Source organism: Aquimarina callyspongiae, assembly GCF_034322225.1.
Taxonomy (GTDB): Bacteria; Bacteroidota; Bacteroidia; order Flavobacteriales; family Flavobacteriaceae; genus Aquimarina.
Genome location: NZ_JAXLPA010000002.1, coordinates 173,015 through 288,357, shown reverse-complemented (window position 1 = coordinate 288,357; position 115,343 = coordinate 173,015). Strand labels below are relative to the sequence as shown.

Annotated in this window: 110 protein-coding genes (1 of these 110 cut by a window edge); 60 read left to right on the top strand and 50 right to left on the bottom strand. The window is 31.8% G+C overall.

All coding sequences use genetic code 11. From position 1 onward, the window contains the following. From U0D62_RS08380 to U0D62_RS08370, 3 genes are all read right to left on the bottom strand, one after another. Window positions 1-210, bottom strand: the start of a protein-coding gene (locus U0D62_RS08380; protein ID WP_322286816.1) for an alpha/beta hydrolase. It extends 666 nt beyond the left edge of the window; only the first 210 of its 876 coding nucleotides appear in the window; its start codon is at window positions 208-210; its stop codon lies beyond the left edge, outside the window. Window positions 211-359: 149 nt separating this feature from the next. Beyond that, complete coding sequence (locus tag U0D62_RS08375) at window positions 360-962, bottom strand: outer membrane beta-barrel protein (RefSeq protein WP_322286815.1); 603 nt, start codon at window positions 960-962, stop codon at window positions 360-362. A 122-nt stretch (window positions 963-1,084) separates the two neighbouring features. Beyond that, entirely contained in the window at window positions 1,085-1,435 is a 351-nt protein-coding gene (locus U0D62_RS08370; RefSeq protein WP_322286814.1) for a 4Fe-4S dicluster domain-containing protein, read from the bottom strand. 66 nt (window positions 1,436-1,501) lie between these two features. Here U0D62_RS08370 and U0D62_RS08365 point away from each other — a divergent pair, with 66 nt between their 5' ends. From U0D62_RS08365 to U0D62_RS08330, 8 genes are all read left to right on the top strand, one after another. Then, on the top strand, window positions 1,502-2,566 hold the full coding sequence (locus U0D62_RS08365) for an acyl-CoA reductase (RefSeq protein WP_322286813.1): 1,065 nt from the start codon (window positions 1,502-1,504) through the stop codon (window positions 2,564-2,566). Between the two features lie 127 nt (window positions 2,567-2,693). Beyond that, the gene (serC, locus tag U0D62_RS08360) at window positions 2,694-3,758 is read left to right on the top strand and encodes a 3-phosphoserine/phosphohydroxythreonine transaminase (RefSeq protein WP_322286812.1); all 1,065 of its coding nucleotides are present in this window, start codon (window positions 2,694-2,696) and stop codon (window positions 3,756-3,758) included. Window positions 3,759-3,836: 78 nt separating this feature from the next. Continuing rightward, window positions 3,837-4,787: a D-2-hydroxyacid dehydrogenase gene (locus tag U0D62_RS08355; protein WP_322286811.1), complete on the top strand. Its 951-nt coding sequence runs from the start codon at window positions 3,837-3,839 to the stop codon at window positions 4,785-4,787. A gap of 196 nt (window positions 4,788-4,983) precedes the next feature. Then, on the top strand, window positions 4,984-5,622 hold the full coding sequence (locus U0D62_RS08350; protein ID WP_322286810.1) for a DUF937 domain-containing protein: 639 nt from the start codon (window positions 4,984-4,986) through the stop codon (window positions 5,620-5,622). A 175-nt stretch (window positions 5,623-5,797) separates the two neighbouring features. Next, on the top strand, window positions 5,798-6,310 hold the full coding sequence (locus U0D62_RS08345) for a hypothetical protein (RefSeq protein WP_322286809.1): 513 nt from the start codon (window positions 5,798-5,800) through the stop codon (window positions 6,308-6,310). A gap of 4 nt (window positions 6,311-6,314) precedes the next feature. Then, window positions 6,315-7,208: an arabinofuranosidase catalytic domain-containing protein gene (locus tag U0D62_RS08340; RefSeq protein WP_322286808.1), complete on the top strand. Its 894-nt coding sequence runs from the start codon at window positions 6,315-6,317 to the stop codon at window positions 7,206-7,208. Window positions 7,209-7,315: 107 nt separating this feature from the next. Further along, a complete protein-coding gene (locus U0D62_RS08335; RefSeq protein WP_322286807.1) occupies window positions 7,316-7,729 on the top strand; it encodes a DUF6146 family protein in 414 nt (137 codons plus the stop codon). Between the two features lie 26 nt (window positions 7,730-7,755). Then, complete coding sequence (locus U0D62_RS08330; protein ID WP_322286806.1) at window positions 7,756-8,277, top strand: DUF6787 family protein; 522 nt, start codon at window positions 7,756-7,758, stop codon at window positions 8,275-8,277. 62 nt (window positions 8,278-8,339) lie between these two features. On the opposite strand, the gene U0D62_RS08325 is transcribed toward U0D62_RS08330, so the two are convergent. The 3 genes from U0D62_RS08325 to msrA form a co-directional block, all read right to left on the bottom strand. Next, window positions 8,340-8,639 (bottom strand): hypothetical protein, encoded by a 300-nt coding sequence (locus U0D62_RS08325; protein ID WP_322286805.1) that lies wholly within the window; start codon window positions 8,637-8,639, stop codon window positions 8,340-8,342. Window positions 8,640-8,700: 61 nt separating this feature from the next. After that, on the bottom strand, window positions 8,701-9,297 hold the full coding sequence (gene folE, locus U0D62_RS08320) for a GTP cyclohydrolase I FolE (RefSeq protein ID WP_322286804.1): 597 nt from the start codon (window positions 9,295-9,297) through the stop codon (window positions 8,701-8,703). Between the two features lie 10 nt (window positions 9,298-9,307). Beyond that, complete coding sequence (gene msrA, locus U0D62_RS08315; RefSeq protein ID WP_322286803.1) at window positions 9,308-9,865, bottom strand: peptide-methionine (S)-S-oxide reductase MsrA; 558 nt, start codon at window positions 9,863-9,865, stop codon at window positions 9,308-9,310. A 147-nt stretch (window positions 9,866-10,012) separates the two neighbouring features. Between msrA and U0D62_RS08310 the strand changes: the two genes are divergently transcribed. Next, a complete protein-coding gene (locus U0D62_RS08310) occupies window positions 10,013-12,445 on the top strand; it encodes a DUF5916 domain-containing protein (RefSeq protein ID WP_322286802.1) in 2,433 nt (810 codons plus the stop codon). 52 nt (window positions 12,446-12,497) lie between these two features. Then, window positions 12,498-13,160, top strand: coding sequence for an ABC transporter ATP-binding protein (locus tag U0D62_RS08305; protein WP_322286801.1), 663 nt, complete (start codon window positions 12,498-12,500; stop codon window positions 13,158-13,160). 75 nt (window positions 13,161-13,235) lie between these two features. Here the strand turns inward: U0D62_RS08305 and U0D62_RS08300 are convergent, their stop codons facing one another. Further along, window positions 13,236-14,090: a M57 family metalloprotease gene (locus U0D62_RS08300; RefSeq protein ID WP_322286800.1), complete on the bottom strand. Its 855-nt coding sequence runs from the start codon at window positions 14,088-14,090 to the stop codon at window positions 13,236-13,238. 407 nt (window positions 14,091-14,497) lie between these two features. Then, a complete protein-coding gene (locus U0D62_RS08295; protein WP_322286799.1) occupies window positions 14,498-15,556 on the bottom strand; it encodes a helix-turn-helix domain-containing protein in 1,059 nt (352 codons plus the stop codon). A 260-nt stretch (window positions 15,557-15,816) separates the two neighbouring features. Between U0D62_RS08295 and U0D62_RS08290 the strand changes: the two genes are divergently transcribed. The 3 genes from U0D62_RS08290 to U0D62_RS08280 all read left to right on the top strand — a co-directional run bounded on the left by U0D62_RS08290 (window position 15,817) and on the right by U0D62_RS08280 (window position 20,023). Beyond that, complete coding sequence (locus U0D62_RS08290; RefSeq protein WP_322286798.1) at window positions 15,817-16,590, top strand: TIGR02757 family protein; 774 nt, start codon at window positions 15,817-15,819, stop codon at window positions 16,588-16,590. A gap of 142 nt (window positions 16,591-16,732) precedes the next feature. After that, complete coding sequence (locus tag U0D62_RS08285) at window positions 16,733-18,196, top strand: alkaline phosphatase PhoX (protein WP_322286797.1); 1,464 nt, start codon at window positions 16,733-16,735, stop codon at window positions 18,194-18,196. A 9-nt stretch (window positions 18,197-18,205) separates the two neighbouring features. Next, window positions 18,206-20,023, top strand: coding sequence for a cytochrome-c peroxidase (locus U0D62_RS08280; protein ID WP_322286796.1), 1,818 nt, complete (start codon window positions 18,206-18,208; stop codon window positions 20,021-20,023). Window positions 20,024-20,602: 579 nt separating this feature from the next. Here the strand turns inward: U0D62_RS08280 and U0D62_RS08275 are convergent. The 3 genes from U0D62_RS08275 to U0D62_RS08265 all read right to left on the bottom strand — a co-directional run bounded on the left by U0D62_RS08275 (window position 20,603) and on the right by U0D62_RS08265 (window position 23,146). Next, the gene (locus tag U0D62_RS08275) at window positions 20,603-21,739 is read right to left on the bottom strand and encodes an energy transducer TonB (protein ID WP_322286795.1); all 1,137 of its coding nucleotides are present in this window, start codon (window positions 21,737-21,739) and stop codon (window positions 20,603-20,605) included. Window positions 21,740-21,741: 2 nt separating this feature from the next. Then, window positions 21,742-22,449, bottom strand: coding sequence for a toxin-antitoxin system YwqK family antitoxin (locus U0D62_RS08270; RefSeq protein WP_322286794.1), 708 nt, complete (start codon window positions 22,447-22,449; stop codon window positions 21,742-21,744). Window positions 22,450-22,570: 121 nt separating this feature from the next. Further along, complete coding sequence (locus tag U0D62_RS08265) at window positions 22,571-23,146, bottom strand: hypothetical protein (protein ID WP_322286793.1); 576 nt, start codon at window positions 23,144-23,146, stop codon at window positions 22,571-22,573. Between the two features lie 608 nt (window positions 23,147-23,754). On the opposite strand from U0D62_RS08265, the gene U0D62_RS08260 reads away from it, so the two are divergent. Further along, window positions 23,755-24,957: a sensor histidine kinase gene (locus tag U0D62_RS08260; protein WP_322286792.1), complete on the top strand. Its 1,203-nt coding sequence runs from the start codon at window positions 23,755-23,757 to the stop codon at window positions 24,955-24,957. 12 nt (window positions 24,958-24,969) lie between these two features. Here the strand turns inward: U0D62_RS08260 and U0D62_RS08255 are convergent, their stop codons facing one another. Together U0D62_RS08255 and U0D62_RS08250 are read right to left on the bottom strand one after the other, a co-directional pair. Next, window positions 24,970-26,526: an NAD(P)/FAD-dependent oxidoreductase gene (locus U0D62_RS08255; RefSeq protein ID WP_322286791.1), complete on the bottom strand. Its 1,557-nt coding sequence runs from the start codon at window positions 26,524-26,526 to the stop codon at window positions 24,970-24,972. A gap of 51 nt (window positions 26,527-26,577) precedes the next feature. Then, window positions 26,578-27,306: an NYN domain-containing protein gene (locus U0D62_RS08250; protein ID WP_322286790.1), complete on the bottom strand. Its 729-nt coding sequence runs from the start codon at window positions 27,304-27,306 to the stop codon at window positions 26,578-26,580. A gap of 30 nt (window positions 27,307-27,336) precedes the next feature. Between U0D62_RS08250 and U0D62_RS08245 the strand changes: the two genes are divergently transcribed. The 3 genes from U0D62_RS08245 to U0D62_RS08235 all read left to right on the top strand — a co-directional run bounded on the left by U0D62_RS08245 (window position 27,337) and on the right by U0D62_RS08235 (window position 29,157). Continuing rightward, the gene (locus U0D62_RS08245; protein ID WP_322286789.1) at window positions 27,337-28,002 is read left to right on the top strand and encodes a VOC family protein; all 666 of its coding nucleotides are present in this window, start codon (window positions 27,337-27,339) and stop codon (window positions 28,000-28,002) included. Between the two features lie 80 nt (window positions 28,003-28,082). Beyond that, entirely contained in the window at window positions 28,083-28,613 is a 531-nt protein-coding gene (locus tag U0D62_RS08240; RefSeq protein WP_322286788.1) for a porin family protein, read from the top strand. Between the two features lie 103 nt (window positions 28,614-28,716). Further along, window positions 28,717-29,157 (top strand): RDD family protein, encoded by a 441-nt coding sequence (locus U0D62_RS08235; protein WP_322286787.1) that lies wholly within the window; start codon window positions 28,717-28,719, stop codon window positions 29,155-29,157. 91 nt (window positions 29,158-29,248) lie between these two features. Here U0D62_RS08235 and U0D62_RS08230 read toward each other — a convergent pair whose 3' ends face one another. The 4 genes from U0D62_RS08230 to U0D62_RS08215 all read right to left on the bottom strand — a co-directional run bounded on the left by U0D62_RS08230 (window position 29,249) and on the right by U0D62_RS08215 (window position 32,423). Next, window positions 29,249-29,806 carry a hypothetical protein gene (locus U0D62_RS08230; protein WP_322286786.1) on the bottom strand — a complete coding sequence of 186 codons (558 nt, stop codon included), beginning with the start codon at window positions 29,804-29,806 and terminating at the stop codon, window positions 29,249-29,251. Window positions 29,807-29,856: 50 nt separating this feature from the next. Continuing rightward, window positions 29,857-30,255: a hypothetical protein gene (locus U0D62_RS08225; protein ID WP_322286785.1), complete on the bottom strand. Its 399-nt coding sequence runs from the start codon at window positions 30,253-30,255 to the stop codon at window positions 29,857-29,859. 422 nt (window positions 30,256-30,677) lie between these two features. After that, entirely contained in the window at window positions 30,678-31,499 is an 822-nt protein-coding gene (locus U0D62_RS08220; protein ID WP_322286784.1) for an ATP-binding protein, read from the bottom strand. A gap of 210 nt (window positions 31,500-31,709) precedes the next feature. After that, complete coding sequence (locus tag U0D62_RS08215) at window positions 31,710-32,423, bottom strand: hypothetical protein (protein ID WP_322286783.1); 714 nt, start codon at window positions 32,421-32,423, stop codon at window positions 31,710-31,712. Between the two features lie 699 nt (window positions 32,424-33,122). On the opposite strand from U0D62_RS08215, the gene U0D62_RS08210 reads away from it, so the two are divergent. The 7 genes from U0D62_RS08210 to U0D62_RS08180 all read left to right on the top strand — a co-directional run bounded on the left by U0D62_RS08210 (window position 33,123) and on the right by U0D62_RS08180 (window position 40,446). Then, window positions 33,123-35,048, top strand: a complete 1,926-nt coding sequence (locus U0D62_RS08210) for a vWA domain-containing protein (protein WP_322286782.1) — start codon at window positions 33,123-33,125, stop codon at window positions 35,046-35,048. Then, a complete protein-coding gene (locus U0D62_RS08205) occupies window positions 35,045-36,298 on the top strand; it encodes a dihydroorotase (protein ID WP_322286781.1) in 1,254 nt (417 codons plus the stop codon). Before U0D62_RS08210 ends, U0D62_RS08205 begins: the two co-directional genes overlap by 4 nt. A 73-nt stretch (window positions 36,299-36,371) precedes the next feature. Continuing rightward, window positions 36,372-36,701, top strand: a complete 330-nt coding sequence (locus U0D62_RS08200) for a hypothetical protein (protein WP_322286780.1) — start codon at window positions 36,372-36,374, stop codon at window positions 36,699-36,701. 75 nt (window positions 36,702-36,776) lie between these two features. Further along, window positions 36,777-37,586 (top strand): hypothetical protein, encoded by an 810-nt coding sequence (locus U0D62_RS08195; RefSeq protein ID WP_322286779.1) that lies wholly within the window; start codon window positions 36,777-36,779, stop codon window positions 37,584-37,586. A gap of 5 nt (window positions 37,587-37,591) precedes the next feature. After that, complete coding sequence (locus tag U0D62_RS08190; RefSeq protein WP_322286778.1) at window positions 37,592-38,251, top strand: alpha/beta hydrolase; 660 nt, start codon at window positions 37,592-37,594, stop codon at window positions 38,249-38,251. A 220-nt stretch (window positions 38,252-38,471) separates the two neighbouring features. Next, entirely contained in the window at window positions 38,472-40,157 is a 1,686-nt protein-coding gene (locus U0D62_RS08185) for a helix-turn-helix domain-containing protein (RefSeq protein ID WP_322286777.1), read from the top strand. Window positions 40,158-40,260: 103 nt separating this feature from the next. Next, window positions 40,261-40,446, top strand: coding sequence for a hypothetical protein (locus U0D62_RS08180; RefSeq protein ID WP_322286776.1), 186 nt, complete (start codon window positions 40,261-40,263; stop codon window positions 40,444-40,446). Between the two features lie 129 nt (window positions 40,447-40,575). Here U0D62_RS08180 and U0D62_RS08175 read toward each other — a convergent pair whose 3' ends face one another. The 11 genes from U0D62_RS08175 to U0D62_RS08125 all read right to left on the bottom strand — a co-directional run bounded on the left by U0D62_RS08175 (window position 40,576) and on the right by U0D62_RS08125 (window position 50,626). Next, a complete protein-coding gene (locus U0D62_RS08175) occupies window positions 40,576-40,794 on the bottom strand; it encodes a hypothetical protein (protein ID WP_322286775.1) in 219 nt (72 codons plus the stop codon). A gap of 19 nt (window positions 40,795-40,813) precedes the next feature. Beyond that, window positions 40,814-41,026, bottom strand: a complete 213-nt coding sequence (locus tag U0D62_RS08170; protein WP_322286774.1) for a hypothetical protein — start codon at window positions 41,024-41,026, stop codon at window positions 40,814-40,816. 464 nt (window positions 41,027-41,490) lie between these two features. Further along, window positions 41,491-42,081: a YdeI/OmpD-associated family protein gene (locus U0D62_RS08165; protein ID WP_322286773.1), complete on the bottom strand. Its 591-nt coding sequence runs from the start codon at window positions 42,079-42,081 to the stop codon at window positions 41,491-41,493. A 61-nt stretch (window positions 42,082-42,142) separates the two neighbouring features. Further along, complete coding sequence (locus U0D62_RS08160) at window positions 42,143-42,433, bottom strand: hypothetical protein (RefSeq protein ID WP_322286772.1); 291 nt, start codon at window positions 42,431-42,433, stop codon at window positions 42,143-42,145. 3 nt (window positions 42,434-42,436) lie between these two features. Further along, window positions 42,437-42,604, bottom strand: coding sequence for a hypothetical protein (locus tag U0D62_RS08155; RefSeq protein ID WP_322286771.1), 168 nt, complete (start codon window positions 42,602-42,604; stop codon window positions 42,437-42,439). 149 nt (window positions 42,605-42,753) lie between these two features. Continuing rightward, window positions 42,754-43,377, bottom strand: a complete 624-nt coding sequence (locus U0D62_RS08150; protein WP_322286770.1) for a tetratricopeptide repeat protein — start codon at window positions 43,375-43,377, stop codon at window positions 42,754-42,756. Between the two features lie 92 nt (window positions 43,378-43,469). After that, window positions 43,470-45,560: a DUF2306 domain-containing protein gene (locus U0D62_RS08145; protein ID WP_322286769.1), complete on the bottom strand. Its 2,091-nt coding sequence runs from the start codon at window positions 45,558-45,560 to the stop codon at window positions 43,470-43,472. Between the two features lie 146 nt (window positions 45,561-45,706). Continuing rightward, on the bottom strand, window positions 45,707-46,447 hold the full coding sequence (locus tag U0D62_RS08140) for a LytTR family DNA-binding domain-containing protein (RefSeq protein ID WP_322286768.1): 741 nt from the start codon (window positions 46,445-46,447) through the stop codon (window positions 45,707-45,709). Between the two features lie 97 nt (window positions 46,448-46,544). Continuing rightward, the gene (locus tag U0D62_RS08135; RefSeq protein ID WP_322286767.1) at window positions 46,545-47,003 is read right to left on the bottom strand and encodes a nuclear transport factor 2 family protein; all 459 of its coding nucleotides are present in this window, start codon (window positions 47,001-47,003) and stop codon (window positions 46,545-46,547) included. Window positions 47,004-47,307: 304 nt separating this feature from the next. Beyond that, window positions 47,308-47,928 carry a hypothetical protein gene (locus U0D62_RS08130; protein WP_322286766.1) on the bottom strand — a complete coding sequence of 207 codons (621 nt, stop codon included), beginning with the start codon at window positions 47,926-47,928 and terminating at the stop codon, window positions 47,308-47,310. Window positions 47,929-48,232: 304 nt separating this feature from the next. Then, entirely contained in the window at window positions 48,233-50,626 is a 2,394-nt protein-coding gene (locus U0D62_RS08125; protein ID WP_322286765.1) for a glycoside hydrolase family 31 protein, read from the bottom strand. A gap of 275 nt (window positions 50,627-50,901) precedes the next feature. Here U0D62_RS08125 and U0D62_RS08120 point away from each other — a divergent pair, with 275 nt between their 5' ends. Together U0D62_RS08120 and U0D62_RS08115 are read left to right on the top strand one after the other, a co-directional pair. After that, the gene (locus U0D62_RS08120) at window positions 50,902-51,489 is read left to right on the top strand and encodes a hypothetical protein (protein ID WP_322286764.1); all 588 of its coding nucleotides are present in this window, start codon (window positions 50,902-50,904) and stop codon (window positions 51,487-51,489) included. Between the two features lie 313 nt (window positions 51,490-51,802). Beyond that, a complete protein-coding gene (locus tag U0D62_RS08115; protein ID WP_322286763.1) occupies window positions 51,803-54,580 on the top strand; it encodes an esterase-like activity of phytase family protein in 2,778 nt (925 codons plus the stop codon). A 91-nt stretch (window positions 54,581-54,671) separates the two neighbouring features. Here U0D62_RS08115 and U0D62_RS08110 read toward each other — a convergent pair whose 3' ends face one another. Further along, on the bottom strand, window positions 54,672-55,181 hold the full coding sequence (locus U0D62_RS08110) for a hypothetical protein (RefSeq protein WP_322286762.1): 510 nt from the start codon (window positions 55,179-55,181) through the stop codon (window positions 54,672-54,674). Between the two features lie 2 nt (window positions 55,182-55,183). Further along, window positions 55,184-55,945: an MBL fold metallo-hydrolase gene (locus U0D62_RS08105; protein ID WP_322195315.1), complete on the bottom strand. Its 762-nt coding sequence runs from the start codon at window positions 55,943-55,945 to the stop codon at window positions 55,184-55,186. Between the two features lie 171 nt (window positions 55,946-56,116). Between U0D62_RS08105 and U0D62_RS08100 the strand changes: the two genes are divergently transcribed. Beyond that, window positions 56,117-57,565 (top strand): TonB-dependent receptor, encoded by a 1,449-nt coding sequence (locus U0D62_RS08100; protein WP_322195313.1) that lies wholly within the window; start codon window positions 56,117-56,119, stop codon window positions 57,563-57,565. Between the two features lie 303 nt (window positions 57,566-57,868). Next, window positions 57,869-58,465, top strand: coding sequence for a hypothetical protein (locus U0D62_RS08095; protein WP_322195310.1), 597 nt, complete (start codon window positions 57,869-57,871; stop codon window positions 58,463-58,465). A gap of 32 nt (window positions 58,466-58,497) precedes the next feature. Here the strand turns inward: U0D62_RS08095 and bcp are convergent, their stop codons facing one another. Then, window positions 58,498-58,947, bottom strand: a complete 450-nt coding sequence (bcp, locus tag U0D62_RS08090; protein WP_322195308.1) for a thioredoxin-dependent thiol peroxidase — start codon at window positions 58,945-58,947, stop codon at window positions 58,498-58,500. Window positions 58,948-59,104: 157 nt separating this feature from the next. Here bcp and U0D62_RS08085 point away from each other — a divergent pair, with 157 nt between their 5' ends. After that, the gene (locus tag U0D62_RS08085; RefSeq protein ID WP_322195307.1) at window positions 59,105-59,770 is read left to right on the top strand and encodes an endonuclease III domain-containing protein; all 666 of its coding nucleotides are present in this window, start codon (window positions 59,105-59,107) and stop codon (window positions 59,768-59,770) included. A 22-nt stretch (window positions 59,771-59,792) separates the two neighbouring features. Here the strand turns inward: U0D62_RS08085 and U0D62_RS08080 are convergent, their stop codons facing one another. Together U0D62_RS08080 and U0D62_RS08075 are read right to left on the bottom strand one after the other, a co-directional pair. Continuing rightward, entirely contained in the window at window positions 59,793-59,939 is a 147-nt protein-coding gene (locus U0D62_RS08080; protein ID WP_322195305.1) for a hypothetical protein, read from the bottom strand. A gap of 73 nt (window positions 59,940-60,012) precedes the next feature. Beyond that, on the bottom strand, window positions 60,013-60,597 hold the full coding sequence (locus tag U0D62_RS08075) for an RNA polymerase sigma factor (protein ID WP_322195302.1): 585 nt from the start codon (window positions 60,595-60,597) through the stop codon (window positions 60,013-60,015). Between the two features lie 239 nt (window positions 60,598-60,836). Here U0D62_RS08075 and uvrA point away from each other — a divergent pair, with 239 nt between their 5' ends. From uvrA to U0D62_RS08030, 9 genes are all read left to right on the top strand, one after another. After that, complete coding sequence (uvrA, locus tag U0D62_RS08070) at window positions 60,837-63,617, top strand: excinuclease ABC subunit UvrA (protein WP_322195300.1); 2,781 nt, start codon at window positions 60,837-60,839, stop codon at window positions 63,615-63,617. Between the two features lie 7 nt (window positions 63,618-63,624). After that, window positions 63,625-64,059 (top strand): GNAT family N-acetyltransferase, encoded by a 435-nt coding sequence (locus tag U0D62_RS08065; protein ID WP_322195298.1) that lies wholly within the window; start codon window positions 63,625-63,627, stop codon window positions 64,057-64,059. 84 nt (window positions 64,060-64,143) lie between these two features. Then, window positions 64,144-64,788, top strand: a complete 645-nt coding sequence (locus U0D62_RS08060) for a peroxiredoxin-like family protein (RefSeq protein ID WP_322195296.1) — start codon at window positions 64,144-64,146, stop codon at window positions 64,786-64,788. Window positions 64,789-64,903: 115 nt separating this feature from the next. Next, the gene (locus U0D62_RS08055; protein WP_322195294.1) at window positions 64,904-65,605 is read left to right on the top strand and encodes a hypothetical protein; all 702 of its coding nucleotides are present in this window, start codon (window positions 64,904-64,906) and stop codon (window positions 65,603-65,605) included. A gap of 186 nt (window positions 65,606-65,791) precedes the next feature. Continuing rightward, the gene (locus U0D62_RS08050; RefSeq protein ID WP_322195293.1) at window positions 65,792-66,886 is read left to right on the top strand and encodes an amidohydrolase family protein; all 1,095 of its coding nucleotides are present in this window, start codon (window positions 65,792-65,794) and stop codon (window positions 66,884-66,886) included. Window positions 66,887-66,930: 44 nt separating this feature from the next. Continuing rightward, entirely contained in the window at window positions 66,931-68,034 is a 1,104-nt protein-coding gene (locus U0D62_RS08045; RefSeq protein ID WP_322195291.1) for a helix-turn-helix domain-containing protein, read from the top strand. Between the two features lie 168 nt (window positions 68,035-68,202). Then, window positions 68,203-68,406, top strand: coding sequence for a hypothetical protein (locus tag U0D62_RS08040; protein WP_322195289.1), 204 nt, complete (start codon window positions 68,203-68,205; stop codon window positions 68,404-68,406). Further along, entirely contained in the window at window positions 68,403-70,295 is a 1,893-nt protein-coding gene (locus U0D62_RS08035) for a S41 family peptidase (protein ID WP_322195287.1), read from the top strand. Before U0D62_RS08040 ends, U0D62_RS08035 begins: the two co-directional genes overlap by 4 nt. A 97-nt stretch (window positions 70,296-70,392) precedes the next feature. Continuing rightward, complete coding sequence (locus tag U0D62_RS08030) at window positions 70,393-70,857, top strand: hypothetical protein (protein WP_322195285.1); 465 nt, start codon at window positions 70,393-70,395, stop codon at window positions 70,855-70,857. A 106-nt stretch (window positions 70,858-70,963) separates the two neighbouring features. Here the strand turns inward: U0D62_RS08030 and U0D62_RS08025 are convergent, their stop codons facing one another. Further along, window positions 70,964-71,161 carry a hypothetical protein gene (locus tag U0D62_RS08025; protein WP_322195283.1) on the bottom strand — a complete coding sequence of 66 codons (198 nt, stop codon included), beginning with the start codon at window positions 71,159-71,161 and terminating at the stop codon, window positions 70,964-70,966. Window positions 71,162-71,415: 254 nt separating this feature from the next. Then, complete coding sequence (locus U0D62_RS08020; RefSeq protein WP_322195280.1) at window positions 71,416-71,979, bottom strand: Crp/Fnr family transcriptional regulator; 564 nt, start codon at window positions 71,977-71,979, stop codon at window positions 71,416-71,418. A gap of 194 nt (window positions 71,980-72,173) precedes the next feature. Between U0D62_RS08020 and U0D62_RS08015 the strand changes: the two genes are divergently transcribed. Further along, window positions 72,174-73,478 carry a hypothetical protein gene (locus U0D62_RS08015; RefSeq protein WP_322195278.1) on the top strand — a complete coding sequence of 435 codons (1,305 nt, stop codon included), beginning with the start codon at window positions 72,174-72,176 and terminating at the stop codon, window positions 73,476-73,478. Between the two features lie 145 nt (window positions 73,479-73,623). Here the strand turns inward: U0D62_RS08015 and U0D62_RS08010 are convergent, their stop codons facing one another. Genes U0D62_RS08010 through U0D62_RS07995 form a run of 4 tightly spaced genes read right to left on the bottom strand, consistent with a single transcriptional unit; the run spans window position 73,624 to window position 79,180 of the window. After that, window positions 73,624-75,084, bottom strand: a complete 1,461-nt coding sequence (locus tag U0D62_RS08010; protein ID WP_322195276.1) for an oligosaccharide flippase family protein — start codon at window positions 75,082-75,084, stop codon at window positions 73,624-73,626. Window positions 75,085-75,135: 51 nt separating this feature from the next. Beyond that, window positions 75,136-76,428, bottom strand: a complete 1,293-nt coding sequence (locus U0D62_RS08005; protein ID WP_322287602.1) for a glycosyltransferase family 4 protein — start codon at window positions 76,426-76,428, stop codon at window positions 75,136-75,138. 5 nt (window positions 76,429-76,433) lie between these two features. Next, on the bottom strand, window positions 76,434-78,878 hold the full coding sequence (locus U0D62_RS08000) for a YfhO family protein (RefSeq protein WP_322195274.1): 2,445 nt from the start codon (window positions 78,876-78,878) through the stop codon (window positions 76,434-76,436). 32 nt (window positions 78,879-78,910) lie between these two features. After that, complete coding sequence (locus U0D62_RS07995; RefSeq protein ID WP_322287601.1) at window positions 78,911-79,180, bottom strand: DUF4834 family protein; 270 nt, start codon at window positions 79,178-79,180, stop codon at window positions 78,911-78,913. A 100-nt stretch (window positions 79,181-79,280) separates the two neighbouring features. Between U0D62_RS07995 and U0D62_RS07990 the strand changes: the two genes are divergently transcribed. Then, window positions 79,281-80,936 carry a transporter gene (locus U0D62_RS07990; RefSeq protein ID WP_322195272.1) on the top strand — a complete coding sequence of 552 codons (1,656 nt, stop codon included), beginning with the start codon at window positions 79,281-79,283 and terminating at the stop codon, window positions 80,934-80,936. Window positions 80,937-81,065: 129 nt separating this feature from the next. Continuing rightward, a complete protein-coding gene (locus tag U0D62_RS07985) occupies window positions 81,066-82,184 on the top strand; it encodes a GNAT family N-acetyltransferase (protein WP_322195270.1) in 1,119 nt (372 codons plus the stop codon). An 88-nt stretch (window positions 82,185-82,272) separates the two neighbouring features. Here the strand turns inward: U0D62_RS07985 and U0D62_RS07980 are convergent, their stop codons facing one another. The 3 genes from U0D62_RS07980 to U0D62_RS07970 all read right to left on the bottom strand — a co-directional run bounded on the left by U0D62_RS07980 (window position 82,273) and on the right by U0D62_RS07970 (window position 86,882). Then, entirely contained in the window at window positions 82,273-83,532 is a 1,260-nt protein-coding gene (locus tag U0D62_RS07980; protein WP_322195268.1) for an aminotransferase class I/II-fold pyridoxal phosphate-dependent enzyme, read from the bottom strand. Window positions 83,533-83,681: 149 nt separating this feature from the next. After that, window positions 83,682-84,722, bottom strand: a complete 1,041-nt coding sequence (locus U0D62_RS07975) for a PLP-dependent cysteine synthase family protein (RefSeq protein WP_322195266.1) — start codon at window positions 84,720-84,722, stop codon at window positions 83,682-83,684. A 90-nt stretch (window positions 84,723-84,812) separates the two neighbouring features. Continuing rightward, window positions 84,813-86,882 (bottom strand): S9 family peptidase, encoded by a 2,070-nt coding sequence (locus tag U0D62_RS07970; protein ID WP_322195265.1) that lies wholly within the window; start codon window positions 86,880-86,882, stop codon window positions 84,813-84,815. A 132-nt stretch (window positions 86,883-87,014) separates the two neighbouring features. Here U0D62_RS07970 and U0D62_RS07965 point away from each other — a divergent pair, with 132 nt between their 5' ends. Continuing rightward, window positions 87,015-87,332, top strand: a complete 318-nt coding sequence (locus U0D62_RS07965; RefSeq protein WP_322195263.1) for a YbaB/EbfC family nucleoid-associated protein — start codon at window positions 87,015-87,017, stop codon at window positions 87,330-87,332. Between the two features lie 186 nt (window positions 87,333-87,518). After that, a complete protein-coding gene (locus tag U0D62_RS07960; protein ID WP_322195261.1) occupies window positions 87,519-87,839 on the top strand; it encodes a YegP family protein in 321 nt (106 codons plus the stop codon). Between the two features lie 79 nt (window positions 87,840-87,918). On the opposite strand, the gene U0D62_RS07955 is transcribed toward U0D62_RS07960, so the two are convergent. Together U0D62_RS07955 and U0D62_RS07950 are read right to left on the bottom strand one after the other, a co-directional pair. Continuing rightward, window positions 87,919-88,953 (bottom strand): threonine aldolase family protein, encoded by a 1,035-nt coding sequence (locus U0D62_RS07955; RefSeq protein WP_322195260.1) that lies wholly within the window; start codon window positions 88,951-88,953, stop codon window positions 87,919-87,921. Between the two features lie 32 nt (window positions 88,954-88,985). Beyond that, complete coding sequence (locus tag U0D62_RS07950) at window positions 88,986-91,397, bottom strand: zinc-dependent metalloprotease (protein ID WP_322195258.1); 2,412 nt, start codon at window positions 91,395-91,397, stop codon at window positions 88,986-88,988. Between the two features lie 112 nt (window positions 91,398-91,509). On the opposite strand from U0D62_RS07950, the gene prfB reads away from it, so the two are divergent. After that, window positions 91,510-92,608, top strand: a protein-coding gene (prfB, locus tag U0D62_RS07945; protein WP_322195256.1) for a peptide chain release factor 2 whose coding sequence is annotated in 2 segments (ribosomal slippage) — window positions 91,510-91,572 and window positions 91,574-92,608 — 1,098 coding nt in all. Because the reading frame shifts where the segments join, the coding sequence is not laid out codon by codon here. Window positions 92,609-92,625: 17 nt separating this feature from the next. Then, window positions 92,626-92,967 (top strand): arsenate reductase (glutaredoxin), encoded by a 342-nt coding sequence (gene arsC, locus U0D62_RS07940; RefSeq protein ID WP_322195254.1) that lies wholly within the window; start codon window positions 92,626-92,628, stop codon window positions 92,965-92,967. Between the two features lie 85 nt (window positions 92,968-93,052). Here arsC and U0D62_RS07935 read toward each other — a convergent pair whose 3' ends face one another. Next, window positions 93,053-95,701, bottom strand: a complete 2,649-nt coding sequence (locus U0D62_RS07935; protein ID WP_322195252.1) for an immunoglobulin-like domain-containing protein — start codon at window positions 95,699-95,701, stop codon at window positions 93,053-93,055. A gap of 13 nt (window positions 95,702-95,714) precedes the next feature. Continuing rightward, window positions 95,715-96,269: a conjugal transfer protein TraO gene (locus U0D62_RS07930; protein WP_322195250.1), complete on the bottom strand. Its 555-nt coding sequence runs from the start codon at window positions 96,267-96,269 to the stop codon at window positions 95,715-95,717. A gap of 282 nt (window positions 96,270-96,551) precedes the next feature. Here U0D62_RS07930 and U0D62_RS07925 point away from each other — a divergent pair, with 282 nt between their 5' ends. Beyond that, a complete protein-coding gene (locus U0D62_RS07925; protein WP_322195248.1) occupies window positions 96,552-99,005 on the top strand; it encodes a TonB-dependent receptor in 2,454 nt (817 codons plus the stop codon). Window positions 99,006-99,251: 246 nt separating this feature from the next. Next, window positions 99,252-100,475, top strand: a complete 1,224-nt coding sequence (locus U0D62_RS07920; RefSeq protein ID WP_322195245.1) for a hypothetical protein — start codon at window positions 99,252-99,254, stop codon at window positions 100,473-100,475. A 263-nt stretch (window positions 100,476-100,738) separates the two neighbouring features. Here U0D62_RS07920 and U0D62_RS07915 read toward each other — a convergent pair whose 3' ends face one another. Next, the gene (locus U0D62_RS07915; RefSeq protein ID WP_322287612.1) at window positions 100,739-100,942 is read right to left on the bottom strand and encodes a hypothetical protein; all 204 of its coding nucleotides are present in this window, start codon (window positions 100,940-100,942) and stop codon (window positions 100,739-100,741) included. 157 nt (window positions 100,943-101,099) lie between these two features. Here U0D62_RS07915 and fumC point away from each other — a divergent pair, with 157 nt between their 5' ends. Then, window positions 101,100-102,497: a class II fumarate hydratase gene (gene fumC / locus U0D62_RS07910; RefSeq protein ID WP_322195243.1), complete on the top strand. Its 1,398-nt coding sequence runs from the start codon at window positions 101,100-101,102 to the stop codon at window positions 102,495-102,497. Between the two features lie 430 nt (window positions 102,498-102,927). Here fumC and U0D62_RS07905 read toward each other — a convergent pair whose 3' ends face one another. Together U0D62_RS07905 and U0D62_RS07900 are read right to left on the bottom strand one after the other, a co-directional pair. Further along, the gene (locus U0D62_RS07905; RefSeq protein ID WP_322195241.1) at window positions 102,928-103,320 is read right to left on the bottom strand and encodes a YfiM family lipoprotein; all 393 of its coding nucleotides are present in this window, start codon (window positions 103,318-103,320) and stop codon (window positions 102,928-102,930) included. A 602-nt stretch (window positions 103,321-103,922) separates the two neighbouring features. Then, window positions 103,923-104,480, bottom strand: coding sequence for a TetR/AcrR family transcriptional regulator (locus tag U0D62_RS07900; protein ID WP_322195239.1), 558 nt, complete (start codon window positions 104,478-104,480; stop codon window positions 103,923-103,925). Window positions 104,481-104,752: 272 nt separating this feature from the next. Here U0D62_RS07900 and U0D62_RS07895 point away from each other — a divergent pair, with 272 nt between their 5' ends. From U0D62_RS07895 to U0D62_RS07855, 9 genes are all read left to right on the top strand, one after another. Further along, window positions 104,753-105,226, top strand: a complete 474-nt coding sequence (locus tag U0D62_RS07895) for a hypothetical protein (RefSeq protein WP_322195238.1) — start codon at window positions 104,753-104,755, stop codon at window positions 105,224-105,226. 157 nt (window positions 105,227-105,383) lie between these two features. Further along, window positions 105,384-106,208: a LytR/AlgR family response regulator transcription factor gene (locus U0D62_RS07890; RefSeq protein ID WP_322195236.1), complete on the top strand. Its 825-nt coding sequence runs from the start codon at window positions 105,384-105,386 to the stop codon at window positions 106,206-106,208. A 116-nt stretch (window positions 106,209-106,324) separates the two neighbouring features. Further along, entirely contained in the window at window positions 106,325-106,987 is a 663-nt protein-coding gene (locus U0D62_RS07885; protein ID WP_322195234.1) for a CPBP family intramembrane glutamic endopeptidase, read from the top strand. A gap of 185 nt (window positions 106,988-107,172) precedes the next feature. After that, entirely contained in the window at window positions 107,173-107,550 is a 378-nt protein-coding gene (locus tag U0D62_RS07880; RefSeq protein ID WP_322195232.1) for a nuclear transport factor 2 family protein, read from the top strand. Between the two features lie 188 nt (window positions 107,551-107,738). Beyond that, window positions 107,739-108,173, top strand: coding sequence for a nuclear transport factor 2 family protein (locus U0D62_RS07875; protein ID WP_322195230.1), 435 nt, complete (start codon window positions 107,739-107,741; stop codon window positions 108,171-108,173). Then, entirely contained in the window at window positions 108,166-108,885 is a 720-nt protein-coding gene (locus U0D62_RS07870) for a metallophosphoesterase family protein (protein ID WP_322195228.1), read from the top strand. Before U0D62_RS07875 ends, U0D62_RS07870 begins: the two co-directional genes overlap by 8 nt. 54 nt (window positions 108,886-108,939) lie before the next feature. Further along, complete coding sequence (locus tag U0D62_RS07865) at window positions 108,940-109,389, top strand: nuclear transport factor 2 family protein (RefSeq protein WP_322195226.1); 450 nt, start codon at window positions 108,940-108,942, stop codon at window positions 109,387-109,389. Window positions 109,390-109,520: 131 nt separating this feature from the next. After that, window positions 109,521-110,150 carry a GyrI-like domain-containing protein gene (locus U0D62_RS07860; RefSeq protein ID WP_322195224.1) on the top strand — a complete coding sequence of 210 codons (630 nt, stop codon included), beginning with the start codon at window positions 109,521-109,523 and terminating at the stop codon, window positions 110,148-110,150. Window positions 110,151-110,557: 407 nt separating this feature from the next. Further along, window positions 110,558-111,094 carry an SRPBCC family protein gene (locus U0D62_RS07855; protein ID WP_322195222.1) on the top strand — a complete coding sequence of 179 codons (537 nt, stop codon included), beginning with the start codon at window positions 110,558-110,560 and terminating at the stop codon, window positions 111,092-111,094. A 195-nt stretch (window positions 111,095-111,289) separates the two neighbouring features. Here the strand turns inward: U0D62_RS07855 and U0D62_RS07850 are convergent, their stop codons facing one another. Then, on the bottom strand, window positions 111,290-112,579 hold the full coding sequence (locus U0D62_RS07850) for a cystathionine gamma-synthase family protein (RefSeq protein WP_322287600.1): 1,290 nt from the start codon (window positions 112,577-112,579) through the stop codon (window positions 111,290-111,292). 212 nt (window positions 112,580-112,791) lie between these two features. On the opposite strand from U0D62_RS07850, the gene U0D62_RS07845 reads away from it, so the two are divergent. From U0D62_RS07845 to U0D62_RS07835, 3 genes are all read left to right on the top strand, one after another. Then, window positions 112,792-113,247 (top strand): Lrp/AsnC family transcriptional regulator, encoded by a 456-nt coding sequence (locus U0D62_RS07845; protein ID WP_322195220.1) that lies wholly within the window; start codon window positions 112,792-112,794, stop codon window positions 113,245-113,247. Window positions 113,248-113,323: 76 nt separating this feature from the next. Then, window positions 113,324-114,052, top strand: coding sequence for an SDR family oxidoreductase (locus tag U0D62_RS07840; RefSeq protein WP_322195218.1), 729 nt, complete (start codon window positions 113,324-113,326; stop codon window positions 114,050-114,052). Between the two features lie 32 nt (window positions 114,053-114,084). After that, the gene (locus tag U0D62_RS07835) at window positions 114,085-115,176 is read left to right on the top strand and encodes an alkaline phosphatase (protein WP_322195216.1); all 1,092 of its coding nucleotides are present in this window, start codon (window positions 114,085-114,087) and stop codon (window positions 115,174-115,176) included. Window positions 115,177-115,343: the final 167 nt, after the last annotated feature.

The window sequence follows — 115,343 nt, the reverse complement described above, 5'->3', positions numbered from 1 at the left end:
TTCAACCTTAAAATGAAGTCCGTTAATAATTGCTCCATCTCTAGTTTCAAGATTATATTCCTCTACAATCTGATTATTATAATGAAACTGAAAGTCTTTATCTAATTTTTCAGGTTTAAAAATGAAGTACTCCTGCAGATAATACAAAGCCACACTTACAGCAATATACACTGTAAGAACAATAATTGCTATATATCCCCAATTTGGCATGTTATTATCCTCTTTTGTAGATAACTAATTTACAAAAAATTAAATTGAACTTATGATTTGTTAAACTTTTAACTTAGAATTTCTAGTTTTATTTCATAAAAAAATCCTGCGAAAGCAGGATTATAAATCTTTAGATATAACTAATTATATTAACGCCTTGCGTCATATATTCTAAATCGAACTCCAACACGAGCGTACACATCAAAGAACTTACTACTTCCTGTGGTAACGCTGTCATCAAGATTATCAATAAAATCATTCATTGCACCTGCTTCAACAAAAATATCAAACATCTCTCCTACCATTTGTGAGAATCCAACACCATACACTCCACCTATAACAATTTGTTCATAAGCATCCGTTTCTAATTCTGTCGAGCCTATCTCAAAATTTGTATTTACTCTAAAAGAGGGACCAACATTTATAAAAGGTCTAAAACGATCTTTTCCACGATTAAATAAATATCTAAATTTTGGTGTAAAACCAACCTGAAGTGCCTTAGCGTCTCCTACTCCTTCTATTTCGCTATTTCTTTGTAATACATCTAACGAAAAAACAATACTGGTTTTAGCACGTACTCCCATTACATAACCGTATCCTGCATTAAAAAAGAAACCAGTTCCACTACTTGTTTCTGTGTTATCCAGATTTAATTTAGAAAAAGTAGCTCCTCCGGAAATTTCCCAACGATATTGTCCATAAGAAGAAAATGAAAGAGCCATCAATATTGCAAAAAATACTATTTTTTTCATGATTTCATGTTTTGATTTGAGGTTGTAAAAAGACGAAAATACTAAAATTAAAAAAATGACTATAAAAAAACCTGTCAAAAGAGACAGGCTTTTTAGATTTTTACATAAAGTACCTTAATCTACTACTTATGCATAAAGGCTTGTTTCTGTAATAAGAAATCTTCTGTTTCAACAACATCTTCATCAGGAACACAACAATCCACTGGGCAAACTGCCGCACATTGTGGTTCTTCATGAAACCCTTTACATTCTGTACACTTATCCGGTACTATATAATATACTTCATCACTAATTGGCTCTTGAGCCTCTTCTGAATTTACTTCTTTACCACTACCTGGTAGAACAATATCTCCTTCCAGATCTGTACCATCTGCATATCTCCAATCATCCGCTCCTTCATAAATTGCAGTATTCGGGCATTCTGGCTCACAAGCACCACAGTTTATACATTCATCTGTTATTATAATTGCCATAGCTCTTTTTTATTCTAAATTTGCAAGACAAAAATAACTCGTAAACTAGTGATAAACAAATCAGAAATGGTATTAACTGATCGAATTCTTGCTTTCACCGAATTAGGAAAGTTTTTAAATCAATTCAAAACTACTGGTTTTGAGATAGTTAACACCATAAAATACACAGATGATTTTTTTGATGGAATGGTCAATAAGATCCAAACTGCAAAACATCATAACGGTTGGTTCACTCAAGAAAATGTTATCTTTTCCTTAACGCAATGGGGTAATATTCTATCTAAAGAAAATCTTGAAAAATGGGTATCTCCATACAACCTGAAGGATCCGAAGCAACCTAAAACTATAGGAATAGTTATGGCTGGCAATATTCCTTTAGTAGGATTTCATGATTTTTTGAGTGTCTTGATTTCAGGTCATAAAGTAATGATTAAGCAGTCATCTAGTGATAATATACTATTACCATACCTGGCAGAATATCTAACAGCGGTAGAACCCAGATTAAAAGACCACATTACATTTACTACAGAGAAATTTTCAGATTTTGACGCAGTTATTGCTACAGGAAGTGATAATACGGCAAGGTATTTTGAGCATTATTTTGGTAATAAACCTAATATTATACGTAAAAACAGGAACTCTGTCGCAATACTTACAGGTAATGAAAGTACAGATCAGCTTCAAGCTCTTGGAGAAGATATTTTTAGGTATTATGGATTAGGGTGTAGAAATGTATCAAAAATAATGATTCCAGAAGGGTATGATTTTGATCCTTTCTTCAAAGCTATGTACAAGTATAATCATATAATAGAAGGAGCTAAATATGCCAATAACTATGATTATAATAAAGCGGTATATCTTATGAGTAATTTCAAATTGTTTGAAAATGGTTTTCTTATACTTAAAGAAGATCAGAGTTACTCCTCTCCTATCGCTTCATTGTTCTATGAAACTTATACCTCAAAAGAAGCTTTACAGCAAAAGCTGAAAGAGGATCACGAAAAAATACAATGTATTGTAAGTGATAATTTTACAGAAAATAGCATTGATTTTGGACAGACACAATGTCCTAATCTTTCTGATTATGCAGATGGTGTTGATATTATTGAGTTTTTAACAAAAATTAGTTGAATAATTTATCAATTTGACAGTGGTTTTTTTTTAGATTATTAGCACCTTTGTGGTGTTTTTTCCAAGCTTTTTAAAGGAGAGGAAAAGATGATAAAATTGCAATAATTAACAACAATAAAAACTACTGATGAAGAAGCACAATTTTAGCGCTGGCCCCTGTATTCTACCACAAGAAGTATTCAAAGAAGCATCACAAGCTGTATTAGATTTTAACAACTCTGGTCTTTCTATTCTCGAGATATCTCATCGAAGTAAAGATTTTGTTGACGTTATGGAAGAAGCACGTATGCTTGCCTTAGAATTATTAGGACTTGAAGGAAAAGGTTATAAAGTCCTTTTTCTACAAGGAGGAGCAAGTACACAATTTTTAATGACTGCGTATAATTTATTAGAAACCAAAGCCGGATATATCAATACCGGAACCTGGAGTAGTAAAGCTATCAAAGAAGCTCAGTTTTTAGGCGAAGTTGTAGAAGTTGCTTCTTCAAAGGATACTAATTATAATTATATCCCTAAAGGTTATACAATTCCTGAAGGACTTGATTATTTACATTGCACAAGTAACAACACAATTTTTGGAACTCAGATCAAGGACTTTCCTAAAACCAATGTTCCTCTTATTTGTGATATGAGTAGTGATATTTTCTCTAGAGAATTAGATTTTTCTAAATTCAGTTTAATCTATGCTGGTGCACAAAAAAATATGGGCCCCGCTGGTACTACTCTAGTGATTGTTAAAGAGGAAATTCTTGGTAAAATTAATAGGCAGATTCCTTCAATGTTAGATTATCAGGTACATATCAGTAAAAGTAGTATGTTCAATACTCCTCCTGTTTTTCCTGTATATACCTCTATGTTAACCTTACGATGGTTAAAAAAACTAGGAGGCTTAGAAGCTATGGAAGAATTAAACGAAAAGAAAGCCAAGCTTATTTATTCTGAAATCGATCTAAACCCTCTATTTAAAGGATTTGCGGCAAAAGAAGATCGTTCTTATATGAATGCTACATTTTCATTAGTAGACGAGGATTTAAAAGAAACTTTTGATGCTATGTGGAAAGAAGCTGGAATTAATGGTTTGAATGGTCATAGAAGTGTTGGAGGCTATAGAGCAAGTATATATAATGCTATGAGTATGGAAAGTGTAGCTGCTCTAGTAGATGTAATGGGAGATTTAGAAAGAAAAGCATAAAACTTAATTCTAAGAATTCAAAATAAACAAAATAAACAATTCTCGGTCTATACCGAAAATGATATAAAAAATAATAAAATGAAAGTATTAGCAAACGACGGAGTTTCTCAAAGTGGTATTGATGCTTTAGAAAAACAAGGTTTTGAGGTTTTAACAACCACAGTTGCTCAAGATCAGTTAGTAAACTATATTAACGAAAAAGAAGTTTCGGTATTATTAGTTCGTAGTGCCACAAAAGTAAGAACAGATATTATTGACAACTGCCCTTCTCTAAAAATTATAGGTCGTGGTGGTGTAGGAATGGATAATATCGATGTTGCATATGCTCGTGAAAAAGGACTTCACGTAATCAATACGCCTGCAGCATCTTCTGGATCTGTTGCAGAGTTAGTTTTTGCACATTTGTATGGAAGTGTAAGGTTTTTGCACGACTCAAACAGAAACATGCCTTTAGAAGGTGACAGTAAATTCAAAAACCTAAAAAAAGCATATGCTGGCGGTATTGAACTAAGAGGAAAAACATTAGGAGTTATTGGTATTGGTAGAATCGGACAAGCTACTGCAAAAATAGCCATTGGTGTTGGTATGAATGTAATTGCCTATGATCCTTTTATTGAAGAAGTTGATATTCCATTAGACTTTTTTGATGGACAATCTTTAAACTTTAAAATTAAAACTGTTTCTAAAGAAGAAGTATTAAAAAATGCAGACTTCTTCACATTACATGTTCCTGCACAAAAAGAATATGTAATTGGTAAATCTGAAATCGAGCAGATGAAAGATGGGGCTGGAATAGTAAATGCTGCAAGAGGTGGTGTAGTTGATGAAGTAGCCCTAATTGATGCTCTTGAGAAAGGAAAATTAGGTTTTGCAGGATTAGATGTATTTGAAAACGAACCAAGCCCAGCTATAAAAGTATTAATGAATACAAAAGTATCATTAACACCACATATTGGCGCTGCTACCGGAGAGGCACAAGATCGAATTGGTCAGGAATTAGCTGATCAGATAATTGATATATTAAAGTAGAAAATATACCTTCTTAAAAAGCATCGTTTTTTTACATAGAAACGATGCTTTTTTTTGCAAAAAAATGCAAGATCAATGTATTTCATCGCACAAAATTACTTTTCATCCGTTTTATCCTAAAATAAAACAATATTCTTTTCTAAATCTTAAGAATAAAAGATGTAAATTTAGATTCATAAAATAAAAAATCACTAACATGTCTGGAATTTTAGATCTTTTAAATAGCCCAACGGGCAAACAAATTATTAATGGTGTAAGTGCTCAAACTGGGCAATCTTCTGATAAAACAGGAGATTTATTAAGCATGGCTATGCCGGTATTGATGGGCGCTATGCAACGAAATGCATCTACTCCTGATGGAGCATCTGGATTGCTAGGAGCGATAACCGGAAAACACTCTGGTGGAAATATTCTTGATAACCTAGGTGGATTATTTGATGGAGGTGTTGATGATAGTGTTACTAATGATGGAGCAGGTATTCTAGGACATATTTTAGGTAATAAACAACCCGCCGTTGAGAATGCATTAAGTCAAAAATCAGGAATTGATGCTGGATCTGTTGCTCAAATACTTAAAGTAGCAGCACCTATATTGATGGGAGTACTAGGAAAACAAGCTTCACAGAAAAATGTAAGTGATACTAATGGATTAACTGATATGCTAGGAAGTCTTGCCGGAGGAGGTAGAGGTTCTAAACAACAATCCTTGATTGAATCTTTTCTCGATGCTGATGGTGATGGAAGTATTATTGATGATGTTGCCGGAATGCTATTAAGTAGCGGTGGTAAAAAAGGTGGTCTTGGCGGTTTGCTAGGAGGTCTTTTCGGAAAATAATCCTACAAATATTGTATATAAAAATACATTTATTATCAATTTTTATTGCATAAAATCTGACCTGTTGGGATTATATATTTCCAACAGGTTTTTTGTCAAGTTTATATGAGTCTGACATAATATATAAACCTATCAAAAAAACAATATCACTCTTTAAAACCTACCTCCCCAAATAATGAGAAAAACCATATCCCTGTTATTATTTTTACTATCAATTAAAGGTATGACCCAAATTGACGCTAATTCGCTGTTGGGACTTCCTGTTGCCACTACTACAGACATTAACGCTATTAGTACAGCTACTATACAAGAAGGAGCATTAGTTTTTGACACTAACAGAAAAAAGGTATACGCATTTAATGGTACAGAATGGAAAGAATTATTAACATCACCATCTGTAGATCTCAAAACAACTAACTATACACTTGTAGAAGCCGACAATGGAAACATATTAACTTTTAACAGTGCTACAGACGTTACTCTTACTGTCCCGACTGGGCTACCTATAGGTTTCAACATCAGTATTTACCAAATAGGAAACGGAAAAGTAACAATATCTGGTGCAGCTGGAGTTACTATTAAGAATAGACTCTCACGTTTTAGAACTGCAGGATTAGATGCCGGAGCAGGAATTGTTTGTACTGCAACCAATATTTTTCATGTTACTGGTGATTTAAAAACTAATTAAAGTAATGAAAAAACAATTACTCTGTATATTCCTGTTTTTTGTTACCCTGGGTTTTGGACAAATCACACAGTACAATCATTTTCCAACGATGAGACCTTCGCATATTCTTGATGAAAAACTCAACTCTATAAGTTTTGCACTTTCTTTACGTGTTCTTGAATCAGATTATAATGGCCCTATCATACGCTTAAGAAGAAGTAGCGATAATGCAGAACAAGATTTTGGTTGGGGTGATAATGATATTGTGGATGTTGCTGCGATTGATGCTTGGAGAGGTGCTGCCAACGTATTTGTAGTCACCTGGTACGATCAAAGCGGTTTGGGGCGAAATGCAGTGCAAAATACTGCCGCCTTTCAACCTAGATTTATTACAGATCCTACAAGGCCTTACTTTTTTGGAGATGGTACTAATGATCGGTTAGATATCAACACCAGTATACAAATCTTAACTAATGCTGGAATAAATGGTTCTGTGTTAACCGTATTATTTACTACATCTAATAACCAATTTACTTTTGGAACACGACAACCTGGTGTAAATGCCAATCGGTGGTCTACGCACGCCAACTGGAACAATAATCTCATATATTTTGATTCAGGGATTTGTTGTGACGGGGTTCGTAGTGCTGGTAATGCTAATAATCAATGGCAACAACTTTCATTTATCAGGGCTAATGTTGTTCAAACTATTCGTCGTGATGGTACCGTTATAAGAACAGGAAACTACACAAACGGACGCTGTACAGCTACTAATGGTTTTGGGATTTTATACTCCAATGGAAATAATTCTCAATTTGCCACCAATCGTTTTACAGAATTGATAATGTACAGCACAGATATCAGCTCTACAGATATTCAAGAAATAGAAGAAGATCAAATAAACTTCTGGAATTTATAACTGTCTGAAAAAATTGAAGTATTATTCTTTGAGTATTGATATACTAAAAATTGTTAAAGCTCAAGTGTTATCTTGACTTTTTTTGTATTTTACTATTTATTTACGTTATGAAAAAGATTTTATATATAGTAGCTTTAGGTGCATTGATTTATAGTTGTGCCACTACTCAGGATAAAAAGTTAGCTTCTACAGATAATGCCTCAGATACTTTAAGGATTGCTAATGATAGCTTAGAATACGAAATCATCATCATTGAACCTGGATTCAATGCATGGTTAGTTACTCAACCTCCTAGAGGCTTCTATTCAGAACAGTTTTTAGAGATTCGTAATCAGATATATGTAACAGAATATAACCAACGAGTACTTCAGCCACAGCGATATAATCCAAACCTATATCTCCAGCAAATCAATTATGAGCGCGGTACACATTATGGATATGAAGTAAATTATCTTTTATATAATTATTTCTTGTTTTTTGAAAGAGAGTACAAGCAAAAGTTTCCTGTGACTCGCGGATAGTATTTTTTAAATTGTATTTTTGCGCTATGCAAAAATTTAAAGATCGTTGGGAAATAAATGCAGATTGGCAATTGATTTTTCCTCTACTTGGACTCGTAAGTTTACTTTTTTCTGGATATCTAATAGGTAAATATATTCTTAAAAAAACTGGTATCGCCGAAACAGATACATTTTATATAGGTCTAGTATCCGCTCTGACCATTTTACTATCTACTTTTCTTCTTTTTATTACACTTAAGCTTTTTAGTAAACTCGAAACAAAATGGAAAGTAAACTACCGCTGGGAGCTGATTGCAATATTTATAGCTTTTGCAGTTACGGGATCAACCGCAGCTAGGATTTCTGACCCTATTATTTCATTTCTGGGTTTTACACGAGAGACTACTAATGGATGGATTTATTGGCCTATCAGAATTTTATTAATATTTCCTGTATACCAGGTACTACTTCTTATTGTAGGTTGGATTTTTGGACAATTCAAATTTTTCTGGAATTTTGAAAAGAAAATGCTAAGTAGGATGGGATTTGCTCGTTTCTTTAAAGATTAATAAATAATTATTAATCAACCAGATTAATGATAATTGTATTCTAAGAATAATATTGATAATCATTAAGAAGGATCTACATCAATAATGTTTTTTGTTTTTTCATTTTTAAAAACATAGGTATACAACCACATTATTGTAAATGTAGGTACTATATCTGTTCCTGGAAATGCTTCTTCAATAAAAGTAAATGCTCCTGCTGCTTTACCAGCATTACCTTTATACATTTTGGTCATAAGCCACCCTGCTATAGGAGCCCAGATTATATCTCCAAATTCTCCAATACCAGGGATAACATAGGTAACCATACCAAGGCCATCAAAAAGTAAACTAAGCCCTAGTTTTTTATATTTATCTTTTGCCATATAAGTTGTTAAGATTACAATTAATATACAAAAAATAAAGCAAAGAGTATTCCAAAAAAAATTATGTCAGGTCAGAGGTGATTAATCTCAAGAACTCTGTTCTGGTTTCCATTTTTTCAAACTGTCCTCTAAAACCAGAAGTGGTAGTTACAGAGTTTTGTTTTTGCACTCCTCGCATCATCATGCACATATGAGAAGCTTCAATTACTACTGCAACACCTTGTGGCTTTAACGTATTATTTATACATTCTAAAATATCATGAGTAAGACGTTCCTGAACTTGTAATCTACGAGCAAATACATCTACTACTCTTGGTAATTTGCTTAATCCTACAATGTGACCATTAGGAATATATGCAATATGAGCTTTTCCAAAAAATGGTAACATATGATGCTCACACAATGAGTATAATTCGATATCCTTTACGATTACCATATCATCATAATCTTCTGCAAACATGGCTCCCTTAAGAATTTCTGCAGGATCCTGATTATATCCTTGCGTAAGAAACTGCATAGCTTTTGCCGCACGTTCTGGTGTTTTTAGGATTCCTTCTCTAGTAACGTCTTCTCCCAAGCCATCTATAATAGCTTCAAAATTACTTTTTACTTCTTCTGTTACTTTTATATTATACTCTTCAAATTTTTTATAAGGCATTCTATTTATTTTATTTTTCTAATTCTTTTTTTAATTTATGGCTAAAGGTACTACGTAATTTATTAAGTTTTGGATTAATTACGAATTGACAATATCCTTGGGTGCTATTTTGATTATAATAGTTTTGATGATAATCTTCGGCATCATAAAAAGATACAAGAGGACTAATTACGGTAACAATTGGGTCTTCAAAAACTTCTTTTTCTTCAAACTCTGCCACAACCTGGTCAGCGACCTCTTTTTGTTCATCATTAACATAAAAAATAGCACTCCTATATTGCGTTCCTCTATCAGCACCCTGACGATTTAATGTTGTAGGGTCATGAGTTGTTAGAAATATCTCTAATAACTCTTTATATGAAATTACAGAAGGATCATATTCAATTTTTATAGCTTCAGCATGTCCTGTTCTACCAGTAGTAATTTCTCGATACGCAGGGTTTTTAATTGTCCCTCCAGTATATCCCGATATCACTTTTTCAACTCCTTCAACACGTTGAAAAACCGCTTCAGTACACCAAAAGCAACCACCTGCTAAAACCGCTATTTCCAGACTATTTTTTCCCATAATAATGTTAAAAAAAAATTCTTTTTGACGAAAATACACATATACTTATCTGTATTCGATCTTTTTAACTTTTCATTAGTACCGCAATTCTTGATAAAACATAGTTTTGCAAATAACGAAAAAAAGTAAGTATTTTTTTACATTTCCATGAATTTAGATTTACGCTCCAAGTTTAGTGTACTTTTCTTTTTGGTATTTCTTATCGTTACTGGTCAGGAACAAAAAGAAATAATCGCTGAAAGAATAAATACTCCACCAAAAATAGATGGTATCTTAGACGATGATGTATGGAAAAAATTACCGGCTAATGGTAATTTTAAAATGTGGGAACCAGGTAATGAAGGTGTCATTCCAGAAAGTCTTCAATCAGAGGTAAAAATGGCTTATGACGACAAAGCTGTGTATTTTGCTGCCTATTTATATGATGATGAGCCTGATAACATTTTACGCCAGTTTAGTCAGAGAGATAATGTTTTTGTACAAGCAGATGTTTTTTACATAGCGCTAAACACATATAATGATGGCGTTAATGAGACTCGTTTTTTTGTTACAAGTGCAGGAGCGATAGGTGATGCTCGTGCAGACCAGTTCAATCAGGATTTTAGCTATAATGTAGTTTTTGAAGCTAAGGTATCTTTTGATGAAAAAGGATGGTATGCAGAATTTAAAATACCATATAACGCCCTTCGTTTTCCAGAAACAGATGTACAAAATTGGAGTGTTAACTTTTATAGAAGACTACAGAGTAGAAATCAAAGTCATACCTGGAATTTTATTGACAGAGAAGTAGGTCAACAAACACAATATAATGGATTGGTCAAAGGTGTCGAAAATATAGATCCTCCGGTAAGATTAACTTTTTTTCCTTTTGTACAGGGATTAGTATCCAGTTTTGATGGAGAGACTGAAACTGATTTTAGTGCTGGATTAGATGTAAAGTACGGGTTAAGCGATAGTTTTACATTAGACGCAACTTTAATCCCAGATTTTGGACAAGCCGCTTTTGATGAGGTTCGCCTTAATCTTGGTCCATTTGAACAAACTTTTGGTGAAAACAGGCAGTTTTTTACAGAAGGAACAGAATTATTTAACAAAGGAGATATATTCTTTTCAAGAAGAGTTGGAAATGGTCCAACCGGATTTGTTTCTGATGATGATCTTAATGAAAATGAAGTTGCAGGAGATTCTCCTTCTAAAGTAAATTTATTGAATGCCTTAAAAATATCAGGAAGAACCAGTGGAAATCTGGGAATTGGTTTTTTTAATGCGATTACAGAAAAAACTGAAGTAACCATTACGGATACTATCACAGGTTTACAACGTAAAAAAGTAGTAGAGCCTTTGGCAAACTACAACATTTTTGTTTTAGATCAACAGTTTAATAAAAACTCTTCTTTATCATTAATCAATACTAACGTAACTCGTAACGGTAGTGATTTTAGAGATTCTAACGTAACAGGTTTAGTTTGGAACCTTGCTAATAAAGCCAATTCTTATAGGTTTACAGGACGTACTATTGTAAGTCAGGTAAATTTACCCGGTGATAATATAGGTGGTTTTGCATCAGAAATAGATTTTGATAGAATCAAAGGAAAAATACGATATGGTTTTGGTCATGATTTGGCTAATACGACATATGATATCAATGATTTAGGAGTTAATTTTAGGAATAATTTTAATAATTTCAGGGTTAACGTTTCTTACCAGATTTTTGAACCTACCAAAGTTTTTAATAACTACAGAATTAATGTTTTTGCCAGACATCGTCGTCTGTATGATCCTAGTGTAAAAACTCAAAATACCATTGGAGCAGATTGGTTTTTTGTGACTAAAGAGCGATTTGCGTTTGGAGGTTTTTCTAATTATAACTCTGATACTGATAATTATTTTGAACCTAGAGTGCCAGGAAGATTTGTAACCTTTAGCGAAAATGTAGGAGGTAATGCCTGGGTATCTTCAGATTATAGAAAAAAGTTTGCTTACGACATCAGGGCAGGTTATCGACATTGGTTTGCAGATCCTCAAGAAAATTTTAGTATTAATGTTTCTCCCAGGTATAGGTTCTCTGATAAATTTTTAATGATTTGGGCAACAGATTATTCTGTTAGAAAAAATGCTTTTGGTTATATTGATAATGATGATACTGATGTATTTTTAGGTCAAAGAAATATTACTACGATCGAGAATTCTTTAAGTGCCAGTTATAATTTTGATCCATATAAAGCAATAAATTTACGTTTTAGAAATTTTTGGAGTACTGCAGATTATTCTGATAACATCTTCTTTGTTTTAAATGACGATGGTTCCCGTACGCAAACAAATTATGATACTTCAGAAAACGATCCTAATGCTAACTTTAATATTTGGAATTTAGATTTAAGCTTTAATTGGCGATTTGCTCCTGGTAGTGAAGCTACATTATTATATCGTAACCAGATTTTTAACTTAGATGAGTTTTCAACTATCAATTATACAGAGAGTTTAGACAACCTTTTTAATCAGCCTATACAGCATAATATTTCTTTAAGAATCGTATATTTTCTGGATGTAAATAACTTAAGACGTTCTTCTAAAGGATAATCTTGGGGATTCTGGAGATATTGACTATTTTCACTGCTTCAATCTAACATAGATGATCAAAGCAAAGAATATTCATAAATATTATGGAGATTTACACGTTCTTAAAGGAGTGGATCTTCACATAAAAAAGAGTGAAATTGTATCAATTGTAGGGGCTTCTGGAGCTGGAAAAACCACTTTATTACAAATACTGGGTACATTGGATCACGCGCACTCTGATAATAGTAGTAATTTATCCATTAATGAAACAAATATCCAAAGCCTTTCTCAAAGACAACTAGCAAAGTTCAGAAATGAACAGTTGGGGTTTATTTTTCAGTTTCACCAATTATTACCAGAATTTACTGCTCTAGAAAATGTTTGTATTCCTGCTTTTATAAAAAAGACATCAAAGCCAGAAGCCGAAAAAAGAGCTAAAGAACTTTTAGATTTTCTGGGGTTGTCTCATAGATATGATCATAAACCCAATGAGTTATCTGGAGGAGAACAACAACGTGTAGCTGTAGCCAGATCTTTGATTAATAACCCTAAAATCATTTTTGCTGATGAGCCTTCTGGAAATCTTGATAGTGAAGCAGCAGAAAACTTGCATCAGTTATTTTTTAAACTTAGAGATCAGTTTGGTCAAACCTTTGTTATTGTTACTCATAATACAGAATTAGCTAATATGGCTGATAGAAAACTAACGATGGTAGACGGTAAAATTCTTGATTAAATAGAAAAAGACTACCCATAACAAGAAGTAGCCTTTTTACTAAAACGAAATCAATGTTCTTAACTTAAGCTAAGATTAATATAAATACTCTATGGCAGTTCTGTCGTTTCCAACCAATCTACCGGTATAATTTCTTGGATTTGTACCAGGTACCGGACAAGAAATCATAATCGATGAGTAGTCGATTCCGGTAGGAGTTCCAGGGATATGAATAGCACCTTCAGAGCTTTGCCCTTCGTTAGCACCATTATCACATACTCTGGCAAACCAGTCTGTATGACGTAATCCTATACAATGTCCCATTTCATGTGCTATAACGTGAGTGCTATAACCAACTCCCAGATCATCTACTCTAGGGCCGATTCTTACCCACTTATATGGCCTTCCACCTGAAGGAAATCCAGCCAATCCCCCACTTCCTAGATCACTTCTTACGTACACAACCATATCAGCTGCCTGATAATTAGTACCAAAAGATAATCTAAGGTTAAGAGAACTATTTAAACGATTATAGTTATTTACGGCTCTTTGTAAGGCTTGTCTATTTGTGTTTGACAATCCAAAACCTCCACCACCTGTATATCCCAAGATATCGATAGTACGATTGCGAGAAGAAATAAGATTTCTAGTTCTATAATGTTTTGTTCCATCAGTCAAAGTTTCTAAGCTTTCCATATCAGAAAGTTCAGAAACAGGTATTGATAAATCAGTATCATTTAAAAAATAATCTTCTTTAGTATCATCAAGATTTGTGATGGTTTTGATAATTACATTATCTGTATTTACTCCTAAACTGGCCAATTTAGTTAATTGATCTTTGGTTGGAGTTTTTTCTAAGTTTGCAGTTTCTTCGTTTAACCCTTCGTTCTGACAAGACGAAAATAGTGCCGCTATCAAAACACTAAGTGTTAATAATTTGATTGTTTTCATGAGTTAAAGTCTTTGTTTTTTAGTTAAAAATTAAGTTTAAGTTGAGTTTTAAGGTAAGAACAATGAATTCATAATAATGATGCTATAGTTCTACACTCATTTAGACAAATTGTAAAGAATAGATTAAAATGTTACGGATGATAAGTAAGATATACTATATGATAGATCCTTTTCATTAGACCCAAAATGTAAATGTATAAGTAGATATCTTGATTATTTATCCTATTAGATCTATAGGAAGATTGTCGTTAATGTGTGAGGTTTCTATAGCATCCATAGTATTAATTGAGTTTGTGTTAGTTGATGCTAATTTCAACAATAAAGAGTCTCAAATCAATAAATCAATGTCTCAAAACACATATTAAGACGTCTTACAACAAACACTAGACACCTCAAACAATTGACTATTAGGTATTTAAACTTTTTACGTAATCCGAAGGAGAAACGCCTACAATATCCTTAAAGTTTTTATAAAACGAAGCTCTGGAATTAAATCCAACTTCATCAGCAATGGCAGAAATACTATATTTTTTATATTCTTTATCAGTTAATAAGTGTTTAAACTCTTCTATCCTGTATGTATTAATATAGTTTGTAAAGTTCTTCTTTTTAATTCTGTTTATAGCTCTTGATATTGTTCTTTCCGGAAGATTAATTTTCTTTGAAAACGTCTTTAAATTCATCTCTGGATTAAGGTATAATTTGTTTTCTACCAAATAGGTTTCAATATTTTTCAGAATTTCTTCTAATTCTTCTTTACTTTTATTGTTTTCAAACCTTGCAGAGATCACATTATTAATATTAATCTGGATCAAACTACCAATTGTAATATAATACAATGAGAATAGTGCTGTGGCACAAAAAATAACAGGTAGATATGTAGTATCTGGATAAACAGATATTAAATTTCTTACCACATTAAGAAAAATACATATAAAACAAAATATAGCCAGCCATTTTAATGATTTGTAGCGTGTATCTGGAAAATGAATAGAAAGTAATTTCTGATGCCTCATAATGATTGATATGATAAGTATGCATACAGAAACTATATATATAGAAGAAACCAGTCTAAAAAATGATAAAAACGAATAATCCTTTAGAACTTCATGAAATCCTTTATTTGCCAAAACCAAAATAAAAATAACAGAAAAGACCAGAAATTCAATACCTGCAGGGATGTAATATTTTAGCTTGGCTTTTGTCGAAACCCCAGTAGTCTCCAGTGCATAAAAAAGTAAAAAAATAACACTTAAAAAATCAAATCGTACAGGTGCATAATAGATAGCTGGATGATCTATTACCTTAAATAAAAAGTACATAGCAACTTCAACAAATAAAGTTGCAAAAAATAATCCTAGATATCGGTTTACGTGTATTTTCTTTGAACGATACCAAAGAAGTACTATCGAAATAATTAACGTTTGTAAACCACTTATCAAAAACAAAGCATCCTTTACACTCATTACAAAATTATTTATTAATACTTAACACTAAGCCCCTCTACTATATTACCTATTATATATATAAAATTATCCATTCCATCTAAACTAACAAAAATTAGTTTAATACATAACAAGAATATCAAAATTGTTAAATATTATATTGATTATTTCAATGTTTTAGAAAATAAAAATTAGATGTGTTTTATTATAGTTTACTACAAATAATCCATAATATTGATACTTATTATAACACCTTGTTTTATTTAATAGTTCTTAGTAATTTGAAAAAACTAGCCAAAACTGAATTAAAGGGTTTTCTGGATGAGAAAGCAGCATTGTATGAACAACCTAAATTTATAGAAACAGATCCCGTACAAATTCCTCATTTATTTTCGCAAAAAGAGGATATCGAAATTTCCGGTTTTCTAACCGCAACTATTTCCTGGGGGAATCGTAAAAGCATTCTCACTAATGCGCATAAGCTTATGAATCTATTGGGCAATGCTCCTTTTGATTTTGTTATGGAGCATACTGAAACCGATTTAGAAAAATTAAATGGTTTTGTTCATAGAACATTTAACAGCATAGACCTCTCCTATTTTATTACAGCTTTGAAAGAAATTTATACAAAACATGGATCACTAGAAGCTTTTTTTGCACAATTTAATAAAGAAGAAAACCTGCAGAACGCGATTCATCACTTCAAAAAAGAGTTTTTCAGTTTACCACATCCTATCAGAACCGAAAAACATATTAGTGATCCACATAAAAACTCTGCCGCCAAAAGAATCAATATGTATTTAAGGTGGATGGTTAGAGATGCAAAAGCAGGTGTAGATCTCGGTATCTGGAAAACATTATCTCCTGCACAACTATCCTGCCCACTAGATGTACATTCAGGAAATATAGCACGCAAATTAGGAATATTGAACCGTAAACAAAATGATGGCAAAGCACTGCTTGAATTAGATAATAAATTAAGAGTCTTAGACTCTCAAGATCCTGTAAAATATGACTATGCATTATTTGGATTGGGTGTTTTTGAGAAATTCTAAATTAGATTGATTCTAAAGAGTAATAATTCCTTTACATTCTAAACATTGCGATGATATTTCTTTAATAAACATAAAACATTTGCATAAAGAGGTTCTCTGTAGTGCTAGAGTATTTTTGTGAAAACAAAAAATAAGCACAATCATGAAAAATTATTTAAGCTTACTATTAGCTTCAATTACCCTACTTTTTGCATCTTGTAATGATGATGATGACAACACTACTACACCACCAAATGGTGAGTTAATCCAATTAGAAAACCGTTCTGACTCTCCTATACTTTTAAAGAAAATGTCAGGGTTTGAAGGAGTTGAAATTTACAACTTACTATCTTCAGAAGACACATATATTCCTAACTTCACTTACGGTTCTATGGCTGATGGAGCAGGATTATTAAGAAATGATGATGGTACCTATACATTAATTAATAACATAGAGGCCGATTATGCTATCGCTAGAATTACTTTAGACGAAACATTTAAGCCTATTAAAGGAGAACATATTCTTAATGCCACTGCAACGGCACAGACAGCTCAGTGTTCAGGGTCTTTAATTACTCCAGAAGAACACGGTTTTGGACCACTTTACCTTTCTGGTGGAGAGTGGGGAGGAAACTCTAAAGGAGTTTTTGCAACAGATCCATTTCGTAATGTTTCTATAGCTGGTACCCCAAGAATGTTGACTGCAATGGGACAATGGTCTACAGAAAATGCTGTAGCAATTGGTAAGGATGCTTATCCTGGAAAAACTGTTGTATTTATTGGTGATGATGACAGTGATAACGAAACACCTTCTGGACAATTAGGAATGTATGTAGGAAACACCGGAGATGTAGATGGCGGAAAATTATATGGTCTTAAAGTAACTTCTCCAGGAGTAACTTATGAAATGGATATGGAAGAAGGAGTAGCATATGATATGGAGTTTGTAGAGCTTACAGAAAAAGATATCGATTTATTAGATGCAGAAGCTAAAACAAAAGGTGTTTTAGGATTCTCAAGACTTGAAGATATCGACTGGAGAAGAGGTTCTGCTTCTAATAACAGAGAAGTATATCTTGCTGTTACAGGAAGAGATAAACCTGGGTTAATAGGTAAAGGAACCCGTTCTGGAAGAGTGTACAAAGTAGTACTAAACGAAAACGATCCTACAGGGGCTGGAAAAATCACTTGTGTATTAGACGGTGATAAAGTTGGGGGAAAGGCAGAAGCTTTCCACAGCCCTGATAATATATTAGTTACTCAAAACTATGCATACATCCAGGAAGATCCTAATGGGATCGAAGGTTTCAAACCTGCTGCAGATCACTATGCTAGATTATATCAGTATGACCTTAATTCTGGAGTATTAAAAGCTGTTTTAGAATGTGATCAGGTAAAAGCCGCTGCAGAAGGATATGGTAACACAGATAAAAAATGGGAAATCACCGGAATGATCGATATTTCTGATATCATTGGTGTAAACGAAACGTTTCTTATGGTTACTCAAAACCACGGGTGGGAAAAAGCAGACGGAACTCCGTTTACAGATCCTAAGGCCAATGCTGATCTTGCCAATAGCAGAAAAGAAGGAAGTATGCTATATGTAATCAAAGGTTTAGCAAGATAATATTCAAGAATGCCAATACTATTTATGTTGAAATATATAGTTAACAAAGGGGCTTATGTAATCATAAGCCTCTTTATCATATCCATGATATCGTGTTCTGAACCTTCAAAAGAAACTCAGAACATTTCTTTTTCGCATCAAGTCAAAGAATTGTTTATACAAGATATAACACAAGCCATTACTCATCTGGACAGTCTAGCCAGTGATATTTCTAGCGCCGAAAAACATTTTTTAGCTTCTAGAAAATACTTCAAAAAAATAGAACCTATACTATCAGAACTTGATAAAGAAAATTATGGTTTTTTAAACCAACCTAATATCCTTAAAATTGAAGAAGAAGATTTTACAGATATCAAAATTAAAAAACCTGGTGGATATCAAGTATTAGAAGAAGAGATCTTTACCGATCATCCGGATACTACAGCGATTACAAGGCAAGCTAACCTTGCTATGCATCGTCTTAAACTGATTAAAGAAAATACACATTTTGATCATTTAAAAACGTATCATTTTCTTTGGATGTTCAGAAAAGCAATTATACGCACTGCAGTTACAGGAATTACGGGATTTGATTCTCCGGTTTTGGAAAATTCTTTAAAAGAGTCTATCACTGTTTACCGTAGTCTAAAAAAGTATCTATCTATATTTAAAACCGAATTTAAAGATCCTGTTTTATTCGAAAAATGGAATCAGGAGATAGCCGCTACTATTGAAAAGCTTGAAAACGGAGAGTTTAGTACCTTTGATCGCTATAGTTTTACAAAGAACCATACGCACCCTCAATTAGAGCTATGGAATCAGACAGTTAGTGATTGGGAAGCACAGTTTCCGTTTGAATTAGCAATTAAAAATGATGCTACTTCACTTTTTTCTTCCAATACTTTTAATATTGATTACTTTTCAGATCCTGGATTAGGAGAAACAAATGAAGAAAAAATTGCTTTAGGAAAACAACTTTTTCATGATACGCGATTATCTGCAGATCAAACCATAAGTTGTGGTACATGTCACCTTCCTGAAAAAGCATTTACTGATGGTAAAAAGATTGGTGCTAATGTTACTCGCAATACTCCTACCATGCTATATGTTGCTTTACAAAAAGCTTTTTTTTATGATAAGAGAGCTGGTAGTCTTGAAGGGCAGATTATTGCCGTAGTAGAAAATGACAAAGAGTTTCACAATGATCTGGAAACTCTGGAGAAAGCTGTACAACTAGATAGTATATATACTACACGTTTTTCTAAGCTTTATCCAAATAAGGGTATTAGTAACATTATTATTCGTAATGCAATCGCAAGTTATATACGTAGTCTGACACCTTTTAACTCCAAGTTTGATCGCAATATCAATAACCTGGAAAATACATTATCTCAAAACGAGATTAATGGGTATAACCTCTTTAATGGTAAAGCTAAATGTGCTACCTGTCATTTTGCTCCGGTATTTAATGGTACCGTACCTCCTGATTATAAAGAATCAGAAATCGAACTATTAGGTGTACCTCAACAAAACGATACTATTAATGCTATTATCAGTAAAGATTTAGGTAGATATAACGTTTATAAAACTGCAGAGCGTAAACATTTTTTTAAAACCTCAACCGTACGTAATGTGGGTAATACAGGGCCTTATATGCATAACGGAGTATACAATACACTAGAAGAAGTTTTAGATTTTTATAATCGTGGTGGCGGTGCAGGAATAGGTATTGAGCAACCTTTACAAACACTACCTCCAGATCCTTTGAATCTTACAGAACAAGAAATCAATGATATTATAGCATTTATGGAGAGCCTTAGTGATAATTTAAACGATTATCAACAGTAATCAAATATCCTGAGATGGGTGAGGTTGCCTAAAAAGTACTAAAAATTAGGTTTTGTCAGTCAGAGCCTGTCGAAGACAAATTAAAAATCAAAATATTAAAAACTTCGACAAGCTCAGTTTGACAAATGTAACTGACTTTTTAGACAGCCTCATCTTTTGTTTCTATAATATGAATTCGCTGTAAGAAAATTTACGTCAGTCAGAGTGATTTTCGATAGAAAATTGTATCGAAGACAAGGAAATTTTCTTACAAAACTATATATACTACAGACTTATTTAAACTTTTTGGTAGAAATTACAATCCCATTGGTGTCAAAATACTCTCAGGTCAATTTTCTTACAGTACACTAGGAAATAATACTATCATCATTCATAATTTTTCAAATTATATTTTTTATAAAAAAACAGCCACAAACAACGTCTGTAGCTATTTTACTATTCATTATGTTTACTCACCCAGTTTTAACATTCCGAGAAATATTCCAGCATTAGCCCGAGGTATTTTCTCTTAATACAATTATCTTGAGAAGGAGCTGATATAAAAAATTGATCTTGAAAAGTACCGGTTTAACGCATTATCTAATTACCAGTATTTACAACTTTAAAAGTAATAGGTAAAGAATATAATACTTCTACTGGTTCACCATCTTGAGTGCCTGGCTTCATAGGAGGTACAGAACTAACAATTCTAGTTATTTCATTGGCGAGATATGGATCAACTCCTCTAATTTTAATATTTGTAATAAAACCTTCATTCGAAACCTTAAATAAAACAAATATTCTTTGTACTCCCGGCTTAATGTTATCATAAAATTCGATAATAGGTTGAAGTTTATAATTTATTAACTGCTTCATATAGCTAGAAAAACAATTTTTTATTTTTTTTATATCCTTCAATCCATTACAAACTCTAGGAACTGGAGGAATCTCTAATCTATCTATTGATTTAATTGAAGAATTCTGAGGTTGATTTTTCTCATCTTTTAAATCCTGTGGTAAACTACTTTCATACTTTTCGTTAATTTTTCTATTCACACATTCTAACCCCAAAATTGCATCAAAACTGTTATTCTTTTTTATGAGTTGTATATAAAGGTTTTTAGCAACTATGTAAGTATGCTTTAATTCATATGTCCAAGCCAAATGAAAAAAAGCTTCTTCATGGCTTGAATTTTCATTAAGAATTAGTTTAAGATCGCTTTGAGCTTTATCATATAATCCAGTAGACATATATATTTTAGCTCTTTCCAGCAGATATTGTTGAAAATTCTCTTTCTTTTTTCGCTTTACTTTTTTAGTAAGATTCTTAAGGGTCTTCTCAATAGCTATAGGTCGATAACTTGAAAGAAGATTTTCTCTTAATCTAGATGCATACCAATAATAGGATTCACAATGATTAATAAAATATTTTTGATGCCCAGCGATAAACGCATTTAATCTATCTAAGTTGATAGAATAATTTTTATCCGATTTATTTTGATTAATAAATTTTTCATTGTCTAAAGTAATTTTAAACATCTCAGGATAAGAATCTATTTTGGAATGAAGACAATTCTCCAAAATAGACTTACTTACGGCATTTCGATTTTTAACTTGTTGTAATGTACACTCACAAACATCTTCCTTAAGAATTTGTATAATATCTATATTTTGGGAATATACATTTGAAGATATCATTAATAAACACAACAATAATAAAGTTATAAGTTTATTCATTATTATCTATATTTCTTTGTAGAAATTACAATCCCATTGGTATCAAAATACTCCCAGGTGCCTTTTTTATTATCAAGCTCATATCTGCCTTTTTCTGCAATATTGCCATTAGGATAGTATTTTTCATAAGTGCCATGCCATAACCCTGCTTGGTAATTGTATATTTCTTTGATTAATCCATCTTCATAATATTCTTTCCAAGTTGCATCCTCTACTCCATTGTGGTAATATCCGGTAATCGATATTTGACCACCAGGGTAATACTCTTTATGTTCTCCGTGAAATTTATCATTTTGTATTGCAGTAATTATTTTAGGAGTTCCATCTGCAAAAAAATAAGCCATCTCCCCTATCCGTTTACCTTTATTAAACTCTTCTTTAGTATGTACTGCACCACCATCGTGATAGGACTCCCATATCCCTTGTTTTTTTCCCTGTTTATAGACTCCTTTGGCGATCATTTCTCCAGTCATAAGATTATACGTTCTGGAAACTCCTTCTTTAAATCCTTGCACATAAGCCACAGAATCTACTGCGAATCCTTGTTCATCATATAATGCCCAAATACCAATTTTTTCAGATCCTTTGGTCATACCAATACCCTTTACGTTACCATTTTTGTAACGTTCTATATGCTTTATTTCTAAGTCACTACAACTGATACAAACTAGCATTGTAGATAGCAATAAGAGCACTGTATTATTTTTCATCTGTTTATATTAAATTTCTACTATTAAGTGTCTTAAGATGAGAATTTGTTACCACAAAAACAGTCAATCCGACATAATTTTCTTTAAATGACTGCTTTGATACTAGTAATCATCTAAAAGATTACCTAGAAAACTCCTGAAGTTCTTCTAGCTCTTTATAGATTTTATCACTCCATTGCTGTACTGCTTCTTTAATTCGACCGTTTTGAGTTTCTTCATTAAGTTGTCGTTGATACGACTTACAATATCTCCAGAAATCAGTATATACAGTTTGATACTTACTAAATTTGCTTATCTTTTTTCTTTTAAGCTCTGCAAATCCTCTTCTCATCATACGAGCAAATAACTCTGCAATATCAAAATGGAGTTGTTCATAGATTAATAAATTTACATCACGCTTCACCATCCAGGACTGTTTTTTGTAAAAATAAGTGGCAATATCCATTTTTTCATATCCGTGGATATTATCTTCTTCATCAACAGCAACCACCTCTGGTAGGATTTCTAGTTTATAGGTGGTCATCGAATCATGCAACCCATGTTCATCAGGATGTTTTACAGCTTTAAAATCATCCCAGGTTAATTTTCTAACCGTATCCCAAGAAATAATACTATCATTATCGATAATCGTATGTTCTTGCGAAAACATAGTACTACTGTACAGCAGTACTATCAACAAAATACTTGCTTTCTTCATATCTAATTCAATTAATCCCTAACTTTTTGTATTCCTATTTTGGTTGATAAGTACACTTATCATAAAGTTTCATCTTCAAAAGATTACTTCTGTTATATTAAGTTTATACTCTTAAGTGTCTTGAGATGAGAATTTGTTACTACCAAAAATTTACTTTTTTGTGTTTCTTGAGGAAAATAGGGAAGAAAACAGCTTAAAAAATTCTTAAAACATTTAGAAAATCTTTAAACCACCCAGGAAAAATATAAACATCAATTAATAACCGTTTTAAGAACGAAAGACTTCTTTGCAAGAATTAAAGGGGAACTTGTTATGATTGATAATGCTCTATTACTAAAAGAAAACTCTTTAATATTTTATAATCTAAATCATACAAGTACTTTTTTTCAAATAAAATAGAAAAGTTTCCGTTTGTGTTTTTAAAGGGAAATTATTTGGTATTTAACATTTTTTTTTGTTAATTTTATTAAGATTTGTATGATTTGAGATTAGACTTCGTTTTTTAACCGAAATGTATTCACAAAACAGTACTATCATACCGTAAGTTTTTCTTTTATAAGATATTATATCACAAAACTTACTTTACACATGAGTCTTAATAATGCAGTATGATTGAACCGGCCATTCCTATAAATGAAGAATTCAGATTAGAAGCTCTAAAATCGTTAGATATTTTAGACACTTCTTCAGAAAAGGAATTTGATGAAATCACAGCACTGGCTGCACATCTATGTAATACAGAAGTTGCTTTAATTTCATTAGTAGATAGTAACCGCCAATGGTTCAAATCTAAATATGGAATGGTAACTGACGAGACTCCTAAAGCTTATTCCTTTTGTGCACACGCCATTCTTGAACCAGAAAATCCTTTGATTATTCCTGATGCCAGAAAGGATAAACGTTTTTACAAAAACCCTCTTACCGAAAGTGATCAGCCTGTAATTTTTTATACTGGTATTCCTTTAGTAGACAAAGATGGTTTTGCTTTAGGCACTTTATGTGTTATAGATAGTAAGCCCAAAGAGTTATCAGAAAAACAATTAGATTCTTTAAAAGCCTTAGCAAGTCAGGTAATTATTCTTTTTGAACTCAATAAGAAAAATAAAGATCTTGAAAAAATGCAAGGTAAGCTCAAAAAACGTAACCAGGCGCTGAGAGAGTTTGCCAGAGTAATTTCTCATGATCTTAAAATGCCTTTGGCTAATATTGTTACCACATCAGATTTATTACAATTAAAGCTCCGTGAGGTTCTTGACAAAGAGAGTAAAGAGTATTTTGGGTATATTAAAGAATCTTCTTTTACTATGAGTAATTACATCAGTGATGTATTAGATCATTATGAAAGTGAGAGTCTTGTAAAAAACAAACCTGAAGAGTTTCGGATAAATGATTTATTAAAAGAAATCACTGGACTGTTAAGTATAGAGTCTGATTGTACGATTAACTTTCCAAAAGGAAATCCAAAGCTGAATTGCAATAAAATGGCTTTAAAGCAAATATTCTTTAACCTAATCGGAAATAGCATCAAATACAATGATAAGGAGCAAACGATCATTGCAATTGAAACCCATAAAGATAAATTGTTCTATTATTTTAGAATAAAAGATAACGGAATGGGAATTCCTAAAGATAAGCAGGCTACTATTTTTAATCTTTTCACCACCGCTAATACTACTGATAAAAATGGTAATAAAGGAAACGGTATTGGATTGACCACTGTAAAAAAAATGGTAGAAAATCTAGGTGGGAATATCAAAGTATCTTCTACAGAAGGAGAACAGACCACCTTTGATTTTATGCTAAAAAGGTAATCTAACTCTTGTTTATTGCATAGATTTAATACAAGCTTCCGCACATTTTTCACCGTCAATAGCTGCAGAAATAATACCGCCTGCATACCCAGCTCCTTCTCCACAAGGATACAACCCTTTGATTTGAATATGCTCTAATGTCTGTCTGTCTCTTGATATACGAACAGGTGAAGAAGTACGTGACTCCGGCGCGTGAACCACAGCTTCATTAGTTAAATAACCTCGCATGCTTCGGCCAAAAGCTTTAAACCCTTCTTGTAATGTATTATGAATAAACTCAGGAAACACAGTTCCCATATCTGAAGCTGTTAATCCTGGCTTATAAGAAGTTTCTGGTAAATTAGTCGATACTTTACCTTCTACCATATCAATTAATCGCTGTGCCGGAACTCTTTGTGTTTCTCCTGCCACTTGCCACGCTCTTTGTTCTATACTTTTCTGAAAGTACATACCAGCAAGAGGACCATATTGAGTAAAAGGTTTAAAATCTTCTAATCTTAACTCTACTACAATACCACTATTAGAGGTAGGCTGATCTCTTTTTGAAGGTGACCATCCATTTGTTACTACTTCTCCGGGACTGGTGGCACAAGGAGCAATAACTCCTCCCGGACACATACAAAACGAATACATACCTCTACCCTCAACTTGCTTAACAACGCTATAAGGTGAAGGAGGCAAATAAGGCCCGCGTACCTCACATTTGTACTGGATCTGATCAATCAGTTCTTGTGAATGTTCTACTCGTACTCCCAGCGCAAAAGGTTTTGCTTCAATGGCTATTTTTTTATGATATAATAACTCAAAAATATCTCTTGCAGAATGTCCAGTTGCCAGAATTACTTTTTGAGCTAATATTGTACTACCATTTTGCAAGGTAACCCCTTTAAATTCTGAATTCTTAATTTCAAAATCGATAACTCGTGTTTCAAAAAGTACCTCACCTCCATGTTCTATAATCTTTTCTCGTATAGCCGCTATAATTCCAGGAAGTTTGTTGGTTCCAATATGAGGATGCGCCTCTACCAAAATCTGATCGGTTGCACCAAAACCAACTAAAAGCTCCAGAATACGATTAACATCTCCCCGCTTTTTTGAGCGTGTATATAATTTACCGTCACTATATGTACCTGCTCCTCCTTCTCCAAAACAATAATTAGAATCTTCGTCTACTACATGATCCCTGCTAATAGCTTTTAGATCCCTACGACGTGATCTTACATCTTTCCCTCGTTCTAAAACAATAGGTTTACATCCTAATTCTATACATCGTAACGCTGCAAATAAACCTGCCGGACCTGCTCCCACAATTATAACTTCTGGTGCATTTGAAACATTAGGATAGTCTGGTAATTGAATAGGAGAATCTACATAATCTTCTTGTACATATACTTTAATTTTTAAATTGATCTTAATCGCTTTTTGGCGCGCATCAATTGACCTTTTTAAGATCTGTATATTTCTAATTTGTTGTAAAGGGATATTATTTTTTCTGGCAACCTGACGTTTTAACTGATCAGGTTTTGCTGCCACTTCTGGTGTAACTTGTATGGTGAATTCGTACTGCAATCTTCAGGTATTCATATTTGCGACGAAGATACAATATTCTATATTGTAAGATTATTTATTGCGTACGTATATCAACTTAAATTTTCTGTTGCCTTTATCCCTTTGTTCTATTTCAAATTTATCTATTGACTTAAACAAAGGAGTAAGTTTATCAAAACCAAAGTTTCTGGAATCGAAATTTGGTTGTTTTTTAAGAATAAGGGAGCCTACATCTCCCAGAAATGCCCAACCATCTTCGTCTGCAGCATCAGATACAGAGTTTTTCAATAATCGAATGACTTTTGGTGTTATCTTATCCAGATTAGGTTTATCACCATTGTCTTTATCCCCTTGTTTCTCTGTATCTTTTTTCAAAATCTCGAGATAAATAAATTTATCACAAGCTACAATAAACGGATCTGGTGTTTTCTTCTCTCCGATCCCATATACCACTGTACCTGCTTCTCTAAGCCTGGTAGCTAACTTTGTAAAATCACTATCTGAGGAAACCAGGCAGAACCCATGGACTTTATCAGAATAGAGAATATCCATAGCATCAATAATCATTGCAGAATCTGTAGCATTTTTGCCTGTGGTATAACTATACTGCTGAATAGGATTTATCGCGTGTTCCAATAGAACCTTTTTCCATTTTGATAGATCTGGTCGAGTCCAATCCCCGTAGATTCTTTTTATCGTGGGTGTCCCATATTTAGTAATTTCTTCCATCATCTCTTTGATATATCGTGATGGTATATTGTCGCCATCTATTAACACGGCTAATTTTGTATCTTTAATCATATTCTTTAAAGGTACGGAAACACTCTAAATATGGAGATTAAATCACTTACATTATTTTCAAAACAACCCAAAAAATTAAAAGCTTTCTATAAAGAAATTATAGGTTTTAAGTGTCAAGATATTACCAATGGTTTTGAAATCATCACTCTGGAAAACAGATTACAATTTGAAAAATCAGATCAAGAATTCTATTATCATTTTGCCTTCTTAATCCCTACTGGTTCAATTGAAGATGCAATACGATATCTGGAAACCAGGTCTATTGAGCTTTTACCTTATAAAGAGAAAAAAATCATTGAGTTTGATACAGGTAGATCTATTTACTTTTATGATCCTGATGGCAATATTGGGGAGTTTATAGAAAGGCCATTGCTAGAATACCCACAAAGTTCTACTTTCTCTATTGATAAAGTGATAAAATTAAATGAAATTGGTTTGCCACATCACGACCCAATAAAGGTAAGTAATGATCTAATGAACACATATAATATTGCGCCTATTAATGCGTCTAATTTTGGAGAAAACTTTTGTTGGGTAGGCGACCACAATGGTGTCATTATTGTCACAAAAGAAGGCAGAAATTGGTTACCAACCAATAAACCTGGTATCGTAAATGATTTTATAATTGAATATTCAGATTCTGGTAAGAATCATAAATTATCATTTGAAAATAATAGTATTTACAAGTACTTCTAAATCAGAGGCTATTTAAAGTTTAACCTTTTATTAAAATATAACTTCCTATATTTGATTTAAACAAACCTAAATTTTGAATTATGAAAAAATTAATTTTTCTAGCTACTATGCTAATCGGTTTCACGATGACTACCCAAGCCCAAGACATTAAATTTGGGGTAAAAGGTGGGGTTAACTTTGCCAGTTTAAATGGTGATGATGTTGCCGATAACATTGATGGAAGAACTGGATTCCACCTTGGAGCAGTACTTCAGTTAAGTCTTTTGGACACTTTTGCTGTTCAGCCTGAGGTAATATATTCTTCTCAGGGAGCTGATTTTGGTGACCTAGATTTGAATGTGGACTATCTTAATGTGCCTATTTTAGCAAAGCTTAAATTCGCCAAATTCTTCAGTGTTGAAGCAGGACCACAATTTGGTTTTGTTGTAACAGAAGGTGATGATATTGGTGATGTAGAAAGTTTTGACTTCAGTGCAGCTGTAGGTGCTGGTGTTGAATTAGGAAAATTCTTTGGCCAGTTAAGATATAACTATGGTATTACAGATGTTACTTCTAATGGAGATGTAAAAAACTCTGCGTTCCAGGTATCTGTAGGATACTACATCTTTTAATTAAGAATATAATAGTATTTAAAAGCGGGAGCATAACTCCCGCTTTTTTTATTGCAAAAAAAGAATTGTAGATTAGAACTTAAAATCTCAACTATCTATATCTATGGAAGCCATTTCAGAAAAAATATACCCTGGAGTTTTTGATCGTGTTAAAGCTGTATTTGTAGACTCTGTCGTTATTATCATTTTTATGGTAATTATTACTGATATATTTTCTTCTTTTGAAAACGTTCCTGGTAACGCAAGGATTATAGCTTTTATATTTATATTTTGTCTATATGATCCTTTGTGCACCAGTATTTTTGGAGGTACTCTTGGACATATTTTGATAGGTTTAAGAGTTCGAAGAGAAAAGCATCCAGAAAAAAATATTAGTTTTCCTATGGCTTTTATACGTTATATTACAAAGGCTGCTTTAGGTTGGATTTCTTTATTTACGGTATTGAGTAATGAAAAAAGACAAGCTATCCACGATTATATCGCTAGCTCTATTATCATCTACGATCAGTATAAAAACACTAACGATAAAAATTCGTTAACCTAAAATTAAAAATTCTTCTTTATTCTAAATAACAACTTGTTATACAACTAAATATTAAATACACAACATTATTTTTATTTAGTCTTAATAAGTATTAATGATTAGAATCATTGATAAACATTTCGTAGTCAAGTCTTTTTTTCAAGTATTCAGTTTGTTCAGTAAATGGTGATAAATAAGTAATTTCCAGTGTGAGCGTGTCTTGGCAATTACAATTTATGAAATATACCTCTTCCTTAATTAATACTTGATAATCTTTATCTCTACGTTTAAATAAATAAAGCATAGTTTTTAAATCATCTTCATTTTTTGCAGATGCTAAACGTTTTTGAATCATCGAATCCTTTGCTTTTTTAAAATTTTGTAATTCCCGTAATTTACTGATTGAAGAACCAAATAAGTAGCTTTCATTTTTTATTTTAACGTAAAATGATATATTATCTAAAGGCTTTACCTTTAATACTTGTTTATTATCCAATAATGCAGTAGTCTTTTTCCCTTCTTCATCAACAATAATGACATCAGGTAATCTGAATCTTCCCGCAGAAGAATCAAAATTAGGACAAGAATTATTGCAATAACTAGGAAGTGGTTTGTGTTGTTCTTGAATAAAGTTTATCTCTGTAATAGTTAGGTTGAAATTATATTTCAAGGAGTTTTGTACACTAAAATATAAGGTACTATCTTTATACTTTTCAATAATTAGCGTTGGCTCTTTTTTTTTACTTCGTCATCATATGCGCTAATCGCACTATTAATTAAATCGGTAGTTTCTTTTTGTGATAAACCTCGATTATTGGCTATTTCACATATTCTAAAAAACATTAAATCTCTGTCTAAACCTTGAGAAGTATATTGGGTTAATTTAACAACAGATTTTTTTAATTCAACGGAAACATCAGAATTAGGTACATTTTTAAGAGATTCCAGTTCACTATTGATCCTTAAATCTAAATCTTTAGTGTAAGTCTTAGGTGGTTTAGTGCATTTAACAATTATTTTCCCATCAATAATTTTTCCTTCTTCACCCACGTTCACAGTCCCCTGAGTATTCTTACATGAAACTATTAATACACCTAAAATTAGTAATATTTTCTTCATAATAATCAGATTTAATTGATTTCAATTAGGTTTTAAATTAAAGAACCCCATTTCTAGTATAAAACTAAAATGGGGTTAACTATTTTATTAACAGCAATTTACAAAATATTTTTATAACTTTTATAAATATATTTTATGTTAATAGCCCAACAAATGGAATATTTCCAAATGAATACTGTAACTATACATAAATCTGAGCGGCCAATAAAGTAGATTATGATTCTATAGATAATAGATTAAGGGAGTCAGTATAGTTTTATAAATTGATTAATATAGATTCATTACAGAAGCTTATATATTATATTTTGCTTTTAATTATCCATCTTAAAAGTCAAATCAACTATTGAGTGATCTTAATAAATAGCTCCGAATTTTCGTAAACTACCGCCCACCCTATTTTCTGTATACAGTGTTAGTAAAAACTATTTTTCAATATTATTTTTATATTCTAAAATGTAATTTTTGAGATTAATACTTGTTAGCACATTTTCTCTATGTCCATCAAAAAACGATTCAACGAAATATTTATTTTTTACCAATTTGTTAAATGATCTAATTCTTTCAGGAAGAAGTGGCATTTTATCTATCATTTCAGCATGAACTTGAATTGTTGAGTGTTTTGAAATTGGCAAAGAGTAATCAAAATTAAACTGCGCTTGAACTAAAGTGTCAAAAACAGTATTGATATAATCCTTTTGTATGTCAACAACTATGACTAGGCTATCAAAAATATTTAATTTTGAAGCCGCATTTTCACCAATAGAAAATTTATAATGTACAATTTCTCTTAGTTTTTTGAGCCTGCTGTCAGTTGATATTGATTTTATTTCAATTATTTTCTTAAGTATTTCCCCTTTGGCTAAAATTACTTCGTGATTTTGTCTAATAAAACAATCTCCTTTATTTAAATCTGTATAGTCAATATTTGCAGAAATAACATCCTCAGATTCTGGTATTTCAATAGTAATCAATCCATTATTTTCAATACATTTGAAATTCACTAAATTATCTGAAATTCTATTTATTTCGGAAGTTAATAAGTCATTATCTAACCATTGAATAATTTGTTGCGGTTGAGGATTTTCTCGGCCTGTTTTATCTTCTATTCCTACAATGATTTTCCCTCCTTTTGAATTTGAAAAGGCCGTTATTTCTTTGAATAATTTAGATATTATCTTCTTTTTATTCGGAGATCTTATTTTAGAAAAATCTTTATATTCTATTTTTTGAGATTCGATGGTCATTTTATTTTTGCTTACGTTTAATATATGGCAAGTAGGGCAAAAACAAGCTATTACTTTCGTTTTAGCTACAAGCCAAATCTTTTGTGTTTTGTTTTAATCTTTCTCTTTTAATACCAAATCAAAAGATTTAGCGATTTTACAAATAGACAACTACCTTTTGATTAAGCACTAATCGTCCTATTTGCTATATATTAATGTTAACGGTTGTTGTTATTTCTCGTATTGATTCGGTTCATCTAGGTTTAATTCTAATTTTATATCGCAATGTTTACTCAACCAATTTTCAATAGATTTGGTGAGTTCATTTTTAGCTATCATAAATTCATCAACAGTTAATTCAGGAAATGGCAAATCCCAAGTTTTTTTGTTTTTTTCCTCACCAAAGTACATTCGTGTATACTGTTCATAAGATGGGTTTTTAATGCTTTTTTGTATCATTGGGATTTTTAAAAACATCAACTTTTCTTTTATCTCCGTTGGTAACCAATAACTATTACTTAGATTAATTATTTCACGTGTTGCTTTATCGTAATTATTATAGCGAATCAATATTTTTTTTGACTTCATTGATCCATAAGGTTTTTCTTTACGAAGCTTAGTTAAATCATCAACTTCAAATCTCATAAAATATACAAACCCGTCCGTTTTAATATAGTATACCTCTCCTTTAAGTAAATCAACAAGTTCTAAGATTTTATCAGCTTGCCTTTCTACAAACCTAGATTCCAAACCAAATTTTTGATATAAAATTATTGCTATATAGAGAGCTATTAAAGCAAATACAGCCCCCAAAGCAGTTAAAGATGAACCCATTATCGAATTAAAAGTTTCATCCTCCGATCGAGTGAAAATTGGTAATAAAATAGCTAAGACAGATAATATAATTGTCAATGAAATTAGTAGCCTTTTTGATAGTTTATTCATTTATGTGTAATTACCGCTAACGTAGGGATATATGTACCATTACATATATCTAATATTTAATTCACACACTTAAATCAGTATAAACAGATCACAATCAATACAAAAACTCCTAAAAAGAAGCCTATATATCACAATATTTTTATGTCTTTCAAGTAGTATAATTTAAGTCGTATCAGCAAATTAATAAAACTTATTTGATTATCGTTTCTTTCATAAAATTTTAACTATTTTAGTTGAATATTCCCCAAATCACTATCGCCGACGCAAAACGAGGTATAATCTATTTTCAATAAAAACTATTTTTTAAGTCTTGTTTCTAACCTATTGATTTACAACTCTTATGTTTCATCTTTTCCATCCCAAGTATTGCAGTCAACAGTATCAAAAGCGTTATTCTCAATATTGCATTTATGAGGCTTAAGTTCATCAAATTGAAGCTTTCCGAAGTGTTTGTTTTCAGGATTTTCGACTTGTACATTATTAAACCTCCTTAAAACATTACGTAGATCAGATCGTTTGTGTATAATTTATATTGAAGATTTATATTAGATATACATCACCAATATTATTAAGAGTAATTTCAAATAATTATAATGATGTAACTGTAATTACCTCTACTTTACACTAACGATAAAAATTCGTTAACCTAAAACCATCAATACCAAATCTTATAGTATATTTGACAAACTCTAATCAGGAATGCAATTCAAACACCCAGAATTTCTTTATGCTCTTTTTGCGCTTATCATTCCTATTTTAGTTCATTTATTTCAGTTACGTCGTTTTCAAAAGATTCCTTTTACCAATGTGCAGTTCCTGAAAGCTGTAACTATTCAAACAAGAAAAAGCTCTCAGTTAAAGAAATGGCTCACCCTACTCACTCGTTTATTAGCATTAGCAGCTATCATTTTTGCCTTTGCACAACCTTTTCTTGCTTCTGATAACATCGTTGGAAAAAGTAGTGAAACTGCTATATATCTTGATAATTCTTTTAGTATGCAAGCCAAAGGATCTAAAGGTCCTTTACTCAAACGCGCCATACAAGAAATATTAAGTGATTTACCAGAAGATGAAATCATATCTCTTTTTACCAATACAGAAACTTTTCTGGATGTGTCTAAAAAAGATATCCAGAATGATCTGTTACAATTAGAATATAGCTCTAATCAACTAGATTATAATGCAGCCTATTTAAAGGCTAAACAATTACTCAGTTCTTCTCCTGAAACATTAAAACGAGTGATTCTTGTTTCTGATTTTCAGCAAAAAGAAGGCTCGTTTGATCTACCAACAGATGCGACCACCAAAACACATTTGGTACATTTGCAACCTGTAACTCGGCAAAATATTGCAGTAGATAGTTTATATCTACAACGCAATGTGAACAATGAACTTATGCTTCAGGTATTGTTAAGCAATACAGAATCAAATGCAGAAAACACATCTATTGCTTTATATAATAAAGAAAGGCTAATCGCCAAAACTTCTGTCTCTATTCCTAAAAACGGTAAAGCCAGCACAGAATTCAGATTAGAAGAAAATACAAAAATCAACGGTCGGATAACTATTGAAGATCCGGCGATTACTTTTGACAATTCAAGGTATTTTACAATCAATACTCCAGAAAAAATTAAAGTAGTAGCAATTAATGAGGCCGACGATAGTTTTATTAAAAACATTTATACAAAGGAAGATTTTGAACTTATCAGCAATTCTTTTGAAAATCTAAATTATAACGAGCTTAGTAATGCAAATTTGGTAATACTTAATGAGGTTAAACAAATACCTGTTTCATTAGTCAATGCTATAAAATCATTTATGGATCAAGGCGGAGTTCTCTGCTTTATACCTGCATCAGACGGCAATCCTACATCTTATCAGCAATTTATCTCCAGTTTTTCTTCTCAAGGATTATCATCATTACAAAATCGAGAAAAGAAGATTACTACCATCAATTTTTCACATCCTTTGTATCAAGGAGTTTTTGACAAAAGAGTTACTAATTTTCAATATCCAAAAGTTAATAGCTATTATACCGCTAATGCTACTAATACGGTACTATCATTTGAAGACAATAGTCCTTTTTTATATAAAACAAATACTGCTTATATTTTTACAGCAGCAATCAATCAGGAGAACTCTAATTTTCAAAACTCTCCTCTAATTGTACCTACACTTTATAATATCGGAAAACAAAGCTTACAGCTTTCGGATATATCATATACAATCGGACAATCCAATATCTATGATGTTTCTATCTCATTAGGGCAAGATGGAATTTTATCATTAGTATCTGATCAGGAAAGTATTATTCCTCTGCAACAAAGTTTTTCTACCAAGGTTAAAATTACTACCAGTGAAGTGCCTACAAAGGCTGGTATTTATGCGTTGCAAAATAAAGATCAAGTTATACAGCACGTAAGTTACAATTATCACAGTTCAGAAAGTGACTTACAATATTATAACCTCAATACAACCGAAAACTATGAAGTAAGTGAATCGGTAACTGAGTTATTAGATCAAATAAAAGAAGAGACCAGTATCAACGAACTTTGGAAATGGTTTGTTATTTTTGCCCTGGTTTTCCTCTTAATCGAAATACTATTATTAAAATATCTGAAATGAATTTCTTACTAAAGGCTGCTACTGTAATTGATCCTGAATCTAATTTTCATTATCAAACGGTTGATATTTTGATTGAAAATGGAGTCATTACCGAAATAAGCTCTTTAATTAAAAACAATAATGATATCGAAGAAATCTCGTTTGAGAATCTTCATGTCTCTCAAGGGTGGTTTGATAGCAGTGTAAGTTTTGGAGAACCTGGATACGAAGAACGAGAAACCATTGCTCACGGATTAGAAGTAGCTGCAAAAAGTGGGTTTACTGCTGTAGCATTAAATCCTGCCACGTCACCAATTATAGATACTAGTGCTTCAGTAGGGTTTCTAACCAGTAAAGCTCAAAATCATGCAGTTTCTTTATATCCAGTTGGATCACTTACTGTAGGATCAAAAGGTATTGACCTGGCAGAACTGTATGATATGAGACAAGCAGGAGCGATTGCCTTTGGAGATTATAAAAAAGCAATACAAAATCCAAACCTATTGAAAATTGCATTGCAATATGCTCAGAATTTTGACGGACTTGTATTTTCATTTCCACAAGAGAATGATATCGCCGGTAAAGGAATGGTAAATGAAGAAGAACAAAGTACGATACTAGGTTTAAAAGGAATTCCTGCTCTAGCAGAAGAATTACAAGTTGCTCGTGATCTTTTCTTGCTTGAATATACAGGTGGTAAACTACATATCCCTACAATATCCACAGCAAAATCTGTGACTTTAGTTAAAGAAGCAAAAGAAAAAGGATTGCAAGTAAGCTGTAGTGTTAGTATTCATCATCTTACCCTTACTGATATCGAGTTAAAAGAATTTAATACTAATTTTAAGGTATTACCTCCGTTAAGGACACAAAAGGATTTAGACGCTCTTTTAGAAGGAGTTAAAGATGGAACTATTGATATGGTGACTAGTGATCACCAACCAATGGATGTAGAACACAAAAAAGTAGAGTTTGATAATGCCAAATATGGAACTATTGGATTAGACAGTGCTTTTGGGATTCTTAATTATAAAATAGGAACTAAAAAAACTATTGAAATGTTTACCAAAGGAAAATCAACTTTTGGTATTCAAAGCAATAGTATCAATATAGGAAACCAAGCAGATCTATCATTGTTTAGCCCTGAAGAAAATGCTACTTTTACTGAAGAAGATATTCTGTCAACTTCTAAAAACAGTGCTTTTATAGGTCAACCAATACTAGGTACTCCATATGGCGTTATTTCTAACAAAAAAATAGTTTTAAAATAAACACATATCACACATCACCTGTTTAATTTATTATACAAACAGGAGTCATAATATTAAATTAATTACATTAATCATGCAATCAGATTACGCAAAACAAGGGAAAACAGCAGCCGTAGTGGCATATATAACCATTATAGGAACCATTATTGCCTATTTTATGAATCAAGAAAGTAAAAATCAATTTGCAAGTTTTCATATTCGTCAGGCTTTAGGGTTATGGATAACTTTTTATGTATTGATTGCCATTGCTAATATTTTTGATTCTATAATGATTCATTTTGCGTTTTATATATTTTCGATTGTTTTGATCATTTTCGGATTAATACTTGCAGTCAGAGAAGAGCAAAAAACGGTACCTATTCTTGGTCCCTATTTCCAACAATGGTTTGGAGGAGTTAAATAATCAAACTAATAAATTTGTTTTAGAATTTATTAATAGATATACTAGTTATTTATTTATCATGAAGTAGTTTTATTTATGCTAAAAAAACTTCTAAAGCTTTTTCTTAAATTTCTTCTTTTCTGTTTCCTAACTGCAATTACCCAAGTTGGAGGATTTCTCTATCTTATTGTAGAGTTAATGATTAAGAGATCTTCAAAAAAGTATCGATTAAAAAAAATCGGGATTTTTATTGTTGCATACGTATTTATAACATTTTTAGTGATTCCATTTGTTGCACCTCTTTTTGGAAGAGAAAAAATAAGAGATACTTCCCGATTAGGAGCTCATACTTTTATGACAAAACTCCTGAACAGAAACTATGTAACTCCCAAATTACAAGTAGCTTTGTCTGAAATATCAACTAGCCTTCAAAAACAACATCCTAACATTAAACTAATATATTTGGATGCCAATTTCCCATTTATTAATGGGTTTCCTTTAGCTCCTCACTTAAGTCATAATGATGGCAAAAAGATAGATATTGCCTTTATTTATAAAGATCAAAATGGGCATCTTACTAATAAAAAACCTTCAATTAGTGGATATGGGATTTATGAAAAACCCAAAAAAGGAGTATATGATCAAACCAAAGCTTGTAAATCAAAAGGATATTGGCAATACGACATCCCAAAATATTTGACATTTGGTACAACTAATAAAAGTCTTAAGTTTTCAAAAAACGCCACAAAAGATTTACTTTTGGCAATTGTACATCAAAAACGGGTTGGCAAGGTCTTTATAGAGCCTCATCTTAAAAATCAAATGAAGGTGCAACATCATAAAATACGATTTCACGGATGCCAAGCCGTACGACACGATGATCATATTCATTTACAGCTTAATTAAAAACTATGGAAACTAAGACATTATCACTACATCATATCATCAAAGAACCTACTATTAAAAAAGATAAAACTCCTGTTTTATTCATGTTTCACGGATATGGTAGTGATGAAAATGATCTGTTTTCTTTTTCATCAGAGCTACAAGATGAACTCTGTATCATCTCGGTAAGAGCTCCATATCCTATGCAACCCTATGGAAATGCCTGGTATGCTATCTATTTTGATGCTGCACAAGGAAAGTTTAGCGATGATGAGCAAGCAATAGAATCAAGAGATAAAATTGCAGTTTTTATTGATGAAGCCGTTAAGGCCTATAACCTTGATGCTTCTAATGTAACCTTACTCGGTTTTAGTCAAGGTACGATCTTAAGCTATTCTGTAGCACTCTCCTATCCCGAAAAAGTAAAAAATGTAGTAGCATTAAGCGGATACCTTAACGAGGATATTCTATCCGAAGGTTATCAAAATAATGATTTTTCACATATTAATTTATACTGTTCTCACGGGAATGTTGATCAAGTAATCCCTGTAGATTGGGCGCGTAAAGCTCCTGTAAAGCTTGCAGAGTTAGGAATCGAAACCACTTTAAACGAATTTCCTGTAGGTCATGGCGTGGCTCCACAAAACTTTTATCAGTTCAAGGAATGGTTACAAACTAATATTTAAAAGAAATTGATTTTTATTTAGGGGAATTTATATCAGTTTATATTTTGTAATTCAAATACAAAATAGATTCTTTCTTTTTGAATATGATCAGATCATATTTTATATTTTTACTTTATTTTAACATTATTAAGATTCTGAGTACAATATTTTCAAGAAAATAATGATGTATTAAAGTAGTTACCGTTTTTATGTATCGAAAACAAATTCAAATTTACTGAGTATGAGGTTATGTAATAAATATCCTCTAAAGGCTTTAGTACCTATTTATCTCTTATTACAATCCTTAACTGTTTATGGACAAAGCTCTGTAGATGTTTTACAAAACAAATCCTCAAAAGAGTTATTTGATCTATATGTAAAAAGTACTGATAAAGAAGATAAAATAAAATACATCAATTCTTTTATATCACTTGCCAAAAGAGATAAAATTGAGCAGAAAATAATTTCAGGGTATTATATTCTTTCGGGGCTATACGACGATACCACATCACTGAAATATAGTGATAGTATTATCAATCTAACTTCAAAAAATAGCACAAAATATCATCCAGGCTTAGCCTATTTCGCAAAAGCCAGTTTTCATCACAATAAAGGAGATTTTAAAAATGCATTAGATAATTACTTACTGGCTAATCAATTTGCAAAAAAACATGAATATTCTGATTTAATCATGTTATCTACCTATAGTATTGGTACAATTAAAAGAAAAATTGGTGAATATGAAGAAGCATTAGACTTATATAAAGAAAGTATTAAATACTCAAAAAAAGTTCTGTTAGAAAAGAAAAAAAGTAGTTATTACTTAAACACCTTAGCTGCTATTTCGAATGTTTTTTGTGAACTAAAAGCTATTGATTCTTCTACTTACTATAATGAATTAGGAGTTAAAGAATCTTTTAAATACAATGAGATAGAAAAGCATCACCATTTCGCTATAAATCAAGGGATTATTAATTTCATACAGGGAGAATATGATGTTGCACTTGATAGTATAAGTAAACACGTAACTTACTTTGAAAACATAGGAGACAAAAAAAATATATCATCTGCATATTATTATTTAGGAAAATCTTTTCTACAAAAAAATAACACTTCAGAAGCTATTAGGCATTTTAAAAAAGTAGATTCTGTTTTTCAAATAGAAAAAGATGTTTCTCCGACTATAAGAGAGTCTTATGAGCATTTAATAGAACATTACAAACGCAAAGACAATATTAAAAAACAGCTTTTTTATATTAATAGGTTGATGAAATTTGATAGTGTTATTTATAATAATCAATCATACTTAAGTAAAAAAATTTTTAAGGAATATGATATCCCAAAATTAAATTCTGAAAAAGAACTGATTTTGGATAAAATGAAAGCCAACGAGGCGACATCCAAAAAGGTTATTTTCTTTATTTTATTAGTTTTAAGTGTCGCAATTATCTTTTTGATATATCAGTATAATAGAAGAAAGCAGTATAAAAAAAGAGTTGATGAAATACTTTCTGCTTCTCCTCAGAACATCAAAAATACGGATACCAAAAAACAGATAAACATTCCTGAAGAAATAATATTAACTACTTTAAAAGGGTTAGAAGCATTTGAAAAAAACCAAGAATTTATATCTAAAGAGATTACATTAAGCTCATTAGCCAAGCAATTAGGAACTAATGCTAATTATTTTTCGAAAATTATAAATCATTATAAAGATTCTTCTTTTTCTAATTATTTAAACAACTTGAGAATTGAATACATTGTAACAGAATTGAAAACAAATGAAAGACTTAGAAAATATACAATTAAAGCAATCTCAAATGAAGCTGGATTTAATAATGCTGAATCTTTTTCAAAGGCTTTTTATAAACTCAAAGGTGTAAAACCTTCCTACTTTTTAAGAGAATTAAATAAAACCAATCTTTAAAATTAATCGATATTCATAAATATCGACAAATCTGAGCTCTATTCTCCTATTGTGAAAGTCATTTCTTTGTTACTTGCTTTAATAACCAATATTATTCTAAATCATGAAAAACAAAAAAAAGCTAACCTTAAAGAAGTTAAAAATTGCTCGATTAAAATCTCCTACTTTGATTATTGGAGGAGCCGATGGACAAGGACCTACAACTGACCCTTTAAATCCTGCTCTTGTTTGTATTAATGAATCCAAAGAGTATGTGTATCCAGTTCATTCACAGGATACTAATTGCTAGTCTATTTTTAGAAAGATATTCTACTTTGAAGTTATAGTTGCATATTTCTTAAAAGAAAAAGAGTTTACTATATGTAAAAAAGCACTTTTGCTCAGGCAAAAGTGCTTTTTGACTTAACATTACAATAATTTAAACTCCATTAGGACAAGAGTTAAAATATGTTTTGCTATTAAATGATCCAAAACAGCCTACATAATCAGTCGCTGAACAACTGGTTCCAAAACAAAAAACTGGTGGTCCATCGTTACACTCGGCCATGCAATCAGCGGCTGCAATAGCACCTCCATAAATTAATCGCTGTTCTGCTTTACCTAATGCTCTTCCTATTTTTAAAATTCGTTTTTTCATACTGCATTTTTCTTTAATGTTATTGAGGACATGATTCCATAACTTCTATTCCATTAAGTTTTGCATAACAACCTTCTCCATAAACAGCTCGGCACTCTGTTCCATCACAATACACATATCCTCCTCCTCTACATCCTGCTACGCATCCCCAAGGAGCTATTGCTCCTCCATTAATTGATTGTTGTTCGGTTTTATTTAATATTCTTCCTATTTCTAAAATTCGTTTTTTCATTATAAAAGATGTTTGGTAAATAACTTTCTGTGAACATATAAAGGCACTCACAGTATGTGCCTGCTTTTCTCGAGAAATATACTCGTAAATATGAGCTATGCTTATAGAATCATAAATCCATATATAGGAATTCACTATTAATCATCAGATTAATACTATTCTTTACATAAAACTCTTTGAGATATTTAATAATTCTAAAAAAGAATGCGCGCAGTTTTAAAACATTCTTTTCTAATTTATTTGCTATAGCATTCTAAAAAAACTAGCTATCCTTTTTTAGAACAATGCTAACCTAGGAAAAAATGTAAAAGACACCTAGCCTTTTTTTTATAAGTAGTCTATATTTATGAATATCGTGTCTATAGTTATACAATCTTTATTTCCATAAATCCCTAATCCTTTATTAAAATCAAACAGAAAAGGGTGTATGAAAACTTTCTGGAAAATTCAATTATGTAAAGATTCTAACGATACTTATCATTTAACCCTATTCCTTCAAAAATCATCGGCGTAATTTTTTCTAACCTCGATACTCGGGTAGCTTCTCTTTTGGCAGTAGTAATATATTCTGCATATTCTTTTTGCTTAAACGGAGTGAGTTTTTCAAAAGACGCTTTTAGATCAGTATTGGTATTTAAAGCCGTTTGTAGTTCTGTTGGAATATCAAACCCTTTAGACTTTTCTATTTTTATTTCTTTTCCTTCTTTCTGGTTCTGTATTGCTTCATTAACATATTGCAATATCAAATCCTTATCTATCTCATCAATCGAAGTAAATCGCCATTGTCTAAGACCTTTTGTTTTTCCTTCTTGAGCGTTGATTAATTTCTTTGAAGAATCCTTTAAAAAAACACCTTGATAAAACCAGATTCCTAAATACGATTTAAAAGCTCCTATTCCTATTACATTTTTACCATTGACAGTGTATACAGGCACACCCCATTTAACGGTTTCCTTCATTTCTGTAGACCGCATAATTGATCGTAATATTTCTAAAGCAGGTATCCACTCTCCTCTTTTAGATATATATTCTTCTACAGATTTATTCTTTTCCATAACGTATGCGTTTTATATGATTTGCCCTTAATCACTAATGTATAAAAAACTTCCTGAAATCCTACTTATTTGTTCTTTTAAGGCTATAATATAACTTACCTGTCAAATAAATTACCAAATGAACTAACAAAAATATCCACCCATAAAACAGAACAACCAAAGAGCCTCCTCCTTTAAAATTCTCTATATCAAAAAACGCATATATCATAATCCCTAAATAGAAAGAATAAAAAAATAAATTTATAACATAAAACCTCTTCGTCTTAGAAAAAGCAGCTCCTCTTACTAAGAAAATTAAGTATCCAATATAAAATATATACATCATTAAAAACTCACCATCAATTGGGATCATGCATCATATTTTAGTTATGTAATAATAATCGTGATCATAAAACTTAGCCCCTCCTAGGAATTTTTCCTGAGCCTCTACAGATATCACATCTATCTTTTTCACCACGCATGGCAATCCAATATCCTTTACCTTCACATTTTTGGCAATTTTTATACTCAGAAAAGAATGCATTTTTTAAAAGGTAATATACCCCTCCAATAATGGCTAGAACGATTAAAATTCTAAAGATCATATTTTAAATTATTATAAATTTTGCGAAGTAAGATTTTACTATAATTACAACAAATAGATTAATGAAAGTACATTTTGCCACAGAACTCTTAATCAAAAACAGTTAGTTCTCCATCAAAAATTTGTTTCAGAGCTTCGATATTTTTATATCCATTCTGCTCTGCTATTTTATAATATTCATCTCTTTTTTGAATGTCTCCAAAATAATGATATGCTACAGAAAGATTAGAAGCAATTGTAGGATCAGATTTATCCAGCCTATAACCTTTAACGCCTACTTCTACCGCTTTTTCAAAGTTCTTTTGCTTTAGATAAATCGTTACCAAACTCGAGTATGCCTGGGCATACTTAGGATTTATTTCTATCGCTTTTTCATAATACTCTGTGGCTTTCAAGTAATCTCCTTCTTTTCTTGCCAGTATCCCTAAACCCGTCAAAGCTTCTTCTGTTGTTTGATTTATTTTTAGAGCTTTTTCATATGCAACAATTGCTAAAGAATCTTTATCCATTTCAGAATTAATATGCCCTAATAACGTCCAGGCATACTCATTATCTTTTGTTTTCTTTAAATACTCCTTAATATCAATTCTTGCTTCTTCTAAATCACCTGCTCTAAATGTTTCATCTATTTCAATGAGGTCCATTTTTTTATTCAAATCACCGCAGCTAACAACTACTAGTACCAGGAAGATCCAGCAATACTTTATTCTCATAGTTTGTTTATTTAATCATTGTATAAGATATATGTATATGTTGTAACCTGCCAAATTGTTACCGAATCATCCCAATATTTTGTAATTATTCTTTAAACATTAGTCTTAAGCTTAGAAAGTTTTTCTTTTGTTTCAAAATTTTCGGGATTAAACTCTAATGAGTTTTCAAAAGATCTTATTGCTTCTTCTTTTCTACCTAGTTTCAATAAACAATCTCCATAATAATCAAACGTGCGGTGTGTATAATATCCTTTAGGGTACAACTCCAGATTTAATTCAAAAAACTTTATAGCATCCTCACAATTATTATTTTCTGTAAGCTCTAATCCGTATTCATTAATTAAACGTTCTGATATTGCATATTCTGAATCTTTCTGGTATTCTGTTCTTATAAACTTGATTATTTCGTCTGTTGATTTTTGAGTAGACAATTGAGAAATACTTTTCCCGTTAAGCATCAAATTTCTTAATAGCCACCAATATTTCCATGAAGGTGTTTTACTTCGTTCTGACAAACCTGCATAAGTAAGTATATCCATTGTGGTTTTATGTGCAATAACTACATTTCTTTTGGGGATTACAGTAATAAATTGTCCTCCATAACCACTTGCAGTATATCCTCCTTCAAAATCGGGATTATCATAGAATCGCTCGTAAAGCCACCACATATATCCATATGATTCTTGAAGAGGGCTTGATTTATCTCGTCTGTATCTTGCAGAAACAGTATCTGTATGCGTTACTCTAGTTGTTATTTTATTAATCCAATCAGCAGAAACTATTTGTTTGTCATTCCATTTTCCTTTTTGAAGCATTAGTTGTCCTATTTTGGCCATATCTCTGGTAGAAAGATGCATATGGTAGGCCGAGTATCGAGATTTATCTTTATTAACCGTTCTTTTTTGATTCTTGATATTCCAATCTTGAAATCCTAGAGGAATGGCTAATTGCTGTTCCAGTTCTTCATAAACCGTATTACCAGACTTCTTTTCAAGAATGTATCCTGCTACATTAAAATCCCAATTATTATAAACAAAGTATTCACCTGGTTTAACACTGCCTCTCTCTTTTATATTTTCTTTATCATATCCGCCGTTAGCTGGTAAATGAAATACGCCAGATCTAGATGTAATAATATGATCTACCGTTGCTTCTTTTTCTATAGGTAATAGTGTATCATCTTCATCAATTCCCATTGCACCTATAGTCTGATTAAGGTCGATAGTACCATTAGTAACATATTTACCATATAATATGGCTAATACACTTTTTCTACAGGATGCGATATAACTGATTTCTGACACATCACCATATTCATACACGATTTTACCATTTTCAAGAATCAACATACTGGTGGTTTCAGATTCTTCTTTAAGGTACGTATCTATTTCATTCAATTTTTCTGGAGTAAAACTTGAATAATCGGATGATTTTATTTTTTCAAAAACTACACCTTCTATAGATGGTTTTTTATAAAACCAGGTCTGTAGGCTTAAACAAGAAACGGGAAACATTAAAGCAACTAGAATAACTGATGTGATTACGATTTTTTTGATTCTGTATTTTTTATAAATCGAAATAAGGATTGGTTTTTTATGTATAACTAAATATACAACCATCATATTAGGAATCCAACTTAACCAGGCTACAATACCATATGCTGTTACAAAACTATCTGTTACAACTATAAGAAGAGGTAACCAAAGTCGTAAGGTTACAGCTCCAAAAGTACCTGCATAGCTATACATCATAAATTTTCTATGTGCTTCAATTCTTCCTTTTCTAATAGTAGAATACCCCAAAAAGGTAAGTATTGTCCAAAGTAAGGCTCCTATCGAAAAACCAAGTTTTGGAGAAAGTCCTCCTGAAGCAAAAAGCGCAATGTAAAACCCAAAAGGTCCACTGATTAAAACTGAAGTGACATATATTTTACCAATAGTTCTATGTAGGTTTATATATTTTGCTCTTAACTTTTTACTAAACTGTAACCAGCCAACTAAAAGTGCAATACCTCCAAAAATGATATGAGCATAAAAAGAGATGTTATATACATTACTATTTAAAAGTTCTACTGATTTTGATAATTGTAATGCAACTGGGGTATCTGCTAAAAGATACTTCATTGGATAAAAGCTAAAAATAATACATAAGCTACCAAAAATGATCCAAGCACTTTTTTTCATTTGATTTGTTTTTTAGATTGACACAACCAAAATAGAATGAAAAATCACTGCTTTAGATATGATAAAAGCTATAAGGTATAAAAGAAGTATTTTAAGGTAGAATTAGTATGGTTTGGTATAAAATAGACCGTTTTAGGTATAAAAAATCATAGGTCTATTACACGATTTTTATAATTTTTAGAAACTGGAAGCTCTATTTGAGTTAAAGCAATTGTACTTGAATCTTTCCAGAATTTAAAATGAGAAGGATTGATTAAATGAGATCTGTGTACCTGAATTAAGAAGTCAAAATCATATTGAATTTTTTTTAACGAACTACGAATCAATTTTGTTTTGAGTTGATCTTTTTCAAGAAAGAAAACCTCAACATAATTCTGCGAATTAGAGATACAAATAAGATCTGATTTTTTGATTTTTAAAATATCCAACTTATTCTCTCCCTTAATAATAATATCATCTTCTTTTATTGGTATCAATTTAATTGTATATCGTCTGGCCAAAAAAAGTAATGGAGTTAAGATCAAAAATATATTGACAATGATCTTAATTAAAAACTCAGAAAAATCGTAGATCCCTTTAACCAAAGGGGTTTTATAATATAAGTAGGTGGCTACAGTATATAGTAAGTAAAACAAAAAGTATGTACTTATTTCAAAAACTGTATTCCATCTTAATAATTTTTGATAAATAGTATTTTGAAACCAGCTTACTACTCCATAGGATAAAAATATAATCAAGCTAAACCCTACACTAACATTTATCCATATTTGCAAATCCATATTACCATGCTCAAATGGTCTTGCAAAAAAAGCAAACAAAAAACCCCAAACACTTAGAAATGCTCCTACAACCAGATGGTGTTTGATAGATGGGTTTAAAGTATTCATTTAATAGATGATAACCTTTTCTCTTCTTAAATATTAAAAAGTAATTGATAAAATTAGTATTTAAATACATATTTCCAATTACTGGTTCTCAAATTAATTAATCATCATCTATTACAACATAAATTTTATTTGTGATTTTCCAGATTTGATTTATTTTTTGCAAAGAAAGAATATCGATATACGTAGTTTCGCCAACCTTCATACTGATTTTAGCAATTCCCATTTTTTCATCTACTACATCCAAATTTAAAATTTTAAGCACACATTTTTTTAATGCTTCTGGTGGTAGTTTTTCTCTTGACGCCCATTTCGGAATAAGATCCCTGAAATATGAGTTTTCTATATTTTCAATTCCTTTTTGATTTACAGAAGGTACTTTCATTGTACCATTTTGAATATCAAAAGCTTTATTTAATTTAGAAACATCTCTATTTATATAACCCTCAAAATAATTCTCAATAGTTACGGTAATCAATTCTATATCATCATTTTTTTCCTGTGCTACTAAAGAAAAAGACATAATAACAAACAGAATCATCAAGTGTTTTACATTCATAACTTTATTCTTTTGGTTTGACTATTCTAATCTATAAGTCAGTGTATTTCCTTTTGGCAGATAACTTAACTCCAACTCCTTATCGATGTATTTAAGAATTGAATATTTTAATTCACCCGATATATCATTGGTTAGCATAAGATATTCTACATCCTCTTCTTTTCTAACTTTAAAATCATAGATGTTTCCAGATTTTATTTCATTGTCTTTATAAAAATGAATCCATTTTCCATCTTTAATTTCGATTCCTGAATTAGAATCGTCTTTACTAATTCAACACCCATTTTTAAATTGAGTAGCACTATTAATTAATTAATTGATTAATTCTTTTTGAGTACCCTTTATTATATAGCTTTATTAATCCTTTTGATTTTACTACTTCTTCGGTAATATCAATATTAGGAACATTTGCTATGTTAATATCTTCATCTTTTTCAAAGGTCTTTTCCTTTTTTAAGGCTTTTAATAATTGTCCCTTATGTATATAGGTTCTTAATTCTCTGATAGTAAAAGGCCCATTTACTGAAGCTTCATCAGAACGTGTTTCATAAACAAAAAATAATTTATCATCTTTTAAATAATAAGAAATCTTCACAACGCTATGACCCAATACTTCTGTATTTACAACTTTAACGATTTTATTAGCATCATAAAAACCTTCTATTTCTACTGAGAGTCTATTTTCTTGTAAAGTCGTGCTTTTCTTTTTTAATGTGGCAAGTTTACTGTCAATATCATTAAAATCATTTCTTATAATTTCAATTTGTTTTTCAACATCAATTTTGTTAGAGATTATTTCTTTTTCAGAAACTTTTTCAGTTGGTTGTTCAGTAATCTCATTTGATGAGGACGATTTCTTTTTATCTGATGTACAAGCATAAAAACAAATAAGAGTTAAAAGAAACAGTAGATTTTTAGTATTCATATTCAATGGTTAGTTTGTTTTCTTGAGTACAAAAATCGATTCTATTATTATAATTTCAAAATTCTAATAGTTTAAATGATTCAATCTATCAAATTTACACTCAGTTTTATCATTGCTTTATCACAACGAAAAGTACTACTATCTAACAAAACGTGTACTTGTTATTAGTCCATTTTTTACTTCGTAAATAGAAACGTATTCTTGAAAAAAAATGCTAGATATTTTTCTTTTTTCTATAAACTGAAAGAGTCAATTCAATAATCGCAACGTTAATTTTGCCAACTAAACTATTAATTATTCTACTCTAAAGTAATTGTAAATTAACGATTTTACTCATCTTAGTATCCCAGTCTAAAGAAATAGATACTGTTTTATCTTCTGGATTCCATTTATATGAAGGTGTAATTTCATCTAAAACAATAGATTGTGGAGCTTTCTCAATATTATGTATTATCAAAATCATTTTGCGTGATTGAAATGAATAATCACTTCCTTTTTCAACATCTAAATGTATCGATAATTTATTCTTAGAATAAACACTACCAAATTTTAATATTTCATATTGTTCCTTTTCATATGCTGCAAGTGTTTTACCATCGTCATTATACATTTTACCTGAGCTGTTTTTTACGCTGGTATCGTGATAATAATGTAATATGATTTCTTTTGTTGAATATAAATCAGTTGTCTGAACAGGTTTAACCATAGGTATAAAAGCTCCCGCTTTCACAAAAACAGGGATATGTTCTTCTACTACCTGGACTTGTCTATAAGCTCCTCCTTCATATTTTTGACCTGTAAAGAAATCATACCATATATTTCCTTTTGGAAAAAGTACATCCATTGAAGCTACATCAGGTTTTACTACGGGAGATACTAGAAAATTATCTCCCCATAAATAAGTAAAACTCACATCTTGAAGTTCCTCTTCTTCTGAGTTTCCAAAGAAAAGTGGTCGCATTAAAGGAATTCCTGTTTGATAATTATCAAAAGCCAAAGTATAGTTATACGGAATCAAACTATATCTAAGTTCTATACTTTTTTTGGCTAGTGCTTTTGTCTTTTTATCATGAAAAACTGGTTCTGGTGCAATATGTTCTTGTGCATGAGGTCTGAAAATTGGTTGAAAAACTCCATACTGTAACCATCGGGTATACAATTCAGGGTTAAACACTTCACCACCTGCAAAACCTCCCAGATCAGAATGCATATATCCTAATCCTTGCATTCCCATAGACAATGCAATTTCAGCTTGTGATTGTAGCCCTTCCCAACTTCGACTTACATCTCCACTCCAAGGAATCATACCAAAACGTTGAGAACCTGAGTATCCTGCTCTCATCAAAATAAAAGGCCTTTGATTAGGAAAATCTTTTTGAAATCCTTCTTGAACCAATCTTGCCCAGTCATGACCGTAAATGTTATGAACCTGATCTGCGCTCCCAGCCGCATGCTGTAGATCAGAAGGATGTACTTCTGGCTCTCCAAGATCTCCCCACCAACCAGCTACTCCATATTCTTGAGTATATTGTTTATAAATATTCCAGAACCAATCTTTTCCTTTAGGATCATAAATATCTACAATACCGGTATTTCCAAAATAAAAATCAAACTTATATGGGTTTCCTAGAGAATCCTTACCAAGGATTTTTTTCTCTACCGCCTCATCCCATTTCTTTGAAGTACTTAAAATAAAAGGTTCTGTAATTAAAATAGTTTTAATTCCTTGATTTTTAAGATCATTAATCATTTGTTTAGGCTCTGGAAAAGAATCTTTTAAAAATTCCAGATTACCCATGTGACCTTTAATATCTTTTCCAAACCAATATATATCCAGAATAACCGCATCCAACGGAATACTGTCTTTTTTAAATTTTGCAATGGTTTCTTCGACCTCCTTCTGAGAGTGATACCCAAAACGACTGGCAAAATTACCAAATACCCAACGTGGTGGTATTGGTTGTTTACCAGTAAGATCTGTATATTGATCAATCAAATCTTTCCAATCATCACCCGCTACTACTTGATATGTTTTTCTACCTCCAATAGTTTCAAAACTCAGTGTATTATCTTTTTTACTGTCGATATCCAAAAACCCTATAGATGGATTATCAAAATGAACCGCATATATTTTTGAAGACAATACCAGCGGCATTGTATAATTCATCAATTCTGAATGATTTCCATAGCCATAATGTGCTTTATTATATAACTCAAGTCTTTTTCCTCTTCTATTCATACCAACTACCCTTGCTCCTGCTCCATAAATCACTTCTTTAGTATCCAGGTTAAAGTTTAATATCTCTGTAGAATCTGTTTTTACATATCCTTTCTGTTCTGAAATAAGTTCTTTTCCTTTATAAGAGTATGAAATAGCAAAAGGTTTCTTAGTTATATGAACTGCAATACCAGAAGTTGTATAAATAAGAGTTTCTTTATCCTCTTTAATACTTGCTTTTACATTGGGAGTCAATACAACGGCATGAGATTCTGATTTTAAAACTTCCCCTTCTGGGATAAAAGAAGTTTCTATGATCTTATCAGAAAAAGGAGTTATTATATATTTTCCATTATCCTTATATACTTCGATATGGGTTCCTTTATCCTTAAACCCTTGATAAGGGCCCTCATATTTTTTTTTACACGAAATATTTACTACTAATAATGATGCAAATAGTAAAACTGATAACAATCTCATATTTATTTTTAATGTTCGTTCTTAAATAGCATTAAAATCAAATATAAGAGAATCCCTACATAATTTTAGTATAACAAAGCTCCTGCATACATAATTATGAAATCTTCAGGAAAACCCTTTGTATACAGGAAAAATCACAAAATATCACTACAACGTTTGCGTAAGAAGTTCTACTAAATTTTTAAGTATGGGTAATGAATTTAAGATATCTACTCTTATAAGTATAAACATAAATCAAAACCCCTTAAAACAGGGCTAATCAAACATTTAATATTATGAAAAAAGTAAACTCAAAAATCACTCTGTTAATTTTCATTTTAATAGGAATGATAATTTTTTCTTCTTGTGAAAAAGATGACCTAATTATTAATGAGAAAAATCAGGAATTAAAAGAAAATTCAACTAACAAAAGTTCTGAATCGACTAGTGAAAGTGCCAACTACTGTAGTATAAATGGCAGATCGTCCTGCGATGATAATCTAACCAATGATGGTTGTAATTTTACATCTGGTGAAGGTAGAGATATGCCTAATCAATTTCTAATGGTTGATATGTTGAATAATTGTCGTACCGAACCACTTCCTAACAATTGTAATTGGCACGGTAATCATATACAAACCAGAATTATTGAAGTCGATTTAAGTAATTGTTGTTCTCCTGCTTATGCTCTAAACTCTAGATTAGATAGCTGGAAAGGCTTAGCGATGGCCAACAGGCCAAATTCATCATACATAATTACCAATTATGAAAGAATTTCTGGTTTTATGGTGACCACTTACGGACCTTATAGAATGCGTATCAGAGTAACCTATCGCAAAAAAATATGTTTGGTTGCTCATGATCAACACCTCGAAAGAGAGTAAAGTTTTATTAATGTAAAATAACCATAAAAGCTGTTTTTGTATATCTCGAAAACAGCTTTTTAGATTCTGATACTTAAAAACTTCTACTCCTTAATAAATTATACCTTAAGGTTAACAAAGGATAACACAATCCTAAACATTTGTTTAACATCTGCAAACAATTGTGTAATACATAGCACTTAATTTTATGATGTATTTAACCCAATTAACCTTAAACGTATTACTAATGAAATGCTATTCTTTTTTAAATCCAAAAACAAAACATTTTACTGTCTTCAAGGTATTATGTTTGTGGGCTTTACTGTCATACAATATGACAGCTCAGAGCACAGTTTCAAAACCAGAAACGCTTGATTTTACAATACCTAACGACACTTATTATACAAAGAAAATTTATCCAAAAGGAACTGGTAAGTCCTTTTATAACTTTGGGGATATACTGGTTTCAAGAGCGATTTTGCCTGCTTCCAGTTTTGCTCAAGGCCCTACCTCTGGACAATATATCGGTGCGGGATTAATCAATCAGCAACCAGTTCCTTTTTCTAACAAACAACCTATTCAAGGGTTCTCTTCGGTTATAAATAATTATGATGGTACTTTTATCGTGTTATCAGACAATGGTTTTGGATCCATTGAAAACTCAGCCGACTACAATCTACGTTTGTATAAAATCAAACCTAAATTCAAAAACTTTTTTGGACGTGGTGATGGGTCTATTGATGTTATAAATTATATTGAATTGCGAGACCCAAATGGTTTAATTCCTTTTGCAATCACCAATCATTTTAGTGATGAGCGTATTCTTACAGGATCAGATTTTGATATAGAATCCATTCAGAGAACCAATAATGGAGATTATTGGATTGGTGATGAGTTTGGACCTTTTTTGTTGCATTTTGATAAAAACGGAATCCTGTTAGATCCTCCTTTTCCACTTCCTGATTTTGATAATCCAGGTAAAGAGTTACGTGCTCCTCAAAATCCATTTAGTGAAGAATCCAGTTCGCTTAGAGTTATGAATGCTATGCGTTCTCACGCAAAAACGTATGGAAGTAAAAGCCCTGTGATGTCACCATGGTTTGTTATGCTAGATGATGAAAACTCAAACACAGTTGTAGGTAGTAGAGAAAATCCTCCTTCAGGATTACAACCGGCTTCTAGCGAATTGATTAACGTATCGTCTTTAAATCGTTCTGGTCATAATGTAGTAGTATACACTGTTAATGACTTAGAAAACATGAATTTACTTCTTGAACTAGGAGTTCAAGGAATCATCTCTGATCGGCCAGATATCCTTTTAGAAGCAGTACAAAATTTTGATAAAAACGGAGACGGACAAGCTGATTTTATAGACACAGAAGGTTTAATTGATGTAAAACTTTTTGATGCACAAGGACATAGAGGTGCAAGAAATTTACGTCCCGAAAATACATTACCAGCGATGGAAGCTGCTCTTGATTACTTAATGCCAACTTTAGAAACAGATTGCGGTATCACGCAAGATGGTATTCCTGTGTTAGATCACGATCCACATATAGAGGCGGCTAAAACTAGGAAAGCAGATGGAACTTCTTACAATTATGAAGATGAAGTGCTAGTTAAAGATTTGACTCTACATGAGATTCAATCCATGTTTATTGCAGATAAAATATTAGAAGGGCGTCCAGTACAAACGAATGATCATACACTTTCTCCTGTAGCTGTTGCCTATGCCAATCAAGAAGGTTTTATTGATCCTTATATTATGCCTTCATTGCAACAATTATTTGACTTTGTAGATTTCTATATTGAATATTATAAAAACGGACCTGGAACTTCAGATTCCAAAGCCCAGCAACGATGGAAGAATGCTTCCAGGGTTCGTTTTAATATTGAAACAAAGATTAACCCAAGAACAGATACCGATGATCGAGGAGATATCTTTTCAGAGCGTACTGTGACTCCTGAAACATTTACTAAAGCGATTGCCGATGTAATTGTAGCAAATAATCTAACAGATCGTGCAGATATTCAAAGTTTTGATTTCAGAACTTTATTAATAGCTCATAAACAATATCCAAATATTGGTACTGTATGTTTGTTTGGAGATTTTCCAAAAATTGGTATTAATGGAGATGGAACCAATCTTCAGGATCAAAATGGAGATAATACTCCATGGCTAGGAGGATTATATTGGCCATACAGAAATACAAAACAGGATACTCCTTTTAGAGTTAAGAGCAGTGGTGGTTTTGAAGGAATGGCATTAACCATGAATAATAAAAAATTGCTTCCTTTATTAGAAAAACCACTTCGAGGATCAAACAACAATCTTTTGATTCATGAATTTAATTTAGATACTAAATCTTATAACAATAAAAGATTTCAATATCCTCTGAATGAAAGAGCTACTGCTATTGGAGATTTTGTTATGTTTAGTAATAAAAGAGGATTGATTATCGAACGTGATGGTTCTCAAGGAGATTTAAATGGGTATAAAGCTATTTATGAAATTGAGTTACATCAAGATTCTGAATTAATACGTAAAAGAACGAATGTAAATCTTCTAAAGATCAATGATATTCGTAGAATATCTGAGCCTGGATTAGAAGGAGATATTGGGATCGGAAAAGATTTTGCCTTCCCTTTTGTTACAATAGAAAGCGTTGTAGTTTTCAATCCATTTCTAATTGGTGTGCTAAATGATAATAACTACCCTTTCAGTGTTGGACGCCATGTAGGAACACAATTACCAGATGATAATGAATTTATATTATTATGGTTAGATCAACCTTTAGGAAGACGTTGGAAGCCTTTATCTAATGATCCTAATACTTTATCCGAAAATAATATTAAAGTATATCCTAATACATTCAAAGATCAAGTTACTTTTTCTACTACTACAAGAATATTAAAAACAGTTTCAATAAATATTTATAACCTATCTGGCAAACTAATAAAATCCCTAGCCAATAAGGAGCAAAACATGACAGATTTTAGCTATACCTGGGATGCTACTTCAGAGAATGGCATCAAAATCCCAAGTGGGATCTATATCGCTGTTATAGAGATCAATGGAGATTTCATTAAAAAGAAGTTATTAAAAAAATAAACACCTTAACCAACTATTATATCATATTTACAAACCAAAAAAAGCTGTCTTTTTAACGAGACAGCTTTTTGTATTTTAATTTTGTAATGGGTTAATTTTTAGGATATAAAAATGATTTTTCAACTTCAAAATCAACAACTCCATCTTCTTTTAAATCATAAATAATAAAAAGCTGTCCCCAATATACGCCATCGGTAAAATCTGCAATGATCCATTTATGATTCAATAATCGTACTTTATTAATACTCATATTACCTTCCATACCTGCAAAGGGAATAATTGGATTATCACTTCCTGCTTTATTTTGTCCAATAATCTGATCACTTATAGTTAGCTCTAGTTTTTTAGCATCATAACCTTTTTCTTCAAAATAACTAATTGCTTCTTCATCGCTATCCAAAGAAAAATATGTCAATTCCATGTTGACATTGATAAGAGAATCTATAATAGCTTCATTGGTCTTATCTCCTTCTTCCAGTTTAAGTTTTAAGTTTTCGATTTTTGCATCGTATGATTCTTTGGCCTTTTTAGCGTTCATAAATTGAAACAATACAAATAGTAACGTAAAAATGAACAAATAAAGAAATATCTTTCCTTTCATAGTTATATAGTGATTTTTAAATTATCGTAAGCAATAAATACATTTTCAGGCAATTGTTTTTCAACTTCTTCATGAAATCCTAACATATGACTTATATGCGTTAAATAAGCTCTCTCTGGCTCGATATCTTGGATAAATTGCAAAGCCTCTTCTAGATTAAAATGAGAATGATGTGGTTCAATTCTTAACGCATTTACTACAAGAACTTTCAATCCCTTAAGTTTTTTTCTTTCCTCCTTTTCTACTGTTTTTACATCTGTCAGGTATGCAAAATCTTTAAATCTAAAGCCAAATACCTGTAAGCGGTTATGCATAGTATTTATAGGAATAACATCCAGGTTTCCTAGCTTAAATGGCTGGTTGGTTAGTTCATTTTCAATAACGCTAGGAGCTCCTGGATATTTATTTTCTGATGAAAAAACATAGTCAAATCTTAATCTTAGGGCCTTGAGCACTCTATTATGAGCATAGATAGGAATATCTCCTTGCCTGAAAAAAAAGGGCCTTATATCATCTAATCCCATGGTATGATCAGCATGTTCATGAGTAAAAACAATGCCATCAATTCTTTTTACATTATTAGATAACATTTGTTGCCTAAAATCGGGACCACAATCGATTACATAATTATAGTCATCCCAAGAAATCATAACAGATACACGTAACCTTTTATCTTTAGGGTCATCACTTAAGCATACAGGATGATCACTACCTATAATAGGAATTCCCTGTGATGTACCTGTTCCAAGAAATATTACGTTCATAATGATTACTTATTAGCGCAAATGTAAATATATTTTTTATCTCAAAAAGCAATTGGTTTATGTTATAATTATTTATATCGATTATAAAATGTAAAAAATTGCTGTTCAGTTTTTTTTATTATAGTTCAGGGATTAGTACCTTTACACAGAACAAAAAAAGCCCGATTCACTATGCCTATTACTATCATGGGAGATAAGGAATTCGAATCTGTCCCCTCTATAAAAAGTAAAGCTCTACGAATTAATCTCAATCAGAATATCTATGGTACGTTTGCTGAAATAGGTGCCGGTCAGGAAACTGTCCGTAACTTCTTTAGAGCAGGCGGTGCCTCTGGTACCATTGCAAAAGCAATGAGTGCGTATGACAAAGACTTTAGTGATGCCATCTACGGAATAGAAGATGATAAACGCTATGTAACTGAAGCCCGCTTAAAGAAAATGTTAAGGCATGAAGTTGGCCTTATCGAAGAACGCATTGTTAGGGAAAAACACCCTAATAAACTTTTTTTTAGTTATGCTAACACTGTAGCTACTATTGATTTTGCAAAAAAATACAAAGGTCACGGTTGGGTAGGTATTCGTTACCAGGTAACGCCAAACGAAGATTATAATGAGATTACACTTCATATTCGTTTTCACGAAAATGACGCCAGGTTACAACAAATGACCTTAGGAATTTTAGGTGTTAATCTTATTTATGGCGCATATTATAAATATGATAATCCTAAAAAGTTACTAAGGTATTTGTACGATCATCTTGATAAAGATCAAATAGAAATCGATACCATTAATTTTTCTGGTCCTCGATTTAAAAAAGTAGACAATCGTTTAATGAGTTTACAGCTTGTTAAAAACGGAATGACCGAAGCAGTGATGTTTGGAGCTGATGGAAACAATATTTTACCTGCAGCTATTCTTTATAAAAAGAATATTCTAGCACTTAGAGGAAGTTTCAGACCAGTTACCCAGGTCAATATGGATATTTACAAAAAATCGCTTAATATGTTCTTGAACGAGAACAAAGTAAGTAAAGAAAAAACTGTTGTAATATTCGAAATAACCTTATCAAACTTAAGAGCCGAAGGAGAAATCGATGAAGAAGATTTCATGGCAAGAGCAAGATTGCTATGCTCTCTTGGGCAAACAGTAATGATTTCTAATTTCCAGGAATACTATCGTGTTGTTGAATATTTCTCAAACTATACAAAAGAACGTATGGCACTATCAATGGGAGTTAATAATCTTATTGACATCTTTGATGAGAAGTATTATCGTCATTTAAGTGGTGGTATTCTAGAAGCTTTTGGTAAATTATTTTTCAAGGATCTTAAAGTATATCTATATCCTCTTAAGAATCATGAAACAGGAAAACTTACTACAAGTGAGAATCTGAAAGTACATCCAAGAATGAAAGAACTATATAAGTTCTTTAAATATAATGGCAAGTTACAAGACATCACAGATTATGACCCTAGCATTATGCATATATTCTCTAGAGAAGTACTTCAGATGATACAAGAAGGAGAATCGGGATGGGAGGATAAATTACCAGAACTTGTTCCTGAAATGATTAAAGAAAATAATTTCTTTGGTTATAAATCAATAGAAACTGTTAAGTAAAACAAACACACATTCAAAAAAGGCTTCTTGTTTTATACAGAGGCCTTTTTTTATACCCCTACATCAGGTATGAGAAAGTTTCTCAGGTATCTAAAATTCAAAATAAAGCACTTATTAACATGTAAAAAACAGGGAAATATCCCCTATTAAAAAGGTATTCACCTCTAGTATTTCACCTTATAAAAAACAATTTTTGTGTCTCACTAAACACAACAAATTATGAAAATGAGGTACTTAAAAAGTGTAATAACACTTATCACAATATTATTACTACTTATCAATTGTGATGATAAAACGAAAAATATGAGTAATCTAACCGATGATCAGGTCATTCAAAAACTAGGTGATCGAAAATGGAGAACTCGAGAAGCTGCCCAAGCTGAAATCGTTAAAAGAGGAGACAAAGCAATTGCAGCATTAAGAAAAGCTACTGGTCAGGGAGATGCTGAAACCAATAAACGAGTTAGAAATGCCATTGACACCATTTGCTGGAAAAACTATAGAGTCTTAATAAAAGCGCTCGAAGGAAGTTTTCAATGGGCATACAATTTGGAAAATCCTGATAAGCACAAAGAACTCATTAAAAAAGTAGAATTAAAATTTAAACAAAGCCAATGTGATATCAAAGCTATTGTGGATTACATAGATGTAGATTTACCAAAAGAAATTGACAAATTACCTTACAAACCAGAGCAAAACAGATTGGCAAAAAATCACGTCTTATTTGTTTTTTCTTACTTCGATCAGGATTTGGATAAAGATGGTATTATGGACCAATGGGAAATAAAAAATGGTCTTGACCCAACTAATAAAGAAGATGCTAATGAAGATCCTGATGGTGATGGAAAGTCCAATAAACAGGAATATCAAAAAAATACTAACCCATATCAAAAAGATTAATTACAACCGTTCAATATGGGTTAGAATACATTTTATAATATTTGAGCAGTGTGATCTTTAGTTTTTACTTTGGTAATTACCTCTGAGATTACGCTGTTTTCATCAATTACAAAAGTCGTACGATGAATCCCGTCATATTCTCGTCCCATAAATTTCTTTGGGCCCCAAACTCCAAAAGCTTCAATTACCTTTTTATCTTCATCTGCTAATAAAGGATATGGCAATTCGTATTTATTTTTAAAATTTTGTTGACGTTTTGCGCTGTCTGCACTAACTCCAATAATTTCATAACCTTGAGCTTGAAATGTATGATAATTATCTTTAAGGTTACAAGCTTCTGCTGTACATCCAGGAGTACTTGCTTTGGGATAGAAAAAAACAACTAGTTTTTTCCCTTTATAATCATTAAGAGAAATTGTATTTCCGTCTTGATCTAAAGCTGTAAAATCGGGAGCATTATCTCCTGCTTTTAATGTTGTCATTAGTATAATATATGAGTTTCTATTTTGTTTAACAAATCTATGTAAAAATATAACAAAAATAAATATTTGATCTTAGTTTTATTTAAATTTTAATCATTGTAATTGATTATAGTAGAATGATATTTTAATATTTTAGCCTAAAAAATACTTCTAGCGTATGACCAAGCAGGAAAAGATTGATTTTACCATTAAGACACTTCAGGAATTATATCCAAAAATACCAATCCCTTTAGATCATAAAGATCCTTACACCTTGCTTATTGCTGTTCTGATGAGTGCTCAAAGTACGGATGTTAGGGTAAACCAGATCACACCACTACTGTTTGAACGTGCAGATAATCCGTATGCTATGATCAGGTTATCTGTTGAGGAAATTAGAGAAATTATAAGACCTGTTGGACTCAGTCCTATGAAATCTAAAGGTATTCATGGGCTTTCACAGATTTTAATTGATAAACATAACGGTGAGGTTCCGCAAAGTTTTGAAGCTTTAGAGGAATTACCGGCAGTAGGACACAAGACAGCAAGTGTTGTAATGTCTCAGGCGTTTGGAGTTCCTGCTTTTCCTGTCGATACCCATATTCATAGATTAATGTATCGATGGGGATTTACTAATGGAAAAAATGTTACGCAAACAGAAAAAGACGCAAAACGTATATTTCCAAAAGAATTATGGAACGATCTTCACTTACAAATCATATGGTACGGAAGAGAATATTCTCCTGCACGTGGATGGGATCTTGAAAAAGATATAATAACAAAAACTATTGGTAGAAAAACCGTTATTAATGATTACTACAAAAATAAAAGACCTGCTAAATAAATAACAGGTCTTTTATCAAAGTTTAGTTTAGAAGCGTTTCAAACTTCAAATTTTTATAATCTATAACACTTAAAGCTTTTGAGTAATTCAAAATAAAATCTACTGTAGATTTTTTTGGTACTAATTGTTTTTCTTCTTTTGCAGAAGACTTAAAGTAAAATTTTGCCATATTTCTATAATCTTAAATTAGGGTTCTTAAGATAATAACGAGGCTAATTATACTTTATTGCACGGTATAATTATTAATTTGTTAAAACAATATTATTTTTTTCGATTACCTTTCTTAAATTGATCAGCGCATAACGCATACGTCCTAATGCAGTATTAATACTTACCCCAGTTTTATCAGAGATTTCTTTAAAGCTCATATCTCTATACATACGCATTACCAGTACTTCTTTCTGATCTTCAGGCAACTCTTGAATCAAGCTTCTTAAATCTTCTTCTACCTGATCCTTAATTAATCTTTTTTCTGCATTAAGATCACCATCACTAATCACAGAAAAAATACTAAACTCTCCATTATCTTCGAATTTTGGCATACGATTTCCTTTTCTAAAATGATCAATGACCAAATTATGGGCAATACGCATTACCCAAGGTAAAAATTTTCCTTCTTCGTTATACTTTCCGTTTTTCAGAGTGCGAATCACTTTGATAAAAGTATCCTGAAATATATCTTCAGAGACATCACGATCAAAAACTTTAGAGTATATAAAACTATATATACGTTGTTTATGACGTTCGATCAAAATGGACAGGGAAGCTTCGTTTCCTTTAATGTAGTTATTAACAAGAACTGCATCAGACAGATTGTAATCTTTCATACCTCTACTTTAATTTAGTACCAACAAGCTTGGGGCTCGGGCTATGTTAAACTTAAAAAGTAAAGGTGTACAATAGGCAGTTCTATTTAGAATTTGGTTTAATTACAGGGGCTAATATAGTAACTATCATTGAAAATCAAACTATTTTTTGTTAATTTTTTTAACTAAACTTTCATTCTGGATAGGCTATTATACTTATTTAGTAATCATTATCTTTGCCCTCTTACCGCATATTTACTATGATTCAAGATATTACGACCTTAGATCCAAAGAAAAACATATTAATTAAAGGAGCTAAACTTCATAACCTCAAAAATTTAGATGCTGCCATCCCTAGAAATAAGTTGGTAGTTATTACTGGATTATCAGGATCTGGTAAATCCAGCTTGGCTTTTGATACTTTATATGCAGAAGGACAACGTAGATATGTAGAAAGTCTTTCGTCATACGCCAGGCAATTTCTTGGACGACTTAATAAACCTCGTGTAGATTATATAAAAGGAATTGCCCCTGCAATCGCTATAGAACAAAAAGTAAACTCTACTAACCCAAGATCAACTGTAGGTACAACTACAGAGATTTATGACTACTTAAAATTACTTTTTGCGAGAATTGGTAAAACATATTCTCCCATTTCTGGTAATATCGTTCAAAAAGATAGAGTTACTGATGTTATAGAATACGTAAAATCTTTTAATGAAGGTGAAAAATTATTATTGCTCGCCCCTATCTCTGTTGAAAATGGTCGAACTATTGAAGGTAAACTTAAAGTATTACAACAACAAGGATATGCACGGGTTAAAGTAAATGATACAGTAATAAGAATAGAAGAAGCAAAGGTTCAAAAAAAAGATTCTCTTTTTCTTGTAGTAGATCGTATTGTAAAAAGAGATGAAGAAGATTTTTATAATCGATTGGCTGATGCTATTGATTCCGCTTTTTTTGAAGGTAAAGGAAGCTGTTATATTGAAACTCTAACTGATAAAAGTTTACGACAATTTAGTAATAAGTTTGAGTTAGACGGAATGACTTTTTTAGAACCTAATGTTCACCTCTTTAGTTTCAACAATCCGTATGGAGCATGTCCTGAATGTGAAGGCTATGGTGATGTTATAGGAATTGATGAAGATCTGGTAGTTCCTAACACAGCTCTAAGTATTTATGAAAGTGCTGTTTTTCCTTGGAGAGGTGATAGTATGAGTTGGTATAAGGACCAATTGGTAAATAGTGCATATAAATTTGATTTCCCTATTCATAAACCATATTTTGAACTATCAGAAGAACACAAAGAATTGTTATGGAACGGAAATGAATATTTTGAAGGTATCAATAGCTTTTTTGAAGAACTAGAATCCAAAGCTTATAAGATTCAAAATAGAGTTATGCTTTCTCGGTATCGCGGAAAAACACGTTGTACAACCTGTAAAGGAAAACGATTACGTGAAGAAGCTAATTATGTGAAAATTAATGGAGCTACACTTACCGATTTGGTTGAAAAACCGTTAAATGAACTCGCTGATTTTTTTAAAGATCTTGAACTTAATCCTTATGACACTCAAGTATCTAAACGTCTTATAAAAGAAATTAATAGTAGGCTTGAGTTTCTGCAAAATGTAGGACTTCAATACCTTACACTTAACAGAAAATCAAATACATTATCTGGAGGAGAGTCTCAAAGAATCAATCTTGCGACCTCATTAGGAAGTAGTCTCGTAGGATCTATGTATATATTAGATGAACCTAGTATTGGTTTACATCCCAGAGATACAGAAAAACTTATTAAAGTATTACTATCACTTAGAGATCTTGGAAATACCGTAATCGTAGTAGAACACGATGAAGACATCATGAAAGCTGCAGACGAAATTATCGATATAGGTCCAGAAGCCGGTACATTTGGAGGAGAAGTTGTAGCAACAGGAACTTTTGACACCATATTAAAAGCAGAATCTCTAACTGCAAAATATTTAAATGGAACCATGGAGATCGAAGTTCCTAAAGAACGAAGATCTTCAAAATATTATGTCGAAATTATTGGTGCTCGAGAAAACAATCTTAAAAACATAGATGTAAAAGTTCCCCTAGGAATGTTTACTGCTATCACTGGAGTATCTGGTAGTGGAAAAAGCACATTAGTTAAAAAAATTATATACCCCTCTGTATTAAAACAATTAGGTGGATATGGTGAAAAAGCTGGAGAGTTTACTGAACTTAAAGGTAATTATAGCAATATTAAACATGTAGAGTTTGTTGATCAAAACCCGATTGGGCGATCATCCAGATCCAATCCCGTTACCTATATCAAGGCCTATGATGATATTCGTAACTTATTTGCAAATCAAAAGGTTGCAAAAATCCGTAATTATAAATCAAAGCATTTTTCTTTTAATGTTGACGGCGGACGTTGCGAAACTTGTAAAGGAGAAGGAGAAGTAACCATAGAAATGCAATTCATGGCCGATGTTCATCTCGAATGTGAAACTTGTAGTGGAAAACGATTTAAAAAAGAAGTGTTAGAAGTAGCGTTTAATGGAAAAAATATTCATGATATTTTATCCATGACCATAGATAATGCATTAGACTTTTTTGCAGAGCATAAAGAAGCCAAAATCCAAAGAAAACTACAACCGCTACAAGATGTTGGTTTAGGATATGTACAATTAGGACAAAGCTCCTCTACCCTTTCTGGTGGAGAAGCACAAAGAATCAAACTAGCTTCATTTCTGGTTAAAGGAAATACAAAAGACAAAGCACTTTTCATTTTTGATGAACCAACCACAGGTCTTCATTTTCACGATATCAAAAAATTACTTAAATCCTTTAATGAGCTTATTTCCAAAGGACATTCTATCCTTGTTATTGAACATAATATGGATCTTGTAAAATGTGCTGATTACATTATAGATTTAGGACTAGAAGGTGGTAAAAATGGAGGAGTTGTCATAGCTGAGGGAACTCCAGAAACTATTGTAAAAATAAAAGAATCTTATACTGGTCACTACCTAAAAGAAAAGCTATAATTCTAGCATGAAAAATATCATAGAAATTTGCGAAAAAGATGAAGCAAAAATTATTGTAGATTCTATAAACTCATACAATCTTGGCAAAATACCACCACTTCTTCCAGAGTTATGGACACCTATTAATCTAGTTTCAAAAAACAAAGAAGGTCAAATTATTGGAGGGCTATTATCAGGTATTGGTTATTGGGGAGGATTAGAAATAAATATATTATGGGTTCACGAAGATTATAGACATAACGGGTTAGGAACTCAACTGCTTCAAAAAGCAGAAAACATTGCAAAATCTAAAGGAGCGGTGATATCAATTTTGGATACTTTTGATTTTCAGGCAGAAGGATTCTATATCAAGAATGAATACATTATATTCGGTAAATTAGATAATTTCCCAAAAGGACATAAAAGAATCTATTTTTCAAAAAAACTATCTTCTGACTCCTAAAAACATTAACAGAATTATAGCAAAAAAACAGTAATGTATTGAACACTTCTTCGGCTAAGGCAATAAATTAAAAAACACAATCTAATGTCACTTACCAAAGACCTAAAAGCACGTGCTGATCAATCTGCCACCAAGTATCCAGAAACTACTCACGCTATAATGAATAATGGAATACAGGTTTTAAAAGATAACCAACTAGTATCCAAATCATTAAAAACAGGAGATATTATCCCTGAAATCACACTCCCAAATGCCGCTAATAAAAACATCTCTGTTCAAGAGTTATTATTAGATAAAAAAGTAGTTTTATCTTTTTATCGCGGAGGATGGTGTCCATATTGTAATCTTGAATTAAAAGCATTACAGGATGCCCTTCCTGAGTTTGAAAAATTAGATACTGTCTTAGTTGCTGTTAGTCCAGAAACGCCAGATAATTCTTTATCCACTTCAGAGAAAAACAATTTAAGTTTTGAAGTACTTTCTGATCTTAATAACACTATTGCTCAAAAATTTAATCTTGCATTTACCTTACCAGAAGATCTTATTGACGTATATAATGGTTTTGGGATTGATTTAGAAAAAAGTAATGGTAATTCTGATCAACAACTTCCGATCTCTGCTACTTATGTAATTGATCAAACCGGAACGATTATTTATGATTTTATTAAAGAAGATTACAAGGAAAGAGCGGATCCCGAAGAAATTATTAAGTTTTTGAAAAACAAATAATTACACCTATTCCATCATAACTTAAAAAAATTTGGCACGCCATTTGAAACCTTACTTATCAAATAGCGGAAGCCGAAATGCTAAATGAGTAGGCAAAACCCAAAACATTTAAGTTATGAAAAAAGTAATACTTTTTATTGCAGCAATGTTACTAATAGGAACAACTGCACAAGCGACCATCCAAAAACAGTCGAAGCATGAGAATTGGGTTACAAAACCTACCCAATCCTGGAACACAAGTTACCACCGCTCACAACAAATTGTCTTTGTTCAAAATGGAGTAAAGTTTTTTGTAGATACTGAAGGAGGTATTGATTTTAAAATCATAAATAGAAGAACCAGATCTCGTCATTCTACCTGGTATGGTAATACTTCTTATAATAGTCCTGGTTCATATGGATATTACAGACCGTATAACCGAATAGTAAGATATGATTATTACGGACGATTAAAAAGAGTAGGGTCTAATCATATTACATATGACAGATATAATAGAGTTCGTAGAATCGGATCAATAACTATTCGATATAATAGAAGAGGGTTATTATCTCAAGTTGGTGGTTTACATATTTATTATAAAAAATACGGAAGAATAAAGTTTGTAGAAGGTAATGTTCATTATAGTGGATGCGGATATTGTGGAATTGATGGATGTACTGCTACTCACGACCCATATTATGATGTAAACTGGAATTCAAATCACTATGATCACAACAATAACAATGATCATGATGATTACTATTATAAAAATAGAAAAAGAAAGAAAAAACATCAAGATCATGATGATGACGATCACGATGATGATTATGATGATTAAAATTTAGTTGGTTAGTTGTTGAACATCCCGTTACCAGATATTTTAAGGTAACGGGATTTCTTTTTATCTTCTCAAACCCACTTAAGTTCTGTTTCTCAAAGGGTTTAAAGTGTTGTTAACCTTTCTTCTAGACAATACTATTATTATATATTTACTTCATTAATCATAAATTCAATACATCTTGATATGAAGTTCAATGCTTTCCTCCTGTTGTTTTTAATGATAATAACCTCTTCGGTACATGCCCAAAACATGGAGTTTGAAGATTATAATCCTCCTTCTACATTAGTCGTTCCGGGTAAAGAAATTAAAAAGGCAAAATTTCCATTCATTGATGTACATAATCATCAATTTAGAATGCCAACCCAGAACTTGAGTGAGGTAGTAAACGAAATGGATAAACTTAACATGAGAGTAATGGTTAATTTATCTGGAAGAGGAAGAGGTTCTGATGAACATTTAACCAAATCATTAGCTAATGTCAAAAACAATTATCCAAATCGTTTTATTGTATTTACAAATATAAGCTTGAATGGGATTGATGAACCTGATTGGACAACTAGAACCGTTGCTCAAATCGAGAGAGATGTTACTAACGGAGCAAATGGATTAAAAATATACAAAAGTCAGGGAATGGATAATAAGGATAGTAAAGGTAATCGAATCAAAATTGATGACCCTCGAATTGGTCCTGTATGGGACAAATGTGGAGAACTGGGAATTCCTGTACTTATCCACTCTGCAGATCCAAAACCTTTTTGGGATGCACATGATAATCAGAACGAACGCTGGTTAGAATTAAAGTTGCGATCACGTAGAAAAAGAGATGCTAATGTAACTGGTTCCTGGGAAACCATTATACAAGAACAACACAATATTTTTAAGAAACATAAAAACACAAAGTTTATTAATGCACACTTAGGTTGGTACGGGAATAATTTAGAGAAATTAGCTCAATTAATGGATGAAATGCCTAATATGTATACAGAAATAGGTGCAGTAATTGCAGAACTGGGAAGACAACCCAGAAATGCTAAAAAATTTCTTACCAAATATCAAGATCGTGTTATGTTTGGTAAAGATTCCTGGAATCCTAAAGAATATTATACTTATTTCAGAGTATTAGAGTCTGATGATGAGTATTTTCCTTATTACAAGAGGTATCACGCTTTTTGGAAAATGTATGGATTAGATCTGGATGACGAGGTCCTTAAAAAACTATATTATAAAAATGCTCTAAATGTAATTCCTAATATTGATAAGAGTTTATTTCCTAAGTAGTAAATATTAGTTCAGGTTGAATAAAATACCCTATATTCGGGCTGATGGAGATAAATTATAATATCGTATCCTTAATTGATACTCTTGGATTAATCCAGGGAGTTATTTTAGGTTTATTATTAATTATTATCAATAGAAAAAAAGATAAATCTACCCTTTACTTAGGGTTATTTATCATTGCTTTTGCATTAAACTTATTACCTACTATATTAGAAGATCTTAAAATCACAGAATTTTATCCAAAATATGATTTACTCCCATTAGAATTTATCTGGTTATTGTTTCCGTTATTTTATATTTATGTTCAGCAAATTTCTATCCTTCCAGAAAACAAACTAAAATATTGGGTTTTAGTTCCTGCCCTACTTGTTTTAATAATTGATACTATTGTGTTTTTTCAATCTGTAGATACTAAGAAAATAATTGAAGAGTCTTTATGGTATAATTTAAAAGATGTATTAGGACTAATTTTCTCTTACTATATAGGTTTTAAAACTTTAGGTTTTATTAAAAAACATATCCAAGAATTAAAAGATCAATACACCTCTACAGAATTTAGAGAACTTCGTTGGGCAAGATTTTTTGTTGGGTTTGGACTTCTTTTTACATTCGTAACATTAGTATCAGGTTTTTTTGATACTGGGTTTTATTTTCTTTTAATAGTCTCTACAATTAATGTTATGTTATTGTATTGGATTTCTGTAAGAGGTATTCTTCAACAAAATGTACAAACTTTGGTTTCTGTGTCAAAAGAAGAAAATACCGATAACAGATATAACAGAAAAGCAAAATCTTCAAAAACCGAAGAAGTTTCAAAAAAATTATTGCAACAAATAGAACAATATATAATTTCAGAAAAGGTATATATTCAACCTGATTTGACTATTATAGATATTTCTGAAAAAGTTGATATTCATCCCAAACGTATTTCTGGGATTATAAATTCTTTATGCAACAAAAACTTCAACTCCTATATCAATAGTTTTAGAATTGAAAAAGCAAAAGAGTTACTAAGCAATAATTTGTTTGATCATTTAAGTATTGAAGGTATAGGTAAAGAAGTTGGATTTAACAGTAAAAGTACTTTTTACGATGCTTTCAAAAAACATACAGACACTACTCCTTCTAGTTTTAAAAACAATCGATAACTCCTTATTAAAAAAGTCCGGATTCCTGAAAACGGACTGAAAAACAAAGCTTTAAGGCTCTTTTCGTTCGGATTTCTGAATTCCGAACTCTTGTTACATCCTTTTTTTTGCGTAACAGCTTGTTTTAGATAAATCTTTGTAGAGAACAAAAATCAAAGTTATTCTAAAATGAATCGCGTAGTAATAGCATTAATCATTTTTTTAATTGTGATATGGTCTGGTTTTATTGTTTTGGAATTACAAATTTCAAAATTTGAAAAACTAATGGCTTCACCAAAGGGAAGAATTGATCTGGTACTTATTCTACCATTAATCATAGGAATCACTTTATATGTGATCGATCAGATCATTAATAAAATAATGAAAAAATGAAAAAAATAATATTCTTAGTTTACATAGTATTTCTAATATGTGTTCCTGCAAAAGGGCAAGATTCACAAGAATTAAATGATTTATTAGATCGTGAATGGAAATACGATAATAACACAATCGAACCCACTGCACAAAATACTTATGAAAAAATGATTTCCTCTTCTAAAGATAAAAAGGAAATCAAGGACCTTAAAAAAAATAAAGAATTACTTATTAGCACATTTAAAGAAGTACTACCTACTATAACAATTCTTTTTAATTCAAACTATGAATTAATTCATGAAATAGGTAGAGAAGTTATTAAAGAAAACTGGACATACGACCCGGCTACCAAAACTATCAGTTACATAAATAGTACTTCTAAAGAAAAGAACACACTAATTATTCAAGAATTAACAGCATCCAAATTAATCTATAAAGATCAATACGGATATCTAACAACATTAGTACCTGCTGAAACTATTAAGGAACAAGAGCTGGATGTATCAGATTTCAAGAAGGATTTAGATATTTATAAAAATATCGTTGAAACTGCACATAGCGGAATGTATTTATACACTTCTAAAAAAACTTTTAAAACCTTATTTGATGAAGCTTATAAAAAACTTCCTGAAATAAATAACACCCGAGAGTTTTATAAGCTAATTGCCGGAATACATACTAAAATTAATTGTGGACACTCCAGTTTTCATACTACAGAAGGTGTTTTTACAGAAATAAAAAATAATTCTACTCCCTCTTTTTTTCCATTTAAGGTTAAATTCCTGAAAGATACTTTAGTAATCGCCCAAGATTATAAAAAGTTAAAAAAAGGAACTCAAATCGTTAGTATTAATGGAAACAAAATCGAGAACATAATTCAGGAATCATTTAAATTAATTAGCTCAGATGGATATAATACCACATTTAAATATCGCCAATTAGAAGATGATTTTTCTACGAATTACTTTTTAACATATGGAGCGCAACAAAAATTCGCTTTAGAATATATTTCGGTTTCAGGACAACAACAAAACATCGAAGTTTCCGGAATACCGCTATCTGAATTAGAAAATACAATTACAGAAACACACTATGAAAAACCTTATTATCTTGAATATACAAATAACAGTACTGCTTTATTAACTGTAAATACTTTTTATACAGAAACTCCTAAAAATCAAAAGAAATTTTTCAAGTTCTTAAAAGAGTCTTTTCGAGAAATCAATAAAAAAGGAATTCAAAATTTAATTCTTGATATCAGAGAGAATACTGGTGGTGATGATGGTAATGATATGGAGCTCGCCTCTTATCTTATTGATCATCATTTTAAAGAAAATAAATTCAGAAAACTTAATTCTATTGATAACCTTCCTCCTTACCCTCAATATTTATTACCTCAATGGTTCGATATGTTAGGGATGCAATCAGATAGTTCTCCAGAAACCATACAATCACAAGTTAAAAAAGAAATAGGAAAACAGATGTATAAGGGTGATGACGGCGCCTATTATTGGAAAGAAGATGCTGTCATTCATCGCGATCCTGCAAAACATAAATTCAATGGTAAAGTATACATATTAATCAGTGGGAAGGTGTTTTCTGGAGGAGCTCTTTTTAGCGCCTTAGTAAGAGATAAAAGTGATGCAGTTTTTATTGGAGAAGAAACAGGTGGTGGTTATTACAGACATACAGGAACGATTCCTTTATATTATAGTCTACCTAATTCTGATCTTATATTCTCAATATTCATTGTGATTAACGAACAAGATGTGGACAAAAAACTATTTCCTGAAGGAAGCGGCACCAAGCCACATCATAAAGTATACCCTACTATTAATGCATTTATGAATAATACAGATGTTGTTATGGAAAAAGCAAAACAACTCATTCTCGAATCCAATAATTAAAATCAAACATACTCTATAGCTATAAAAATCGTCTTTGATTCAATGGTGCAAAAGGCGGTAATTATCAAAATAATTAATATTAAAAAACAAGAAACAAATGAAAAAAGTAATTTTATTAGGTTTATTAATCATCCTATCAGTATCAACCAGCATAGCACAAACTCCACCGACCAAATATGAAGTAAAAGTAATTACTAGTATAGAATCAATAGTACCTAATGGTTTAGGAAGATCAAGATTAATCTCAAGTAATGAATCTAGGGATTATAAAAGTTTCACTTCAGAACAAACAGAAGATGACAATACTCGTAACAAATCAAAAAGGAAAAATATACGAGTAAAGAATTTTGAAGAAACTAAATTATTGAATTTCTTTAACCTTGGTGGAATTCGTTTCCAAAACATTGTTGCTAATGATGCAATAATTTCTTCTAAGCTTTCTTCAATGCTTTCTGAAGGTTGGGATTTAATATTTGTTACTAGCGCAGTTGAGAGTGATGCAGGTGAGCAGGATGGAAAAGGTATTTTTGTAACTCGTTATATATTTAAACGAGCTATATAATAGATATACAATCATATTATAGGAATAAAAATTTGGCAGCAAACCTTGTACCCCGATGGTTTGCTGCCGTTTTATGTATTATCTCTAATACAACACAACTATTATTTTAATTTACAGCTGATTGATTCATTTCATAAAAATATTCATCAACTAACTGGTTATCCATAGAATCTATTGAGGATGATTGTTTTTTTCTAAGTTCATTAGATCTGATTTCTAACTTACTAATATTATCTAAATGAACGATACTAAGACTTAATACTGCAAAAGAAAATAGCACAAGAGGTAATAAGAGTTTTTTCATAGTCGAGATGTTTATGAATTTATATATAGGTTAATCAGACTACTTTATTTCGTTCTCATTAATTATAGAAATCTTATGCTTTTCAAATAAGTAAAGTATCGGAAGTAAGAATTTAAAGATTTTCATAAAAAGGGTTTTATCGTTTGTTGATACAAATTTCAACCGTTTCTCTTCCTTTTAAAATGACATACATCACAAAAAAAATGTGATCTATGTCACATTTCTTCAAAAATCAGTAAACTCAAATCCAGGAGTTATATTTCTAATCTACTAAGAGTTTCTCTTGAAACACCAAGAAATGATGCTATCAATTGTTTTGGGATTCTTTGACTAATTGTAGGATATGCTCTTAAAAAAGCTTCATATCGCTCTTTAGTGTTTTTACTTAATGATAATTGAATTCTTTTTTGAAGTGCAGTGTATCCAGATGTTAATTGTAGCCTGAAAAAATCCGAAATTTTATGCATCTCACTACATAATTGCTCTCTCGAATCTAAGGTTAGTTCTAACAAAACACAATCTTCCATACATTCTACATATGTAGTTGCCTGTACTCTTTTAAAATATGCATTAAAATCACTAATCCACCAATTCTCTACAGCAAACTGTAAAATATGTTCTTTTCCCTTTTCGTCCAAAAAATAGGCTTTGAGACATCCTTTTATTACAAAATACTCATTAGGAGAAACCTGTCCTTCTTGTATAACATACTGATGTTTTCTATATTTTCTTTCTGTAAAATGCTTAGAAACAACATCAAACTCTTCATCAGATAACGACACGATTGCACTAATATGCTTTCTAAGTGTAGGTAACATATCCATTGGTTAGTATTCAGGTATAAATATATAATGTTTCGTTAAAAAAATTAACATCTCAGGTCATAAAATAGTGGAAAAATCCCTTTATACTTTTTAAAAAGAAATCATTTATTATTTTTTGGCACGCTGCTTGATACTATAAAAGTGAGTGCGAAAAATTAATTTCAACGCTCTATTTAAAACCACAGATTATGAAAAATTTTGTTTTACTATTCACTAGCTTATTATTAACAGCATTTACTGCTAATGCGCTAGAGACTAATACGGAGTCTTCAAAAAGATATTACAATTATGGAAAATCATTTATTTTCTCAGAAGGTGGAGTTGAGTTTTCGATTTATGCAGATGGGCAATTTGATTTCTATATTGATAACAGACGAAGAAGAAGTGGTTTGAGTGTTGGAGTTCATACTCCTGGTGTTAGCATTAGTTTTAATTCTGGGTATGATTATGATGCCTATGTACAATATGATGATTACGGAGCTGTGGTTCAAGTAGAAGATGTTCCGGTTTTTTATGATTATTATGGTAGAATTATTCAAGCAGGTGACGTATATATAAGGTACAATCGTTGGGGACGCATATCTCGTGTAGGTGGATTATATGTAAATTATAATACCTATGGAAATTTCTTAAACTGTACAGGATATATTAATAGCTATAACAGATATTATACTTACAGACCTTTTCACGCATATTTTACAATCCCTGTAGTGACCAGATGTATTGTATATGATAGACCATACAGAAGATACTATAACCCATACAGATATTCTTATTCTGTGTACAGAAATAATTATTACAATGGATATTATAGTAAACCATATAGAAGTCGTAACTATTATAGACCTAATAGTAGAGTAACAAGTTATAACCGAGGATCTAGAATTACAAGATCAAGAAGTCTGGATTATAGAAATCGTGGTTATAGAAACTCTATGTATCAAAGAAATGATCGTAACTACAGTACAATAACACGTAGCAGATCTAACAATAATGTATCAAGAAATACATCTGGTACAAGAACCAGAACCAGAACTGCAAATGCGGATAACAGAACCAGAACAGTAACTAGAAACAGAAGTACTAATGCTGATGGTAGAAGCAGAACAGTAACTAGAAATAGAACAACGCAGTCTAGAGAAAGAGTAACAAGATCAAACTCAAGAAATACGCCTAACAGACAACGAGTTCAAACAACGCAGAGAAGTAGAAATACTGTTGCGAGTAGATCTGGTCAGAATAATAATAGAGTAAAATCTCAAAGAAATAGTAGAGTTCAGAAACCTGCAAACAGATCTAACAATCAAGTGCAGAGACAAAGAAGTACAACTAGAAATCGTTCAGGTAATGTAACAAATCGTTCTAATAACAGTCGTTATGGTAGCAGTAAACCTAAAACGACGATAAAAAGACAAAGAAGCAATACTTCTTCTTCAGGAAGAGCTACAAGATCAAACAATTCTCGTTCTCGTAGTACTAGAAGCAGAAGTTAGAAAAATATATACAAATTTTATTTTTTTGGTTGGTTAGTTGGAAAATCCCCAGAGTTGTATGCCGTAGGCACCTCAGGGGATTTTCTTTTATACATCGATAATCAAAAAGGTTGTTTACTCTTTAATTATTTTAAACAAGAGCTCTCTAAAATACTTTTTGCAGTATTCTATCTATTAAAACGTTAATATCATTAGAGATTTTTAATTTAAAAAGAAGTAATACATAAACGGCTCCTATCAAAATACTTTTTAAAATAATATTGATGATTGGGTGAAATGTAAAATTCCAGAAGTAAAACCCCGAGATAAATACTAAGATGATAATTAATGTCGTGAGGGTATTTTTTGAGAATGGATTCATCTTAAACTTAATTTGTACAACCCATAACTTTGCCAGGTTATAGCAAAAAACAGCAGTAAATGTTGCAATTGCCGCTCCCTTGACACCAAAAACAGGAATAAAAACTATATTTAAAATAAAAGTAAGCAACGCCATTCCTACTCCGATATATAAAACCATTCTATAATAATCAGAACTGTATAAAATAGAGTTATTATTACCCAAAAAATTATCAAATAGCTTAGCACTTCCTATCAAAACTACTACCCAAATAAATAATTCATACTCATCAGGAATGACCTCAAAAAGTTGATGTACATTACAGATAATAAGGATAAATAATAAGCCACTAATCACAAAAAGGTTTAAAGAACTTTTTTGATAAAGTTGTCGAAGCTGATCATAACTTTTCTCATTAATCAATTTGGCTGTAAGCGGATAGGTAATCTGATGCATTGCTCTAGACGGTATAATAATAACACTAGCTATATAAGCACATATACCATACTTTGCAACATTTTCTATAGGCAAATACCTCTCTATCATAGTTTTATCAAGATCAATCAATAAAGTGGCAACCGAGCCTGCTATTAAAATTAAAAACGAATATTTTAATACCGAAATATAATTACGGGGTAAAGATAGAGTAAGCTTAATCTTATGAAGCTTGAATGCATAAACAGACATAATAAGAACTCTTATTATATATGCGAGTACTAATCCATAAATAAACTGTTCTACAGAGAGCATTTTAAAATACACCAAAAACAATAATATACATATACAAACTCTTAAGAAAAGTTCTTTCATAAGATTACCAAAAACACTCTTGAGTTTTACTTTGGCTAAGGCAAAAAAGATTTCAAAATATGATAACGCATAAGCTAGTATAAAAATAGTCCAGATGTAGTTCTTTGCAATAGAGTTTCTACTATCAAAGTATTCTATAATAAATGAATACATCAACACTCCTATTACTCCTAATACGATGGCAACTACTAGCGGCAATAACAACATCAGGTTCAAAAACTTATTTTGCTGCTTTTGATCAGAATACGAAGAAAAAAACTTTATCAACGTGTTTTGGGTTCCAAATGCTATGAGTGGCCAGATCAAATTTGATGCAGAAATAAGGTACGATACTAATCCATAGTACTGTTCCTCCATAAAATTAGTAAACAAGAATAACGTATTCACAGCCCCTATTCCAAAACCAAAACAGGTAATCATAACATTTTTTACAGACTGATTAACAACTACTCCCATTGTCTATTTTAATTCAAGTTTTGATTTTTATTTTCTTCACTATTGAATTTGTTACGCTTTCAACTCGTTTTTAAGTAATTCAGATAATTTATAAGTTAGAGATTTTCTACTATACCTATCAATACCCACCACTTGAGATACTAATTTCTTCTCTTGATATTTTAAAAAATAATTTCGCAACAGTGATTTAATATTTTGAAACTCATGATATTCAAAAAAACTTCCAGAATTAGTTTCAGAAATTAATTTAGAAATATCTGCATCTTTAGGTCCTAATGCCAAAATTGGTCTTTTAGACACCATATATTCAAATAATTTTCCAGGTATTATACATTGGGTTTCTTTACTATCAATTTCTATCAACAGTAATACCTGTGAGCTTCTTTGAATTTCTATCGCATCCTTATGTGAAACATATCCTTTAAAGTTAACAAAGTCTTCTAAACCTGCTTCATTTATCGATGCCAGTACATCCTCACTCACAGCTCCTACTAATTGTAATCTAAACGCTTCTGCAAAGGCACTGTTTTCTTTAGTTAACTCGTATAACGCTTTCCAAAGATTTTTAGGGTTACGTCCAGATAGCAAAGATCCAATATGCGAAATAGTAAATTGAGAATCCAAAGTAGTTTTTGAAATTAACTCTGTATCAAAACCATTTGTAATTACCGATATTGGTTTATTTGTAATCTGCTGAAACTCTTTTTGCGTTGTATAGCTAGTAACCAAAATATGATCTGTTGTTTGTAGTACTTCTTTCTCTAAGGCTTTATGCTTTTTTATAGAACGCTTTGTTAGCTTTAATTTATCATGATACCCAATGGTAGTCCAAGGATCTCTAAAATCTGCTACCCAATTAATAGGTAACTGTTTTTTTAATTTTTCACCTATAAGATGTACACTATGAGGAGGCCCTGTTGTAATTATTGTTTCAATTTTATTATCAGAAAGATATTTGCTTAAATACTTCACAGAAGGTTTTACCCAAAATACACGAGCATCTGGAATAAAGAAATTACCTCTTATAAATAAAAGTACTTTTTGAATCAATGATTGTTTTTCTTTACCCGCAATAATCCCTTTACTAATAACTTTTGTTTCTTTCTTAGAGAATATTTCAGCAAAACGATAGGGTTCAAAAATAGGTTGCTTGAGAACTGTTATACTCTCATTTATTTCAGAAGAGAGTGATGTGTCTTCTAGAGGATAAGTAGGGTTTTCAGGAATATAAACAATTGGTTCTACATCAAACTCTTTTAAGTATTTCACAAATTTCAGCCATCGTTGTACGCCAGGACCACCTGCGGGTGGCCAGTAATATGTGATAATCAGTACTTTCAAAATAAAATTTACTTATCTTCTTTTGTTAAAGGTAACAAACTACCAGTTTTCTTATATTGATAAAACACTCCTCCCAGGATTAATATCATCAAAAGAATTGAACTTATTAAAGTAATGCTACTACCTGTTTTCACAACCTGTGGTTCAAACTTAAATTCTACTTTATGATTTCCTGCAGGTACCTTTATCCCTCTTAATGTATAATCTACAGGATAAATCGGCTCTGGCTTATCATCAATATACGCTTTCCATCCATTTTTATAATAAACTTCAGAAAGAACAAGAAATCCAGGATTGGTGGTATATACATTATATGCTAGATGATCCGGTGTTGTTTTAGAAATTGAGGCCGTTGAGACACTATCTTTAATTGGTTGAAAATCCCCTAGCTCACTCTTAAAGTCTTTGCGAATCACTGCTGTTTTTTTAGTGTCTATAGAACCCAAAGCATCAAACTCTGATTTATATCCATCTACATACTTTAACTCTTCTACAAACCAAGCTGCACCATTGATTCCCGGGTTTTCCTGATATTCCAACCCTCCTTTTTCTCCTCTTTGAATAATGTATTTTACATTAAGCATATTCAATACTTGCAAATTACCTTTTGCTATATGCTTAAAATACAAATCCTCCATCTTTCTTGGGCGAACTGCAGAATATCCATTAAGTGAATTAAAGAAGTAATTGGTATGTGAATTGTTTAAACCTCGTGCCTGATCTAAAACCCTATAATAAGATTTATCTTTTAAGATCTCATTATCAACCTTGGTAGGCTGAAAATAAGATTGGTATTTGCGTTTTGATATAAAGCTACCTTCATCAACGCTACGTCGATCAATTGTTACTAAATCAGCTATGATAAGAACCCCAACAATTAACAGAGTTAAATTCTCCGAAATCTTTTTCTTTAGCATAAACCATAAAACACCACCTAGTAAAATAATATAGATAAGAGATCGCAAACTATCACTTTTAAGTAAAGTAATACGATCTTCTTTTATAGCATCAAAAATAAACGGCTGCTCTATCGCCAGTTGCGTTTCAGAAGCTGTTTTAAAGCTAAATAAACTACCTCCAAACAACCAAAATATTAACGTCAACCCTCCAAAAACACCAAGTGAAATGAAAAATTTCTTCTGTCGCTCTGCAAAAGGTATTCGATCATTAAATAATCGATGTAATCCAAACACAGCTGCTATTGGAACAAGTAGTTCTAAAATCACCTGAATACTGGATACTGCTCTAAATTTGTTATACATAGGAACATAATCCACAAAAAATCTTGTTAAGAAATCTAGATTTTTACCCCAACTAAGTGCTAATGACAATATCATTCCACCAATAAGCCACCATCGCAATCTTCCTTTTGTAAGTAACAACCCTAATAACGCAAGAAATACTACGGTAATACCCAGATATGGTGGAGCTTCTACAAATGGTTGATCACCCCAATATAATCCCGTAACATTCGAATAATATCTTGCCTGCTCTACTGGTTGTCCTAATTCTATTAGTTTTTGGTAAAAAGCAGAATCATTTCCTAGATCCGAAGCTCTCCCCAATCCCATTAATTTAGGAACAAATAGATTTAAAGACTCTAATTTACCATAACTATATTCTGTAATGTAATCATAATCAAGGCCACTCTTTCCAGAAGCCCCTGTTATATTATTTTCTGCTAATAAATCTTTACCACGGATACTAGTCTCTGCATATTCTGAAGTAGATAATAAAGTTGTAGCATTGGTAGCTAATCCTAATATTACCGCAATTACTAATAAAGAAACAGATTTAAAAAAATGCGGTATTTCTTTTTTCTTCACGGCGTCTATAAAATATGAGACCCCTAATACAAAAACCAATAACCCAAGATAATACGTCATTTGATAATGGTTAGCTTGTATTTCTAATCCCATCGCTAATGCTGTGAGTATAAATCCCCAGACATATCGTTTTTGAAATACTAATAAAATCCCGGCTATAACCAAAGGAAAATATGCTATCGCATGTGCCTTAGAGTTATGTCCCACTCCAATAATTATAATGAGATACGCAGAAAAACCAAAAGCCAATGCTCCTAAAACTGCCATTTTCCAGGGAACGCGCATTACCAGCATCAAAATGTAAAAGCTAACTAAGTATAGAAAAAGGTAATCTGCTGGTCTTGGTAAAAAGCGAATCAAACGATCCAATTTATCCATATAATCATGAGGAAACTTTGCTCCCATTTGATACGTTGGCATTCCGCCATAAGCAGCATTGTTCCAAAATGTCTCATTGCCAGTTTTGGTTCGATGATCTTTTTGTTGCTTTGCCATCCCCTCATAAAGCTTTATATCATTTTGATAAAGCATTTTTCCGCTAAGAACAGGATTAAAAAAAGCTAACGATGCGATTATAAAACCTAAAACGATTAGGATGTGAGGTAAGGATCTTTTGATTAAAGACATGATTTGTGCAAGTTTACTAATAAAGTGCCAAATTAATCAATTTCCTCATAATCGATATATTCTCCTACATCTTTATTAGAAGATTTCTGCTTTGGTTTTTTATCAATAGTAACTTCTCCTTCAGTAGTTTGATTTGGGTTTTGGTATTGATCAAATTGTTGCTGAAATTTTTCTCCAGCTTTCTTTGTGACATATTTAAGCAATAGAGGACCAAATAAACGCGTTAATACCTTTAGTCCATAATATACCAATACGATAATGAGAATTACCTTTAATACCCCTGTCAAAGAAGCTTCTTGCATGCGATTTTTTTTCAAAAATAAGGAACTTAGGGTACAATTACAGGTAGACAGTCTAAAAAAAATGATAAAATCTCCTATATTTGAACCAAATCTTTTGAATATGAGCCCTAAATCTATTCTGTTGTCAGTTAGCCTTATTTTATTTGGTTTAGCTGCATCAGCACAGTATACAGAAAAGATTAATTCTAACAGACCCGGTACTTCACAAGGTGCTTTTTCTGTAGGTAACAATGTTCTCCAATTTGAAGGAGGCATAGGTTTAGGCAAACAAAAACATGATATTCTTAATACTAAAACCAATAGTTTTACCCTTGACTATACTGCTAGATATGGTCTTTTAATAGAACAATTAGAATTAAGAGTTAATGGTCGTTTCAGAAGTGATGGAGTACGTTTTACTGTTGGTGGAAATGAAGAAAAAGTAACCCAAACTAATTTTGAATTAAATACTATCGGGGCAAAATATTTAATTTATGACCCCTATAAAAATCCAAAAAAAGATTCTATTAATCTTAATAGTTGGAGAGAGCAGCATAAATTTAAATGGAAAAGTCTAATTCCTGCTGTATCTGCATATCTTGGGGTAAATTTTGCTGGAACCGACAACCCCTTTACTTCTCCGAACGATGACGCTATTAGTCCAAAAATTGTTATTGCCACTCAAAATAATTGGAGTACTAGCCTTAATGGAGATTGGGTATTGGTAACCAATCTTATTATAGATAAAGTAACTACCGATGATCCAATATTAGGTTGGATTATCACATCTACACATACTATAAATGATACATGGGCTATTTTTGGAGAGTATCAAGGACAAAAAAGTGATTTTTATAGTGACAATCTTTTAAGATTTGGAGGTGCTTATCTATTTAATAATGATTTGCAATTTGATGCAAATATAGCTTTCAACTTTAAAGACACTCCTTCTATTTTTAACGTTAGCGTTGGAGCATCGTATCGATTTGACTGGCATACAAAAGACGAAATTATTGAGCAACCTGGATTAGAGCGTGGTGTCAAAGAAGATCAACTTAAAGATGAAGAAGAAGGTGAAGGAGAGAATGAAAAAGAAGAAAATGAGTTTGATGAATTTGAGGAAATCGAAAACGATAGTTTAAAACAAGAAAGAACACCTTTTATCAATGAATTTGAGGATGATAGTCATAGAGAAGAATTAGAAAAAGATCTTGACGAAAGAAGAACTGCTGAGCGTATAGAACGTGAGCGTATTGAGGCTGAGAAAATAGCTAAGAAAGAAGGTAAGAAGTTCCAAAAAGAAGAACGCAGAAGATTAAAAAGAGAAGAAAAAGAAGCTCGTAAAGCAGAAAAGGAACGTATAAAAGCTGAGCAAGAGAAACAAAAAATGATAGATGATATTGATGCAGAACTTGACAAAATAGAGCAAGAACAGGGCGTTGATACCGAGTTAGACGAGCTAGATAAGGAACTTAAGAAACTTGAAGAAGAACAAAATACAGATAAAGAACTTGAAGAGTTAGATAATGAGCTCAAAAAGTTAGAAGAAGAAGAAAAGAAACAAGCCGAAGAAGAAAAACAAATCGACGAAGAGTACGAGAAGCTACAAAAAGAGCAGGAAAAGGCTAAAAAAGAAGAAGAAAAACGTAAGAAGAAAGAAGAAAAGAAGCGTTTAAAAGAAGAAAAGAAAAGAAAAAAGGAAGAAGAAAAACGCAAAAAACAGGAAGAAAAGAAAAAAGGAAATGATAACGAGAATGAAGAAAGTGACAATAACTAATTACATATTGTTTACTATCCAAAATCTAATCATTATAAAGATTTCTTGAAAAAAAACGATAAATCCTGCCTAAGTAGTCGCAATATTTAATAAAAGGATTATATATTTGCTTTGAACTAGTGCAGCTATATGATTACGATTAAAGAAATTACCTCAAAAGGAGATTTAACAACATTTGTTAAGTTTCCTTTTGAATTATATAAAAACTCTCCTTATTACGTTCCATCCATTATTAAAGAGGAATTGGATGTAATGAACCCTCAAAAAAATCCGGTGTTCAGAAATTCTGAAGCCAAGTATTTTTTAGCATATAAGAATGATGCTATTGTTGGCCGGATTGCTGCTATAATTAATTGGATTGAAGTCAAAGAACAAAAAAAACCAAAAGTACGTTTTGGGTGGTTTGATGTTATTGATGATATAGAAGTTACAAAAGCGTTACTTAAAAAAGTAGCTGATTTTGGCTCACAACATTCTCTTGAATACATGGAAGGTCCTGTTGGATTTTCTAATATGGATAAAGCAGGGATTTTGATAAAAGGGTTTGAAGAACTAAATACTATGATTACTTGGTATAATTACCCATATTATGCCAATCATATGGAGCAGCTTGATTTTGAACCTGCTGCAACCTGGGTAGAGTACAAAATAAAAGTTCCTAAACACACAAAGGAAAAAGTAATCAAATTCTCTAGAATCATTAAAGAGCGTTACAATCTTAGCCTTATTAAATTTAACAAGAGTAAGGAAATACTTCAGTATGCGGATGATATGTTTGATTTACTTAATAAGACATATAGTGGTTTGCAAACTTTTGTTCCTATACAGCAGTATCAAATAGAAATGTATAAGAAGAAGTATTTACCTTATTTAAACCCAGAATACATTACCTGTATAGCTGATAAAAAAGGAAAACTAATTGCTTTTTCAATAGTTATGCCTTCCTTCTCTAAAGCTTTGAAAAAAATGAACGGAAAAATATATCCGCTTCGATTTTTACACATTTTAAAAGCACAACGAAGAAATAACACTGCTGCTTTTTATCTTATAGGTGTAGACCCAGAATATCAAAACAAAGGAGTTACTGCACTTATTTTTAAAGAAATGAATGAAACTTTTTTAAGAAATGGTATAGAGGTCGTGGAAACCAACCCAGAATTGGTAGAAAATAAAGCTATACAAGCACTCTGGAATGATTATGATCATGAGCAACATAAAATGAGAAGAACATTCAGAAAAAACATCTGATAATCCATTCATCTACATAATATTAATAAAAAAATCCGTGTATTTAGAATACACGGATTTTTTATTTCACTAATATATTACTATTTCTCTACTCCCCCATAGCTTCAGCTAATGCTGCAGACATACGTTTATAGGTTCCATTTTCGAGAGTTTCTCGAATCGCAGAGAATGCTTTTAAAGTCTCATCAATATCCTCCATAGTATGAGAGGCTGTAGGAATCAATCTTAATAAAATTAATCCTTTAGGAATTACGGGATACACTACAATTGAGCAGAAAACCCCATGATTCTCTCTTAAATCTTTTACCAAAGCCATCGCTTCTGGAATACTACCTTTAAGATATACCGGAGTTACACAACTCTGAGTAGTTCCTAAATCAAAACCACGTTCGCGCAATCCATTTTGTAAAGCATTTACATTTTGCCATAATTTAGCTTTCAATTCTGGCATTGTTCTCAACATGTCTAAACGCTTCAATGCACCTATAACTAACTGCATTTGTAAAGATTTAGCAAACATTTGAGATCTTAGGTTATATTTTAAATAATCTATTATTTCCTGATCTGCCGCTATAAAAGCACCTGTACTTGCCATAGATTTAGCAAAAGTAGCAAAATACACATCTATCTGATCCTGAACACCTTGCTCTTCTCCTGTACCAGCACCTGTAGCACCTAATGTTCCAAATCCATGAGCATCATCAACAAATAACCTGAAATTATATTTTTCTTTAAGAGCAACAATTTCTTTTAACCTTCCTTGTTCTCCACGCATACCAAAAACACCTTCAGAAATTAACAATATCCCTCCTCCGGTTTTTTCAGCCATTTTGGTGGCTCTCATAAGATTTTTATCTATACTCTCTATATCATTATGTCGATATGTATATCTTTTTCCTTGATGTAATCGTACTCCATCTATAATACAAGCATGTGCATCTACATCATAAACTATAATATCATCTTTACCTACCAGCGCATCAATAGTTGATACCATTCCCTGATAACCAAAGTTTAACAAATAAGCTGCTTCTTTCTCAACAAATGCTGCTAATTCGTCCTGAAGTTGTTCATGTAAGTCTGTGTGCCCGCTCATCATTCTTGCTCCCATAGGATAAGCAGAACCATACGCAGCAGCAGCTTCTGCATCTACTTTACGAACTTCTTCTTTATTTGCCAATCCCAAATAGTCATTGATACTCCAGGTAATAACTTCTCTCCCTTGAAACTTCATTCTATTTGATATAGGACCTTCTAGTTTAGGAAACACAAAATATCCTTCTGCTTGATCTGCCCATTTCCCTAATGGACCTTTGTCCTTATAAATTTTATCAAATAAATCTCTCATCTACCAAAAATTTGATTTCTTTAAGTTTGCGAAAATACAGAAAATTGACGTGATGACATAATTATATTACAATTCCCTTTTACAAATAATTATTTCGCAAAAAAAACACCCGTAAGATATCAGATGCTTATTGTTTTTAAATTTAGAAATTACTTAACAAACTCAACTCTTCTTTCATCAACTTCATGTTGACTATCAAAAAATCCTTGTTCGGTCATCCAATCATCACTAAATACTTTACTCATATATCTCGAACCATGATCTGGAAGAATTACAACAACATTACTGTTTTCATCAAATTCTCCCTGCAAGGCAAGTTGTTTTATTCCTTGTACCGCTGCTCCACTAGTATATCCAAGGAACATTCCTTCTTTCTTTACTAATTCTCTAGCGGTATGTGCGCTATCCTCATCACTTACTTTTTCGAATTTATCAATAACATCAAAATCCGTAGCTGTAGGGATTAAGTTTTTTCCTAATCCTTCTATTCTATAAGGATAAATCTCATTCTCATCAAACTCTCTGGTTTCATGATATTTTTTTATCACAGATCCATACGCATCTATACCCAAAACACGTACATCTTTGTTTTTTTCTTTTAAATATCTTGCAGTACCAGAAATAGTTCCTCCAGTTCCACAACAAGCAACAAAATGTGTAATCTTACCATTTGTTTGATCCCAGATTTCTGGACCTGTAGAATTATAATGAGCATCAATATTCAACTCATTGAAATATTGATTTATATATACTGATCCTTTAATTTCTTCATGAAGTCTTTTGGCCACTTGATAGTATGATCTAGGATCATCTGCTTTTACATGAGCAGGGCAAACATATACCTTAGCTCCCATATTTTTAAGCATATCAATCTTATCCTTAGACGATTTAGAACTTACGGCAAGAATACAATCATATCCTTTAATAACACTAACCATTGCAATACTAAAACCGGTATTACCACTTGTGGTCTCGATAATAGTATCTCCTGGTTTAAGAATACCTTTTCGTTCTGCTTCTTCTATAATATATAGTGCAATTCTATCTTTTGTGGAGTGTCCCGGATTAAAAGATTCTATTTTAGCATAGAAATTCCCCGGAAAGCCTTTCATAATTCTGTTTAATTTTACAAGTGGGGTATCACCTATAAGCTCTAAAACATTATTGTAAGCCCGAATATCTTCTCTCATATAGTTGTTGTTTTAAACAGATTTACAGAATAAAAATGGGGATCTGCTAACTGCCATAAAAACGGTACGAAGTTACATTATTTTTTTTAATTAACCCTTTATACCTTCTAAATCTAATAAAAACGCGTATTCTTCTGCCACTTCTTTTAGTGCTTCAAATCTTCCTGAAGCTCCACCGTGTCCTGCATCCATATTAGTGTGCAAAAGTAATATATTATCATCTGTTTTCAATTCTCTAAGTCTTGCGACCCATTTTGCAGGCTCCCAATATTGTACTTGAGAATCATGTAACCCTGTAGTCACAAGCATATGAGGGTACTCTTGGGCTACTACATTATCATATGGCGAATAGGATTTCATATAATCATAATATTTCTTTTCATTAGGATTCCCCCATTCATCATATTCTCCTGTTGTCAAAGGAATACTATCGTCTAACATAGTAGTCACAACATCTACAAAAGGAACCGCTGATACAATTCCGTTATACAATTCTGGTGCCATATTTATTACAGCTCCCATAAGTAGCCCTCCTGCAGAACCTCCCATAGCATATAAATGATCAGAAGAAGTATAATTTTGAGATATCAAAAACTTTGAACAATCTATAAAATCTGTAAATGTATTTTTCTTTTTCAAGAGTTTACCATCCTCATACCAGGATCTTCCTAGATACTCACTTCCTCGCACGTGTGCTATTGCATAAATAAAACCTCTATCTAATAAGCTTAATCGTACTGTAGAAAAATATGGGTCTATTGTAGAACCGTAAGACCCATAACCATATTGTAATACTGGATTATTTCCATCTTTTTGTATTCCTTTTCTATATACCATAGATATAGGAATCTTTGTACCATCTTCAGCTGTTGCCCATATTCTTTCTGAGATATAATCACTCTTATTGAATTTACCTCCTAATACTTCTTGCTCTTTTTTTACTTCTTTTTCTTTACTCTCCATATCAAAATCGATTACAGAGTTAGGAGTAGTCAAAGAGTTGTATGCATATCTAAGATACTTAGTATTAAAATCAAGATTAGTCCCTACAAAAGCGGTATAGGTTTCATTATCAAAAGGAAGGTAGTAATCAGCTGTACCATCCCATCTTTTAATATTTATTTTATTTAATCCATTATGGCGTTCGTTAATCACCAAATAATCTTTAAAAATCTCTACATCCTCGATTAATACATCTTCGCGATGAGCAATAACATCTTTCCAATTTTCTTTTGAGGTATCAACTTCAGAGACTTTCATTAATTTAAAGTTGGTAGCATTATCTAGATTGGTCAATACATAAAAATGACCATTATAGTGCGCTATACCGTATTCAAGTCCTCGTACTCTTTCCTGAAAAACTTTAAACTCACCTGTTGGGTCATCAGCTCTTAATATTCTGTATTCTGATGTTAGGGTGCTACTAGAACCAATAACGATATATTCTCTTGATTTGGTTTTATATACAAAGGTGTTGAAAGTATCATCTTCTTCATTAAATATTTCGACATCCTCAGAAACAGAATTCCCTAATACATGTCTGTAAATCTTATCTGATCTTAGTGTTTCCTCATTTTTCTTGGTATAGAACAATGTTTTACTATCTGCAGCCCAAGTACTACCTCCTGTAGTAGTTTCTATAGTTTCAGAATATAGTTCTCCTGTCACCAAATTCTTTATCCTGATTGTATAATTACGTCTACTTACAGTATCTACTCCAAAAGCTATGAGTGTATTATCAGGACTTACATTAAGTCCAGACATTTTAAAATAATTATGACCTTCAGCTTCTTTATTACAATCGAATAAAATTTCTTCTTCAGCTTCAAGAGTTTCTTTTTTTCTGGAATAAATAGGGTAATCTTTCCCTATTTCATACCTGGTAATATACCAATATCCATTTTTTTTATAAGGTACTGATGTATCATCCTCTTTAATCCGGCTTTTCATCTCTTCGAATAACTGTTTCTGAAAATCTTCAGTATGAGTCGTCATTCTTTTATTATACTCGTTTTCAAGCTTTAAATAATTGACTACTTCAGGATTTTCCCTTTCATTTAGCCAGAAATATTCATCAACACGAATATCATTATGCTTTTGAAGATTTACAGATTTTTTATCTGCTATAGGAGGTTTTACTTCGGTATCCAAAGTTGACATAATATCTTTTTAACATGAATCTGCAAAAGTAATGATATAAAGATTATAATTCTTAGACTTTTCATATTTATCACTTAGTTTATTAACAGCCAAAACAGTAATTTTGCAATTATTAACATTAAAAAAAATCACATGTTTGGAGATATGATGGGCAAACTTAAAGAAGCTCAGCAAAAGGTTGAAGAAACCAAAAAAAGATTAGATACTGTTCTAATCGATGAAAGTAGTTCTGATAAGCTTTTAAACGTTACGGTAACTGCTAACAGAAAAATAACTGGAATAGCTATTGATGATGAATTATTGAACGATAAGGAACAATTAGAAGATTATTTAGTTCTAACTCTTAATAAAGCAATTGCACGGGCAACTCAAATTAATGAATCAGAACTAGCTGCTGCTGCAAAAGATGGAATGCCCAATATACCAGGATTAGATTCTTTTATGAAATAATTGTAAATCATAAGAGTTAAAGATACTGCTTTTGATAGGCAGATTTATTCTTATAATAAATAGTATCGTATACAGATGATTCTTTTTTTTCGACAAAAAACCAATCTTCATTATTTATTATTTTTCTTTCTCCTTTTAATTCTATAATTTTAACAGAATCATTAAAATTAACTAAAACAAAAAAAAATGTTTGAACTCAAAAATAAGGAAGGGGCTAGCTACCATTTTACACTTAAAGCAAAGAACGGGCAAGTAATCTTATCAAGTGAAGTTTACAATAGTAAAGCCGCTGCCGAAAACGGAATTTCTTCAGTAAAGAAAAACGCAAGTGAAGATGGGAGATATGAGCGTAAAACCGCAAAAGATGGTAGATTCTTTTTTAATTTAAAAGCTGGTAATGGTCAAGTAATTGGAAGTAGTCAGATGTATTCTTCTGAGTCTGGGATGGAAAATGGAATAAATTCTGTAAAAGAAAATGCACCAGGTGCAGATACCAAAGAAGTTTAAATTTTTAAGTGTTTTATAAAACTAAACAAAGCTGTTCATAAACCCTGAGCAGCTTTGTTTAGTTTATTTTTTACTCTATTTATTTATTACTAAGTGCTACCTTAAAAGACTGTAGTTCTGATAAAAAGTATTCGTGCATTTCTTGAGTATAATCCAAGTGAGTAACAAATCTTAATTTACCTTGCCCCATTCCATAAAAATGTATATCCTTTGACCCCATTTGAGAAATAAATTCTTCTTCATTTCCATCAATAGTGAATATAATTATATTAGTATCTATGGGTTCTACTTGTTGTACAAATGTCAGTTTCTCTAGAACCTCTCCAATTTCTTTGGCTCTTTTATGATCTTCTGCCAATCGACTAATATTATGCTCTACAGCATACAACCCAGCTGCCGCAAGGTATCCTATTTGTCGCATTCCGCCACCAAGAATCTTTCTAACTCTAATAGCATTCTCCATAATATTTGCATCTCCTACCAATACAGATCCAACGGGTGCTCCCAAACCTTTACTTAAACAAACAGAAATAGTATCAAAGGTTTCTCCATATTGTCTAGCACTTTCTTCTTTTGCTACTAACGCATTCCATAATCGTGCACCATCCAGGTGATATCCTAAACGATGTTCATCACAGATTTCTCTTATTTTTTTAATCTCTTCAAAATTATAGCAAGCTCCTCCTCCTTTATTCGTAGTATTTTCTACACATACTAAGCTAGTTAAAGGACTATGATAGAAGTCTGGCGGATTAATTGCTGCTTCTACCTGTGATGCGGTAATCATACCTCTATCACCATCTAGTAATTTACAAGATACTCCACTATTAAAAGACACTCCTCCTCCTTCATAGTTATATATATGTGCATATTTGTCTGCTATAAGTTGTTCTCCAGGCTGAGTATGCAATTTTATTGCCGCTTGATTAGCCATGCTGCCTGAAGGGAAAAACAATGCTTTTTCTTTCCCAAACATTTGTGCTATTTTTTCTTCGAGAGCATTAGCAGACGGGTCTTCTTTATAAACATCATCTCCAACTTGAGCATTCATCATTGCAGAAAGCATTTCTGGAGTTGGTTTAGTTACGGTATCACTTCTAAGATCTATTTTCACGTGTTTACTTTTAAAACTTACTATTCTTTTATCTAAAACTCACATCTATCACTACCTATTGGAGAACCATCAGGAATTTTGGGAGAAGGAATCACTTTAAAACTCTCTGGTCTCTTCATAAATTCCTGAATTTGCTTTAGATAATAATCGTTATATATTTTACCCAAAGGGTCTTTACTTTGACTAGTTAGTACCGGAATCAAATTAACCATCTTTGCATAAGCAATAGCATTCACTTGAGGATATGCATTTTGATTCTTACTAAGACTCATAAGGCGTTTTAAAACATTAGCCTTAACTGTATGATTAATCTCTTTGTAATAATTGCTTTTTGTTTCTTCTTTAAAAGTAACTTTCAATAACTCATCTAAAGTTTCAGCTAATCCTAATTGGCTTTTATCCAAACTTTTCTGTTGAACCAATCTTGAAGCCCTCTCCGGATGCAGTAAAAGAGATAAACTCATATCACTTGCTGTAGAAGCTACGCTCAAAGCATCAAAACCAACACCTGTTTTTCCTTTAAATGATTCTCTACTTCGCCAATACCCGAATGCTCTTGGCGGAAATAATTTTAGTTTTTCTTCAGGTATTGCTAATATTTCAGGGGTTAATGTTTCTAAAATTTGCTGTAAAGCTTCTTTTTGTTGTTTCGGAGCAACGGTTTCTACAATAGTTTGCTGATCTCCTTTTACAGCATAATTATAATTTAAACCTCCGATTAATTTGACAGTAGCTTCAGTTTGATATCTATGGAAAAAATAAAGTGGTACAAAAACATCCTCTAATACAGAATAGGGTTCATTACTTTTTATATTATCTGCAGAGAAGTTACGTATTCCTTCTTCTCTTACCGATAAAACATTTTTAAGTCCTTCTGTAGCACTTTTACCATTATCCCATAAATGTGCTAATGCATGAGCTCCTCCTTGTGGTCTGGCATCACTATCTGAAATAAAACGCATTCCTGATTGATAAGCCTTATTCAAAATTTTATTCAGCTCTTCTTTCTCATTAGTTCCTTTATCAAACTCAGAATAACTATACGCTACAGTCACCTTATCCCAGGCTCCAATTTTAGTATCATATGCATTTGATAAATCTATTTTTCCATTAGTAAGAGTAACTAAAGGATGTGGATAGTCCATAACCGAAGCTCTTTCTGAAGTACTAGCAGCAAAATTATGAGCAAAACCTATAGTATGCCCAACTTCATGAGCTGATAATTGACGTATACGAGCCAATGCCATTTCTAACATTGGTTGATAATTATCATCTCTTTCTTTAAATGGTTGATTTAATAATGCTTGGGCAATTAGGAAATCCTGTCGAATTCGTAAACTTCCTAAACTCACATGTCCTTTAAGGATTTCTCCAGTTCTGGGATCTACTACACTAGCACCATAACTCCAACCTCTTGTAGAGCGGTGTACCCATTGTATTACATTATATCTTAGATCCATAGGATCTGCATTAGCAGGTAAAATTTTTACCTGAAAAGCATTTTTAAAACCGATAGCTTCATAAGCCTGGTTCCACCACCTTGCCCCATCCAATAATGCAGAACGCACAGGTTCAGGGGTACCTGGATCCAGGTAATATATTATTGGCTCTTTTGCCTCACTAACTGCTGATTCAGGGTTCTTTTTCTCCAATCTATGCCTAATAATATATCGTTTCATAATTGATTCCTGAACTGGAGTCGCATAATCTAGATAAGAAATAGAAATAGCACCGCTTCGAGGATCAAATTCTCGCTTTATATAATTGTTATCTGGTAATTCTACAAAAGAGTGATGTTGAATTACAGAGAGAAATTTTGAATCTGGAGCTACAGAACGAATATTACCTCCACTTGGTGAGCCTTTATATGTTATCAATGCCTCAAACTCTACATTTTTAGGAAAAGCTTTGGTTCTATCCAAACTCAAAGCACTTCTGGACTTATCAACACTATAAGCACCTTCTTTTTGAAACTTTAGTCTATTGATTATTCCGTGTGTATCTTGTAATAAAAATGGTGTTAAATCAATAATGAATTTTCCAGATTTTTCTTCCTTTATAGGGAAACCAAATAATACAGATTTCGCAAACGCCTGTTCGACACTTTTCTTTTCAAGATCATTATCTGTTACTGCTCTATATCTCTGGTTAGGCTGAATAAGTAACAATTTATTTCCAGCTCTCTGAAACTTCACCACTACTCCATCTCCAATCTGACCACGATCTAATCCTATATCATTAGATCCTAATCCTGAAGATAACGAATGGACATATAAAAATTCAGCATCAAGTTTATCTACTTCCAGATAAATTTCGTCTTTAGCCTTATTATAATGAAAATTAAAATATCCATTATACGATTCGAGATTCTTTTTCTCTTCTAAGAATTGCCCTGTCAGGATGTTACTGACAATAAAGAACAGGCATACAAAATGTAGTTTCATTAACTATGATTTATGTGAGGATTTTATAAAATTTTTAAAACTATAAAATAATTCAAAAATTATTTCTTACTGAATTGTTAAATCCTATTTTTGTCAAAAATAAGATATAATTATGATTAATACAGATACTATATTAGATCTGAGAAAGCGCCTGGTTGCGTTAAGGAGGTATCTTTGACATTGATGCCAAACTTATAGAAATTGCTAACGAGGAAGAAAAAACTTTTGCACCAGATTTTTGGGATAATGCTCAAGAGGCAGAAAAGCTGATGCGTGCCCTCAACGCTCAAAAAAAATGGGTTTCTGATTATGAAAAAGGAGCTTCTTTAATAGAAGACCTTGAGGTTCTTTACGAATTTTATAAAGAAGGAGATGCCACCGAAGCTGAAATCACCGAACGCTATAATGAAGGAACTTCTTTGATAGAAGATCTTGAATTTAAAAATATGCTTAGCGACGAAGGTGATTCTATGAGCGCTGTTTTACAAATAACAGCGGGTGCAGGAGGAACTGAAAGTTGTGACTGGGCTAGTATGCTAATGCGTATGTATTTGATGTGGTCAGAAAAACAAGGGTTTAAAATCAGAGAACTCAATTATCAAGAAGGTGATGTTGCTGGTATTAAAACGGTGACTCTAGAGATTGATGGAGATTATGCTTTTGGGTGGTTAAAAGGCGAAAATGGTGTACATCGATTGGTAAGAATATCACCCTTTGATAGTAATGCTAAAAGACATACCTCATTTGCTTCTATATACGTATATCCTCTTGCCGATGACAGTATTGAAATAGACATCAACCCATCAGATTATGAAATTATTACTTCAAGATCTAGTGGTGCCGGAGGACAAAATGTAAATAAGGTAGAAACCAAAGTACAACTTACCCATTTCCCTACCGGGATTCAAATTTCTTGTTCTGATTCCAGGTCTCAACATGATAACCGCGAAAAAGCTTTACAAATGCTTAAATCGCAATTATTCGAGATGGAACTCAAAAAACAGCAAGCTCAACGTGATGAGATTGAAGCTTCTAAAATGAAAATCGAATGGGGATCTCAAATTCGTAATTATGTTATGCATCCTTATAAATTGGTAAAAGATGTAAGAACTGCTGAAGAAACAGGAAATGTAGACGCTGTAATGGACGGAAACATCGATGCATTCTTAAAATCTTACCTAATGATGATGGGGCAAAAAGATGATGATTAAAACAAAAACATAATATCATGGCAACTATATATCACAATCCAAGATGTAGTAAATCTCGAGAAACATTATCTATTCTCGAAGAACAAAATGAAGATATCACTATTGTTAAATATTTAGACACTCTTTTTACAGAAGAAGAATTATCAAAAGTAATACAACTTTTAGGAATTTCTCCAATAGAATTAGTTCGAAAAAACGAAGCAATCTGGAAAGAAAATTATAAAGGTAAAACCTTTACTGATCAAGAACTTATTACCATATTATGTAAAAACCCAAAACTAATAGAAAGACCTATAGTTATTAAAGGTGATAAAGCAATTATTGGAAGACCTCCTCAAAAAGTTATAGATATACTCTAAAAATCAAAATTAGAATATAAAGAAATAAAAAGGCTATCTAAGAATTCTTACTTAGATAGCCTTTTTATTTCTTTATTGATCTGGATTAATTACAACCTTCGGTTGTTGGGTCTATACAATTGCAAATTGGGAAAGGCTCACAAGGTTGTTCTCCAGGAGGGCAATCACAGGTACCTTGTTCTACTGCAATAACAACAGACGATGTTCCTACTCCACTATTATTATCATATAATTCAAGTGTAACTGTATAAAATCCTGGTGCATCAAAGGTATGTGAAACCGCTAGAGGAAAACCACCTGAGTTTCCAGAAGTTCCATCTCCAAAACTCCATACTGAGGTTACTATATTTCCATCACTATCAGTAGATTGCCCATTACCAAAAGATACTGTAAGTGGAGCCACCCCACCAGTTACATCTGTACGAATCAAGGCATTAGGCGGATCGTTTACAATTACTGTTCTTGTTTCTGTATCAGTATTTCCTGCCGCATCAGTCACGCTATATGTTATTGTATACTGACCTGCTGTATTTGTATCTACATTTCCTGAAATAGAAATACTCGAAGTTAAATCTCCATCTACATCATCTGTAGCTGTAGCCCCTGCTTCAGCATACGTTTCTCCAAGTTGAACAACTTGAGGGTTATCTCCATTTAATGTGATAACAGGTGGTGTCGCATCAGGACTGGTTACATTAATTTGCACTTCTACATATCCTTCTCCATCATAATTATCAAACACTCTAACTCCTATTGTATATGTTCCAGGAGTATCATAGGTTCTTGAAATATTATGCGGAAAACCTCCTGTATTATTATTTGCTCCATCAAAACTCCAAGTAGATCTTTCAATAGTACCATCGCTGTCTGTAGATTGAGCATTATTTAAGGATACTGTTAATGGAGCTACTCCAGAAAGAGGACTTGCCACAATAACTGCTACCGGAGGATCATTTACGATAACGGTTCTTGTTACAGATTGTTGATTCCCGGCAGTATCAGCCACCGTATATGTAACTGTATATTCGCCAGCTGTATTGGTACTTACAGTTCCAGATATCTGAATATTATCTGTAACATCTCCATCAACATCATCAGTGGCTGTTGCTCCCGCTTCAGTATAAGTTTCTCCCAGTTGTACTATTTGAGGATTATCTCCATTTAATGTGATTATAGGAGCAGCAGTATCTTGTTCCTGAACAATAATGGTTCTTGATTGCTCTACTGCATTGTTACCCGCTGCATCAGAAACATTATAAGTTCTTGTATAAGTTCCTATTGTATTAGTATTAGAGAATGTTCCTCCAAATTGTATTTGCGTTGTAATATCTCCATCTACATTATCTGTTGCAGTAGCTAGTTCTTCATAGGCAGCTCCTACAAAGACTACCGTAGGATTTAATCCATTTAATGTGATCACAGGAGCAATGTTATCCACTACATTTACGATTCTTACCTGGGTTTCAGCGGCGTTATCAGAAGAATCGGTAACATTGTATGATAATTGATAACTTCCTGCAACTGATGTATCAACTGTACCCGTTACAGTAACCTGAGATTCCAAATCTGTATCTATATTATCCTGAACTGTAAATCCAGGTTCAACATAACTCTCGTTAAGGTTAATTGTTAAAGGGTTATCTCCTAATAGCGTGATTACCGGTATTTCTGTATCAGGATCACTATATGTAACTGTCACTGAAGCATTTTTTACAATTGGCGTTTGATTTGCATTAGAAACAGTAAATTCAATTTCATGAGTACCTGCTGCAGTTCCCGTATATGTTCCCGCGCTTTGCCCTGTAGTAAATGGGATATCTTCTCCTTCTTGATATGTAGATCCATCATAAGTCACACTTCCAGTATTACTAGAAGTAAATGTCATGATATATGTAGAGGTTCCAACCGTTTCAGTCAAATCAAAATTGATATCCACTGGATTATTAGTACTAGCTTGAATCACTGAAGATTGTGCAGAAAATGTAAAATCTGGCGTCTCGGTAATTTCAATCTGTAAATTAGTAATAACCGTTACACCCAATTCACTTATAGTAGTAAATGCTAATTCAACAGTTCCTAAGCTAATTGCCTCAAACTGCCAAATAAAATCTCCTGCTTGAGTATCTTGTGATATTTCAGGATCGATTGATTGTCCATCAATCAAAATATTTCCTGTTCCAGCTCCGTCTATATCCAAGTTTGTTATAACATAACTAGTTTGATAAGTAGAAGCTGTAATTTCTGTTATATTCATATTAAGATCAATACGCTGTCCTACATAAGCCGATTCAGGAACTGGCATAACGGTAAAAGAAAAATCAGTATCATTTACAGTATAAGTAATTTCAACATCTCGTTCTCTGTCAAAATCATCTTTTATTGTTATCAAAACTTTATGAATCCCTACTGTAGATCCAATATAATCAATGCTTAAAGGTAATGTTGGAAAAACAACATATTCGTTTTGAGGAATTATTTCTGAACCTACTCTATAAGAACCAGTACCTTGTGTAACGTTATATTTTATTTCATAATTTCCAGCTTCAATTGTTCCAGCTGCGTCTACAGTAATTTCTGTTGATTTTGGGATGTTTAAAAATGCTTCCTGAGTAATACCTCCTTCTACTTCGACACTAAAAAAAGTCAATAAATCCTCCGTAATTTCTTTAGTACAAGCTAGAATTAAAGTAATTGAAATTAATCCCCCTATTATATATTTAAAACTTTTATGCATGACTCTCATTACTTTAAAATAATATTAATTTAACCCCAAGCCCTAAATAGGGAGAGAATTCGCCTATTTCACTATTAGCGTGGTACACCTCATTTGCCTTGATATTAATGGCAATCGTAGGAATAATAAAAATATCGGCGTCTAGCCCAACATAGGCTCCAAATACTAATTTACTTTTATCTTCGATTAGTAATATTTGTCCATCAATACTATCATCGCCATTATTAATAATCTCGTAGCCTATAGTCGCTCCGCCTCCTAGAGATAATGCAAAAATTCTACTATTGTTGCGGATAACATCAAAAAAATATCCTCCATTAAAGGCATACAAATCCACAGGGATTTCGACATTACCAGTTTCTAAGTTTGTAAAATTTGCCTGTAAGTTAAACTGAAGAAAATCAAATTCGTTAAGCTTATAATCTAATGTTACCATTCCTCCTAAACCGTCCTGAACATATCCACCCGTAAAAGAAGCTGCCATCTTATGGCTTTGAGCATTTAGAAAGTAAGAAGAAAGTAAAAGGAAAGAAATTAGCAATAGTTTCTCCACTGAAAGTTTGTTCATAAACCCCATTATTAGTTGATGATTAGTGTTTCTTGTGCGTAAAAATGAGCACAAATGTAAATACTGCAAACGCAATCAACCTAACAATTATTATATATTTTCCCCTAAAGAATTACTTAAAAACATTACTAGCTATTGCACTTTATAATCTTATGTTAATTTTGGCAAAACAAATTAAAACACAAGAAACTACAAATCAGCACCTTATGTTATTTAACACCTATTTAACTGTTGTACAATAACACTAACTATACTTTTGAAATCTCACTATCCACAACAACTATGAAAAAAACTATTTTTACTTTATTGTCATTTTTAATTGTTTTATGCTCTTATGCACAACAAAAAGAAGTTAGAGTTACTGGTAAAATCATTGATAAAGAAAGTAAAGAACCTTTAGAGTATGCTACAGTAGCTTTTCTAAACCCTTCTAACAATAAAGTAATTACCGGTGGGATCACTCAAACAGATGGAAATTTCTCTATAAAAATACCCGCAGGTACTTATGATATAACGATAGAATACATTTCTTTTAAAACCGAAAAACGTAAAGGACAAAAATTAGTTACAGATACCAAATTAGGAACTATTGGTTTAGGACTCGATACCGAATCTTTAGATGATGTAATAGTTATTGCAGAAAAAACTACTGTAGAGATTAAATTGGATAAAAAAATCTATAATGTTGGAAAAGATCTTACAGTAAGTGGAGGAACCGTAAGTGATGTTCTGGATAATGTACCCTCAGTATCTGTTGATGTTGAAGGTAATGTGGCTTTGAGAGGAAACGATAATGTTCGGATTTTAATTAATGGTAAGCCTTCTGGTTTAGTAGGATTAAATAGCACAGATGCATTGCGACAACTTCCTGCAGAATCCATAGAACGTGTTGAAGTAATTACTTCTCCTTCTGCCCGTTATGATGCTGAAGGAACTGCCGGAATTTTAAATATTATTTTAAGACGAAGTAAATTACAAGGAGTAAACGGAGCTTTAACTTTTAACACTGGATATCCTCTATCCGCTGGAGTTTCAGGAAATCTTAATTATAGAACGGGAGACTTCAATTTTTTTACAACTTCTGGATATAGATATCGTGAAGTTCCAGGAAATTCTTTAACAGAAACTCGTTTTTTTAATATTGATAGTGACGGAACCGACAATCCTGATACCTTCTTAAACGAAGAAAGAGATTTTGATAGAGTACGTAAAGGTTTAAACACCAACGTTGGAGTCGAATGGTATATCAATAAAACTTCTTCTATAACCACTTCTTTTCTATATCGTTCTAGTGATAATGAAAGCAATACAACTAACTTAATTACTCAACCTGATGATAACGGAACAATTATAAGTAGTAACAGGCGTTTTGATCCTGAAGTAGAAGATGATACCACAAAACAATATTCACTTAATTACACCAAGGATTTTGATGATAGTGGTCATAAGCTTACAGTAGATTTTCAAATAGAAAATAGTAGTGAAATCGAAGATTCTCGTATTATTCAAGAAAACATCACTGCTATTGAGCTTGTAAATACCACTGAAGATCAAGATCGAATCTTATTACAAGCTGATTATGTACTTCCTATTGGAAAAAAAAGTCAGTTTGAATTAGGGTATAGAGGAAATTTTAATGATTTAGATACCGATTTCTTAGTTCAATTAGAAGATAATAATAGTATAACTACTGATACAGATTTATCCAACAACCTTATATATACAGAACAAGTCAATGCTGCATATTCACAATTTGGAAGTAAATCTGGTAAACTTTCATACTTACTAGGTCTTCGTGTCGAAGGGACTAGAATCACTATTGATCAGCAAACTAGTAATGATCTTAGTAAAAAAAACTATACAGATCTTTTTCCTACGATTAATTTGGGATATGAATTATCAAAAAAGCAAAGCCTTACTTTAGGATATAATCGTAGAATACGTAGACCTCGTTCTCGATTCATTAATCCGTTTCCTTCTAGATCCAGTGCTACAAATCTTTTTCAAGGTAACCCTGATTTAGACCCCAGTTACTCCAATGCTTTTGATTTAGGATACTTAAACAGACTTGGTAAATTAACCCTAAATAGCTCAATATACTATACACATGCTACCCAAGTTTTTACTTTTATATCCGAAGATACTGGAGATACTGCTATCATTGGTGCCGATGAAAACAACCCAGGAACAGAAGTTCCCGTAATTAGGAGAACTCCTATCAATTTATCTAGTTCTGATCGCTATGGTTTCGAATTTACGGTTACGTACAGTCCAAACAGGAAATGGAGGATCAATGGTAATTTTAATGCTTTTCAGAATAATATTCGTGGAGATTTTAATGGTGAAAATTTTGATGCCGACAATTTCAGTTGGTTTGCACGATTAAGTAATAAATTAACTCTGCCAGCCAAAATTGATTGGCAAACGAATATGTTTTACAGAGGGCCAAGTGAAAATGCACAAACTAAAAGCGAAGGAATATTTAGTATGAATCTTGCTTTCAGTAAAGACCTTTTTAAAGAAAAAGCATCTATAACTTTTAATGTAAGCGATGTTTTTAATTCTCGTAAGAGAAAAAGTATTTCGACCACCTCTACTTTTATTTCAGATAGTCAATTTCAATGGAGAGAGCGTAGTTTTAATTTATCTTTTACATATCGATTTAATCAAAAGAAAAGAAAGCAACGACGCCAACAAGGAAATTTTAATGGTGGGGATGAAGAATTTGAAGGGTAAATAATAATTAAAGAACCTGATTCTCTTAGACACACAACTGATTTTTCCATATCGTTTATAAATGTTGTTTTTACTAACTATTATAAACAAAGAAAACTCTGTCTACAAGACACTATAAGGCACGTCTAAGCAAGTATTTAACCACAGAATTAATACTCTTTTACCATAACTAAGTACTATCCTATCGGGTAAAGAGGTTTATATCAAGTTTTAAATATATTTAACAAAATTTAAAACTATTTAACAATGTTTACATCATTACCCTTATTAAAAAGATTAACTTTTATTAAAATATTTGCATTATTCGCAATGACAAATATTTTTGCACAAGCCCCTGCCATAACTAGCCCTGCTCCCGGCACTACACTTACTGGTTCTATTGCTAATTTTGAATGGTCTGCTGGAGCTGGAACTATTACCTCTTATGAACTTGTAATTGGTACTGATGTTGGATTCCGTGATCTTTATCAAAGTGGTGTCTCTGGTGACCTTACAGCATCAGCATCTGTACCTACAGATGGTTCTACACTTTATGTACGTTTATGGTATTTTGACTCTGATCCAGCTGTCAATGCTTGGTTAAATGTAAATTATACGTATACAGCAGCAAACGTAACTGGTAAAGCAGAACTAACTTCTCCTACTCCAAGTACTGATTTAAGTGATGCATTTACTGGGACTACAGTTACATTTGAATGGAATGTTGGAAATGCTACTGAGTTTGATGTGATTGTAGGAAGTAATGGACCAGGATCTAATGACCTTAGAGCTTCTAGTATTCTTCCTTTAAGTACAACATCTCTTGAACTTACTAATTTACCTACTGATGGTTCTATCATCAATTTTCGTTTATGGTCAAATGTAAATGGTACTACCTGGGCTTTTACTGATTATCAATTCAGAGCGCAATTTACACAGCCAGAAATCATTTCTCCTGTAGTAGGTTCTGAAATTACAAATGCTACTACTACTTTTAACTGGAGTGCTGGTAGTGCAACTAGATATGATCTAATTGTAGGTACAACGGGTGTAGGTTCTAATGATATTCAAGGATCTTCTATTATTGATGCTCCTACTACTTCAGTTGATATTACCGGTTTACCAACTGATGGTACAACATTAATTTATGTTCGTCTATGGTCACTAATAGGTGGTTCCTGGACATCTCAAGATTATTTATTTAATGATCCTACAGTACTTTCTGTTACTGATATTACTGATAATTCAATAGACAGATCAGTAGCATACCCAGTTCCTGTTACTCGCGGTAATAATATTTCATTCAGATTTAGCGAAACAACTACTAGCGTTAACATTTTCAACACTTTAGGTCAACAAGTTGGCGCTTTAAGCGAAGGAGTGAATGATAATTCTGGAACTACTTTCACATTCAAAGAAACAAGCTTAGACAGAGGGTATTACTATGCAGTTTCATCAGAAGGAAAAACACTTAAGTTTACCATACAATAAAACATACGTCATCCCCTAACACTTCATTTTATAAAAAAGAGGTTACCTGTATATAGGTAACCTCTTTTATTTTTTTAGCGATTTAATTTTACTATCAATTCGTAAAGTCATTACAAATCAATCAGATATGATTATAATTCAAAATATTTTCTCAATCATTTTTTTGATTTTCTCAAAATAGACCGCTTGACTTCTTTTATAGAATTATAAGCAATAAAAAAGGAAGCCAATTGGCTTCCTTTTTTATATATATTTTTCTCTTATTAAGCTTCTAAAGCTTTACGTTTTGCTTCTTTCTTTAATTTGAAATTCTCAATATTAGCACCAATGATCCAATAAGGAACTACAAAAGTCAACAAAAAGATCATTAACCAAAATCCAATGGTAAGGATTGTTAAAAATGCTAAAAAGCCAAGATACTGATCAAATTCAAACATAATAATATTCTTATTTTCAATTTTTGCCAAAGATAATAACTCTTCTCCTTAATTCATAGCTTAAAATAATTTATTTAAAAAACTTCTTCTAAACCTCATTTTATCAATTAAAAAAGTAAGTCCTTTATTCAAATAAAGCTAGTTAAATCCTTAAATTTGCCCTTTCAAAAAACAAATCATCCAAGCTATGGAATATAGAATAGAAAAAGATACAATGGGCGAGGTAAAAGTTCCTTCTGATCGACTTTGGGGAGCTCAAACCGAACGTTCAAGAAATAACTTTAAAATTGGTGCACCAGCTTCAATGCCTTTAGAGATAGTCTATGGTTTTGCTTATTTAAAGAAAGCGGCAGCTTATACTAATTGTGAACTTGGCGCATTACCTATAGAAAAAAGAGATCTAATTGCGCAAGCATGTGACGAAATTCTTGAAGGAAAACACGACGATCAGTTTCCATTAGTTATCTGGCAAACTGGATCAGGAACTCAAAGTAACATGAATGTCAATGAAGTGATTGCTAATAGAGCACATCAATTGGCAGGAAAAACAATAGGTGAAGGTGATAAAACATTATTACCTAATGATGATGTTAACAAGTCTCAATCTTCTAATGACACCTTCCCTACTGGTATGCACATTGCTGCGTATAAAAAAATTGTAGAAGTTACAATACCAGGAGTTACTCAGTTAAGAGATACTTTAAAGAAAAAATCAGAAACTTTTAAAAATGTAGTAAAAATAGGGCGTACTCATTTTATGGACGCGACTCCATTAACTATAGGACAGGAGTTATCTGGTTACGTATCTCAATTGGATCACGGATTAAAAGCTTTAGAAAACACTTTACCACACATGGCAGAATTAGCATTAGGTGGTACTGCAGTAGGAACTGGTTTAAATACTCCAAAAGGATATGCCAAACGTGTTTCAGAATTTATTGCACAGTTTACCAGTTTACCGTTTATAACTGCAGAAAATAAATTTGAAGCATTAGCGGCGCATGATGCTTTTGTAGAAACTCACGGAGCCTTAAAGCAACTAGCTGTTTCTTTAAATAAGATCGGAAATGATATCAGAATGTTGGCTTCTGGCCCTAGAAGTGGGATTGGAGAATTAATTATTCCTGCCAACGAACCTGGAAGTTCAATTATGCCAGGAAAAGTAAATCCAACACAGTGTGAAGCACTAACTATGGTTTGTGCACAAGTAATGGGTAACGATGTAGCAATTAATGTAGGTGGTATGCAAGGTCATTTTGAGTTAAATGTCTTTAAACCTGTAATGGCAGCTAACTTATTAGAAAGTGCTCAATTAATCGGTGATTCTTGTGTATCTTTTGATGAGCATTGTGCTCAAGGTATTGAACCTAATCAACAACGTATTACAGAATTATTAAATAATTCTTTGATGTTGGTTACCGCACTAAATACTAAAATAGGATATTATAAAGCCGCAGAAATTGCTAATACAGCACATCAAAACGGAACTACCTTAAAACATGAAGCTGTTGCATTAGGATATGTTACTGAGCAACAATTTGATGAATGGGTAAAGCCTGAAGATATGGTAGGAGCTTTAAAATAACCTCCTCTCTAAATATTATAGAATACTAAAAATCCGCATTTAATAAATGCGGATTTTTTAATTTTCTCTTACTACTAATTATTTCCCCAAACACTAATAATAATTTTTTATATTTTCTAACAGATATTATCTGTGAATCGCATGGCTACTTGCCTTTGGAAGTTCTTTGATAAACTCAAAAATAAAACGAAAGTTAATGCCTAATAAATTCATGATTTTGTATGTGTAAAAATGGTTCATATATCTTTTTAAATAACTATGGTACAAATATATGATGAGAAAGCTTTTGGGTCAATGGGGGAAAACACCCATTTTTTATAGTTGATTCCCCTTTACCTTATTAAATAAGGGTTTTTATGAGTATTCTAGTGCTGAAAATAGCTTGAAATTTTGTTTTTTAATCAAATTCATAATGCGAATTACAGCAAATTCACTTTATAAACTCACCAAAATTTTCTTCTTTTTTATTTTTTGATTTAAAACTTAGAGGGATTGATATTGTTACCTGAAAAGCTAATGCTCCTACTGCATTAGCTCCCATATCCTCCCAGGAAGCAACACTATTAGATGAGGAGCTATCCATAATTTCTTTTAAACCACCTAATAATATAGTGGTAGATAATGAGATTAATCGTTTATGTAACTCTGGGAGTTTTTTATGTTTTTTATTCAATGACAAATAAGTGTATGTAGCTGTGCTGATACCAAAGGATACAATACTGTGTTTTATTTTATCTTTTTCCCAAAAGTCTGTGCTTGTAATATCTTGACCAATTGCATTTATGCAAATCATTAATGTAATAACAAATAATATTCTTTTCATAGTTTCATAGTTTAAGGGGTTTATACGCTAACACCAGCATTCTGTTTAGCAAAACTTGAGTTTAGAAACAGGTTTACTGATACTTCTAATTACATCAAAACTACTTCTGAGAATAATGAGATTAATGAAAGATTCGTTGATATGCTACTTTGTAAAGTTGAATAACCTTTTTCATCCAATGAGTAAATATTTGGAGTTATAAATGATAGTTTTTATAAGTATGAACAACTATCATAATTCTAATTTTAAAGCTTTATTGACGGATTTATCTATTTCTATAAACACATAGCCGAAGATGAGCTATTTGCCTTAATAGAGAAATGGAGAGATAACTATCCTGTAGTTACAGAATCCCAGGAACGTAACCGGGAGTAGCTCTCTCAGTACTTTCAATACACAGAATCCATTAGAAAGACCATATATTATTAATATTCCACAGACAATTTAGTAAAGTAACTAAAAGAGCTTTTACATCAGATCTGACTTTGCTTAAACTGATCTATCTAAATACTAAGAATGTTGAAAAGAAATATTAAAGCCAAGTATTTAGTGATTATTATTAAATAACACATATACTTTTGGTAATTATAGCAGAATTAACCTTAATTTAGAAGCTTTTCACACATCGCTTTTGCATTGGTAATAGGCCATTCTTCTTTTAATACATTACTTTGAACGACTGCTGTCTCCAACAACAAATAAATATTTCTTGCCAGTACTTTACTATCTTTATCAATATTGATATTCTCTTGAATTAAAAATTCAATAAAACCAATCATTCCCCTTTTCTGGAGTGCAATTTCGTTCCGAATATGTTCTTGATCAAAAGAGACTTCAGAGAAAATCTTAATCGCCCAGCATCCATCAAAATTTTCCATTTGATAAAATAGTTCTAAATAATTAAATATTGCCAATATTTTACTTTTCCCCTCATCTGCTTGCTCAACATAAGATAATACTTCTTTCGAGAATTTTTCATTCCTAAATCTTAGGTAAGAAATACAAATATCTTCTTTAGTCTTAAAATACTTACACAGAGTTTCTTTTGTGATCCCTGCTTCCTTAGTAATTTCACTAATCTTAGTTTTGTTGTATCCCTTTTTATAAAAAAAATCAGAAGCTACATCAATTATCTTTTCTCGAATAGATTTTGATTCCATGATAGTTTTAAATAAAACAAAAAATTTCTATTCTCCTTTAGAATAAAATCTCGTATTTACAATAGCTATTGTAAATATTATTATTTGCAGTTTTTATTGAATATTATAAGATTGATATTTGTAAGAAATACCTCTTTATTTTCTTGGTAGGTTTAAGAGAAAAACGTTATTCTCAAATATACAAATTTCTAATCAATAGTATCTATCTATTTCTATAAACAAATAGATTTGTTATACTTTTATTTCTAAAATAAACATACACCTGTATATCATTGAATAATCATAAAAACATATTAGATAACATCCTTAATTTTCTTGACTCAATTAACATTAAAGTAATTGAGAAAAAACTACCTAACGATACGTTTCTCCCAGGATTATCTCTTCAAGGCAATGCAATTTTAATGGATCTAGACAAACTGAAATACCCTGGAGATTTATTACACGAGGCTGGTCATATAGCGGTAACAGAAGAAGAAAACAGGTCTTTAATAGGTACAGAAGAAATAGATAATAATTGGCCTACAGATGGTCAAGAAATTGCGGCCATTCTATGGTCATATGCAGCTTCTTATTATCTGAAGCTGGATCCACGGGTTGTTTTTCACCCAAATGGTTATAAAAATGATTCAGAGTGGCTTATAGAACAATTTAATAATAAAAACTATATAGGATTACCTCTTTTAGAATGGATGTCTCTATGTACTAAAGAAGATTTTCCTAGAATGAAAAAATGGTTACGCTAATATTAAAAAACATAAAAACAATTAATACCAATAACCTACAACTTATGATTTGAAATATTATATAGAACCTTTAAAACAGGTTAAAGTTATATTTGAAAACAAAAATAAAGCTATCTAAGTTAGAAAACCTATCCAATCATTAAATTGATATTGCTTAATGAACCTAATTCGTCGTGTTTTAAAACTAAAAAAAACTAATCGGTTATACTCCAGATTACAAACAGGAATTGCACTTATAATAATTGTTTTGGTTGCTAATCACTTATCGCAAAGTGATCATTTTCCATTTAATGATTCTTATGACTTTCCTTTATTTTCTATACTAACTTCGACAGTAATAGGAACTTTAATACTAATCATCGCAGATCTAAATTTTAAATATTTTAAAGAAAAACACTTTGTAGAAAAAATCACTCCTCAAAATCTCATATATTTTCTACTGTCAACATTAGGGTATATTTCAATAATATATGTGCCTATATATTACTTTGTTGTTTGGCTAAAAAATGAAGAGTATGAATTTTACTATTTATTAACCGGGCTTTCTATTACCCTGTTACTAAGCAGCCTGGGAATCATTTTCCTATTTGCAAAAGAAGTTTATCAATTATATAAATTAGAAACTATTAGCGGAAAGATTAATGTTAAACAAAGAGGAAAAACTTTTTTATTAAATTATTCTGAAATCTCATATATCTATAGCGAAAATAAGATTGTTTATTTTGTTAAATCTGATGGACAGGTCATAGCCACAGATTCTACCCTAAACGAGATTGAAAATAAAATCAGCGAACATCTTTTCTTTAGAGCAAATAGACAAACAATTCTTCATTTTAGTTCAATAGAAAATTTAAAACCTATTGAAAACGGAAAGCTATTAGTAACTCTAACACCAGGAATTTTAGAAAAAAACAACTATCAAATTAATATTAGCAGATATAAGAAAAAACCATTTGAGCAATGGTTAGAGCATAAGCTATAAATTAGGATGGTTATTCAGATATAATTTTAATACCATTCAGTAATTATTGCTGATTTTCAGTCATTTCTTTCAGGATTTCGTAGTTATTTCGTTTTAAAATTTTAAGATAAATAAAAATGATCGCTACAGCTTTACGCACTAAATTAATTCCTGTATTAACAATAATCTTATGTTTTCTTTTATGGAAACTGCCATTAGGATTAGATTATTTTGAAATTATTCTTACCACTATTGTAATTTTAATTTCTAGTTTTTTGGAATATAAAAATGCACTATTTACCTCCTTAGGCTTTCAAAAAAACAAACGAACATTTAAAAATCTTTTGATATTTGCTCCCCTATTAGCATTTGGTTTATTTTTAATCTATTACTTTATACTTATACCAGTGGTAAGTAACTTAACTGGAGAATCAATAAATTTTTCTGGTTTTGATGATCTCAAAGGTAATTTGCTTTATTCAATTATAGCTTTAATTTTCATATGGATTTCTGCAGCTTTTGGAGAAGAAATAATATGGAGAGGTTATTTTATGAGACAATTTTCAAAGTTTTTTGGAGATAGTAGATTAAGCCTTCTCATAAATATAATCATATTCGCAATTCTTTTTGGTTTTATGCACGGATATCAAGGGATTACTGGTCAGATCATAACAGGTATTTTGGGATTGTTATTAGCCATTACTTTTCACCTGCGTAAAAATGATCTATGGTTTAATATATTCGTTCACGGCTTTTTTGACACTATCGCTCTAATAGTTATTTATAATGGTTGGATGTGATAGATAAAATCCAAAAAACTTATTTCCGTTCCACAAAACATGTATTATTAACAGTGTTTAAACACAATATTGGCAGAAATTCTGATTTAGGATTTCAGTCATTTTTATATCTTTAATTCATTATCGAGATACATACTTGGGTTTTCCTTAAATAAGATATACTATTTATTAAAAAACTAACTTTAATGAAATTAGAAACTAACAAAAAGAATGCTATTGCATTTTACAAAACCGCATACGAAGGAGATCCTGAAAAAGCTATCAAACAATATATTGGCAAAGAATATATCCAACACAATCCTGATGTTGCAGACGGAACCCAGGGTTTTATTGATTATTTCAAAAGAATGCAACGAGAATACCCTAATAAATCAATTGAGTTTGTAAGATGTATAGCAGAAGGAGATTTAGTTGCTTTACATACACATCAAACCTGGCCTGGAAATGATGAATATGTAACCATGGATTTTTTTAGGTTTGATGAAAAAGGAAAAATATGTGAACATTGGGATGCTATTCAGCAAATCCCTGAAAAATCAGCAAATCCAAACAAAATGTATTAAAAAAGTTATCAATAACATTGATTAGTTAAACCAGGTGAAGAGAAAACCAATTAAAAAATCGTACACAATGCCAGCAGCATTAGCTTAGATATTTACTTTGCCTTTATTTATATACTTAGAGTTACCTATAATATCTGAAAAAAGAAAATATCAACATATAAAATTGAGTATAACTAAAAATAAACAAGATGAGACCACTAATTCTTTTTCTATGCTTGTATTTCATAATAATTCAAAACTCTCTTGCTCAAGAAAATGCTGAAATAGAGAGAGCTGCTCTGGATTATATCGAAGGTTTTTATGAAGGTGATACTACTAAAATTAAAAGGAGTATACATCCAGATCTATCTAAATATGGATATAGTCGTGATAACAAAACCAAAAAATATAAAGGCCATCCTATGTCATATGATCGAGCGATCGCTTTTGCGCGTGAAGTATCAGATAACTCCAAATGGGCTGCGCCAAAAGACGCGGTTAAAAAGATTGAAATTTTAGACGCCCAAGATAAAATTGCAAGCGTAAAACTAACACTGTATTGGGGAATTGATTATGTACTTATGGCAAAAATTGATAATAAATGGATGATTACTAAAGTATTATGGCAAGCTGTAGATGAATAAAAAAATAGCATACATTACCGATATTCACTTAGATGAACAATTTCCAAAGGATCAAGAAGTTGATTGTAGGAAAAATTTAGAAACAATTCTTAACGATATCTCTGCAAGAGGAATTAATTCAATAGTTTTTGGAGGCGATATTGGAGAGAAGTCATCAAATCAATGGTTTTTTCAATATCTGGAAGAATATGATATTGATATTTCTCTTGGTAATCACGATACTTATAAAGAGGTTATAAAATATTACGCCGTAAAAGATACTCTGAAACAAAAAAGCCTTCACTATACTAAGGAAGATGATCTATATAAATATATCTTCTTAGATTCTAGTCAGGAGTTCATAGATGATGATCAGTTTAATTGGTTCAAAAGAGAATTGTCTACTCATAAAAACATTATACTGTTTATTCATCATCCTATTTTAGAAGTTAATACTGAAGTGGACAAACGCTTTGCGCTACTAGGTAGAGATAGAATAAAAAATGTGTTGCTAAATTTTGAAAAAGACGTTACTATTTTTTCTGGACACTATCACTTAGAAGATAAAAGTACAATTAGCAATATTACCCAATACATTACACCCGCTGGTGCTTTTCAGGTAGAGAAAATTACAGACGAAATCAAAATTAACAATAAAACATTCGGGTATAGAATTATTACTCTCAATGAGAAAGAAATTGATACCGATGTAGTATTATTTGAATCAATATAAACCAGTATCTTAAATTCTTATAAAACACTAACCGCGTCATCAACATTATTATTCATGAAATTATCCTTTCTTTTTTTAAGTTTTTTTTCTTTTATATCATTTAGTATTTATGGTCAAACCAAGCAAGATTCGCTAAGTATTAAACAAGTAGCTTTAGATTATATTGAATCTCAACATAATGTAAAGCCAGAACAATTTGAGCGTGCAGCACATCCCAGAATGGTGAAAAGAACTTTTTGGACAGATAAACAAACTAAAAAACAATACTTAAGAGAAACCTTTTCTGATGCTATGATTTTATTGGCAGAAACTTATAATCAAAATGGAGATAAGTTTCCTAAAAACCCAAAAAAAGAAGTAATCATTTTGGATATTTTTGATAAAACGGCATCTGTAAAGTTAATAGCTGATGAATGGATTGATTATATGCATATCATCAAACTCAATAAAAAATGGCAGATTGTAAATGTATTGTGGCAGTTTAAAGATGCCAGTAAACAATAACATATTCTAGGCAAGCTTTTTTAATCTTCGATTTATGAATTGTTTTAAGATGTATTACCCAATGGATACTGACATAGGGTTGTCATTCTAGCAGGTTACTTTTGTTTTAAACAAACAAAAAAACCGGTATTATGAAACATGAATGGAGGAAAAAAGAAAAAGGTATTTACATTCCTAAAAATAAACCTGAGTTTATAAATATTCCTGAATTTCGATTTTTAACTATCAATGGAACGGGTAATCCAAACGATAAATCTTTTCAGGATTATATTACTGTATTATACTCTTTGTCGTATGCAATCAAGATGAGTCCTAAAAAAGGAATAACTCCTAACGGATACTTTGATTATACCGTTTACCCTCTAGAAGGTGTTTGGGATATCAATGAAGAAGCAAAGAAAACATTTGATGGTTCTATCAACAAAGATGATTTGGTTTTCAAATTAATGATTAGACAACCTAATTTTGTCGATAACGTATTTGTAGAACAGATAATTCATCATACAAAAGATAAAAAACCTCATCCTTTATTAGATAGAGTAGTGTTTGAAACCATATCTGAAGGAAATTGTGTGCAGATGATGCATATTGGAAGCTATGACAGTGAACCGGCAAGCTTCAAAATAATGGAAGAGTTTACAGAAAATAATAGTTTTAAAAGAACGTATAAAAAACATCGAGAAATATATCTCTCTGATTTTAGAAAAGTAGCCCCCGAAAAATTAAAAACTGTTTTGCGATTTAATGTAACCCCCAAATAATCTCAAAACTCAAATCGTAGTATGCAAACACCATAATATATGAGGTTATGAGATAATCTTTTTATATCTTCAGACACCTATTATCTGTGGATTGCGTGACTACTTGCTTTTGGTAATTCTTTAATAAACTCTAAAATAAAACGAAAGTTAATATTTAATAAATTCATAATGCGTGTGTAAAAATGGTTTATACTTTTTTCAAATAATTATGGTACAAATATACATCTGCATGATATGCCAATCAATGGGGAAAACACCTGTTTTTACACAGTTAGAATCCCCCTAAAAAACATAACTGCTTCTTTATCAAACAATAAACAAATTAAAAAACTTTACATTTGTAATACTCCCCAAAAAAGATTTACAACCAATTAAACCCAATTAATAACCAATAAATAAACATGTATATGAAAGCTCTAAAAAAAGTAGGAATTATACTTATCGTATTAATCGTTATTGCTCTTATTGCTGCAATTTTTGCCCCCAAAGAGGTTATTTATGAAAAATCTATTAACATCAATGCTCCAATAGAAGTTGTTTGGGAAAACGTAAATAGTCTATCTGATCTTGACAAATGGAGTCCCTGGAATGATCTTGACCCCAACATAAAAAAAGATTTTACAGGAAACGATGGAACCATTGGCGCAACTGCAAGTTGGGATAGTGAGGTAAAAGATGTAGGAAAGGGAAGTCAAACTATTTCAAAAATAGAAGCTCCCACCTTTTTTGAAACTGATTTAAAATTCTATCGCCCTTATGAGAGTGAAGCCAAAGGATATATAAAATTAGCCAAAGAAAATAATAGTACGGTTGTTACCTGGGGATTTCAAAGTGAAATGCCTTATCCGTTTAACCTAATGGGGCTTTTTATGAATATGGAAGATAATATGGGTGAAACCTGGAGTAACGGGTTATCAAAGCTTAAAGAGCTTTCTGAAAACTAGGAATTATACTAAAATGTAACTCAAAAAATAACCCGGAAAAGCATTACAGCTTTTCCGGGTGTATAGTTTGTTCAAAAAATGAGGAATTCATTTTTACAATTATATTTTTTCTATATAATTTTTCCCTTTATTCAGTGCTTGGGGAAGCGCTTTGAAATGATAAAATGAACTTCTTAAACAAACTATTCTATAAAATTATATAGTTACTATTTCTTCTTTAGACACCTCTTCTGTTACCTTTTCTAATGCCTGCTCGATATCCCAGATTAGATCTTTTGAATACTCCACTCCAATGGATAAACGTACCAATTGATCTGTAATCTTCATCTGCTGTCGTTGATTTTCATCAACTCCTGCATGGGTCATTGTTTTAGGATGTTCTGCCAAACTCTCTGTACCTCCTAAACTTACGGCGAGCTTCATCAGTTTAAGGTTATTCAAAAACTGAAATGCTTCTTCTTCACCCCCAACAATATCAAAAGATACCATCGCTCCAGGAGCCGAACATTGCTTGTGATACGTATCATACGCCTTGGTTCCTTTTTTAAGCAGCCCAAGATAATATACTTTTTCAACTTTTGGATGATTTTCAAGATAATCTGCTACAACTTGTGCATTTTGAGTTTGTTGATTCATACGTACTTTTAACGTTTCTAAACTCCTAAGCATCAACCAAGCCGTATGAGGGCTTACCATGTTTCCTAAAAAGGTACGCAGTGTTTTTACTCGTTGCATCAACTCAGCATTTCCTAAAACTGCTCCTGCAATAAGATCACTATGCCCACCAATATATTTAGTTGCAGAATACAGCACTAAATCCGCTCCACATTGTAAAGGATGTTGCCATAATGGTCCCATATAGGTATTATCAACAGCTACCAAAGCCTTTCTTTCTGCAGTACTATATTTGGCTGCAATTTGACTAAACTGTTCTATATCTGATATATCATTTGTGGGATTAGCTGGAGTTTCCAGATAAATCATTGCCAGTTTATCTGCTTTACCCGATGTTTCGATCATTTCACACACCTCATCCATAGATTGCCCAGGCATTACTCCTATTGTATGAACTCCTATCTTATCCAAAAAATGATGAATAAAATGATCAGTTCCTCCATATAGAGGATTGCTATAAACTAATAAATCTCCCGGTTTTAAAAACTCTAATAATACAGTACTAATAGCAGACATACCACTTTCAAAAACCGCACAATCATCCGCTTTATCCCATAAACATAATCTGTTTTCCAAAATCTCCAGGTTAGGATTATTAATCCTACTGTAGATAAGTCCTAACTCTTCTTTAGGGGATTTTTCACGTAAACCATACGCTAACTCAAAAAAAGCTTTTCCTTCTTCGGCAGTTTTAAAAACAAATGTAGACGTTTGAAAAATAGGGCATTTAATAGCTCCTTCTGATAATTCTGGTTTATAACCATAGGTCATCATTAAGCTCTCTGGGTTAAAGTTGTGTTCTTCCATCAGTTTATTTTTAGTTAATACCTGAGTACTATTTCACCTTTTATTGAGGTTCATAAGTTCAGGATATATTAGTTTATCAATTCTATAAATCTACTTCAAAAAGAATATAAAACCATATAATGATTAAATTTCAGCATACAGAAAACGATAAACACATTTTAAAAGAATAATATTCTATATTTGTATAAATTCATGTAGTTATTCAGAAAAATATTATGGACAAAATTGATCGATCAATTCTTCTTTTACTTCAAAAAGATGGTAAAATTACTATTAAAGAAATTGCAGAACGTTTAAATCTAACCACTACTCCTATTTTTGAACGTGTAAAAAAATTAGAGCGTGATGGGTATATAAAATCATATAAAGCCATTTTAGATAGAAAAAAGGCTGGATTACACTTAGCCGTATTTTGTAATGTAACCTTAAACCTTCACCAAACAGATTATCTTAAAAAATTTGAAAAAGATATACAACAATTTCCTGAGGTTGTAGAATGTTATCATGTTGCCGGAATGTTTGATTATCTTATTAAGATCTATGCAGAAGATATGGAACGTTACCAGGATTTTTTATCTAATAAACTGGCTTCATTAGAAAATATTTCTAAAGTGCAAAGTTCTTTTGTGATGACAGAAGTAAAGGATTTTTCTTATTTACCAATTCCATAAAAAATTATATTTCTGCTTAACAAAAGATTTAGAATTCAACCTCTATCTTTGATCATCCACCTAAAAAAAAACTACGATGAATATTAAAGATGTCAAAGTATTGATTACAGGAGGCAATTCTGGTATAGGAAAGGCAACAGCCAAACTTTTGAAAGAAAAAGGAGCTCAGGTAGTAATCTCAGGAAGAAATGAAGACACTCTTAAGCAAACTGCTCAAGAATTGGGTGTAAGTTACATAAAAGCTGATGTTACCGATGAAACTCAAGTACAAGAACTCGTAGAACAAGCAAACATAAAAATGAATGGTTTAAATACCTTGGTTAACAATGCTGGGTATGGGTATGTCTCAAAATTAATTGATATCGATGCTGATAAATTCACCGATCAGTTTAAAACTAATATTCTTGGGGCTACGCTTTGTGCTAAGGCTTCTGCCAAGCATTTTATAGATCAGGAATATGGTAATATCATTAATATAGGTTCTACTTCTTCATTAAAAGGATCTCCTTCTGCATCTCCTTATGTAGCTACCAAATTTGCTTTACGCGGAATGACTGAAAGTTGGAGAAATGAACTACGCCCTCATAATATACGAGTCATGCAAGTAAATCCAAGTGAGGTTATGACCAGTTTTGCGAGTAACAGAGTTGATGGAAATACTAACGAAAAAAAGTATACTGAAGCAGAGCAGCAAACAAAACTAAGAGGAGAAGAAATTGCTCATACCATTTCTAGCCTATTAGAAATGGATGATCGTGGATTTATTACAGAAGCTACCGTTTTTGCAACAAATCCCAAAGTTTGACCCTATCAATAACTAAACAATAATATAAACACATGAAATATTTTTTTACATTACTAACCCTATTACTTATTATCTCCTGTAGCCAGGAAAAGAAAACGGAATCAAAGGTTGAAGAAACCGTTCAACCAAAGAAACCCAAAAATATTATCCTACTTATTGGTGATGGTACAGGATTAAGCCAGGTTTCTGCCAGTCAATATTTTAATCCTGACCCTTCAAATTTTGATCGCTTTCCGGTTATAGGATTAATTAAAACTTCATCTTCTGATCAGCTTATTACAGATTCGGCGGCAGGAGCCACAGCATTTGCCTCTGGAGTTAAAAGTTATAATGGAGCTATTGGGGTAAACAAAGATTCTATTCCTGTTCCTACAATCGTAGAAGAAATTTCTAAAAATGGATTAAGTACTGGAGTAATTGCCACCTCATCGATCAATCACGCAACACCTGCTAGTTTTTATGCTCACGCTAAGTTGCGAGGGATGTATGAGGAGATAGCTGCGTTCTTACCTACATCAGATATTGATTTTCTTGCTGGTGGAGGGATTCAGTTTTTTAATAAGCGTAAAGATGGTAAGGATCTTTTATCAGAATTTGAAAAAAACGGTTTTAAAGTAGATACCACAGCGCTACCAGAAAAGACCGACACTAAAAAACACGCTATTCTATTAGCAGAAAATGCAATGCCAACTATGTTAGAAGGTCGAGGAGATTTTTTACCAAAAGCTACACAACTCGCTATCGATGCACTTTCCAAAAACGAGGAAGGCTTTTTTCTTATGGTAGAAGGTTCTCAAATAGATTGGGGAGGTCACGATAATAACGCTGATTACCTAATTAGCGAGCTTATCGATTTTGACAAAACCTTGGGTGTAGCACTTGATTTTGCTAAATCTAACGGTGAAACCTTAGTTATTGTTACCGCAGATCACGAGACTGGAGGCTTTACATTAGCTCCAGATGATGGTGACTATAATAAAATTGCTCCTTCTTTTTCTACAGGAGGTCATTCCGCGACACTTATCCCGGTATTTGCCTATGGTCCTGAATCAGAAAACTTTGGAGGTATTTATGAAAACAATGAGATTTACCATAAAATGAAAGCTGCGTTAGGAAAGAATTAGAGCCATTTAAGGTTTTTCTTTATAGAATAAGATATCATATAAAAAAGCCACAATTTTGTATCGTTGTGGCTTTATCCTTTTGTAACATCTCGGATTACAAACCTGAGCTATCAAGTTTAAGATATATTTCCATCCTTTATGATATAATAGTACCAAAATAGCAAGTT

What these genes read in the sequence shown, in the direction of transcription:
- U0D62_RS07860 (WP_322195224.1), top strand. Translation starts at nt 109,521, where the DNA reads ATGAAACATGAATGGAGGAAAAAAGAAAAAGGTATTTACATTCCTAAA.
- U0D62_RS07855 (WP_322195222.1), top strand. Translation starts at nt 110,558, where the DNA reads ATGAAAGCTCTAAAAAAAGTAGGAATTATACTTATCGTATTAATCGTT.
- U0D62_RS08135 (WP_322286767.1), bottom strand. Translation starts at nt 47,003, where the DNA reads ATGAATGTAAAACACTTGATGATTCTGTTTGTTATTATGTCTTTTTCT.
- U0D62_RS08145 (WP_322286769.1), bottom strand. Translation starts at nt 45,560, where the DNA reads ATGAAAAAAAGTGCTTGGATCATTTTTGGTAGCTTATGTATTATTTTT.
- U0D62_RS08130 (WP_322286766.1), bottom strand. Translation starts at nt 47,928, where the DNA reads ATGAATACTAAAAATCTACTGTTTCTTTTAACTCTTATTTGTTTTTAT.
- serC (WP_322286812.1), top strand. Translation starts at nt 2,694, where the DNA reads ATGAAGAAGCACAATTTTAGCGCTGGCCCCTGTATTCTACCACAAGAA.
- U0D62_RS08190 (WP_322286778.1), top strand. Translation starts at nt 37,592, where the DNA reads ATGGAAACTAAGACATTATCACTACATCATATCATCAAAGAACCTACT.
- U0D62_RS08260 (WP_322286792.1), top strand. Translation starts at nt 23,755, where the DNA reads ATGATTGAACCGGCCATTCCTATAAATGAAGAATTCAGATTAGAAGCT.
- U0D62_RS08060 (WP_322195296.1), top strand. Translation starts at nt 64,144, where the DNA reads ATGTCACTTACCAAAGACCTAAAAGCACGTGCTGATCAATCTGCCACC.
- U0D62_RS08055 (WP_322195294.1), top strand. Translation starts at nt 64,904, where the DNA reads ATGAAAAAAGTAATACTTTTTATTGCAGCAATGTTACTAATAGGAACA.
- U0D62_RS08045 (WP_322195291.1), top strand. Translation starts at nt 66,931, where the DNA reads ATGGAGATAAATTATAATATCGTATCCTTAATTGATACTCTTGGATTA.
- U0D62_RS07995 (WP_322287601.1), bottom strand. Translation starts at nt 79,180, where the DNA reads ATGCAAGAAGCTTCTTTGACAGGGGTATTAAAGGTAATTCTCATTATC.
- U0D62_RS08220 (WP_322286784.1), bottom strand. Translation starts at nt 31,499, where the DNA reads ATGACCATCGAATCTCAAAAAATAGAATATAAAGATTTTTCTAAAATA.
- U0D62_RS07905 (WP_322195241.1), bottom strand. Translation starts at nt 103,320, where the DNA reads ATGAAAAGAATATTATTTGTTATTACATTAATGATTTGCATAAATGCA.
- folE (WP_322286804.1), bottom strand. Translation starts at nt 9,297, where the DNA reads ATGCCTTATAAAAAATTTGAAGAGTATAATATAAAAGTAACAGAAGAA.
- U0D62_RS08365 (WP_322286813.1), top strand. Translation starts at nt 1,502, where the DNA reads ATGGTATTAACTGATCGAATTCTTGCTTTCACCGAATTAGGAAAGTTT.
- U0D62_RS08250 (WP_322286790.1), bottom strand. Translation starts at nt 27,306, where the DNA reads ATGATTAAAGATACAAAATTAGCCGTGTTAATAGATGGCGACAATATA.
- U0D62_RS08010 (WP_322195276.1), bottom strand. Translation starts at nt 75,084, where the DNA reads ATGGGAGTAGTTGTTAATCAGTCTGTAAAAAATGTTATGATTACCTGT.
- U0D62_RS08195 (WP_322286779.1), top strand. Translation starts at nt 36,777, where the DNA reads ATGCTAAAAAAACTTCTAAAGCTTTTTCTTAAATTTCTTCTTTTCTGT.
- U0D62_RS08120 (WP_322286764.1), top strand. Translation starts at nt 50,902, where the DNA reads ATGAAAAAAGTAAACTCAAAAATCACTCTGTTAATTTTCATTTTAATA.
- U0D62_RS08345 (WP_322286809.1), top strand. Translation starts at nt 5,798, where the DNA reads ATGAGAAAAACCATATCCCTGTTATTATTTTTACTATCAATTAAAGGT.
- U0D62_RS08205 (WP_322286781.1), top strand. Translation starts at nt 35,045, where the DNA reads ATGAATTTCTTACTAAAGGCTGCTACTGTAATTGATCCTGAATCTAAT.
- arsC (WP_322195254.1), top strand. Translation starts at nt 92,626, where the DNA reads ATGGCAACTATATATCACAATCCAAGATGTAGTAAATCTCGAGAAACA.
- U0D62_RS08325 (WP_322286805.1), bottom strand. Translation starts at nt 8,639, where the DNA reads ATGGCAAAAGATAAATATAAAAAACTAGGGCTTAGTTTACTTTTTGAT.
- U0D62_RS08170 (WP_322286774.1), bottom strand. Translation starts at nt 41,026, where the DNA reads ATGAAAAAACGAATTTTAGAAATAGGAAGAATATTAAATAAAACCGAA.
- U0D62_RS07865 (WP_322195226.1), top strand. Translation starts at nt 108,940, where the DNA reads ATGAAATTATCCTTTCTTTTTTTAAGTTTTTTTTCTTTTATATCATTT.
- U0D62_RS08370 (WP_322286814.1), bottom strand. Translation starts at nt 1,435, where the DNA reads ATGGCAATTATAATAACAGATGAATGTATAAACTGTGGTGCTTGTGAG.
- U0D62_RS07885 (WP_322195234.1), top strand. Translation starts at nt 106,325, where the DNA reads ATGATCGCTACAGCTTTACGCACTAAATTAATTCCTGTATTAACAATA.
- U0D62_RS08305 (WP_322286801.1), top strand. Translation starts at nt 12,498, where the DNA reads ATGATCAAAGCAAAGAATATTCATAAATATTATGGAGATTTACACGTT.
- U0D62_RS08355 (WP_322286811.1), top strand. Translation starts at nt 3,837, where the DNA reads ATGAAAGTATTAGCAAACGACGGAGTTTCTCAAAGTGGTATTGATGCT.
- U0D62_RS07965 (WP_322195263.1), top strand. Translation starts at nt 87,015, where the DNA reads ATGTTTGGAGATATGATGGGCAAACTTAAAGAAGCTCAGCAAAAGGTT.
- U0D62_RS08295 (WP_322286799.1), bottom strand. Translation starts at nt 15,556, where the DNA reads ATGAGTGTAAAGGATGCTTTGTTTTTGATAAGTGGTTTACAAACGTTA.
- U0D62_RS07930 (WP_322195250.1), bottom strand. Translation starts at nt 96,269, where the DNA reads ATGAACAAACTTTCAGTGGAGAAACTATTGCTAATTTCTTTCCTTTTA.
- U0D62_RS07975 (WP_322195266.1), bottom strand. Translation starts at nt 84,722, where the DNA reads ATGAGAGAAGATATTCGGGCTTACAATAATGTTTTAGAGCTTATAGGT.
- U0D62_RS07960 (WP_322195261.1), top strand. Translation starts at nt 87,519, where the DNA reads ATGTTTGAACTCAAAAATAAGGAAGGGGCTAGCTACCATTTTACACTT.
- msrA (WP_322286803.1), bottom strand. Translation starts at nt 9,865, where the DNA reads ATGGGAAAAAATAGTCTGGAAATAGCGGTTTTAGCAGGTGGTTGCTTT.
- U0D62_RS08115 (WP_322286763.1), top strand. Translation starts at nt 51,803, where the DNA reads ATGACAGCTCAGAGCACAGTTTCAAAACCAGAAACGCTTGATTTTACA.
- U0D62_RS08285 (WP_322286797.1), top strand. Translation starts at nt 16,733, where the DNA reads ATGAAAAATTATTTAAGCTTACTATTAGCTTCAATTACCCTACTTTTT.
- U0D62_RS08180 (WP_322286776.1), top strand. Translation starts at nt 40,261, where the DNA reads ATGAAAAACAAAAAAAAGCTAACCTTAAAGAAGTTAAAAATTGCTCGA.
- U0D62_RS07980 (WP_322195268.1), bottom strand. Translation starts at nt 83,532, where the DNA reads ATGAGAGATTTATTTGATAAAATTTATAAGGACAAAGGTCCATTAGGG.
- U0D62_RS07950 (WP_322195258.1), bottom strand. Translation starts at nt 91,397, where the DNA reads ATGAAACTACATTTTGTATGCCTGTTCTTTATTGTCAGTAACATCCTG.
- U0D62_RS08210 (WP_322286782.1), top strand. Translation starts at nt 33,123, where the DNA reads ATGCAATTCAAACACCCAGAATTTCTTTATGCTCTTTTTGCGCTTATC.
- U0D62_RS08175 (WP_322286775.1), bottom strand. Translation starts at nt 40,794, where the DNA reads ATGAAAAAACGAATTTTAAAAATAGGAAGAGCATTAGGTAAAGCAGAA.
- U0D62_RS08095 (WP_322195310.1), top strand. Translation starts at nt 57,869, where the DNA reads ATGAGTAATCTAACCGATGATCAGGTCATTCAAAAACTAGGTGATCGA.
- U0D62_RS08015 (WP_322195278.1), top strand. Translation starts at nt 72,174, where the DNA reads ATGAAAAATTTTGTTTTACTATTCACTAGCTTATTATTAACAGCATTT.
- U0D62_RS08035 (WP_322195287.1), top strand. Translation starts at nt 68,403, where the DNA reads ATGAAAAAAATAATATTCTTAGTTTACATAGTATTTCTAATATGTGTT.
- U0D62_RS08270 (WP_322286794.1), bottom strand. Translation starts at nt 22,449, where the DNA reads ATGAAAAATAATACAGTGCTCTTATTGCTATCTACAATGCTAGTTTGT.
- U0D62_RS07990 (WP_322195272.1), top strand. Translation starts at nt 79,281, where the DNA reads ATGAGCCCTAAATCTATTCTGTTGTCAGTTAGCCTTATTTTATTTGGT.
- U0D62_RS08000 (WP_322195274.1), bottom strand. Translation starts at nt 78,878, where the DNA reads ATGTCTTTAATCAAAAGATCCTTACCTCACATCCTAATCGTTTTAGGT.
- U0D62_RS07840 (WP_322195218.1), top strand. Translation starts at nt 113,324, where the DNA reads ATGAATATTAAAGATGTCAAAGTATTGATTACAGGAGGCAATTCTGGT.
- uvrA (WP_322195300.1), top strand. Translation starts at nt 60,837, where the DNA reads ATGATTCAAGATATTACGACCTTAGATCCAAAGAAAAACATATTAATT.
- U0D62_RS07875 (WP_322195230.1), top strand. Translation starts at nt 107,739, where the DNA reads ATGAGACCACTAATTCTTTTTCTATGCTTGTATTTCATAATAATTCAA.
- U0D62_RS08030 (WP_322195285.1), top strand. Translation starts at nt 70,393, where the DNA reads ATGAAAAAAGTAATTTTATTAGGTTTATTAATCATCCTATCAGTATCA.
- fumC (WP_322195243.1), top strand. Translation starts at nt 101,100, where the DNA reads ATGGAATATAGAATAGAAAAAGATACAATGGGCGAGGTAAAAGTTCCT.
- U0D62_RS08080 (WP_322195305.1), bottom strand. Translation starts at nt 59,939, where the DNA reads ATGGCAAAATTTTACTTTAAGTCTTCTGCAAAAGAAGAAAAACAATTA.
- U0D62_RS08225 (WP_322286785.1), bottom strand. Translation starts at nt 30,255, where the DNA reads ATGAAGAAAATATTACTAATTTTAGGTGTATTAATAGTTTCATGTAAG.
- U0D62_RS08275 (WP_322286795.1), bottom strand. Translation starts at nt 21,739, where the DNA reads ATGAATAAACTTATAACTTTATTATTGTTGTGTTTATTAATGATATCT.
- U0D62_RS08155 (WP_322286771.1), bottom strand. Translation starts at nt 42,604, where the DNA reads ATGCATTCTTTTCTGAGTATAAAAATTGCCAAAAATGTGAAGGTAAAG.
- U0D62_RS08150 (WP_322286770.1), bottom strand. Translation starts at nt 43,377, where the DNA reads ATGAGAATAAAGTATTGCTGGATCTTCCTGGTACTAGTAGTTGTTAGC.
- U0D62_RS08075 (WP_322195302.1), bottom strand. Translation starts at nt 60,597, where the DNA reads ATGAAAGATTACAATCTGTCTGATGCAGTTCTTGTTAATAACTACATT.
- U0D62_RS08065 (WP_322195298.1), top strand. Translation starts at nt 63,625, where the DNA reads ATGAAAAATATCATAGAAATTTGCGAAAAAGATGAAGCAAAAATTATT.
- U0D62_RS08200 (WP_322286780.1), top strand. Translation starts at nt 36,372, where the DNA reads ATGCAATCAGATTACGCAAAACAAGGGAAAACAGCAGCCGTAGTGGCA.
- U0D62_RS08040 (WP_322195289.1), top strand. Translation starts at nt 68,203, where the DNA reads ATGAATCGCGTAGTAATAGCATTAATCATTTTTTTAATTGTGATATGG.
- U0D62_RS08340 (WP_322286808.1), top strand. Translation starts at nt 6,315, where the DNA reads ATGAAAAAACAATTACTCTGTATATTCCTGTTTTTTGTTACCCTGGGT.
- U0D62_RS08185 (WP_322286777.1), top strand. Translation starts at nt 38,472, where the DNA reads ATGAGGTTATGTAATAAATATCCTCTAAAGGCTTTAGTACCTATTTAT.
- U0D62_RS08280 (WP_322286796.1), top strand. Translation starts at nt 18,206, where the DNA reads ATGCCAATACTATTTATGTTGAAATATATAGTTAACAAAGGGGCTTAT.
- U0D62_RS08085 (WP_322195307.1), top strand. Translation starts at nt 59,105, where the DNA reads ATGACCAAGCAGGAAAAGATTGATTTTACCATTAAGACACTTCAGGAA.
- U0D62_RS08110 (WP_322286762.1), bottom strand. Translation starts at nt 55,181, where the DNA reads ATGAAAGGAAAGATATTTCTTTATTTGTTCATTTTTACGTTACTATTT.
- U0D62_RS08330 (WP_322286806.1), top strand. Translation starts at nt 7,756, where the DNA reads ATGCAAAAATTTAAAGATCGTTGGGAAATAAATGCAGATTGGCAATTG.
- U0D62_RS08350 (WP_322286810.1), top strand. Translation starts at nt 4,984, where the DNA reads ATGTCTGGAATTTTAGATCTTTTAAATAGCCCAACGGGCAAACAAATT.
- U0D62_RS08125 (WP_322286765.1), bottom strand. Translation starts at nt 50,626, where the DNA reads ATGAGATTGTTATCAGTTTTACTATTTGCATCATTATTAGTAGTAAAT.
- U0D62_RS07835 (WP_322195216.1), top strand. Translation starts at nt 114,085, where the DNA reads ATGAAATATTTTTTTACATTACTAACCCTATTACTTATTATCTCCTGT.
- U0D62_RS08020 (WP_322195280.1), bottom strand. Translation starts at nt 71,979, where the DNA reads ATGTTACCTACACTTAGAAAGCATATTAGTGCAATCGTGTCGTTATCT.
- U0D62_RS08100 (WP_322195313.1), top strand. Translation starts at nt 56,117, where the DNA reads ATGCCTATTACTATCATGGGAGATAAGGAATTCGAATCTGTCCCCTCT.
- U0D62_RS08140 (WP_322286768.1), bottom strand. Translation starts at nt 46,447, where the DNA reads ATGAATACTTTAAACCCATCTATCAAACACCATCTGGTTGTAGGAGCA.
- U0D62_RS08160 (WP_322286772.1), bottom strand. Translation starts at nt 42,433, where the DNA reads ATGATCCCAATTGATGGTGAGTTTTTAATGATGTATATATTTTATATT.
- U0D62_RS08165 (WP_322286773.1), bottom strand. Translation starts at nt 42,081, where the DNA reads ATGGAAAAGAATAAATCTGTAGAAGAATATATATCTAAAAGAGGAGAG.
- U0D62_RS08265 (WP_322286793.1), bottom strand. Translation starts at nt 23,146, where the DNA reads ATGAAGAAAGCAAGTATTTTGTTGATAGTACTGCTGTACAGTAGTACT.
- U0D62_RS07985 (WP_322195270.1), top strand. Translation starts at nt 81,066, where the DNA reads ATGATTACGATTAAAGAAATTACCTCAAAAGGAGATTTAACAACATTT.
- U0D62_RS07880 (WP_322195232.1), top strand. Translation starts at nt 107,173, where the DNA reads ATGAAATTAGAAACTAACAAAAAGAATGCTATTGCATTTTACAAAACC.
- U0D62_RS08235 (WP_322286787.1), top strand. Translation starts at nt 28,717, where the DNA reads ATGGAAGCCATTTCAGAAAAAATATACCCTGGAGTTTTTGATCGTGTT.
- U0D62_RS08215 (WP_322286783.1), bottom strand. Translation starts at nt 32,423, where the DNA reads ATGAATAAACTATCAAAAAGGCTACTAATTTCATTGACAATTATATTA.
- U0D62_RS07870 (WP_322195228.1), top strand. Translation starts at nt 108,166, where the DNA reads ATGAATAAAAAAATAGCATACATTACCGATATTCACTTAGATGAACAA.
- U0D62_RS08105 (WP_322195315.1), bottom strand. Translation starts at nt 55,945, where the DNA reads ATGAACGTAATATTTCTTGGAACAGGTACATCACAGGGAATTCCTATT.
- U0D62_RS07935 (WP_322195252.1), bottom strand. Translation starts at nt 95,701, where the DNA reads ATGCATAAAAGTTTTAAATATATAATAGGGGGATTAATTTCAATTACT.
- U0D62_RS08025 (WP_322195283.1), bottom strand. Translation starts at nt 71,161, where the DNA reads ATGAAAAAACTCTTATTACCTCTTGTGCTATTTTCTTTTGCAGTATTA.
- bcp (WP_322195308.1), bottom strand. Translation starts at nt 58,947, where the DNA reads ATGACAACATTAAAAGCAGGAGATAATGCTCCCGATTTTACAGCTTTA.
- U0D62_RS08335 (WP_322286807.1), top strand. Translation starts at nt 7,316, where the DNA reads ATGAAAAAGATTTTATATATAGTAGCTTTAGGTGCATTGATTTATAGT.
- U0D62_RS07925 (WP_322195248.1), top strand. Translation starts at nt 96,552, where the DNA reads ATGAAAAAAACTATTTTTACTTTATTGTCATTTTTAATTGTTTTATGC.
- U0D62_RS07970 (WP_322195265.1), bottom strand. Translation starts at nt 86,882, where the DNA reads ATGTCAACTTTGGATACCGAAGTAAAACCTCCTATAGCAGATAAAAAA.
- U0D62_RS08375 (WP_322286815.1), bottom strand. Translation starts at nt 962, where the DNA reads ATGAAAAAAATAGTATTTTTTGCAATATTGATGGCTCTTTCATTTTCT.
- U0D62_RS08240 (WP_322286788.1), top strand. Translation starts at nt 28,083, where the DNA reads ATGAAAAAATTAATTTTTCTAGCTACTATGCTAATCGGTTTCACGATG.
- U0D62_RS07845 (WP_322195220.1), top strand. Translation starts at nt 112,792, where the DNA reads ATGGACAAAATTGATCGATCAATTCTTCTTTTACTTCAAAAAGATGGT.
- U0D62_RS08245 (WP_322286789.1), top strand. Translation starts at nt 27,337, where the DNA reads ATGGAGATTAAATCACTTACATTATTTTCAAAACAACCCAAAAAATTA.
- U0D62_RS08050 (WP_322195293.1), top strand. Translation starts at nt 65,792, where the DNA reads ATGAAGTTCAATGCTTTCCTCCTGTTGTTTTTAATGATAATAACCTCT.
- U0D62_RS08310 (WP_322286802.1), top strand. Translation starts at nt 10,013, where the DNA reads ATGAATTTAGATTTACGCTCCAAGTTTAGTGTACTTTTCTTTTTGGTA.
- U0D62_RS07920 (WP_322195245.1), top strand. Translation starts at nt 99,252, where the DNA reads ATGTTTACATCATTACCCTTATTAAAAAGATTAACTTTTATTAAAATA.
- U0D62_RS08300 (WP_322286800.1), bottom strand. Translation starts at nt 14,090, where the DNA reads ATGAAAACAATCAAATTATTAACACTTAGTGTTTTGATAGCGGCACTA.
- U0D62_RS07890 (WP_322195236.1), top strand. Translation starts at nt 105,384, where the DNA reads ATGAACCTAATTCGTCGTGTTTTAAAACTAAAAAAAACTAATCGGTTA.
- U0D62_RS07900 (WP_322195239.1), bottom strand. Translation starts at nt 104,480, where the DNA reads ATGGAATCAAAATCTATTCGAGAAAAGATAATTGATGTAGCTTCTGAT.